Raw genomic sequence first — 113886 nt, 5'->3', positions numbered from 1 at the left:
GCATAATTCCGGGCCGCCGGAGGCTTCGTCCGAGGACCGGGTACGCGCCATCGCAGCAAACTGGTCAAGCGTCAAATCCATGGTCCTCGTTACACGCCGGCGGGCCGAGCGGGTTGGCGCGTGGCTGAAAAATCTGGTGGCTCGACCCTGTCTCGAGTCGAGTGGTCGAAGCCCGCCACTGCGGTGGGCGATTTCGTCGTTCTGGCCGGCGAGACGTTCGCGGCCGCGTTTCGCCGCCCGTTCGCGATGCGCGAACTGATCGATCAGATCTGGTTCGTCGCCCGGGTATCGATCGTGCCGACGCTGGTGCTGTCGATTCCCTACACCGTCCTCATCGTCTTCACCTTGAACATCGTGCTGATCGAAGTCGGCGCCGGCGACCTGTCCGGCGCCGGTGCCGCGTTGGCCTCGATCACCCAGGTCGGCCCGGTTGTCACGGCGATCGTGGTCTCCGGCGCAGGTGCCACCGCGATATGCGCAGATCTCGGCGCCCGGACCATTCGTGAGGAGATCGACGCGATGAAAGTCATCGGCGTCAACCCGATTCAGGCCTTGGTGGTGCCACGGGTGATTGCCGCGACATTCGTTGCGCTACTGCTCTATTCGGCGGTTGCCGTTGTCGGGCTGACCGGCAGCTACTTCTTCGTGGTGTACGTCCAGCACGTCACCCCGGGAGCGTTCGTCTTCGGAATGACCATCCTGGTCGGCCTTCCGCAGGTGATCGTGTCTCTGGTCAAGGCATTGTTATTCGGGCTGTCGGCAGGTCTGATCGCTTGCTACAAGGGCTTATCCGTGGGTGGCGGCGCGACCGGGGTGGGCAACGCGGTCAACGAGACCGTCGTGTTCGCGTTCATGGCGCTGTTCTTGATCAACATCTTGGCCACCGCATTCGGTGTGAAGGTCTCGCCATGACGGCCGAGAGCGAGGCGCTACGCAAGTATGTCGCGAGGTTCGGATCGGGTACGCCGGAGCCGGACGACGAAACCTACTTCCCCGGCCGGCAATTCCTGAGCGGCGTCGTCGAGGCCATCCGGACGCTGGGCGCGCAGACGGCATTCATCGGCAACTCGCTCGGCTCCACCGTCGACGCGGTTCGGCGTTATCCCGGTGAGGTACTGCGATTGATCGCTGTGCTGGGCATGGGGACCGGGGCTCTGGCCGTCATCGGCGGCACGGTGGTCATCGTCGGATTCCTGACACTGACCACCGGCGCGCTGATCGCCGTGCAGGGCTACAACACCCTGTCCAACGTCGGGATCGAAGCGCTCACAGGCTTTCTCGGCGCGTTTCTCAACGTCCGCTTCATCGTGCCGGCCACCGCCGGGGTGGCGCTGGCGGCCACCATCGGTGCCGGCGCAACCGCGCAACTCGGGGCCATGCGCATCAATGAAGAAATCGACGCGCTGGAGGCGATGGCCATCCGGCCCATCACCTACCTGGCGTCCACCCGCATCGTGGCCGGAGTTGTCGCGGTCATCCCGATCTACACCACCGCAATGCTGATGGGGTTCTTGGCGACCCGATTCGGCACGACAATCGTCTACGGGCAATCCCGCGGCGTGTACGACCATTACTTCTCGTCGTTTCTGCACCCCACCGATCTGATCTGGTCGTTCACCGAAGCGTTGTCGATGGCGGCCGCGGTGATGGCGATCCATACGTACTACGGCTACAACGCGACGGGCGGACCCGCCGGGGTCGGCGAAGCGGTCGGCCGTGCGGTTCGTTCTTCGATCACCGCTGGGGTTTTCATTCTGCTGACCATCACGCTGTCCGTGTACGGACAGTCGGGCAACTTCCACCTGTCGGGGGGGTGAGATGAGCAAAGAGAACAGGCAGCGGCGGGGAATTGACCCTATTTGGTGGGCACCGGTCCTCGTCCTGGTGATCGTCGCGATCAGCACGCTGACGGCGATGGCGTTCGAAGGCACGCTGAAGACCACCGTCCCGCTCACCGTCATCTCGGACCGGGCCGGTTTGGTCATGGAAGACGACGCGAAGGTGAAGTTGCGCGGCGTCCAGGTCGGTGAAGTGTCCAAAGTCGAGTCCTATGCCGACTCGGCCGGCACGAATCTCTCCAAGCTGAAGCTGAAGATCTATCCGAACGAATTCCGCTACCTGCCGAGCAACATTGAAGCAGAAATCAAGTCCAGCACCGCATTCGGCGCCAAGTACGTCGACCTCATCGTGCCCGCGTCGGGCGCGAGTCATCGGGAACTGGCCAAAGGTGCCGTGCTACATAGCCGCAACACGACCGTTGAGGTCAACACCGTCTTCGAGAACTTGCAATCGATCGTCCACGCCATCGATCCGGCGAAGCTGAACGGCGTTCTGTCCGCGCTGTCCGACGGCTTCCGCGGTAAGGGCGAGCGCATCGGCGAGGCGATCAGCGGTGGCAACCAATTTCTGGTTGCCGTGAACCCCAAACAAGCCACCATCCGCAAGGACTGGCAGCTGTTCGGCAAGACCGCGGCGGCCTATTCGGCTGCGGCTCAGGACCTTTTGTCAACACTTGATTCTTTCTCGACGACGAGCGTCACGATCACCAAGAACAAAAAAGCGCTCGACGGCCTGCTGCTCGATGCCATCGGCTTCTCCAACGCGGGGATCAACACCATCGGCCGTAACGAGCAAAACCTGGTCAGCGCAATCAATCTGGTGGCACCGACCTTTGAGTTGCTCAACAAGTATTCACCGACCTACAAGTGCACGTTCGAGGGCGCTGTCTGGTACCTGGAGAACGGCGGCAGGGCCTACATGGGGGGCAACGGCAAATCTTTGATGATCGACGGCGGACTGCTTTTCGGTGACGACCCGTACCGCTATCCCGCCAACCTGCCGATCGTGCAGGCCAAGGGTGGTCCCGGCGGTCGGCCGAGTTGTGGTTCGCTGCCCGACGCCAGCGCGAACTTCCCGGTGAAGTATCTGGTGACCGACACCGGATTCGGTACCGGCCTGGACATCCGGCCCAACTCCGGCATCGGTTTCCCCGGCATCGTCAACTACCTGCCGGTCACCAAGGGCACGCCCCAACCGCCGCTCATCCGTTACCCTGGCGGTCCGGCACCGGGCCCGGCGCCGGCCTATCCGGGGCAACCCCCTTACGGCGCACCGGATTACGCCGGTGCCGCAACGCCACCGGCACCTCCCGCGCCACCGGCGCCGTAACTCACCCCGACCCGTCGAAAACCAAGGAGCTGCAATGAGAACCGACGCCGGCGCCATCGCGCGTGTGGTGGCGTTCACCGTTGTCTCTCTTGCTTTCGTCTTCGTCCTGGTGACCGTCTTCGGGCAGTTCCGGTTTGACTCCCGCACTTCCTACAGCGCGGTGTTCTCGAATGTCTCGGGGCTCAAGGGCGGGAACTTCGTCCGGATAGCCGGCGTCGAAGTCGGGAAGGTCAAGGATCTCAAGCTGGAAAAAGACGGCACTGTCCACGTCGACTTCGCCATCGATCGGGATCTGAGGCTCACCGAAGGCACCAAAGCGTCAGTGCGCTACGAAAACCTCATCGGCGACCGGTATCTCGCTCTCGAGGACGGGCCCGGTCCGCCCAGGAGATTGCCGCAGAACGCGACGATTCCGTTGGCCCGTACCTCTCCTGCCCTCGACGTCGACGCGCTCATCGGTGGTTTCCGGCCGCTGTTCCGCGCGTTGGATCCCGACCAGGTCAATGCGTTGTCCGGCCAACTGCTCCGAGTGTTCCAGGGTGAGGGCGCCACCATCTCGTCGGTGCTCGGCGAGACCTCCGCGCTGACCACCACGCTGGCCAACCGCGACAAGCTGATCGGCGATGTCATCACCAACCTCAACGTCGTGCTGCACACCTTCGGCACCCGCGACAAACAGTTCTCAGACGGCTTGGACAAGCTGTCCCAGCTTGTCGGCGCGCTGTCCGAGCGCAAGACCGACATCGCCAAGGACGTGGCCTATATCAATGCCGCGACGGGATCGGTAGCCGACTTGCTGACGCAGGCGCGGCAACCGATCAAAGACGTGATAGTGCAAACGGATCGCGTCTCGGGGCAGATCGACTCCGACCACGACTACTTCGACGATCTCGTCAAGACCCTGCCCGACGTTTATCAAAAACTGTCCCGTCAGGGTCTCTACGGCGACTACTTCGGCTTCTACATCTGCGACGTGATCATCAAGCTCAACGGCAGGAACGGACAACCCACGTTCGTCAAGTTCGTGAGTCAGGTAACCGGGCGGTGCTTGCCGAAAAAATGACCTCGATCAAAAACCGTCTCAGCGGTCTCAAAGAGAAGATCAAGACCAAGCGACGCGATATCAAACCGCTCGCTGACCGCAACCGGGTCACCGTCGGTCTGGTTGGCATCGGCATCGTCGTCGCCCTGGTCACCGCTGTCTTCTCCTACGAGAAGATTCCGTTCCTCACCGGAAAGTCCGGCTATTCCGCCTATTTCACCGAGGCGGGGGGCATCAAACCAGACAGCGACGTGCGGGTCTCGGGCCTGTCGGTCGGCAGGGTGTCCAGCGTCAAGTTGGACGGGACCAAAGTGCTGGTCAAATTCACCGTCGACGACGGCGTCGCACTGGGCAACCGCACCGAGGCGGCGATCAAGACCGAGACCGTGCTCGGCACGAAGATGCTCGAGATCACTCCGCGCGGCGACGGCAAGCTCGAAGGCCCCATCCCGGTTGAGCGCACCCGCGCGCCGTATGACTTACCGGATGCGTTGGGCGACTTGACCAGTACCATCAGCGCGCTGGACACCGCGAAGCTGTCGTCGGCGCTGACGACGTTGGCGAACACCTTCAAAGACACCCCACCCGATTTGAAGGCCGCACTGGAAGGTGTTGCGCAGTTCTCCAGCACGCTGGACAACCGTGACGCGAAACTGCGCAGCCTGTTGGCCAATGCGAACAAGGTCGTGGGGGTGCTGGGCAAGCGCAGCGACCAGATCGCCAACTTGGTCATCAACGCGAATGCCTTGCTGGCCGAGCTTCTGACGCAACGCAACGCGGTCGATGCGCTGATGACCAATATCGGTGCTGCGACGCGGCAGATATCCGCTGTCGTCGGCGACAACCGCACGCAACTCAAGCCCGCGCTGGACAAGCTCAACAATGTGCTTGCGGTCTTGGACGACCGCAAGAAAGAACTGCAGCGCACCTTGTACCTCATCCCGAAGTACGCGATGTCGTTCGGTGAAGTGCTGGGGTCGGGGCCATTCTTCAAAGCATCGCTACCGAATCTCACACTGGGACAATTCGTGCAGCCGTTCACCGACGCGGCGTTCTCTGATCTGGGGCTCGATCCCAACGTGCTGCTGCCGTCGCAACTCGTCGATCCGGGCAGCGGCCAGCCCGGTCTGCCGCAATTGCCGATGCCGTACCCGCGTACCGGACAGGGCGGCGAGCCGCGACGCTCGATCCCCGATGCGATCACCGGCAATCCGGATCAGCAGTCGTGTGGCCCCGCCGGCGCGCCGTTGCCTGGCCCCGCTTGCTATCCGTACCGGCCGCCGCCACCGGCGCCGCCGCCGGGCGGCGCACCGCCCGGGCCGCCGGCTGATCTCAAGCCGCCGCCCAAACAAACGCCGGTCTACCAGCCGGCGCCCAACGAAGTGCCTGCGAACGGGGGTCGCTGATGGCGTTCGCGAATGTCCGCGACAAGGCCGGCAACAGGCTCGACAACGTCGGTGAGTGGATCGAGAAACATCGACGCCTTGCGAAGATCGGCGTCGCGATCAGCCTGGTGCTGATCCTGTTCGGCGGGATCAGCATGATGGTCACGCCGTGGTGGAAACAGGTCACCCGGAACACCTACGTCGCGTACTTTCCGAACACCAACGGTGTCTACACCGGCGACGAGGTCCGCATTCTCGGGGTCGCGGTCGGAACGATCGAGAAGATCGAGCCGCAGCCCAACGCCGCGAAAGTCACGTTCACCGTCGAGTCGGAATACCCGGTTCCCGCCGATGTGCGCGCGGCGATTCTGTCGCCGTCGCTTGTCACTTCGCGCGCGATCCAGCTGGTGCCGGTCTACTCCGGCGGGCCGAAACTGGCTGACGGCGCGACCATTCCGCAGGAGCGCACCGCGGTCCCCGTCGAATGGGACGACCTGCGTAAGCAGTTGGAGAAGCTGACCGAGTCCCTGCAGCCCACCACCGAGGGGGGCACCAGCGCGCTGGGGCAGTTCGTCAACACCTCGGCGGCGAACCTGCGCGGCGAGGGCGACACCGCGCGCGACACCGTCATCAAGCTCTCGCAGGCGGTGTCGGCGCTCGGTGATCACAGCACAGACATTTTCAGCACGCTGCGCAACCTCGAGTTGTTCGTCTCCGCGCTGACCTCGAGCAGTGACCTGCTGGCGTCGTTCAACAAGAACTTGGCCAACATCACCACGGTGATGACGAATACGCCGAACGAGTGGGGCCAGGCCATCGCTGGATTGGACGGCGCCGTCAACGATCTGCGTCCGTTCGTCGCCGAGAACCGCGAGGCCATCGGTACGACCTTCGACCACCTCAACGAAATCACCACGGCATTGAACGACAGCCGCCGCGACATCAAGCAGACCCTGCACGTCGCGCCGAACGTGTTTCAGAACTTCCTCAACATCTATCAACCGGCGCAGAGCGCGGTCACCGGGATTCTGGCCCTGTCCAACTTTGCCGACACCGTCCAATCCGTCTGCGGTTCAATCGAATCCGCGGCTCGTATCGGGGCAAAGCAGTCGGCGCGACTGTGCGAGCAGTATCTGGCTCCGATCATCAAGAACCGTCAGTACAACTACCTGCCGATCGGGCTCAACCCGTTCGTGGGTGCATCGGCACGTCCCAACGAAATCACCTACAGCGAAGACAAACTCAACCCGCACATCCCGCCGCCGGGAGCGCCGGGAGGCCCGGGTGGCCCGCCTCCCGCCGACGCGGGTCCGCCGCCGGTGTCACCGCAAGCGTTGCCGGGCGGCGCGGTGCCACCCGCGCCGGTCGCGGTCCATTCCACCGATCCTCGCGAGGGCCTACCTGGCTTGATGGTGCCCGCGGCCGCACCGGTGCCGCCGAAGGGCACACCGTGAGGCGCGCAGTGGCTGCGGCACTTGCCATCTCGTGCTTGTGCTTGCTGACGAGTTGTGGAGGGTGGCGGGGTCTCAACTCGCTGCCGCTGCCGGGAACTCAGGGCAAGGGCGACGGTGCCTACACCATTGCGGCCCAACTGCCCGATGTCGTTGTGATCCAGCCGAATACCCGGGTGCGGGTCGCCGACGTCAACATCGGCAACGTCACCAAAATCGAGGTGCAGGACTGGCATGCCCTGGTGACCATGCGGATCAACGGCAATATCCACCTGCCCGCGAACAGCACCGCCAAGGTCGGCCAGACCAGCCTGCTGGGTTCCATGCACATCGAGCTGGCACCGCCGACCGACGAGGCGCCGCGCGGACAGCTCACCAACGGGTCGGTCATTCCGCTGTCCAGAGCAGCGACGTATCCGACCACCGAGCAGACCCTGGCGTCGGTCGCGATTCTGCTCAACGGCGGTGGACTGGGCCATCTCCAAGAGATCACCCGGACTTTCGCGACGGCGCTGACCGGACGCGAAAAAGAGATGCGCAGCCTGTTGACTCAACTGGACATCTTCGTCACCGAGACGAAGAAGCAGACCGACGACATCATCACTGCCATCGACAGCGTCAACTCACTGGTCGGCCAGGTGGCGGATAAAGACCCGGTGGTCGACAAGGCGCTGACCACGATCCCGCAGGCGCTGGGCGTCTTGTCAGACACCCGCAAGACGTTGGTCGACGCGATCGACAAGGTGGGCCAGTTCAGCGCCGTCGCCGCATCGACGATCCAGCAGAGCAAGAAATCGCTTGTCGACAACTTCCGCAATCTGGCGCCGGCGCTGCGCGAGCTCGCCAACGCCGGGCCCGCGCTGACCAGAGGCCTGGATTTCCTGTCGACGCTGCCGTGGGTGAAAAGCACTGTCCCAAACTGGTTTCGGGGTGACTTCGCCAACATCTCGCTGATCGTCGACCTGACTCTGAGCCGGCTGGACAGCGGTTTCTTCACGGGATCGAAATGGGAGGGAAATCTCACCGAACTCGAGATGCAGTGGGGCCGCACGATCGGCCAGATGCCCAGCCCGTACACCGCGGTCAATCCGTTGATCGCGCCGTACCACTGGGGGGGTTATTAGCATGGCTCTTTCGAGTTCGCTGCGCCTGTCCCGACGGGTGTGGACACAGTTGGCCATCCTGGCGTCGATCACCGTTCTGTCCATCGGCGTGATGGCATTCGGCTTCATCAAAGTCCCTGCGCTGCTTGGCGTTGGCCGTTACGTCGTCAAGGTTGACCTGCCCGCCTCCGGCGGGTTGTATCCGACCTCGGTGGTCACCTATCGCGGCAGCGAGGTCGGCAGTGTCAAGACGGTCGACGTCACCCAGAACGGCGTGCGCGCCGTCCTCTCGCTGAAATCCGACATCGCGATTCCGTCGGACGTGACTGCCGCGGTGCACAGCCGCTCGGCGATCGGCGAGCAATTCCTCGAGCTGACACCGCATTCCGGCACAGTGCAGGACACCGGCCCGAAATTGCGCGACGGCGACGTGATCCCGGTCGGCAAGACGCAGGTCCCGGTCGACATCGGCTCCCTGCTGGACACCACCAACAAGGCACTCGCAGTGATCCCGCAGGACAACCTGCGCACCGTCGTCGATGAAGCCGCCAAAGCCGTTGCGGGCCTAGGGCCGGAACTGTCCCGGCTGGTCGACGGCGGCACGGCGTTGGCGATCGATGCCGGCAAGACCACCGACTCGTTCTCCCGACTGATCGACGAGTTCCCACCGGTTGCCAGTTCGCAGCTGCGAACCTCGGATTCGATCGCGACGTGGGCGCAGCGGGTGAACGCCATCACCAGTCAGGTGAAGGCACAGGACGGCAGGCTGGCGGACTTGCTCAACAATGCCGGCCCGGCGCTCGACGAAGGCACCGCGTTGTTCGACCGGCTGGCGCCGACGTTGCCGGTGCTGCTGTCGAATCTGGTCAGTCTGGGCACCATCGCGGTGAATTACCGCAACGACCTCGAGCAGCTGTTGGTCATGTTCCCGCAGGGTACCGCGGTGATGTCGTCGATCATCGTGCCGGACCGGGTTGCCAAGATGGACTACAAGGGCATCTATCTCGACTTCAATCTGAACCTGAACTCGCCGCCGCCGTGCAACGCCGGGTTCCTACCGGTGCAGCAGCAGCGCATACCGGTAAGCCAGGACTATCCCGACCGGACGAACGGCGAGTTGTACTGCCGTATCCCGCAGAACTCCGACATGAACGTCCGAGGAGTCCGTAACGTTCCGTGCGAGACCAAGCCGGGCAAGCGCGCACCGACCGTCGAGATGTGCGAAAGCGACGAGGAGTACGTCCCGCTCAACGACGGCTTGTTCTGGAAGGGCGATCCGAACGCGACGTTGAGCGGCCAGAGTGTGCCGCAGTTCCCGAAGGGCGGGCCACCGTATTCGCCGGGCGAGCACTGGCACCCGCCCCCGGAAGCGCCGGCGAAGCCGCCGGTTGCGGTTCCCTACGATCCTTTGACCGGCAATTACGTCGGGCCGGACGGCCGCCACTACAGCGATTCCGACCTGGCTTTAGCACCGAAAGGCAAGACATGGCAGGACATGATGGTTCCGAAGAAGTCGAACCAGTAGACCCTGAAGCCGAAGGCGCCGATGAACTCGACGCCGAGCCCGGCGCGAAACCGGGGACGAAAAAGCGTGTGCCGGCTTGGATTTCGCGCATTCACATGCCGGTCGCTGTCGGAGTCGCCATCATCCTGGCGCTGGTCGGCTTGGGAGGATGGCTGGGGTACCGCGTGCACCAGGACCGCCAGGTGCAGGCTCAGCGCAGCCTCTACGTGCAAGTCGCACGGCAGACCGCGATCAACCTGACCACGATCAGCTACACGGAGGTCGACGCCGACATCAAACGGGTGCTGGATTCGGCCACCGGCGCCTTTCACGACGAGTTCCAGAACCGTTCGCAGCCGTTCGTCGAGGTCGTCAAGAAGGTGCAGTCGAAATCCGAAGGCACCATCGCCGAGGCGGGGCTGCTCTCCTACACCCATGGCCAAGCGCAGGTACTCGTCGCGGTATCGGTCAAAACGTCGATGGGTGCGGCACCGGCAGACCAGGAGCCGCGCCACTGGCGGATGCGACTTACTGTCGACAAGACAGGGGACAGCGCGAAGGTGTCGAATGTCGAGTTCGTCCCGTGAGCAGACGAACCGCCCTCACCGTGGAGGAGGACACCGCGTTGTCCGATGACAATGACCCGGTCGCCGACGAGGCCGATCTGCCCGACGCCGAGGAAGCCGAGGAGGCCGACGAGGCGCCGGCCGAAAGCGGTGCGCGGTCCTCGCGGCGCGGTGTGCTGGTGGCGGTCATTGCCGCGTTGGCGTTGATCCTGGCTCTTGGCGTCGGCTACCTGAAATGGCTCGACGGCACGGCGCGGGCATCCGCGGCGGCGGCAGACCAGTCGATACGCGCCGCCAGCGACAGCACGATCGCGATCCTGTCGTACAAGCCGGAGACCGTTGACAAAGATTTGAAGGCCGCCGCGGATCGGCTCGCCGAGCCGTTCCGTCAGCAGTACACGCAGCTGGTCAACGACGTCGTTGCGCCTGGGGCCAAACAACAGCACATTTCGGCGGTGGCGACCGTGCCCGCGGCGGCGTCGGTGTCGGCCACCGGAAAGCACGCGGTGGTATTGGTTTTCGTCGACCAGACCACCACCATCGGCAACGACGCGCCGACTCAGAGCACGTCCAGTGTGCGCGTCAGTCTCGAGAAGATCGACGGCCGATGGCTCATTTCGCAGTTCGACCCGGTATAGGCAAGTGAGGCGGAGATGACGAGTGTCCTGACGATATTCCGGCGGCTGTCCGCCATCGCGCTGACGGTCGGATGGTGTGCGGCGACGGCGATCTCGGGTTCGACGGGCATCACGAAGGCCGCCGGCTTCGAGAGCCTGATGGTGCCGTCGCCGTCGATGGGTCGCGACATTCCGGTGGCCTTCCTGGCCGGTGGCCCGCATGCGGCGTACTTGTTGGACGGGTTCAACGCCGCCCCCGACGTCAGCAATTGGGTGACGGCGGGTAACGGATTCAACGCCCTTGCAGGCAAAGGGATTTCGATCGTCGCCCCAGCCGGTGGCGCCTACAGCATGTACACCAACTGGGAGCAGGACGGCAGCAAGCAGTGGGAGACCTTCCTGTCCACCGAGTTGCCGGACTGGCTGGCCGCCAACAAGGGTCTGGCACCCGGCCGACATGGCGTCGTTGGAGTCTCCCAAGGCGGATACGCGGCGGCGGCGCTGGTGACTTTTCACCCTGACCGCTTCCACTACGCCGGATCGCTGTCGGGATTTCTGACGCCCGAACGCGCCGGCGTGGACGGGACGATCACCGCCGCACTCCGACAAGGCGGCGCGGACAGCGATCGCATGTGGGGCGCACCGCAATTGGGGCGCTGGAAATGGCATTCACCAAACCAGAACATCCAGCAGTTGGTGGACAACGATGCCCGACTCTGGGTTTATAGTCCGGGCAGCGGCGCGCCGACCGATCAGGGCGCGATGGCCGGTTTCGGCGACATCTCGCAAGGGACCAACGCGCAGTTCTATTCGCACTACCGCGATGTCGGTGGCACCAACGGCCACTTCGATCTGGGCCGAGGCGGCGGCAACGACTGGCCGACGTGGGGACGGCAACTGGCAGCCATGTCCGCCGATCTGGCCGCGAACATTCGCTAGCCGCAGGATGAGATGCCATGACTGACAAGCACGTTCGCCGCCTCGTACAGACCGTGTCGATACCGCTGGTGGGCGGGCTCGTCGCACCCGGCGTGATCGCATCGGCCGCCCCCGGGGTTCCCGGGAACAACGACCGGCTCAACAACGGCATCGTGGTCAACGTCGACACCATCAAGGCGCAGCACGGCTGCACCACCAAGCTGAAGAAAAACCCGCAACTGGAGGCCGCCGCTCAGCGCCACACCGTCGACGTGCTCAACAACCGAAGTCTCGACGCCGACAACGGGTCGGACGGGTCGACCGTGCAGGACCGGGCCCGCGACGCGGGCTACCGCGGCACGGTGGCCGAGACCGTGGCGATCAACAACTCATTGGCGATCAATGACCTTGACGTGATGGGTAATTGGTATTACCGCCCCGACTACATGGCGATCATGTCGAACTGCGCCAACACCCAGATCGGGGTGTGGTCGGAGAACAGCGTCGACCGCAGCGTGCTGGTCGCCGTTTACGGGCAGCCGTCATGAAGCGCGGAATATGGCTGGCGCCCCTGATTGTCGCGGTCCTGCTCGGCGGCCCGGCGCCGGCGGCGCACGCCGTGCCGGCGCCCGACATCGAGTTCATCTACGACACCACGGTGCGCAAGCAATACAGCTTCGCGAACACGGCCGACGCCATCAGCTACGCGCACGGGATCTGCGGCAAGATCACCGGCGGCATCAGCTACGCGCAAGTTATCGGTGATGTGAAAAGGGATGTCCAACCCAACGACGAGTACTCAGCCAACTATCTGATCTCGAACGCGGTGAACATCTATTGCCCCGCCCAGCTCTGGCAGTTGCGCAACTCGGCGGGCAGCTACGTGCCGCCCCCGCAGTAGCTATCCGCCGGCGTTACCGAGGTCGGGCGCGTAGGACGGCGGCGGGTAGACGCCCCGGAGCAGCCACGCGTAGGACGCGATGCCGTACTCCAGCTCGTCGCTGGCGTCGTAGTCCGGGTTCGGATTCATGGGCTAAAGCCTATCTCGTCAGGGCATCGACTACCCGTCGATCCTGCCGCAGGGGAGGTCCGGGCAAGACTTGCGGTGATTTTAACGGCCGCCGCTCGAGGGCGCCGCGAGCCGCGACAGGACCGTCTGAGCGTCCGAGGTCGCCCCGCGGTTGTACGGCAGCTTCGACAATGCGGTGCCCATCGCGCAGGTGTTGGAGATGGCGGCGTAGGTCAGACCGCCGCCGATCGCCGCGGCCAGCCATTTGAGTCGCGGGAATGCGACGCTGCCGAGCACCGACGACAGCACAATCGAGCCGGCGACGAGGCGAACCTGCCGCTCCAGCTCCCATCGCTGGACGCCACGGTTGACGTCGAACCCCCGGCCTTCCCAATCGGCGATCCCGTTTTCCAGGACCGTCCCGCCGAACACGCCGGCGCTCTGCAGAAGCTCGGCGGCCTGGCCGGCGCGTTGACCTGACCGGCAGACCAGCACGATGTCCTGGCTCTGGTCGAGGTGTTCGGCGACCTGAGAGCCGTGGTCGTTGAGCACATCGAGCGGCACGTTGTAGGACCCGTCGATGTGCGCGGTCTCGAACTCGGCGGGGGTGCGCACGTCGAGAATCCATGGCGGCTTCTGCGAGGCGAGGCGGTCGCGCAACTCGGTCGAGGTGATGGCGGCGGTCATGATCAACTCCGGTGATAGCGAACAGGTTCTGGTTCGCATACCCCGTCATCGCGTTGCTGCGGGCCTTTGAATCGTCGTGAATCTCGCTGTGATTGGCCCCGGCGGGAAATTCGTCACCCGTGGACAAGTGCCGAATCAGTAGATCCGTCACCGGCGGCGCCGGGCTCGGGCAGCTTCTCCGGATGCAGCATGTCGGCGTAGCGCAGCGGCTCGGGAATCCCGAAGCCGTCCACCAGGGTTTCGGCGTACGGCCGCAGCAACCGGCACCGGTCGTTGATGCCGCGGGTGACCGCCTTGGCGCGCTCGGTGGACAGGAAACGATGCTCGACGTACCACGCCTTGTCGTCCTCGATCACCGTCAGCGCATAGAGGTCGCAGACCAGACCGAGGATCTCGCGGGCCTCGTCGTCCTCGCAGGCGTCGATGCCGGCGACGAACGCCTCCAACACAACTCGGTCGATGTGTGCCCTGGCGGCGTGCAGCACGTGATCCTGCACGGAGTTGAACGCGTCGAACGCGGACATCTCTTTCGACTTGGCCTGCAGCCGGCGCGCGACTGAGGCGATGATGTACTGCTCGCGGTCCTCGAGCATCTGCACCTGGGTGCCGCGGTTGAACAGGCTGCCCTCTTCTTCGTTGTCCTGTCGCGCGTCGATGATCGTTTGGATGATCGTCTCGGCCGCAGTGCGTTTGAGCACCCGCTCGCCGGCGAAGTTCGCCGCGAACCGTACCCACTCCACGGGGCTCATGCCTTTGATGTCGTCGGCGTACGCGGTCAGCAGTTCCTTGGCCACCAGCTGGGTCAACACATGGTTGTCACCCTCGAAGGTGGTGAACACGTCGGTGTCGGCGCGCAGCGCGATCAACCGGTTGTCCGCCAAATAGCCGGCGCCGCCGCATGCTTCACGGGCCTCTTGGATGGCGGTGGACGCGTGCCAGGTGTTCGCGGCTTTCAGGCCGGCCGCCCGAGACTCCAACTCACGCTGCTCCTCGGCGTCGGGTGAGTCGGCGGTCTGTAGGTCGTGGCACTTGGACACCAGCTCGTTCTGGGCGAACTGCAACGCATACGACTTGGCGATCAACGGGAACAGCCGTCGCTGATGCACCAGATAGTCCATGATCAGCACTTCGCCGTCGTCGTCCGGTGCGGTGAACTGCTTGCGCTGCAAGGCATACCGGGTCGCGATGTCCAGGGCCACCCGCGCGGCGTTACCCGCACTCCCGCCGACGGTGACCCGCCCGCGGATCAGGGTGCCGATCATCGTGAAGAAGCGGCGGTTGGCGTTCTCGATCGGCGAGCTGTAGGTGCCGTCGGCCGCCACGTCACCGTATTTGTTGAGCAGGTTGACCCGCGGAACGCGGACGTGGTCGAACACCAGGCGACCGTTGTCGACACCCGGCAGGCCGCCCTTGTACTGACAGTCCGAAGTCGTCACACCGGGCAGGTCGTTGCCCTCATCGTCCCGGATCGGGACCAGGAAGCAGTGCACCCCGTGGTTGACCTGCTCGCCGTTCTCGGTTGTGATCAGTTGCGCGAATACCGCTGCGACGGTGGCGGTCTCGGCGGCGCCGCCGATGTAGTCCTTGCGCGCGTTCGGCGTCTCCGAGTGGATCACGAACTCCTCGGTGGCCGCGTCGTAGGTCGCGGTCGTCTCCAGCGACTGGACATCGCTGCCGTGTCCGGTCTCTGTCATCGCGAAACAGCCGCGCAGTTCGAGGTTGATGATCTTGGGTACGTACGCCTCGTGGTGGCGCTCGGTGCCGAGGTTCTCCACGGCCCCGCCGAACAGGCCCCACTGCACGCCGGCCTTGACCATCAGTGACAGGTCCGACATCGCCAGCATCTCGATCATCGTGACCGCGGCCCCGACGTTGCCATTGCCACCGTGCTCTTTGCGGAAACCGTCGTCGGCGGCACCCGCGGCGGCCATGATGCTCATCTGCTCGGCGACCTTGGTGCGGGCGATCACGGTGTTCGGGGTGTAGTGCGGGCGGAAGATCTCGTCGGTCAGCCGCTGCCGCATCTGGTTCTTCACGTCGCGCCAACGTCCGTCGAGAGAGTTGCGCAAGTGTTCCGCAGTGGTGGTCATACCCGACGGTAACCGATAGTGATCGTGTTGCCGTGGCGCTTGTGAAACCGCGGGCTGTTCATCCGTTACGGCTATCATCTGTCCGCATCTGTCGCGCGGTCGCGGCCATGCGGCCAGTGGAAGGTGAGTGATGGGTAAGCGTCCCCGTGCTTTCGGCAAGCAGGGCGCGGTCGAATGGGATGTCGTCGAATCGGCTTTGCAGCCCACCTTCAGCCTGGCCTCCGGACCGCAAAGTGAGACGACGCACACCTGGTTGGACACATTCGATTGGCGGCTGCACTCCGCCGGCTTCTCCTTGGAATTCGTCGACGACGGGCCGTTGATCTTGGAGTTTCCGGACGGGACGCGGCTGCAGGCCCCGCGCGCGGGGGTGAAGTGGCCGGCTCATTGCCACACGCTGCCCGACGGGCGGCTGCGCGATGCGCTCACTCCGATCGTCGCGCTGCGCGCGCTGCTGCCCGTCGTCACGGTGCGGTGCCTGACCCGGGAGAGCCGGGTGCTCAACTCCGATGAGAAAACCGTCGCCCGACTGGTGAGCGAGAGCGTCGAGGACGGCGCCGGCCAGCTGCGGATCCAGCCGCTACGTGGCTACGACGACGCCGGTGATCGCATCGCCCAGTTGTTGGCGGGCGTGGACGGCTTCACCGCGGTCACGACGACGCCGTATGACCTGGCCCTGTCCAGTGCGACTCGCAGGCCGGCGAGGCAGGCCGACGACGCGGAGTCGCTGCGTCCGGAAATGTCTGCGGCAGTGGCGATTGCCGAAATGCTCGATCGGTTCGCGGTGGCCATCGAAGACAACGTGCCGGGCACGATCGCGGCGATCGACACCGAGTTCCTGCACGACCTACGAGTCGCGGTGCGACGCACCCGCTCGATTCTCAAGCTGGCCGGCGACGTGCTGCCGGGAGGTCTGGCCGAGCGGTTCAGCCCGGAATTCAAGTGGCTGGGAGATCTGACCACGCCCGTCCGCGATCTGGATGTGTACCTGCTCGAACTGGACACCATGGCGGGCCGGCTGACCTCGGCCGACCCGAGTCAGCTCGATCCGTTCCGGTCGTTTCTGGTGCGGCACCGCGCGGCCGAACGTCGTCGTCTGGTGCGCGGGCTGCGGTCGCGGCGCTTTCACGAGCTGATGTCCGAGTGGCGTGGCGCGCTGGCGCAGGTGGCCGCCGACGCCGATGCCGACCCGACGGTTTCGGCGTTGGCTCGCCAACGGATCGGGCGGGCCTACCGCAACGCGGCCCGGCGTGGAAAGCGCATCAACGCCGACTCGCCCAGCGACGACGTGCACGCACTGCGCAAGCGCTGCAAGGAACTGCGCTACCTGCTCGAGGTGTTCCGGCCGGTATGCGCCCGCGCCCCGCACCGCCGGCTGCTCAAAGAACTCAAAGCGTTGCAGGACGTGCTGGGCGATTTCCAGGACGGCGAGGTGCAGCGCGAGGCCATTCACGAATTCGCCGCGGCGATGATGGAACAGCAGGCGGCGCCGCCGGCGACGGTTTTGGCGATGGGGGAGTTGGCCGCCCAACTCGACGTGCATCAGCGCACTGCGCGGGCCGCGCTGGCCGGCCGGTTGGAGCCGTTCCTGGCTGACGCGACCCGTTCCCTGGTGAAGGCTCTGGTGCGCTGATGAAGGTGTATGCGACGTACAACATCAAGGGCGGTGTCGGCAAGACGTCGGCCGCGGTCAACCTGGCGCACCTGGCGGCGACCAGCGGCTACAACGTGCTGCTGTGGGACCTCGACCCGCAGGGCGCCGCCACGTACTTCTTCCGGGTGCGGCCCCGGGTGAAGGGTGGCGGACGGGCACTGGTCGACGGCACGCGATCACTCGACGACGCGATCAAAGCCACCGACTTCGACGGGCTGGACCTGGTGCCGGCCGACTTCCGCTACCGCAACCTCGATCTGCAGCTCGACGAGACGAAGCGGCCGACGCGACGGGTGCGTCAGTTGCTGCGACCGCTCGACGGGCAGTACGACGTGGTGTTCCTCGATTGCCCGCCGAGCATCTCGTTGCTGTCGGAAAACGTGCTGCATGCCGTCGACACGCTGCTGGTGCCGATGATCCCGGCGACGTTGTCGGTTCGCACCTTCGACCAATTGACAGACTTCGTCAGCGATTTCGAGGGCCGCCGTCCGCAAGTCCGCGCGTTCTTCTCGATGGTCGACCAACGCAAGCGGCTGCACCGTGAACTCGTACAGCAGCTGTCCGCCGAGCGGTCCGGGATCCTGGCCTCCGCAATCCCTGCGCTGTCGATCATCGAGCAGATGGCCGAACGACGGGCGCCGGTAACGGCTTTCGCGCCGGACAGCGCCGCGGCGCTGTGCTACAAAGCGCTCTGGAATGAGGTCACGGCCTCTGGCTGATCTCCGCTGCCGCTGAGCGACGGGACGGCCGCCGCAACCACCAGCGCAGTGCTGCGGTGGCGACTACGCCCAACCCGATCAGCATGCCCATGTCGAGCAGCCACGCGCCGGATGCGTGTCGCCACGAATCATCGCCGGCGGCAAGCAGATTGACGGCGTGCACATCGACGGTCGAGGCCAGCGCGGCGAAACTCCACCGGGCCGGCACAAACCACGCGAGCTGCTCCAGGCCGAACCGGCCGCCGACCGGGAACAGCGCCCCGGCGAACACCAGCGAGGCCAACACGATAAGCACGGCGGTCAGCAGGATCTGCTCGGCATAGGACGCCGCCGCCGAGAGCGCGAGCGCGACCATCGCCGAGACGATCGTGGTGACGGCCAGTATCACAAACAATTCGAACGTCGCGTTGCCGAGTAGCACCGCGCCCTGCGTCGGCGCGCCCTTGCCGACGGCGGCGGCGACGGTGATGATGCCGGCCTGCGCGACGGCGACCAGGCCGTAGACGGCGGCCTTGGCGGTCACGAACGCTGACGCCGACAGGCCGTGGGCCTGTTCGCGGCGGAAGATGCGGCGCTCACCGAAGAGGTCGCGGATGCCGAGCGCCGTTCCCATCACTACCGCACCGATATTGAGCACGGCGAGAATCTCCACGGCCTCGTCGGGGCTGTTGCCGTACGGGCTGGCCGGGCCCAGACCGGCGTCTCCGGGCACCAGGAGCGCGACCGCGCCGAAGAGCAACGGCAGGATCGCCAGGAAAATCAGGTATCGCTGGTCGGCGATCAACAGCCACAGCTGCCGACGGGTGGCGATCCGGATCTGTTGCCACAGATTCGGATAGATCGGTGGGTTCGGCCCCCCGGCGGCCTGCGTCGTGGGCTGTGCTTCCGGCTCCCCTTGCTGACGAGCGAGGTACTCGTCATGTGCGCCATACGGATCGGCGCTGACGCGCGCGACGATCTCGGTCCAGTCGCTGGTCCCCAACTCCGTGTCGATCTGAGACGGCGGTCCGGCGAACACCGGAATGCCCGTCGGCGTGAGGATCAGCACTTGATCGCACCCGTCGAGGTCGGCCGGCGAGCTGGTGGCGACCACGACGACACGCCCGTCGTCGGCGAGCCGTCGCAACGTCGCCCGTAACTGTTGCTGCGCTTCCGGTTCCAGTCCGGCGGTGGGCTCGTCGAGGACTAGCAACGTCGGACTGGTCAGCAATTCCACCGCCAGCGATGCTCGCTTGCGCTGCTCGGCGGGGAGTTTCTTCAGCTGGACGGTGCGCAGCGAACTAAGGTCCATGTCGTCCAGCGCGGAGCGCACCACCTCGTTGCGGCGTTCGGTGGAAGTGCTTGGTGTGAAACGTAATTCGGCGGCGTAGCGCAACGCCTGTTCCACGGTCAGTTGCGGGTGCAATAGGTCGTGACGCGGCACCACGGCGACGCGGGGTCGCACGTTATCGGCTGAGACCTGGTGACCGCCGAATTCGACTGTGCCGACGCTTGGTTGCGCCGCGCCGCCCAGCACGTCGGCCAGCGCGGCGGTGCTCGCCTCGGAGAGGCCGATGACCGCGGTGAGGGTGCCGGGCGCCGTGGTAAAGGAGACGTCGGCCAGCGCCTGGTCGCCGTCGACACTGAATCGCACCCGGCGCACTTCCAGCGGACCGTCGATGGCGGCGGGCTTGGGGGCCTCGCTGGCCGGTTGCGGCGGCGGCGCGGTGGGCGCGGCCTCGCCAGGCTGGTCTTTCGCCTTCTCCAGCAACAGCTTTCGCGTTGTATCGGCGAACCGCTGGATGATCGTGTCCTGGTGATCCGCTTGTGGAAGTGACGCCGTGGGTGCGACTTCGTGAGAACGAGCTTCGGGCTTCTGTGGCAACAGTTTTCGTGCTGCACCGGTGAGCCGCTGGACGGCTGCGGTCCGGGTGTGCGGAGCGGCCGGCGAGGCCGGCGCAGGCGGTGGCGACGCGAGCGGTGGCGGAGGCGGTGGGGGTGCCCAGGGTGGGGGGCCCGGCGGTGGAGCAGGGACGGGCGGCCACGGGTGTCGGACCGGCCGCGGCGGGGGCGGCGGCGCTGGTGGCGGCGCGAACGTGACTGGGCGTGGCGGCGGCGCGGGTCGTGGTGGAGGCGGCGGAACGCCGAGTTGGAAGATCAACAGCGGCCCGTGCTGGGGATCGCCGAGGGTGATCCGGCGGCCGTCGTGGATGAAGACCGTCGACATCCGCACCCCGTTGACGTAGATCCCGGCTTCGCCGCGGTCGACGGCGAGCCACTGACCGCCGCTGTGGTGAAGCACGACCTGCGTCGACGCGAATGCGCCGTCGAGGCGGATGTCGGCAGCGTCGTCATGACCGACGGTGACGTCCCGGCCGGCGGGGAAGACATATCGACGAGGGCCGAGCCAAACGATGAGGGGTGGACCGAACGACCCATCGGTCGGCATGGTCACCCCCTTTCGCGCCCATCATCTTGGAGTCGCACGACGCTTGTCCACTCGCCATGATGCGCCGAGCACCGATCGAGGGACGTCGGTGCCGGCTGTGTGCCGCCGCGAAGCGGCTAGCGAGACGCGCTTGGGCGCGGGGCGGGTGCCGAATCGTCGAGCACGCCGCGCAGCACGGTCACCGCGTTGACCAGCGTCTGCCGGTCTGCGGCCTTCAGCCTGGCCAGTTGCGGCTCGATCGCGCGGGCCCGGTCGGCGCGGACTCGGTTAAGAGTTTGCAAACCTTGTGCAGTGATCTGAATGCGGACCGCGCGGGCGTCGCCGGGGTCGACCGTACGGGTGACCAGGCCGGCGTCTTCGAGCCGTCGCACCTGGGTGGTCATCGTCGGCTGCGAGCAGTGGTCCACCGCGGCCAGATCACAGATCCGCGCTTCACCGTGGGCATCGATGGTCGACAGCAGTCGGGCCTGGGCGGCCGGCAACTGCATCTGGATTCGTTGGGTCGCAAAGCGGTTCAGCCGCGCAACGACGGCGAGAAGATCCGCGCCCAGGCCGGCGACAGCCGCCTCCGCCGCGTCGGGCTCGGTGGTTGCGGATGAGATCATCCGTATATAGTTGCATAGCTAGGCTATATAGACTACTTATCGAGCAATTTCGTTGCCGCTAATTCTCATAACCCGCCACGGTTCGCTCGCGGAAGCACCCCGCGACAGCTGGCAGAATCGATCAGATGAACGCGACTCGCTCCGAGTCCGGGACTCGACGTTCCGGATCGTTGCGTCCCGGCGAGCTCGCGCAGGCATCGGTCATGGCCGCCCTGTGCGCGGCAACCGCAATCATCTCGATCGTCGTGCCGTTCGCCGGTGCGCTGGCGCTGCTGGGCACCGTGCCGATGGGGTTGCTGGCTTACCGTTACCGCGTCCGCGCGTTGGTCACCGCGACGGTCGCTGCCGGGCTGATCGCTTTTTTGATCGCCGGACTCGGCGGCCTGATGACGGTGGCGCACAACGCCTACGTCGGCGGTCTGACCGGTGTCGTCAAACGCCGCGGCCGTGGCACCCCGACGGTGCTGGTCGTCTCCTGTATCGCCGGAGCGGTATTCAACCTGGCAGCGGTCGGCGCGTTAGCGGTGCTGTCGCGGTTGCGGCACCTCATCTTCGACACGATTACCGCCAACGTCGACGGGATTGCGGCGGTAATGACCTCGCTCGGTCGTTTCGCGGTGACCCACCCATTCCCGCTCAGCACGCGAATCGGTCCGGGTCTGGAGTCGACCGCCCGCGGACTTCAGTGGTTCGTCGGCCGGGCTCTGCACTACTGGCCGGTGCTGTTGTTCGCCAACGGCGTCGCCTCCCTGATGATCGTGTCGCTGATCGGGTGGTGGGCATTGTCGCGGGTGCTGGACCGGATGAGCGGAATCCCCGACGTGCACAAGCTGGACGCGCCGCTCGACAATGCACCGGTCGGGCCGGTGCCCGTGCGGTTGGACCAGGTCAGCTTCCGCTACCCGCACGCCGACCGCGATGCGCTGCGCCCGGTCAACCTGAACGTTGCGCCCGGCGAACATCTTGCGATCACCGGGGCCAATGGCTCTGGCAAGACAACGCTGATGCTCCTGCTGGCCGGCCGGGAGCCGACATCGGGAACAATCGAGCGTCCCGGCGCGGTGGGGTTGGGCCGCCTGGGTGGGACCGCCGTGGTCATGCAGCATCCGGAAAGTCAGGTCCTGGGCACCCGGGTGGCCGACGACGTGGTCTGGGGTCTGCCGCCGGGAACAAAGGTCGACGTGCACCGGTTGCTCGGCGAAGTCGGGCTGGATGCGCTCGCCGACCGCGACACCGGCAGTCTGTCGGGCGGTGAGCTGCAGCGGCTGGCGGTCGCCGCAGCGCTGGCCCGCGAGCCCGCGCTGCTCATCGCCGACGAGGTCACCAGCATGGTCGACCGACAGGGGCGCGACGCGCTACTCGGTGTGCTGTCCGGGCTGAAGAACCGGCACCGCGCGGCGCTGATCCACATCACGCACTACAGCGACGAGGCCGAATCCGCCGACAGCACGATCAATCTCAGCGAATCCGGGGACAACACCGGCATGGTCGAGACGACGGCCGCCCCGGTGACGAACCCGCTGCCGGCCCACGAATCCGGTCCGCCGGTCCTCGAAGTTGCCGGGGTCGGTCACGAATACGACAGCGGCACACCGTGGGCCAAGACCGCGCTGCGCGAGGTCAGCTTCACGGTGCAGCAAGGCGATGGCTTGTTGATCCAGGGCGGCAACGGCTCAGGCAAGTCGACGCTGGCGTGGATCCTGGCCGGCCTGACGGTGCCGACGACGGGCACCTGCCTGCTCGACGGCCGACCGACCTACGAACAGGTCGGCGCGGTTGCGCTGTCGTTCCAGGCGGCGCGACTGCAGCTGATGCGAAGCCGGGTCGACTCGGAAGTCGCCTCGGCGGCCGGCTTTTCGCCCAAAGACCGCGACCGGGTGGCTACCGCGCTGGCCGTGGTGGGACTGGACAGCGCATTGGCGAACCGGCGCATCGATCAGCTCAGCGGCGGTCAGATGCGCCGGGTCGTGCTGGCGGGCCTGCTGGCCCGTTCACCGCGGGCGCTGATCCTCGACGAGCCGCTGGCAGGGCTGGACGCCGTCACCCAAAGTGGCTTACTGCGACTACTCGAAGACCTTCGACGTGAGCAGGGGCTGACCGTCGTGGTGATGTCCCACGACGACACCGGCATGCACGAGCTGTGCCCGAACACTGTGGACCTCAGCGGCGGTGTGCTCGAGCCGGTGGCGACGGCGACCGGGGGGCTGACGTGACCACCGCCCCGCCGGACGAGAGCCCGACCCGTAAGCCGCCCCGAGGGGTTGTGCTGCTGCGCCCGGTACCGGGCACCTCGACGATTCACGACCTGTGGGCCGGCACCAAACTGCTTGCGGTGTTAGCCATTTCGGTATTGCTGACCTTCAGTCCAGGCTGGATCACCATCGGGCTGGTCGCGGCTCTGGTGCTGACGGCGGCTCGCCTTGCGCACATACCGCGTGGTGCGCTTCCCAATGTGCCGCGTTGGCTGTGGCTGCTTTTGGCCTTGGGTGGCGTCTCGGCGGCGCTGGCGGGCGGCCATCCGGTGATCGGGGTGGCCGGCACCTCGATCGGACTCGGCGGTTTGTTGAATTTTCTGCGGATCACCGCGCTGTCGATCGTCTTGCTTGGACTGGGCGCGATGGTGTCCTGGACCACCAATGTCGCCGAAATAGCGCCTGCGGTGGCCAGTTTGGGTCGCCCGTTGCGGCTGGTGCGGATCCCGATCGACGAATGGGCCGTCACGGTCGCGCTTGCGCTGCGCGCGTTTCCGATGCTGATCGACGAATTCCGGGTGCTGTACGCCGCGCGGCGGTTGCGGCCCAAGCGCGTCGCGGACAGTCGCCGTGCACGTCGCCGGCGCCGGGCGATGGAAGTCGTCGATCTGCTGACTGCGGCCCTCACGGTGACGTTGCGGCGGGCCGACGAGATGGGTGACGCCATTACCGCGCGGGGCGGCATCGGCCAGATCTCGGCGACGCCGTCGCGGCCGAAACCGGCGGACTGGCTGGCGCTCTCGATCACCGTGGCCGTGTGCATCGCCGCTATCGTGTTCGACGTCCCGCCGGTCCGGCCCTAGTCGCCTAGCGCCGCGCGGCAGCGTTGGCGGCGGCCTGTGCCTTGCGCAGCGTCGTGGGAATGTCGCCGCGGCCCAGGAACATCTCGTCGAAATACGGCTTGATCACCTGGTTGCCCGCAGCGAATCCCGCGCCGCCGGGCGCCGCGATGCGCGGGCCCTCGAGCACGGCGAAGAACGGTGTGACGTCGACGCCCTTGCCGGCCCAGTAGTCGAAGTACACCTGCTGCGCCGACGTCACCGCCGGGATCGCACTGCCGCGTCGCCCGATGTAGCGATTGCCGTCGGCGCTGCCCAGCCAGGCCAGCACCTGGCGCACGGCGTCGGGGTGCGCGGACGCCGAATTACCGGCAGCGGCAATACCGTTGGTGACGCTGACCCGGCCCCTGGGGCCGGCAGGCAACATCGCCACACCCCACCGGAAGGCGGCCTGCGCGGATACGCTCGCCAAGTTGTAAGTGCCGGACTGGAAGAGCGCCATCTTGCCGGCCAGGAATTGGTTACGGGAGAAGTCACCGTTGTCGTTGGTCTCCGAGGCAGGCGGCGAGAGGTGGTCGTCGTTGATCAGCGTGACCAGGTAGCGGAATGCCTCGACCGCGCCGGGGTTGTCGAACGCGAAGCGATCGCCGTCCTGGTACTGCCCACCGGCCGAGCCGATGTAGTTCAGGTAGATGCCTTGGGCGTCGTTGGCCGCGTTGTATCCCCATTGCCGCACCCGCCCGGGGTCGAAACCCGGTGTGGCCGCACGTCGTCCGTCGGCGTCGACGGTGAGCCGGGACAGCAGTGGGCGCAGCGTGTCGCCGGTGTCGGGGCTCCAGCGCAGCGCCGCCAGGTCGGCAACGTCGACTCCGGCGGCGGCGAGCAGGTCCGCGTTGTAGTACAGCGCGATCCCGGCGTCGGTGAGTTGGGGCACCCCCCATAGGGTGTGGTTGCGGGTGAACTGCTCGACCACCGACCGCTCCCACGCTGAGGAGGCTTTCGGCCCAAGGGTTTTGCCGATGTCGACCAGTCGACCACTGTCGGCGTAGCCGGCGAGGTAGGCATCGGACACCCAGAAGATGTCGTCGGCACTGCCGCCCGCGACGTCGGTGCGCAGCGTGGTGAAGTAGTTGGCGTACGAGACGACGTTGGTGTGCACCTCGATGCCGGGATGCGTGCGGCCGAACGCCGCAAACGATTCCCGGTAGGCCCTGGCGACCTGCTCGTCCCACAACCGGACGGTCACCACCGTCTTGCCGCCGGGCGGCCGTGCCGTGACGTCGAGCAGCACTGCCGCGGCCACCAGCAGCGCGGCGAGCAGCACGAAACCCGTTGCGAACAGGGTGGAAAAGCGGGGCCGGCTCATTTGAGCCCCGTGACGACGATCGAGCGCACAATGTGTCGCTGGAAGATCACGAACAACACCAGCAGCGGCACGATCGCAACCACCGTCGCGGCCATCACCAACGTCCACTGCGCGTTGTAGCGCGACTGCAGCGCCGCGGTCGCCACCGTCAGCACCTGCCACTTGGCGCCGCTGGTGATCACCAACGGCCACATGAAGTGATGCCATTGCGACACGACGGTGATGAGCATCAGTGTGACCAGCACCGGCCGGCTGGCGGGCAGCACGACGTGCACGATCACATCCAGCGTGTTGGCACCGTCCAGATACGCGGCGTTGATCAGGTCGTCGGGGATCGCGCGGAAATACTGGCGCAGCAAGAAGATCGCATAGGGGGAGCCGAAGACGAACGGCAACACCAAGGCCCAGAACGTATTACGCAGTCCCAGTTGCGCCATCATCAGATAGAGCGGCACCACCGTCACGCTGCCCGGCACCATCAACGTCGCGAGGTACAGCCAGAACAGCGCGTCGCGGCCCGGAAACCGCAACCGCGCAAAGGCGTACGCGGCCAGCACCGACGAACTCACCTGGCCGAGCAGTATCACCGCGGTCATCAACGTCGTCACAGCGAGTGCCCGGCCGAACCCGGCGCCGCCCAGATCCGCGTAGTTTGCGAGGGTCGGTGGCCGCGGCCACGCCAGCGGTGTGCCCGTCGCGAACTGGTGCGCCGACGTGAACGAGGTCAGCAGACCGAGTGCGAACGGCGCCAGCGTGAGCAGCGCCCCCACCAGCAGGCCCGCATACACCAGCACCGCGGCCGGTTTCCTAGGTGAGGTCATAGCTGATCCGCCGACGGAAGTACAGGTGCTGCACGACGGTGATGCCGACCAGGATGACGAACAACACCACCGCCATCACCGAGGCGCGACCGATCGCGGCCGCCCCGAACGCCTCCGCGTAGATGCGATGCGCGACCAGGTCGGTGTGGTCCTGGGGTCCGCCGCCGGTGAGCGCATAGACCGTGTCGAAAACCTGTGCGGCACTGATGACTCCGGTGACCAACACGAAGAACAGCGTCGGCCGCAGCATCGGCAGCGTGATGCGCCGGAACCGCTGCCATGACGTCGCGCCGTCGGTGCGTGCCGCAGCATGGATCTCGTCGGGGATCGCGAGAATGCCGGCGAGAAAGAACAGCGCGACGTAGCCGACGTTGGTCCAGACCACGACCGCGGACACCACCGGCAGCGCGAGGCCGGGATCGGTGAGCCATTCGATGCGATGCCCCAGCAGGGTGCTGACGGCGCCGTTGGTGGGTGACAGGATCCAGCGCCACAGCACCGCGATCGCCAACGGCACGCAGATCCACGGCAGCACGTACAGGGTGCGGAACAGACCGCTGCCCGGCAGGTCGCGCGCCAGCAACGCCGCGACCGCCAACCCGAGCACCGTCTGGGCCGGGACGACGATCGCCACGAAAGTCAGCGTCACCAGCAGTGAGTTGCCGAACGCCGAGTCGCTGAGGACCGAGCGCCAATTCTGGCCTCCGACATACTCGATCGGCCCCAGCAGATCCCATCGGTGCAGGCTCAGCCACACCACCACCAGGATCGGCAGCAGCAAGAACGCGACGACCCCGAACAGGCTGGGCGCGAGCAGCGCATATCCCAGCGCGGTCGATCGCCGCGGTGTGCCCATGAAGGTATTAAAGCCAATCATTACGGTGGAGGATGTGACACCGAACCGGGGGATCGATGCCGACTTCCTCAGCCTGCCCCGCCACGAACTGGCCGATGCGGCGCTGTCGGCGGCCAAGGCAGCCGGAGCCACCCACGCCGACCTGCGCATTCAACGCCTCGTCACCGAGATCATCCAGTTGCGCGACGGCGAACTGGAGACCGCGGTGGTCAACCGCGATATCGGCCTGGCGGTTCGGGTGGTCGTCAACGGCACCTGGGGATTCGCCTCGCACGCCGAACTCTCGCCGGACGTCGCGGCGCAGACGGCGCGCCGCGCGGTCTCGGTGGCCACCACGCTGGCCCCGCTGAACACCGACCCCGTGATGCTGGCGGCCGAGCCGGTGTACAGCGACGCCACCTGGGTGTCGCGATATGACATCGACCCGTTCACCGTGCCCACCGCCGACAAGATCGCCTTGCTCGACGAATACTCCGGCAGGCTGCTGGCCGCCGACGGTGTCGACCACGTGTCGGCGGGCCTGAACGTCGTCAAGGAACAGTCTTTCTACGCCGACACGTTCGGCTCGTCGATCACCCAGCAGCGAGTGCGGCTGATGCCGGTGCTGGAGGCCGTCACGGTGGACACCGGTTGCGGCTTCGATTCGATGCGCACGCTCGCGCCGCCGATGGGGCGCGGCTGGGAAGTGGTCGCCGGCGACGACGTGTGGAACTGGACCGACGAGCTTGCGCAGCTGCCGTCGCAGCTGGCCGAGAAAGTCAAGGCGCCCAGCGTGACGCCCGGCCCGACCGACCTGGTGATCGACCCCACCAACCTGTGGCTGACCATCCACGAATCCATCGGCCACGCAACCGAATACGACCGTGCCATCGGCTACGAGTCGGCTTATGCGGGCACGTCCTTCGCCACCCCCGACAAGCTCGGCACACTGCACTACGGCTCGCCGGTGATGAACGTGACCGCCGACCGCACCGTCGAATTCGGTTTGGCCAGCATCGGTTACGACGACGAGGGGGTGGCCGCGCAGAGCTGGGACCTGGTGCGCGACGGCATCTTCGTCGGCTATCAACTGGACCGGGTGTTCGCCCCGCGGCTGGGCCACGCCCGATCCAACGGGTGCTCCTACGCCGATTCGCCGCACCACGTTCCGATCCAGAGGATGGCCAACGTGTCGCTGCAACCCGGCGCCGAGGACCTCAGCACCGACGACCTGATCGCCCGGGTCGACGACGGCATCTACATCGTCGGCGACCGGTCGTGGTCAATCGACATGCAGCGCTACAACTTCCAATTCACCGGGCAGCGGTTCTACCGTATCCGGGACGGGCGGTTGGACGGCCAGCTGCGCGACATCGCCTATCAGGCCACCACGACCGAGTTCTGGAATTCGATGGAAGCCGTCGGCGGCCCATCCACCTGGCGACTGGGCGGGGCTTACAACTGCGGTAAGGCCCAGCCTGGCCAGGTGGCCGCCGTCAGCCACGGTTGCCCGTCGGCGCTGTTTCGTGGGGTCAACGTGCTCAACACCAGGGCTGAGGCGGGCCTGTGATCCGCGCCGGCGACGATTCAGAGCGAAGCGATGCGGAGGAGCGGCGCACATGATCCCCGCACAACAGGTCATCGACATCGCGTTGGACACCGCGGCGCGGCTCGGCCGCGCCGACCAGACGATCGTGTTGGTCAACGACCGCATCGCCACGTCGTTGCGGTGGGCGAACAACTCGATGACCACCAACGGCGTGTCGACCGCCCGGCACATCACCGTCATTTCGATTGTCCGACAGGGCAATAGCGCACATGTCGGCTCGCTGACCTCGGCCGAGGTGGACCCGTCGGTGATCGAGGACCTGGTCGCCGCGTCCCAGGCGGCGGCGGCGTCGGCCCCCGAGGCCCGCGATGCCGCGCCGCTGCTGAATGGCAATACGGTGCCCGCGGACTGGGATGCGCCGATCCCGGCGACCGGCCCCGAAGTGTTCTCGAGCATCGCCGGCCCGCTCGCTCGTGGTTTCCGTGGCAGCGACCAGTTGTTCGGGTTCGCCCGGCATGCGCTGGAGACGACGTTTCTGGCGACCTCGACCGGGCTGCGTCGCCGCTACACGCAGCCGACCGGCTCGGTGGAGATCAACGGCAAACGCGACGGCGCCAGCGCCTGGGTCGCGGTCGGCACGCCCGACTTCGCCGATTTGCCAACGGATTCGCTGCTCGAGCAGCTGTCCATGCGACTTGGTTGGGCCGAGCGCACCGTCGAGCTGCCCGCGGGGCGCTACGAGACGATCCTCCCGCCGTCGGCGGTGGCCGACATGATGGTCTACCTCGGCTGGTCGATGACCGGTCGCGGCGCGCAGGAGGGCCGCACCGCGCTGTCCACACTCGACGGCGGCACCCGGGTGGGGGAGAAGCTGACCGACCTTCCGCTGACGCTGTATTCCGACCCGTGGGCGGCAGGGCTGGGCTGCACCCCGTTCGTCGCTGCGGCCAGCTCATCGGAGACGGTGTCAGTCTTCGACAACGGCTTGGACATCGGCCGGGTGGACTGGATTCGCGACGGCGTGATCAACGCGTTGGCCTATCCGCGCGCCGCTGCCGACGAGTTCGGCGCTCCGGTTGCCGTCGCCGCCGACAATGTGTTGATGACCGGTGGCGGCACCGAGCTCGCCGACATGATCGCCGAGACGGAGCACGGGTTGCTGTTGACCACGCTGTGGTACATCCGCGAGGTCGACCCGACCACGCTGCTACTCACCGGGCTGACCCGCGACGGTGTCTACCTGGTCGAAGACGGCGAAGTGACGGCCGCGGTCAACAACTTCCGGTTCAACGAGAGTCCGTTGGACCTGCTGCGACGGGCCACCCAGGCCGGTGTCAGCGAGCCGACGTTGCCGCGCGAGTGGGGTGACTATGTCACCCGCTGCGCGATGCCGTCGCTGCGGATTCCGGACTTTCACATGTCCTCGGTGAGTCAGGCGACATAATCCAGGTGTGGTGTCACACGACGAACTGACTCGGCTGGTGGCGTTGTCGCCCGGTGACGGTCTCACAACCGCGCTGGTGCGGCGAGTGTGCGCGCGGACCCTCGGCCTGCCCGCCCTTCCCGCCGAGCACGACGGAAGGGACGGCTACGCCGTCGTCGCCGAGTTCGCCGAACAATTCAGCACCGACGTCACAGAAATCAGCGTCGATCAGCGCACCAGACTGTGGAAGGTGCTGGGCGACAGCACCTTTGGTGTCGTCACGCAGATGTACATCGCCGACTTCGTGCCGCGGGTGCGCGCGGGGCTCGAGGCGCTCGGTGTCGGCGCAGACTACCTCGGCTGGGTCACCGGGCCGATCGTGTGGGATCACACCAGCGACCCGTCCGACGTGGTCTTCAACGGCTTCTTGCCGACCGTGGCCCGGCTGCGGGAACTCGATGCGTTGACCGCCGAGGTGGTCCGGCTGCGCGGCGCAACCCAACACAACTGCCGGTTGTGCAAGTCGCTGCGTGAGACCACGGCGCTGGACGCCGGCGGCTCCGAGACGTTGTACGGCGACATCGAGCAGTTCGAAGCGTCAACCCAGCTGACCGATCGCCACAAGGCGGCGTTGCGCTACGTGGACGCCCTGGTCTGGTCGCCCGCCCAGATCGATCGCGGTGTCGCCGCCGGAGTGCGGGCACACTTCTCCGACGCCCAGGCGATCGAGCTGACGTTCGACGTGATGCGCAATGCCAGCAACAAGATCGCGGTGGCGCTGGGTGGTGACGCACCCCGGGTTGAACACGGCACCGAGCAGTACCTGCTCGACGTCGACGGTCAGACGGTGTTCACCTGAGCAAGTGCCTCGTGGTTATGGCGGCCGACGTGGGCTTCGGCGCGCATCCGTTCGCTCATCTGCGGGTAGTGCAGCTCGAAAGCCGGTCGCTCCGAACGTATCCGGGGTAGTTCGGTGAAGTTGTGCCGCGGCGGCGGGCAACTGGTGGCCCACTCTAGTGAGTTGCCGTGGCCCCATGGGTCGTCGACGGTGACCACTTCGCCGTAGCGCCAGCTCTTGAACACATTCCACACGAACGGCAGCATCGAGACACCGAGGACGAATGACCCGACCGTCGAGATGATGTTGAGCGTCTCGAATCCGTCGGTGGGCAGGTAATCGGCGTAGCGACGCGGCATGCCGGAGTCGCCCAGCCAGTGCTGCACGAGGAACGTCAAGTGAAAGCCGATAAAGGTCAGCCAGAAGTGCAGCTTGCCCAGTCGCTCGTCGAGCAGGCGGCCGGTCATCTTCGGGAACCAGAAGTAGATGCCTGCATAGGTGGCGAACACGATGGTGCCGAAGAGCACGTAGTGGAAGTGTGCGACGACGAAATAGCTGTCGGTGACGTGGAAGTCCAGCGGCGGGCTGGCCAACAGCACACCGGTCAAACCGCCCAACAGGAAGGTGACCATGAAGCCCATCGCGAACAGCATCGGTGTTTCGAACGTCAATTGCCCTCGCCACATGGTCCCGATCCAGTTGAAGAATTTGATCCCGGTCGGCACCGCGATCAGATAGGTCATGAACGAGAAGAACGGCAGCAGCACCGCACCGGTGGCGAACATGTGGTGCGCCCACACCGCGACCGACAGGGCGGCAATCGACAGCGTCGCGTACACCAGCGTGGTGTAGCCGAAGATCGGCTTGCGCGAGAACACGGGGATGATCTCGGAGATGATGCCGAAGAACGGCAGCGCGATGACGTACACCTCGGGGTGGCCGAAGAACCAGAACAGATGCTGGAACAGAATCGGCCCGCCGTTGGCCGGGTCGTAGATGTGCGCGCCGAGGCGACGGTCGGCGGCAAGACCGAACAATGCCGCGGTCAGCAGCGGAAAGATCATCAGCACAAGCACACTCGTGACCATGATGTTCCAGGTGAAGATCGGCATCCGGAACATCGTCATGCCCGGGGCGCGCATGCAGACCACGGTGGTGATCATGTTGACCCCGCCGAGAATGGTGCCCAACCCACCGACGGCCAGGCCTAGGATCCACAGGTCGCACCCCACACCGGGACTGTGCACCGCGTCCGAGAGCGGGGTGTAGGCGGTCCACCCGAAATCGGCTGCGCCGCCGGGGGAGATGAAGCCGCTGAGCGCGATGAGCGCGCCGAAGACGAACAGCCAGAACGACAGCGCGTTCAGCCGCGGGAACGCCACGTCCGGCGCGCCGATCTGCAGTGGCAGAACGAGATTCGCGAAACCGAAGACGACCGGCGTCGCATAGAACAGCAACATGGCTGTGCCGTGCATGGTGAACAGCTGGTTGTACTGCTCGTTCGACAAGAACTGCAGCCCGGGCTTGGCCAGCTCGACGCGCATCAACAACGCCATCAGGCCGGCGATGAAGAAGAAGATGAAGCAGGCGACCATGTACATGATGCCGATCATCTTGTGGTCGGTGGTGCTGATGACCTTGTAGATCAAGCTGCCCTTGGGCCCCATCCGAGGCGGATACGGTCGATGTGCTTCGAGCTCATCGGCGGGTGGGGCTTCGGCGGTCATGCAGTACCTCCACGGGATCTGGACCGGGTCGAGATTTGTCAGCTCGCCCAAGTCTTTCGAGCCCCCCCGCGCGACCCTAGGGCCATTCGTCCCCAAGATCGGCCATGGCGTTCGCCGTCAGTGTCGGCTGTGGGTGAGTGTCCCTTCGGGCTTGAGGGCCTTGGCGGCGGTGATGCTCTCGGCCTTGCGGGCCTCTCGCTCCAGATAGCGCTGCTTGGACACGTCGAATTTGTCGCACGCCTGCTCGAGTTCTTTGACCAGAACCGCGAGGTCGTCGCGCTGCCGGGCGGCTTCGCCGGTGAAGTCGTCGCGCTCGAAGATCCGCCACTTCTTCAGGACCGGCATGACCACCTCGTCGAGGTGGATGCGCGGGTCGTAGACGCCGCCGACCGCGATGATCACCGCTTTGCGGCGGAATTCGGGGACCGTGAATCCGGGCATCTGGAAGTTGCGCAGCACCCGATGGATCGATGTCATCGCCTGGTTGGGCGCCAGGTCCAAGCCGGCGGCGGTGACGTCGCGGTAGAAGATCATGTGCAGGTTCTCGTCATGCGACAACCTGGCCGTCAGTTGGTCGGCGATGGTGTCGTTGCAGGCCTTGCCGGTGTTCCGGTGTGAGACGCGGGTGGCCAGCTCCTGGAACGACACGTAGACGACGGAGTCGAACAGGCTCTCGGCGAAGAGGTCGCCCTGGCCGTTCTGGCCCGGGCTGAAGCCGCGGGTGACCTGCTCCATGCGGAGTTTCTCCAACGCGAACGGGTCGACGGAGCGAGTCACCACCAGGTAGTCGCGCAGGGCATTGCTGTGCCGGTTTTCTTCGGCGGTCCACCGCCTGACCCATTCGCCCCAGGCGCCGTCCATGCTGAAGTTCATCGCGATTTCGCGGTGATACGCCGGCAGGTTGTCCTCGGTCAGCAGATTCTGCACCATCGCTACCCGGGCGACGTCGGAGAGCTCGCACTGCTCGGGCGCCCAGTCCTGACCGCCCAGCGTCTTGAAGTTCTTGCCCTCCGACCACGGGATGAAGTCGTGCGGATTCCAGTCCTTGAACATGGAGATGTGGCGGTTTGTGAGCCGCTCCGCTGTGGGCTCGAGCTCACGAAGCATCTGCTGTTGGGTCAGGGTCGCCACGGTGCCTCCGATGTATGTGTGTACGACGGTTGCAGGTAATGTATCTGTGCACCCCAGTAACACACAAGTAAGGGAAGCCTTGGCGTGTCGCGATCGCGGTCTCCGTGGGCGACGGGCTATGCGATCTGCTGTTCGAGCGCAGCGACGTCGCTTCGGTTGTGGTCAAGGTGAGCCAGTGCGGTGCGCAGCCGTTGACGCGCACGGGACGCTCGCGACATCGCGGTGCCCGGCGGAATGTTCAGCAACGCGGCGGTCTCCGCATAGGTGTAACAGTGGATGTCGGCGTAGTACACCGCTGCCCGGAAGTCCTCCGGCAAACTTTCCATCGCGGCTCGAATCTGGCTGTCGGGCAACGCCTCGAGGACCTCTGTCTCGGCGGAACGTAGTCCGGCGGGGACACGCGCGGCGCTGTAGGCCAGATCTCGCTCCGTCATTTCCTCTACCGAAACCTCCGCCGGGCGGCGCTGTTTACCGCGATACGTGCTGACCCAGCGGTTGTAGAGGATCCGGAAGAGCCACGCCTTGACGTTCGTGCCCTCCTGGAACGTATGGAAACCCCGGTAGGCGTCCAGCAAAGTGTCCTGCAGCAGGTCCTCGGCATCGGCGTCACAGCAGGTCAGCTTTCGAGCTCTGAGGGATAGGACGTCAAATAAGGGTCTGGCTTCATCGGCGAAGCGCGCGGCAGGAGTCCCGTCGGGTTCGGCTGTGCCGAGCACGGCAGCGATCCTCATGATCAAGCTCCGATTTCTGGTCAGAAAGTCCCACAATGGGCGGTCCAGATCAGAGTCAGGGTTGCGAAGGCGAAGCGAACCCTTGGAAATCCGTAGTCCTGGGCCGGTGCTTCAGGTGACCGCTGCCTAACTGGCCCACGACACCGTGCGTAGCTGCCTGCGCGACGTGATATCGAGCTTGACGAAGACCTTGCGGAGGTGCCATTCGACCGTGTGCGTGCTGATGAACAGATGCGCGCCGATCTCTTGATTCGTCAGCCCCTCGGCGGCCAGTCGTGCGATCTGTGCCTCCTGGGCAGTCAGTTCATCACCGGAACCGACCGGTTGTTTGCGCACCTTCTCGCCGATGGCCACGAGTTCGCGGCGGGCCCGCTCCGCGAACGCCTTCGCACCCATTCGGGTGAACATCGCGTGGGCTTCGGTGAGGTGCCGACGTGCGTCGAGCCGCCGGTTGGCCCGGCGCAGCCATTCCCCGTAGCCCAGATGGGCGCGAGCCAAATGTACGACGATGGTGGTGCGTTGCAAGCGTTCGATGCCTTCGCTGAACAAGTTATCGGCGAGACGATCGTCGGACAGCATGGCACGCATACTTGCTAAAACACCGAGGCCCCAATCGGTTTCGCTGGCGCCGGCGCGTTGATCGAGCTGGCTTATGGCGAAGGCGGCCGCCTCCTGCTCGCCGGTGCGGGCCGCAGCCTCGACGAGTTCGATCAGGCACCACCCGTAGAATCCGAGGTCCTCGTGTTCGCACGCCTGACGAGCGGCAGCGAAAGCTTCTTCGTATCGGCCGAGTCCGTTGTAGAGCACACCGGCGGCATACCCCGCCAGGCCGAGCAGTCGCCCTTCGCCTCGGGTGGTTCCCTCCGTGGTCGCTGCTTCGATCAGACCGACAGCGTCATCTGGGATCCCGCGCCAGGCAGCCAGAAGCAATGCGTCGTATTTCAGTGGCGCGTGGCCCGTCGCCGAGGTTATCGAAGCTGCTTCTTCGATAAGCGTTGCCGCCGTGGCGAATTCGCCTGCGAGTACGTGAGCCCGCGCGCGATAGGCGAGCGCTCGCGGAATGATGGCCAATGCACCGGCTTCGCGGGCATGCTGGACGATGTCGGTGGCCAGCTGACGGTAGATTTCATCGTCCCACAGTTCGGCGGCGGCGGTTTCCTGGATTATTGGGAATGCGAGCGACATCCAGCGCAGGACTTGGCTATTCGTCCCGGTACAGATGAGCTCGAGTGTTGCCCGAAGGTCATCGCGATTTCCGTCCACATCGCCGGCGATTCGGTGGCTGATGCCGCTCAATAACATGTCCATCGGCTGATGCAGTTGCGGTACGCGGACGACCGCAGCGCGGGCGGCCTCGGCCGCTGTCGCCAGTGCTCCGGGGTCGCCGAGTCGCCCGGCGTACATGGTGGCGGCGAGCGCCTCCAGGTATGTCTCCCGGGCCAGGTCGTTGTCGAGAGTCTCCAGCCGGGTAGCGGAGTCGAGCAGTCGCGACGCGGGCTCGGTGAGCGGAGGTGCGCCGGTATCACCCCCGCGGTTACGGGCGAAGTCCATCTGGGCGCGTAGCCGAGCGACTTGGGCGCGTTGCAGGTCGGATAGTGGGCTCAGTTCGGCCACTGCCAGCAGGTCATATGCAGCTTCGGGGGCTGCTGCATCGCCCTTGGCTCGTGCGGCGGCGATCGCCCTGGAGCCGCGGCGGGCCGGGTCCGATGTCAAAGTTGCTGCGCGCTCCAAGAATGCCGCCGCCGCGGCGATGCCGCCTGCTCTGCGCGCGGGCGGCCGAGGTTTCCAACTCCGCGGCGACCGCCTCATTTGGTCCCGCTGCCGCATTGGCGGCGTGCCACGCCCGACGGTCAGGGTCCAACCCCGGATCCGTCGCGTCGGCCAACGCCCGATGGATCACCCTGCGGTCAGCCAGATCTGCGTTGCTGTAGGTGGCTGAGCGCACCAAGGGATGTTGAAAACGCATGCGCGGCCCGAACTCGATCACTCCTGCGGCCTCTGCAGGCGCGAGCGCGTCGACCGGAATGCCCAGATTGGCTGCGGCGCGCAGAAACAATGCCGCGTCGCCAACTGGCTCGGCGGCCGCGACCAGCAGCAACCGTTGAGTGTCGGCAGGAAGAGACCTGATGCGGCGCACGAAGGATTCTTCCAGCTGTCCCGCGGAGCGGCTTGCTGCCAGATTCCCGAAGCCGCCGGCAAGCTCCGCGGCAGAGAGGTTTCGCGGAACCTCGAGCAGTGCCAGCGGGATGCCGCGCGTCTCAGCGACGATACGGTCGCGCACCCGCTCATCGATCCGCCCGGGAATCACGGAGTTCAATAGCTCCCGAGCATCGCTGTCCGACAGGCCGCTGATCGTGAGTTCTGGGAGCCCGGTCAACGTCGGTGCGTTGCCGTCGCGGGCCGCGAAGACCAGGGCTACCGGTTCGGCCAGGAGCCGCCGGGCGACAAAGGCAAGTGTTTGCACGGATACCTGATCGAGCCATTGCGCATCGTCGATGATGCAGAGCAGCGGTTGGTCATTGGCGGCGGCGGCCATCAGGCTCAGCACTGCCAATCCGACCAGGAAACGGTCGGGTGTCGGCCCAACGCCCCGGCCGAAGGCGACATTCAACGCCTCGCGCTGCGGCTGAGGCAATTCGTCGAATCGTTCCATCAAAGGCGCGCACAGCTGCTGCAGGCCCGCGAAGGCGAGCTCCATATCCGATTCCACGCCCGCCACTCGCACACACCGGAAATCAGACGTCAGCTCTGACACGTAATCCAGCAGGGCGGTCTTTCCGACGCCCGCTTCCCCGCGGACAACCAACACCTGGTGGCTACCCGATTGGACCGTCGCGATCAAACTGCGCAGGGCTTCGCATTCGGCGGCGCGACCGCGCATACGTTCCGCCCGGCCCTGCCTCGACATAAGCACCACCGCGTCTGTTGGTCCGGACCTGATGGTAGTGAGCTGTCTCGGCCGGGTCTAGGTTGCTGCGTGCTCTCGCCGTGCGCGTATCGGCAAATTTTGTCCTAACGCTGAATGAATGTGACGGTCTCCTCGAGCGGCGCCCGCTCAGTGCGGGCGTAATCGACTGCCGGGTCCTGGTATCCGATCGACATGCCACAGAAAAGGATGCGGCCGTCCGGGGGCGACACGATCTCCGCCACGGACTTGCGAGTTTGCGACCACGCCATCTGCGGGCAACTGTGCAAGCCCTCGGCGCGCAGCAGAAGCATCACGGTTTGCAGGTACATGCCGAGGTCGGCCCACTGGGGCAGGCCCATGTCGCGGTCGATGTAGCAAAACAAGGCGGCGGGCGCGCCGAAGCAGTCCCAGTTCGAGATCGCTGCCCGCTGCCGTGCCTCCAAGTCCTCCCGTGCAATGCCGAGCGCACCGTAACGCTGCTTGGCAAAGGCTGCTCGGCGCTCGCGGTAAGGGGACTTCAGTTCGGGCGGGTACATCTCGAATTCCCTTTCGTCCCAAGGATCACCTGCTCCCACCCGCTGTACGGCGAGCATTTTGAGATGCACCAGTGGCGTACCGGTCAGCACGTAGATATGCCAGGGTTGCAGATTGGATCCCGACGGGGACCAAGCCGCAGCCGAAAGTACGCGTTCCAGCACATCTTTCGGGACGGGCTGGCCGGTGAATCCGCGAACTGCTCGTCGGCTCGTTACCGCTTCGTAGACGTCCACCAGCCCGCCCCTCCCATCTCGCCATAGGGCCAACGTGCATGAATCAGGTTGGCGTGGAATCGGTTCGGCTACGCCTTGGCCGCCGTTTCGAGAACCCAATCCTCGAACCTCGTGTCGGACAGGGCCGCGCCATCGTCGGGAACGAGAGTGCGCTCCTCGATGTCGGCGTACCAATATTTTGCGGTGGGGTCGGCGATCACCTCGCGGGCATCGCCGTGCGCCGTCAGCACGGTGCGAATGAGATCGGGAAGGCGATAAGCCTGGGGTCCGCCTACCTCAACGATGCCGTTCACCGGGTCGTGGAGCGCTGCTAAAGCTACCGCCTTACCGACGTCGGCAGCCGCCATCGGCTGAATGAGCGCCGACGGCAGGCGCACCGTGTTCCCCTCGGTCGCCGAATCGGCGATGAAATTGAGGAACTCGAAGAACTGGGTCGCGTGCACAATCGAGTAGGGAATCGGGCCTGCGCTGATCAGATCTTCCTGCTTCTGCTTGGCAAGGAAGTAACCGCTCTGTGGAGCGAGAAAATCAGTGCCCACGACGGATAGCGCGACATGATGCCGAACGCCGGCTTCGGCCTCGGCGGCCAGTAAGTTCGTGGTCGACTTCGTAAAGAAGTCCATGGCGGGGCCGTCTTCGAACGATGGCGAGTTCGACACGTCGGCCACCACCGAGGCGCCGGTGAGCACGTCCGACAGACCCTCACCGGTCACGGCGTTCACACCAGTCGAGGGCGCCGCCGCAACGGCTTCGTGACCCTGTTCGGTCAAGTCCTGCACCACTTTTGACCCGATCAGGCCAGTTCCTCCGATTACGACGATTTTCATGATGAGCCTCTCTTGAATGTGCCGTTTGGCCGACGACGGCCGTCCAGTTGGTGTCCTGACCGGGCAGCGTGTGGATGTCCACAGCTCCCTGACGGTCGAAACGGATGGGTGACCGCGAACTCATCCCGGGTGCCGAAAATGGCCCTACATTGCGCGGAGTTTGGAGGTCGCAGGTAGACCGATGTGCCGCTGGCATGGGCGACACGGCACCGCCGCAAGGCAACGATCAGTTCGTGACGCATGCACTGCAACCAAAGGCGCGGCGTCTGTTGGTCGCGAAAGTCTTGATCAGCGCCGCTGTTGCGCTCGGCGTCGCGGTAGGGGGAGCCATACCGGTCACCGCCGACCCCAGCACGTTCGGTGTCCTTAGCTGCACCTGCGGAGGTCGACCCACGCCCGTAATTGGCGGACCTGCTGTGTCGGACGAAATCAAGAACGGGATCCGGGACGGTCTCGCAGCTTTGATGGGTTCGGGCTAACCTGCAGCGCCCGGGCACCGCGAGCCCCGGTTAGGCGTCTGGTGACTTTGAGCAACGGCTTCTCCGCTGTGCGACAGGGGGATGCGCCGAGGTCTGCATGATGGCTGGCGCTAATGTCAAGGTCGTGCAGCGCACGCTAGATCGCGCGACAGCAGCCATGAGCCTGGATCTTTACAAGCACCTGTGGCGTGTATCTGCAGCTGGTTCAGCAAGGGGCGGTAGCTCAGTTGGTTAGAGCCGCGGACTCATAATCCGTTGGTCGCGGGTTCGAGCCCCGCCCGCCCCACACATAAGTGCTGGTAGAAGGCTTATTCTAGGCCGCCGGATCGGTTCGATCGGGCCTCCCGTCGCGGCGTCGTCGCGGCGCGCGGCGGGATCGCGGTGGAAAGGTCCGCGCGCTAGCTAACCGTCACCCCGCGACGTTCAGCAGGATCTTGCCGCCGCGGAGGAGATGTTGCACCGCGTCCTGGATGTGCTCCACGGGGTACACGGCCGCCACGGGGACAACGAGGGTGCCGTCGGCCACAAGCGGTGCCGCCTCACGGATGACGGGCACCACCTTGTCGCGGTAGTCGAAGTCGCCGACAAAGAATCCGCGGACGCTGAGGTGCTTGGCGACCAGCATCGAGGTGTCGATCCACATGGGTTCGTCCCTGGCCCAGGAATAGCTGACCAACGATCCACCGTCCGAGAGCAATTCGAGCAGCCGCGCCACGCCCGGACCACCGACGGCATCAACTGCCAGCGCCACTCGGGCGTCACCGATCACTGCTCGAACGTCGCTGACCGCATCGGGGTCATCAGCGTGGACCACGTCGGCCCCAGCTGCTGTGAGTTCGGCGAACGTTGCGTCGTCCCGCGCCAGGTTGATCGTCTTCAGTCCACGAAGTTTGGCTAGCGCGATCAATGACCGTCCCACACCGGAATTCGCGGCGTTTTGCACCACCCAGTCACCGGGCGTTAGGGCGGTGCATTCACTGAGCATCAACCCGGCTGTCGGCGGGTTGCTGCCCAGCATCGAGTACTGCTCGATGTCGCCGCTGGAGGGGAGTGCAAACAGGCCGTCGGCGGGCACGACGAGCCGCTCGCGCCACGCACCCGCATACAGGGGTAGCACGACCAGATCGCCGACTTGAAGTCCATCGACCCCGGCGCCAGTGGCAAGCACGCGGGCGACACCCTCTGCGCCGGGTATGTGGGGCAGGGGTGGTCGCGCCAGCATGCCGGTGACAACCAGCAGGTCGTGTTTGTTCAACGGCGAGAACTCAACGCTCACGAGCACCTCATGCGGTCCCGGTGGCGGCGGCTCGTCGATGTCGACGACGCGCAGCACCTCTGCGGGGTCGCCGAACTGTTCAATCTGGATGGCGCGCATATCAATTCCTCTCGCTCGCCTGGGTGATCTTGACCGCAGTTATCGCTGAATTTCGGCGTCGCTGCGCGTCTCGATGGCCTCGACGCTGTGAACGAACGCCTTCCTCAACACGCCCTTGCCGATCGTTCCGACGACGGCCGCCAGGACGCGCCCTTTGAAGTTCTTGCCTTCGCGGACAATGACAACGTCCACATTCGTGGTGCCGTCGGGCCGCGGGCTGAGGGTGTAGACGTAACCCGACGCGCCTCCCCAGGTGTTCGAGTCGGTGGTCGTCAGCGTGACTCGGTGGGGATCGGACCAGTCGTAGTGCAGGCGTTCCCAGATGCCGCCTGAGCCTTCGGTGACATCGGCGCCACGCGCGCCCTTGTAGTGCACCCGGAGGTCGGCGTCGGCGCTATTCGGAAACAGCTCCGAACGGCCCGGTCCGAAGTCAGTGAGCCCGGCGATGAACTCACCCGGGGTAGATATTGTCGACCGGTGGAAGTGAAGCGTGGACATTGTGTCCTCCTTGCTCGCTAAAGTTGATGTTTTCATCAACGGGAAGCGCCTCCTCGCTAACGTGAATTCCTGCGTGCAACCCGCTAGGCAAGCCCTATTGATCCTGGTAGTACGAGGGACAGCCTTAAGATCGGGCAATGTCGGCAACTGCCAGCGCACTGGGTGACTTTCTGCGCGCACGCCGGGAACAAATCCGCCCCGAGGATGTCGGGTTGGATTCCGGATCTCGCCGGCGCGTCCCGGGACTGCGCCGCGAGGAATTGGCGATGCTCGCCGGGATTAGCGTCGACTACTACCTGCGACTCGAGCAAGGCCGTGACCAGCACCCGTCCATACAGGTGCTCGATGCGCTCGCCCGGGCGCTGCGACTGGATATCAAAGCCACCGAACATCTGCATCGGCTTGCGGGCTTGCGGGCGGCGCATAGCCCTCGACCTGTTGCAGAGACCGCGGCTGACGGTCTGGACCAATTGATTGACCAGATCTCGCTTCCAGCAATCGTCACCAACCGATACCAGGATGTGTTGGCCGCCAATGCGATCGCCCGCGCGTTGTCACCAGGGTTCGCCCCCGGCGAGAACTTCTTGCGGTGGCGGATGCTGGCACCGGTTGCTCGCGATTTTTTCGTCGACTGGGACGAGGCAACTGAGGTCGCAGTGAGTGGCTTACGGGAATCCGCGGCCGGCGATATGGGTGATCCTCGCTTACGCGCCCTGGTCGACGAACTCTCGGCAGCCAGCGACCGATTCCGCGAACTCTGGGCACGCGCAGATGTTGGATACCGCACCGGCATCCTCCACATGCGACATCCGGTGGCGGGTGATCTCTACCTTCGCCGCACGAGGCTCAGCGTTCCCGACTCCGACACTCAGGTATTCATTTACTATCCCGAGCCGGGCAGTGATTCGGCAAAAGCACTCGAGGCACTCGCAGCCTCATAACCCCTGGGGCGCTGGGGTTGCGGAAGTTTCTCGAGGAGGGTGGCTACGAACTGGTGGTGACCTCGGACTAAGATGGCCTGGACTCGGAGTTCGAGCGCGAACTGCCTGACGCCCCACCGGCCGCGCTGGAGCCGGCCTATTACGCTCAACGCCTGAGGCCAGCCGCCTGCTGAGTGCTCAAATCAGAAGATCTCAACACGGCCGCCGTGATGGCATTGGAGCTGGCCGCTCCGATCCAGTGGACCCGAAGGAGGGGCCAGGATGGCAACCATGCGGTCTGTCGTTGCCGAGAAGGTAGGCGAACCGTCCGAGGTCCTGCAGCTACAGGCCCGCCCAATTCCGGAGCCTGGCATCGGCCAGGTCCGGATCCGGGTAACAGCTGCACCGGTTGAGGCCAGCGATCTACACACCGTCCGCGGCAGATACGGATTTACCCCGGAGTTTCCCTCCGTGCCCGGAATCGAATCCGTTGGTGTGATCGACGAAATCGGGAGCAGTGCACAGGGATTGACCATCGGGCAGCGCGTCATCACAATCGGAGTCACGGGCACCTGGCAGGAACACGTCGTTGCCGATGCCGACCGAGTGCTGCCTGTACCCGCGGGCATGAGCGATTCCACCGCCGCCCAGATTCTCAGCAATCCGCTCACCGCCGTCATCTTGACCAGTGAAAAGCTCGATGTTCGGCCGGGTGAATGGCTTTTGCAGACCGCAGCCGGCTCAATCGTGGGCCAATCGGTCATCCAACTAGGAACCCACGTCGGCTTCAAAACTCTCAACGTGGTCCGTCGTCGCTCGGCTGTCGAGGAAATCCTCGCGCTGGGCGGCACCGCGGTGATCTGCACCGAAGACGAGGACCTGCGCGAACGGGTGGCCGAGATCGCCGGCGCCGATGGAGTCTCCAAGGCGATCGACTGCGTTAGCGGTCAGGTCGGCGCGGATGTGTCGCGCGCATTGGCACCGGATGGTGAGTTGGTGGTCTTCGGTGCGTTGTCCACGCATCGGCAAACCGAACCCAACAAACTCACCATCCCCATCTTCGCCCGCTCGCTGATCTACGAAACCAAGACCGTTCGGGGGTTCTGGCTGTTCCGCTGGTTCAACCAGACCCCAAAGGATCGGATGGCCGCAACGATCGACCGGACACTTCAGCTCGTCGACAGCGGTGCGCTACGGGTGGCTGAGGGGCAGCCGATCCCTGTCGAAAAGTTCAGTGAGGCGGTTTATTTGGCCGAAGCGCCCGCGCACGGGGGCAAACCGCTGCTGGTGTTCAGAACGTAAAAGCGCGAGGCAAAACGCGCGCCCGCCACTCAGCAAATAATTCTCCTTTTGCCGTGGTCGTTCAACCAGTACGCTGAGCCCATCTGGACACCCGCAATCAACTGGGTTGATATCGGTCACCGCTTCAGTAGCCATATCAACTCCGAATTTGCTTGCCGACGACCCAGCCTCGGCCGTCGTCGCGATCGACCCAACCCGCAGAACGCCGCTGAAGGCACGCCGTCCTGCCTGCCAGTAGAACGCAATTCGAGGAGAGGATGGGCGCGGTGACCACAATCCGGGCAGCGGCAGTCCAGCTGCGTCCTGAGCTGTACAGCCGTGACGGGACCATCGAGCGCGTCGTTGCGAAGATCGACGAACTGGCAACGCGTGGCGTGCAATTCGCGACTTTTCCGGAGACTGTCGTTCCCAATTATCCGTATTTTTCGTTTGTGCAGCCCCCGTACCAAATGCTGCCCGAGCAAATACGGCTCATGCAAGAGGCCGTCACCGTGCCATCGCCGGCGACACAGGCAATCGCCGACGCCGCAAGCCGCGCCGGAATGGTGGTCTCCATCGGCGTGAACGAGCGCGACGGCGGCTCACTGTTCAACACCCAGCTGCTTTTCGATGCGGACGGAGCGCTGATCCAGCGTCGCCGAAAGATCACTCCGACCTATCACGAACGCATCATCTGGGGCCAAGGCGATGGCAGCGGACTTCGAGCCGTCGACAGCGCCGTGGGTCGCATCGGCCAGCTGGCCTGTTGGGAGCACTACAACCCGCTGGCCCGCTACGCGCTGATCGCCGACGGCGAGCAAATTCATTCGGCGATGTTCCCGGGATCCATTTTCGGCGACCTGTTTGCCCGGCAGGCCGAAGTCCAGGTACGCAACCATGCGCTCGAATCGGGTGTCTTCGTGGTCGTGGCAACCGCCTGGCTCGATCCCGATCAGCAGGCGCAGCTCATGGCGGACACGGGTTGCCCGATAGGGCCGATCTCGGGTGGCTGCTTCACCGCGATCATCACACCGCAAGGTGAGCCGCTCGGTGAGCCCCTGCGTTCTGGTCAAGGCGAGGTGATCGGGGATCTGGACTTTACGTTGATCGACAAACGCAAGGCCTTCATGGACTCCGTCGGACACTACAGCCGGCCCGAATTGCTAAGTCTCCTCATCGATCACACGCCCAGTGCCTACATCCATCGACGGTTTCCAGGATCGTCTATCGTGCCTGACCCTCAGGAGAGCGCGATGTTACTCACTGATCCGGTGACGACGTCGGTTGACGGAGGCGTCGTATGACGTACATGGGAAAGCCTTACTACCCAATCTGGTTGGACAACCTGGCCGACGACGTCACCCTCGAGGCCGCGGCGATGGACGGCACCGCGCACGGCGCCGAGGCTGTCCGCTTCATCTTGGGCAAAGCTCGCGAACAGTACGAGCACCAAGAGTTCACCTACGCCGGTCCCTGCGGCGAAAGCGGTTACGTCGAGGACTATTCGAGCTCGGTTCGCGGGGTGCCGACCTACGTCGTCGTGCTGGTCACCTTCAACACCGACGGGCAGACCCAGCACGTGGTGGTGAACCACCGGCCCCGCAGCGCGATGTTGAACTTTTCCCGCGTGATGCTCGAAACCTTCGCCGACACCCCGCACGCCAAGCATTGGAAAGGCACCCCGTAATGGCATCGACATATCTGGGAACGCCTTATTACCCGGCGTGGTTGGGCAATCTGGCCGACGACGTGACGGGGGAGGGGCCGGCGTGGGACGGCGCCATCCAGGGCGCTGCGGCCGTCCATGAAGTCGTGGTCGCCGCCAAAGAGATCTACGAGTTTCAAGAGTTCCACTACGCCGGGCGATGCGGGGACAACAGCTTCCTTGAGGACTACACGTCATCGGTTCGCGGTGTGCCGCTGCGCGTCATCGTTCTGGTTGTCTTCAATGCCGACGGGAAGGCCCAGCGACTAGTGGTCAATCACCGGCCGCGCAGTTCTGTGCTGGAGATGTCCCGCGCGATGCTCGAGAGATTCGCCGGCACCCCTCTTGCCAAACACTGGGAAGGCACACCCTAAGGAGCGAGCATGAGTACGCCCTTGTATCTGATCACCGGCGCGGGTGGGGGCACCGGTGGGGTCAGCAGACAAGTGATCGAGCAACTGCGCGCGGGTGGAAACCGCGTGCGCGCGTTGGTCCATCACGACGATGCTCGTGCCGATCCGCTGCGCGAACTCGGCGCTGAAGTGGTCGTCGGGGACTTGACCGAACCGCGAGATGTCGTCAACGCCATGGCCCGCGTCGATCGCATGTTCTTTTCGATGAGCGTTTCGCCGGACTACCTGACGGCGACAGCCGTAATCTGCGATGCCGCACTGGAATACGGCCACCTGGAGGTGGTCGCGAACATGTCTCAGATGACGGTGTCGCAGATGACGCTGACCAGCGAGGGGGAGTCGCACCAACATCGGCTGCACTACCTCGCCGAGCACGTCTTGAACTGGTCGGGAATACCGGTGGTGCACATCAGACCGACGGCGTTTTTGGACAATCCGATCTTTACCTGGTTCGCCGCGCCGTCGCTGCGGGATCGAAACCTGTTGGTGCTGCCCTTCGGAACCGGCCGAACCTCGCCGATTGCCGCCAGCGACGTGGCCCGCGCGGTCGCGGCAGTGCTCGTCGACCCCGCCGACCGTATCGGGAACATCTACGAGTTGACCGGGCCCACCAGCCTGGACATCGACCGGCTGGCAGCCGAATACGCACGGGGACTGCACCGGCCGATACAAGGTTCCGACATTCCGCATGAGACCTGGGTCCAGGAAGTCCTCAAACCGCTCGGCCTGCCCGAGCACCTGCAGCAGCACCTCACCACGATGGCGCTCCTGCACCGGGCCGGACGCTACGACCGAGCCACCGATGACGTCGAAAAGCTCACGGGGCAGCAGGCTTCCACGGTTGGCGAATACGTCGCCGAACATCCAGACCTGTTCTCATAGGTAATGGGCGATCTGCTCGCCGAGGTGGTCGCGGCGCACGGCGGCATGGACCGGTGGAACAGTGTCACATCGGTCAACGTCGCCGCGTCGATCACCGGGGCGACCTGGTTCGTCAAGGGCAAAGGCGATGAGCTCAAGGACGTCCGCTTCCAGGTCGACACCACGCGCGAGCTGCTGACGATGGACTTCGTCGGTCAAGACAAGCGCTCGATCTTCGAGCCCTCCCGCGTCGCGATGCAACGCGCTGACGGCATGACCGTGCAGTCACGTGCGGACCCGGAGCGGTCGTTTGACGGGCACGTGCTCGCCACCCCGTGGGACGACCTGCACGTCGCCTACTTCAGCGGGGAGGCGCTCTGGACGTATCTGAACACGCCATTCGTCTTCACCTGGCCCGGATTCGTCACCGACGAGATCAGCCCCATCGAGGTCGACGGTGAACCGTGCCGGCGGCTAAGGGTGATGTTTCCCGATCACATCAAAAGCCATACCCGCGAACAGATCTTCTGCTTTGGCCCGGACGGGCTGCTGCGCCGTCAGGACTACACGGTCGACATCCTGGGTGGCGCAGCCGGGTTGAACTACGCCAGCGACTATCGCGACGTCGACGGGATCATCATCCCCACCAAGCGGCGGGTCTACGGCTGGGAGGGCGACTACCAGCTGGTCCCGGAGCCGCTGCTGATCGCGATCGACATGAGTCAGATCACCCTGCGCCGAAACAACATTTGAGAGGAGCGCATCATGGCCCACATCGAACCGCATGGAGCATCGGGAAGCTATAGCAACAGCGCGATCACGGCGTTGCACGCCGGAGAACTCCACGCGGCATCCAGGGACGAACAGATACTCGCCGCCAAAATATCGCGCGCGATGTCGTCGGGTCCACTGCACATCACCCGCGACGCCACGATCGCAGAGATGGATGGGCACGGCAATCCTGTTGTGCTACGCCAGGGAACCAACCAGTGGGTGTGTTTCCCCGGTGATGAGAACAAGATCGGCGACGTGCCCATGTGCGCGGATCCCATGGGGCTGCAATGGATGCTAGACATCATGGCGAGCAAGCCGGCTCCGACCAACACTGCCCCCGGAATCATCTACATGCTCTGCGGTGCAACACAACACAGCAATACCGACCCGTTCGACAAGACCAGCCCCGCCATTCCGATCGGCCCGCACTGGATGATCCTTTGGCCCTACAGCGCGGCGCATGATGGCCTCCCGAACAACGTGCGTGATGCCGGCGCCTGGGTGATGTTCGACGGCACGCCCTATGCATATCTGCATGTCAGCGGCACGCCCTGGGCGGGCAATGAGTACACGCCCGGCCAGGCACCCGTCTGGACGATGCGATATGGCGCGCCGACAGAACACTAACCGCGAACCGTCGGAGGTTTCGCGCGTACGCCTCGCCCCTCGCCGCGCCCCTGCGGCTGCGGTACGACTACCGAGCCAAGGAGGCTCGAACCCCATAGCTTCAGCCGGTGTGCAGAAGCTGTCGCATGTGGTCGCCGATCAATTTGTGTGCTGTGGCTCCTGTAGATCGCTTTCATCGGAGTTCTGCTACCCGCCACCTGTCGCTGAGGGCTTCCGGTAGGGACTCATAATCCGTTGGTCGCGGGTTCGAGCCCCGCCCGCCCCACAACCTGAAAAACGGCACGCCTTGCTAGACCGGGTATTAGTGAACAGCGGTCGCTGTGCGAGCCGTTTCGCGGATCACTTTGTGTACGAACGCCAGCTTTCGGACTACCGCCTGCGGGATGTCGAATGGGTAAAGCGGATTCTTGCCCATCGCTGTGTTCACCCGATTGAAGCAGAGCGACAACCACTTCCAGTCCTCGAGCAGCTGCTCGATCGGGGCGTCCTCGTAGCTCAGGAGCGGAACGACGTCCCCGTGGACCGAGAAACGGACTCTGTCGGCATGCAAGATCAGTCCAGACTCTCGAGCGGTGTCGATAGTGCCGGTGATGTGCAGATAGTGGGCGAAGCACTCCGCAAAGTCCTCCCAGGGGTGCATCGTCGCGTACTCGGAGATGTAGAAATCATCCCAGTTCGCCGGCGCACCGAATTTGTAATGTCGCGCGATCTCGCCTTGATAATCGGCGCGCTCATCGCCGAAGATCTCGCGGCACTCGTCAAGATAGCGCGTCGCTCCGGGATCGCTTTCTACGAGAATGTTCTGGTAATAATGGCCGACCTCGTGGCGGAAATGGCCCAGCATCGTGCGGTAGGGCTCCCCGAGGTGAACCCGAAGCGACTCACGATAGGCGTCCAGCGATTCGACCAGATCGATCGTGATTACTCCGCCGGCGTGCCCAATCACCACACGTCCGCCGCCGCTGTAACTGGACAGCAAATCAAAGGCGAGCCCTCCGTCTTTCTGCCAGAACGGGTCGACCGGCAAGCCGATATCAATGAGCTGACAAATCAACCGTCGCAAAGCGATCCCGGTGGACACCAGCTTTTCCACCGCGACGGTGTCGTCGGCATCGGGCTCACGGCGGATCAAGGAATCAGCCAGACAGCGTCCCTGCTGGCCGCCCAGTTCCTGTTCTTGAGGCACCAACCAGTTGCAGCCGAGGCTGGCCGCCTTTGTGCATGCAATCCAGATCTCGCCGTCGATAACCGCGGCGCCCGACGAGGTGGCGACCATAGTGCGGCTAGGAACATGCAATCCAAATTCTGCCAAGCAATTCGGACAGCGCCGAGACTCGAATGGGACGAAGCCATGGCAGGCGGGGCAGGCGAACGCGCGCACGGATTATATCGTGGCAGTCCGCGCCGGCCGGCCGCATCGTTTCAGCCGGTATCGCGACGGTGGGTGTCTCGATGTCACCGAATGTCACAACTCGACCGAAACTACTCGCAGCAGCCTTTAGCGCTTCGTCCTGCGAATGCGCGGCCCGGTGGCTGACTTCTGGGCTGCGCTGGTAGCGATCCGTACCATGGCGTTCTGGGCGAGACGACGGCATCGACGGCGAAGATACCGGCCGACGCGCCGAGTATCTGCCCACTTGGTCTAGCCGCCGCCGCCACCGCCGCCGCCGCCGGCGCCGGCGTTGTACCCAGCGTTGGGGCAATAGGTCGCATGCGCGATATTGACCATGGCTCCGACATCGTGCACACGTATGTTGTCCGGGTCCATGTTGGCGTGGATGCTGGTGGCAATATGTTGTGGCGTCCAATTCGATTCGAGATCGTTGCAGATGAGGTACGCCATCCCGATGAGCGCATCCTCGTCGCCGGCCGGCCACGTGAGACCGGCGCCCCGTAGTTGATTGAGGTATGCGTCATCAGTCGGATTGGCACTTGCAACCGCAGCACTGGAAACCAGGGCGGCGCTAGCGATTATCGGGATGGTGAGTGCGGCCAGCCAGCTAGGTGAGGACATGTGGCGCCTTTCCGGTCTCGTCTCGTCGACACGCCCGGTGTCGTCTTCCATGGCGACCGAATTTACGCCGTCACCGGGCGCCATCTCGGTGGTTTCGCAGTGAAGGCGGCCATGTGTGACATCGCGATCTCGCGGCGTCGGAGCGTTTCGCTTATGTGGTTGGTGAATCCGCGGCGCGTGGCGGCGCGCACCTCGTCACCTGCGGCCACCGTTCATTCACCGTCAATGACCTGGAGACAACCTGGAATTGCTCGGTTTCTATCAGGTATTCGAGACAGTTAATCCGGTTGTCGCACAATAGAAACGGGCAATAACAAGAGCTCTCAGGATCTGAGGATTGGTAATCCGTTGGTGGCGGGTTCGCGCCCCGCCCGCCCCACAAGAGCTGCATATTTTCAGGCTGATGGGTGCCGACTTTTGGGAGCGCCTGGTCGGAATTATGGCGATCCAGGGGGTGGAATGTCGAAGTCGTTGTTGGTGGGTCCCAGCGGAGGGCAACATGGTGCCCACCGATCAAGGGGGAGTGATGACTGAACCACCGCAGCCAGCAGGCTGGCATCCCGAGCCGGGCCGCGAGCCCGGCATCACGGTGCCGCAGCCGAAGGATGATCCGTTCTACGAGTACACCGGCAGCCTGGAGAAAATCCTGCCCGGAACGGTGTTGAAGACACGCAGCTTTGCCTACCGCGCTTTCGGCGTGCCGACATGGCTCAGGGCCACACAGCTGCTCTACCGGTCTACCAGCCAGACCGGCAGACCGACCGCCAACGTCACGTCGGCCATTCAGCCGCCTGACCAGGACGACAAGACCAAGGTGATCTCGTACCAGTCCGCCTATGACTCGCTGAACCGCAATGACGAGCCGTCGTATGCGATCTCGGGCGGACTCACGCTAGGCGGACTCGTCCCCAACGTCGAGCTGGCGGTCTTCGCTCCGTTCCTGGCCGACGGGTACACGGTCGTCGTTCCCGACACCGAGGGTCAGCGGGCCGACTTCGCCGCCGGACCCGAGTACGGAATGAACACGCTCGACTCGATCCGCGCCGTGTTTTCACCGTTGTCGACGGTGGGGCTCCCGGACGATGCCAAGGTTGCGCTGCTCGGATATTCCGGTGGTGCGATCGCCACCGAGTGGGCCGCTGAACTCGCCCCAGCGTATGCGCCTGACGTCAACGCGCGCATGGTCGGCGCGGCGATGGGCGGGGTGCTCGTCGACCCGGCACATAACCTGCACTACATCGAGGGCACCTGGTTTTGGGCCGGCGTCATGCCGATGGCACTCATCGGCATCGGCCGCGCGTTCGGAGTCGATTTCACGCCGTATCTGACTCCCGTCGGCGTCACGGTCTTCAACGAATTGCAGACCACATCCATCGTCGATGTCCTGGGCCGCTACCGGGGTCTGACCTGGCAGAAGCTAATCATCCCCGGGTACCCGACTCCTGAGAGTCTGCCGCTATACGTCAAGCACGCCAACCAGCTGATCATGGGCACGCGCGGTACGCCGAGCATCCCGTTGTTCATCGGCCAGGGCGCCAACGGTGTGCTTGAGGGCACGCCGGGAAACAAGGCGGGCATCGGCGCCGGCGACGGCGTGATGATCGCCGGCGATGTGCGCACGCTGGCCCGCGAATACTGCGCCAAGGGCACGAAGGTCCACTACGAGCAGTACGACTTGCTCGGCCACATCGCGAGCCTCGTGCCCTGGTTGCCGAACGCGATCGCCTGGATCCGGCAGCGCTTCGAGGGACTGCCTGCGCCTCAGAACTGTTCGTCGATCGCACCAGGCAACCCGCTCGAGCCGATTCCGTTTCCATAGCAACTCACGCGGCCGTACGCGTCCCTGCCGTCGCGGTAACTTACAATTACAAACCGACCGAATTTTGTATCGGCAGCATCCAACTTTGACGAAGTTGATCGAGGATCATGACGCTTGAGTGTGGCCGCGACTCTAACCTGCGGTGCAATCCAGAAACAGACGTCTACCAGCGCGGCCAGCCCCGATGAGCGACGACGTGCAGACCCCGTCGGGCATTCCGTTGGCAACCGTGTACGGACCCGGTGACTGCGCGACGGATCCGCCGCCGCCCGGGGAGTACCCGTTCACCCGCGGCAACTTCGCGTCCGGCTACCGGGGCAAAACATGGACGTTCCGCCAGTACTCGGGATTCGGCACCGCCGAGGAGTCAAACAAGCGGTACCGCTACCTGTTGGGCCAGGGCGGCACCGGGCTCTCGGTCGCGCTGGATCTGCCGACCCAGTGCGGCTACGACTCTGATGACGCGGAGTACGGCGAGGAGGTCGGCCGCGTCGGTGTCGCCATCGACACGCTCGCCGACGCCGAGTTACTTTTCGACGGCATCCCGCTGGACAAGATCAGCACCAGCTTCACCATCAACGGCACCGCGGCCATCCTGCTGGCGTTCTACGTCGCCGCTGCGGAGAAGACGGGCGTGCCCCGCGAAAAGCTCACCGGCACAATCCAAAACGACATCCTCAAGGAATACGCGTCGCGCGGTACCTGGATCTGGCCGCCGGAGCCGTCACTGCGGCTGATCGCGGACACCATCGAGTTCTGCGCAGCCGAGGTGCCGAGGTTCAACGCAATCTCGGTGGCGGGCGCCCATTTTCGCGACGCCGGCGCCAACGCCGTCCAGGAGATGGCCTTCACCCTGGCCGACGGCGTCACCTACTGCGACACCGTCGTCGAACGCGGTCGGATGACCATCGACAAGTTCGCGCCGCAGATTTCGTTCTTCTTCTATACCCACGGCGACTTCTTCGAGGAAATCGCGAAGTACCGGGCAGGCCGCCGCCGCTGGGCGACCATCGTGCGCGAGCGCTACGGCGCCACCACCGACAAGGCGTCGATGTTCCGCTTCGGCTGCGTCGCGGGCGGTGCGTCGCTGTATGCGCCTCAGGCGCAGAACAACCTGGTGCGCGTCGCCTATGAGGCGCTGGCCGCCGTGCTCGGCGGCGTCCAGTCGATGTTCACCGCGGCGTGGGACGAGCCGTTCGCCCTGCCCAGCGAAGAATCCGCGACGCTGGCGCTGCGCACTCAGCAGATCCTCGCCTACGAAACCGGAGTGGCCAAGGTCGCCGATCCGCTCGGCGGCTCCTACTTCGTCGAGGCACTGACCGATGCCACCGAGGCCAAGATCATCGAAATCATGGACGACCTCGAAAAGCACGGCGGCATGGTGCGTTGCATCGAGGACGGTTACCTGCAGGGGCTGATCGCCGACGAAGCCTTCAAGATTCACCAAGAGGTCGAGTCGGGCGAACGCCCCGTGGTCGGCGTCAACAAGTTCGTCACCGACGAGCCGGCGCCTGACATCGACACCTACGAGCTGAACGCCGAAGGCCGCGATCTGCAACTGAAGCGGCTGGCGAAGATCAAAGCCGAGCGTGACCCGATCGCCGTCAAGGAAACCCTTGCCGCACTTTCGCGTTCGGCCGAGGGAACCGACAACCTGATGCCACGACTCATCGACTGTGCCAATGCGTACTGCTCCGTCGGAGAATTGGTGACCACGCTCAAAGCGGTGTGGGGCGAATTCCAGCAGCCGGTGGTGTTCTGATGGGGGCTCGCGTCCTGGTGGCGAAACCCGGTTTGGACGGACACGACCGCGGCGCGAAAATCGTCGCGCGCACACTGCGCGACGCCGGATTCGAGGTGATCTACACCGGTATTCGCCAGCGCATCGAGGACATCGTTTCGATCGCTCTGCAGGAGGACGTCAAGCTGGTCGGGCTGTCGATCCTGTCGGGTGCCCATGTGGCCCTGACCGCCCGCACCGTCGACGCGCTGCGAGCCGCGGATGCCGGCGACATCGCGGTGGTCGTCGGCGGTACCATCCCGCAAGCCGACGTGCAGAAGTTGCTGGATGCCGGTGCGGCAGCGGTGTTTCCGACGGGTACGCCACTGGATACCCTCGTCCGCGACGTACACGCCCTGACGGACGGCGGGGGAGACGACTGATGGGTCCTCTCGCCGGCATCCGGATCCTCGAGATCGGCCACATGCTGGCGGGGCCGTACGCCACCATGATGCTGGCCGATCTCGGCGCCGAGGTCATCAAGATCGAACCGCCGGATGGCGACATCTCGCGGCAGGTCGGGGATTCGTATTTCGCCAGCCTCAACCGCGGCAAGCGCAGCATCTGCGTCGACCTGACATCCGAGGCCGGCCAGCGCGAACTCGGTGAACTCGTTGCCGAATCCCATGCGCTGCTGGCGAATTTGAAGCCATCCGCCATCCACCGATACGGCCTCACCTACGACGCGCTGCGGCGGTGGAACGACCGGATTGTGTGCTTGGCGCTCACCGGTTTTGGTTTGGAAGCGGGTGACGATCCGGCATTCGACTACGTCATCCAGGCGACCACCGGCGTCGCCGCGCTGACCGGCGATCCGCTCGGACCACCGACCTTGCCGGGATACTCCGCGGCCGACAATTCCGCCGGACTTACTGCTGCCCTTGGGCTGCTGGCCCAGATAGTCTCCGGCCGCGGGGGCCAGGTCGAGGTATCACTGCGCGATGTGATGCTTTCCCAGCTGAACTATCGCGCGTCCTCCTACCTCAACGACGGCGTCGAGCCGCGACGGTTACCGATGGGTGCCCACTCGTATTATGTTCCGGCGCAACTCTTTCCAACTGCAGACGGATACCTGGCGCTGTTCATCACGCACGACAAGTTCTGGCGGCTATTTGCCGCGGAGGCCGACATCGTGGGGCCGGCGACAATGAAGGAGCGGGCCGAACGGCGCGACGAGGTGCTCGCGTTGGTCGTCGGCGCTCTGGCTACCGACACCGCCGCCAGTTGGGAATCGCGGCTGCGTCCATTGGGCGTACCCGTCGCTGCGGTTCGAACGCTGCCCGAAGCACTCGCCGCCAACCCGGAGGTGATTGTCGACGCGGGCGCATTTCGGTTGATCCGAAGCCCAATTCAGATCGCCGGGTATGAACCCGATTACGGCGCACCACCGCGTCTCGACGAGCACGGCGGAGCTAATCTCGGAGTCCTATGAATGTCGCGGATCTGATCCAGGCATCTCAGAGCGGCTCTACCCGAGCGACGGGTCGCCTACTGAGCCTGATCGAGGGCGATCGTCGCGACGAGGTGCTGGCAGCCCTGGAACCAGCCTCTGCCAGCGTTGTCGGCATTACCGGTCCTCCGGGCGCGGGAAAGTCGACGACGATAGCCGCGCTGGTTGGCGCCTACCGGGAACGAGGGATGCGGGTCGCGGTCCTCGCGGTGGACCCCTCATCGCCTTACAGCGGCGGTGCCATCCTCGGCGATCGCATCCGGATGGCCGCCCACATCGACGACCCCGATGTGTTCATCCGCTCGATCGCAACCCGCGGTCACCTCGGCGGTCTCGCCGCCGCGGTGCCCGCAGCCATCCGATTGCTCGCAGCGCTGTCCTACGACCTGATCGTGTTGGAAACGGTCGGTGTCGGTCAGTCGGAGATCGAGATCGCCGCCGTCGCCGATCCCACCATCGTCATCCTCAATCCCGGTGCGGGTGACGCAGTACAAGCCGCCAAGGCAGGCCTGCTCGAAGTCGCTGACATCGTGGTCGTCAACAAGGCCGACCGAGAAGGCGCGAAGCAAACCGCTCGCGATCTGCAGGCCGAGACGTCGGCCCCGGTCCTCACTCTCGTCGCAGCGCGCTCCGAGGGCGTTACCGAGTTGATGGACGCGATCGACGCCCACCACCGCGCTGACACGCCGGCCCGACGGGCATCGCGCGCCCGGGCGCAGATCCTCTCGCTGGCTCAAACCCGCCTCCACTCGCACCCGGAACTCGCCGGTTTGGCCGCTGCCGTCGCTGACGGTCGATGCGATCCGTATACCGCCGCCGGTCAGCTGCTGATCCAGTCGGCCACCACCGATAAACCCGACTAGCTCATCGGCTGCGATTCATCACCCGGTCCGCCGCGGCCCAATGCTCATCAGATACCCATAGCGAGGCGAAAGCGGCGACGGCGTCACTGGCCGGCACGCCCGACATGACGCGCTTGATGTGGCCGGCAGGCCGATTCGCCAGCGCCCGCGCAAAGGAGCGCCATTCGGTTTCGAACGTTGCCCTCGGCAGCACGCGATCCACCAGCCCGACCTTTTCGGCTTGATCGGCGGTGAGAACGGCTCCAGAGCCCGCGAGCATCAGCGCGCGGCCGCGGCCGACGATGGCCGCGAGCCGCTCCGCGCCACCCCAAGCGGGCATGATCTCGAGTGACACCTGGTTGAACCCGATCTTGATGTCGTCGGCGGCCACCCGTATGTCGGCGGCGACCGCGACCTCCGCTCCGCCCCCGAACGCGTGGCCGTTCAACGCGGCGACGACGGGGGCGGGGAAGTTCGCGAGGTCGTCACAGAGCGACCGCATCCGCCACGCCATGGCTGCCGCCTGCTCTTCGGTGCGCAACGTACTGAGCTCTTTGAGGTCGCCGCCGGAAACGAACGCCTTGTCTCCCTCGCCCCGAATGACCAGGCACAGCGCGCCCTTAGCACCGGCTATGGCCTGGCCAAGCTGGTCCATGGTTTCGGGCGCGATCGCGTTACGAGCGTGAGGGCGGTTGATCGTGATGACCGCCAACCCTTGATCGAGCTCTAGATCAACCACTCGCGTTCTCCATCAAGGTGGGCGCATGCCGTTTCGCCTGCTAGGAGTCGTTTATATCAGATTTCAAATGTGGCATGCGTCCGCCAGCTACCGTTCCCTCATGCCAAGGGATGTCAATATTTCGGGCACCGTGCGAGAACGCGCCGTGCGCGAGTTGCGCGACCGCATCTTGACCGGAGCACTGCCCGCCGGCACGCGCGTTGACCTCGATGCCATCACTGAGGAGTTCGCCACGAGTCGCACGCCGGTGCGTGAGGCCCTCCTGGAACTGTCCTTCGAAGGCCTCGTGCATGTTGCGCCGCGCAGCGGAATCACCGTTATCGGCGTCAGCTCCACCGACGTGATGGACAGCTTCACCATTCTGGGCGTCCTGACCGGACAGGCCGCTGCCTGGGCAGCGCAGCGCGCGACTCCACAGGAGCTCGCTTCATTACGCGAGCTCGCCGCCGAGGTCGCCGCGCGGTCGGGTGACGACAGCATCGGCGAAGCCAATTGGCGCTTCCACCAAGAGATTCACCGCGCGGCCCATTCCCGACGGCTACTCGCCCAACTCACGCTGGCCGCCCGCATGGTCCCCACCAACTTCCTGACCCTCTTCCCCGAACACGAGAAGCACTCCCTCGATGAGCACGACGAACTGATCGAGGCGATCGCCGATCACGACGACGCACGGGCTCGCTCGGTCGCCGAAAGCCATGTACTGGAAGCCGGCCGGTCGCTGGCATCCTGGCTTGACCAACGCTGACCAGCGCCGTGTCGGTTGCGAATTCGTCACGGACGCGTACCTGTTAGCGCATCACCTTTCGCAGAGTGCACACAAATCACTATTGTCACGTCAACTAGTTGCGGGAGTCGACGGCGACGCCCCTGACGTGAAATGAGTGCGACATGTCGGCGCTTCGACGAATCGCATCGGTATCGGCGGCGTCGGCGGTGGCCATCGGACTGATCGCTCCGGTGGGCGTGGCACCACGTGCGACCGCCGCACCGTGCGCGCAAACAACTCCTGCGCCGGGAGCCAGCGTCGTGCCGACCCTGCCCTTCCCGCGGTCGGTCGATCACCTACCGATAGGGCGCAAGCCGGCTGATGCGGACGACGCGGCCCCGTTGCCGAGGCTGGGTCCGCTGTCGCCTAATCCGGGTTCGCTCAACTCGGCGCCGATACAAGACCAGGCGGGGGTCATACCGTGGCCCAATCCGCCCGACATGGGCAATCAACCGGGCCCGAATGCCATGCAGCAGAATCCGAATACGGCTCCGGCCCCTGCTGCCGCGGTGGCCACGCCGACCACATCGATCGCCGGCTGGTTGGACGGACCCGCAAGCCCGAACAACACCTACCAACGGTTCGGCATCTCCGGCGCCGACCTCGGAATCGTCTGGGACAACGGTAATCCCAGCAACGACCAGGTGCTCCTCGCATTCGGGGACACCTACGGCGATTGCAGCGTCCCGGGCCAGCAATGGCGGAGGAACACCTTGTTCCGCAGCTCGGACCGCTCGCTCGCGGACGGAATCGCTGTGCCGGACGGCGTGATCGGCGACCAGAACTCCGGCTCACCGGAGAATCAACCGAGTTTCTCCAAGGAGATCATCGACAGTCTCAACCTGGTGGCAAGCGAGCCGTCCGTCATTCCAACCGCCGGAATCGCCGTCGGGACGACCCAATACGTCAACTTCATGTCCGTCAAGCAATGGGGCAATCCCGGCCGGTGGACGACGAACTTCTCGGCAATCGCGGCGTCCACTGACAATGGCCAAAACTGGGCCGTCGACCCCGCGACGATTCGTCCGGCCGGGTGGGGCCGCGTACCGGGAGCACCGTTCGTCTCGGGGAACCAGAATTTCCAGCAGGGGGCGTTCATGCGGCCCGGCGACGGTTACGTCTATTCGTTCGGAACCCCGTCCGGCCGCGGTGGTGCGGCGTATGTCGCGCGAGTGCCCGAGGGTTCGGTGCTGGACCTGACTCAGTACGAGTACTGGAACAAACCCTTCTTCAGCAACGGATCATGGGTACGCAACAAGCCGTGGGCCGCCTCGGCGGTGATCCCGGCGCCGGTCAGCGAAATGTCGGCCCAGTACAACCCGTATCTCCAGAAGTACGTGGTGCTGTACTGCAACGGTTCCAACAACGTCGTCATCAGGACGGCTCCGGCGCCGCAGGGACCATGGAGCGCTGCGCAAGTGCTGGTCACGTCGACCCAGATCCCGGGCGGAATCTATGCGCCGTTCATCCACCCCTGGTCATCGGGCAGAGACCTCTACTTCACGTTGTCCCTGTGGTCGGCGTACAGCGTGATGTTGATGCACACGGTGCTGCCCTGACGCCGGCTGAGTCGGAGGGTCAGCCGAATTCCAGCAAGGTGTAGGCACCGCGGAACTGCTTGATCACCGGCAGCTGCCAGAAGGCCGGAAATATCGTGCCGAAGAACAAACCTCGGCCTTTCGGCATCGGCAGGTCATGCACCGCCCGTATGCCGGGCACGGTGTGCACCAGGTCCGCCAGTTGAGACAACCGGAGGCTGAACGGCATCGGTGGAACGCGGTACCGACGCGTTGCCCGCATGCCTTTCGGCGCGAGCTTCTTGACGAGCACCGGCGGCAGGTCGAAGATCATCTGTCCACCCGGAAACCGCTTGGCGCACTGGGTGATCAGTTCCATCGCGTCGTCGGGCTGCAGATACATCATCAGGCCCTCAGCGGTGATGAACACACCATTGCTGCTGTCCACCGCATCCATCCAGCTGCGGTCCAGCGCGGACTGCGCGAGGTAGGTGATCTGCGGCGATGACGGCAGCAGTTGCTGGCGCAATTCGATGATGGGGGGCAAGTCGATTGACAACCAACGGAATTGAGCATCGGGCAGCGCGCTGCTCAGCCGCCAGAAGCTGGTCTGCAGGCCTTCCGCCAGCGCGACGACGGTGGCCTGTGGATGCTTGGTCAGATATTCGATCGCGCACCGATCATAAGCCAGTGAGCGCACTGCCATCTCTTGGCCTTTGCGGCCGAACTTGTCGAAGTCAAAGTTGATGGAGTCGACGAGCCTGATCGCCATCGGGTCATCGATGATCGCGTCCGGCAGGCTTGCCTGATGGGCCCGGCCGTTCAGCGTCATCAGAGCCGTTTCGGAGACGCCGGTCAGGATGCTGGCATCGATCTTGTCGTCGGGCGCGTGGTTCATCGAGGCAAACTAATGGCCCGTGCTGCGCGCCAGATCGACAGGGCCCCCATTGTGGGCCAGGTCGATCACGTACTGATTCACGAAGGTCCCGGCCGGCGGATCACCTTTGTCGCACGATCCGTCGGACTCACCAGGACGCTTGATCCACAGATAGGCGTCTGCGTGCGCGCCCGCGGTCGCCGTGGTAGGCGGAGTGCCCAGGGCTCGGCCGCTCGGGTTGCACCAGTCGAGCCTGGACGCGGGCGCCGGTCCGGCGCCATTGCGCGATGTGTCGATGACGTAGTGCGAACCGTTGGTGTGCGCAGAAATCGCTTCGCCGTACCCGATTTCGTCCTCGGTGGTGTAGAAGTTCGCAACGTTCAGGCTGAAACCCCGCGCGTGGCCGACGCCGGCCTTGTTGAGCCTGTCGGCCATGTCCTCGGCGCTGTGCCAGCGGATGTGACCACCATCGACGTACACGGCGGTCGCTGGATTGCGCGTCAGCGTGTCGACGGCGTAGCGAATCAAGTCGTAGCGTTCCTGGCGCTGGTCACCGGACAAGCAGTCGGCCATCGCGAGCGCGTCGGGTTCGACGATGACCGCTGCCCGGGAAGCGCCGATCTGGGATGCGATGCCGTCGATCCACCCGCGGTAGGCGTCGCCCGATCCCATGCCGCCCGCCGCAAAGCTGCCGCAGTCGCGGTGCGGGATTCCGTAGATCGTCAGAACCGGGATGGCACCGGCGGCCTGCGCGTCGCCGGTGTACTTCGCCACCGTCGCGGCCGACGACCCGGGGACGATCCAGTACGCCTGCGGAGTGTTGGCGACGGCGGTCAACTCAGGACTCGGCGGATCGGCCTTCTGAGCTGCGCGCATCGCCGCCGAGGTCGGGTTGACATAGAAGGGCGCGCCGGCCAACGGGTTGGCATTGTCCACCAGGCGCACCGCAGGGTCGGCGACAAGACCCGTGCCGGCAACGGCCACAAATGTCAGGAAGGGAACGATCCACCGTGTGACTGCACCAGCAGCTGAGAAGGTCACCTCTGGAAAAGTAGTGCTCCCGAACCCCGAGCGCCAATCGCCGAAGCTGCGGCGTCCTGCTACCGGTGGTTCGGGGCGAAAAACTGCCAGATGGTGTCGGTTGCGTTGAGCGCCGTTGACGGCGCCGGGATATTGCCGAGGCGTTGGGCAAGCGGGCTCGGTTCACCCCCCGGCCACTGGTGGCCCGCTCCGGCCACCGAGATCAATTCGACGGTGCGGCCGTCGGCGCAGCCGGCCGTCTGGGTCGTCACGTCGCCGGTGGTCGTCGAGTCGGGTTGTCCGCACCCGTCGATGCCGCGCCAGGTCGCGTTGACGGACTCCACCGAGGGGCCGTCGACGCGTGCTGTCCCGTCGGCGGAGAATGCCTTGCCCGGCCCGCCGTGGTAGGGAACTCGGTCGTCGGCGGTGCCGTGGATCTGCAGCACCGATGTCGGCCGTGCCCGTGAGCAGTCGGTCAGCAGCGTGCCCGCCACGGGCGCGATTGCCGCGAAAGTGTCTGTCTGACAACCTAATCGAAGCGCCATCATCGCCCCGTTCGACATGCCCGTGGCGTAGACCCGGGCCCGATCGATCGGGATTTCCTGCCCGATGGCGCCGACCATCGCGGTGATGAAGCCGACGTCGTCGGCGTTGGTGCGTTGCGGCTCGCCACAGCAGCTCCCCGCATTCCACGCGCGCATGATTCCGTCGGGGTAGGCGACCAGGAAATGGCGGGCGTCCGCTTCGCTGTCCCAGTGATAGGCGCGTTCGGCCTGCGTCCCGGTTCCGAAGCCGCCGTGCAGCATCACCACCAGTGGCGCGCCATCGCTCAGACCCTGTGGCCGGTACAGATGGAAGGTTCGGCTGACCCCGCCGACATCGATGGTCTGGGTGGACTGTCCGACCGGGATCGACTGCGCGCCCGGTGTTCCGAGTGCGTGGCCGCCACCGAGGCATCCGCCGAGCAGCCCAACCGAGGCTCCGAAGAGCACGGCAAGGAGTGCTCGAAAGTGTCCGGATCGCATGCGGCCATCGTGGCAGGCGCGACACAGATTGACAAGTATCTTGTCAAAATTCACGACAGTGGCACACTGATGGCCCATGGGAGGTGCCGACGCGAAGTGGGAGCCGACGGTGCCGGCGCTGCTGAATCTGGTGGCGGCGTCGGGAGCGCCGCGCTTGCGGACGGCATTCGCGGCCGCCGGCCTGGACGGGATCCGGCCAGCGCAAGCAGTCGCCTTGGTGCCGCTGGCGGCCGGCGGCTTGCATGCATCGGAGCTGGCTGACCGCCTCAACGTCAGCCGGCAGGCGGTGGCGCAGGCGGTGGCCGCACTGGAACGGCACGACTACGTCGTGCGGAATCCTCACCCGTCGGACGCCCGGGCGCGGATCGTCGAGCTCACGCCCCGGGGCCGTCACGCACTGCGCGTCATGCGCTCCAATGCGCTCGACATAGAGAAGAAATGGCGAGATATGTTGGGCGAGAAACGATTCGGAGAGCTACGCGAGACGCTGGTGGCGTTGCTGTCTGCCGAAGCGGGGGAGTCAACGTGAGATCTACAGCGCGTACAAAGCCGGCAGGTTGACGACTATCGCTTCTTGGCTGCTTCGCGCGATTACCAGTTCCGCCGGTGTCACCGGGTCGGGATTTTCCTCTCGGTGCGGCAGGTGCGGAGGGACGAAGACGTAGTCGCCCGGCTCGGTCCGAACGCGAATTTCGCTTGTTCCGTCAAAGAATACGAATTCGGGATGCCCGCTGCGGATGTAGATCATGGTCTCCGAGTCACCGTGGTGGTGGTTCGCTGAGACGCTGCCCGGTGCGGCCAGCGTTTCACCCATCTACAATTTCTCGCTGCCCACGGTAGTTCTGCTCAGGGCAGCGAACCGCTGCATACCATCGGTCTGAGCCGTGTTCGCATCGAGTTCGGATGACTTGATGTGGCGCACACGATTGCGAATGGCGCTCGTCGAGCAATCGTTGGAGAAGTCGGGATGGAAACCGTCGGGGCTAGCCATGCTTTCCACCGTAGACCCGCCTTCTTGAGCCAACGACTGACTACTCGGCCTGTTTCTTGGCTGACCGCACGATAATCCGGTCCGTTTACGGGTACCTCTACCGGACAGCTGCGCTGTAACCCATCCGGCGCCGCTGCAATATGAGGAGACACAGACATGACCGAACCTTTCACCACCACAGACGGGGGTGCGCCGGCACCGAGCGACAAGCGATCGCTCACCGTCGGCCCCGACGGCCCGATCCTGCTGCAGGACCACTACCTGATCGAGCAGATGGCCCAGTTCAACCGGGAACGCATCCCGGAGCGCCAACCGCACGCCAAGGGCGGGGGCGCGTTCGGCCACTTCGAGGTGACCAGCGACGTCAGCAAGTTCACCCGAGCCGCCGTGTTCCAGCCCGGCACCAAGACGGACACGTTGATTCGGTTCTCCACCGTCGCCGGCGAGCGCGGCAGCCCAGACACCTGGCGGGATCCGCGCGGATTTTCGCTGAAGTTCTACACGTCGGAGGGCAACTTCGACATGGTCGGCAACAACACGCCGGTCTTCTTCATGCGCGATCCCATGAAGTTCCAGCACTTCATCCGCTCACAAAAGCGCATGCAGGCAACGAATCTGCGGGACAACAACATGCAGTGGGACTTCTGGACGCTGACACCCGAGTCGGCCCACCAGGTGACCTGGCTGATGGGCGATCGCGGGATTCCCAAGAGCTGGCGACACATGAACGGCTACAGCAGTCACACCTACAGCTGGATCAACGCGAATGACGAGATTTTCTGGGTGAAGTATCACTTCATCAGCGATCAGGGCATCGAATTCCTGACCCAGGACGAGGGCGACCAGCTGGCCGGCGAGGACGGCGACTACCACCAGCGCGACCTCTACGAAGCCATCGAGGGCGGCAACTTCCCGAGCTGGACGTTGAAGATGCAGATCATGCCGTTCGAGGAGGCCAAGACCTACCGATTCAACCCGTTCGATCTGACGAAGGTGTGGCCGCACAGCGACTATCCGCTGATCGACGTCGGCAGGCTGACGCTGGACCGCAACGTCACCGACTATCACACCGAGATCGAGCAGGCCGCGTTCGAGCCGAACAACATGGTCCCGGGCACCGGTCTGAGTCCGGACAAGATGCTGCTGGCCCGCGGTTTCTCCTATGCCGACGCGCACCGCGCCAGGCTGGGTACCAACTACAAGCAGATCCCGGTCAACTCGCCGCACGTGGAGGTCAACAGCTACTCCAAGGACGGGGCGATGCGGATCAAGAACGTCACCGATCCGGTGTACGCGCCGAACTCCTACGGCGGCCCGCACGCCGACCCGGCACGTGCCGCCGAGGTGCGCTGGCAGGCTGACGGCGAGATGATCCGCGCCGCCTACACATTGCGCGCAGAGGACGACGACTGGGGTCAGGCCGGTACCTTGGTGCGCGAGGTACTAGACGATGACGCACGAGATCGGCTGGTGCACAACGTCGTTGGGCACCTGTCCAAGGGCGTCAAGGAGCCTGTACTGTCGCGGGCCTTCGAATACTGGCGCAATGTCGATTCGGATCTCGGCAAGAAGATCGAGGAAGAGTTCCGGTCAAGCGCGTCGAGCTGAGGCTTCGCTCTCCTCACGCTCGTCGGCGCATAGACTTCAAGGAAATGCCACGGGCGTGAGGAGAGATTTGCGATGCTCGCAGCGTTCGGATTCGAATCCCTGGGTGTGGTGGTCGGCGACATGTTTTTCGTCGACCCGGACCCGCTCGAAGGCCAGGAGACTCCGGAACGTGGAGTCCGACTCGAACTGCGCGTTGTCGAGCGCGGCGCGCCCGCGGGTTCGATCTATGCCGGCGTCCCGATCAACTTTGGTCGCCCGGTGTGGCGGGTGGACCTGTTCGGATCGACCGAGAGTCCGGCCGGCACGCTGGATCGGGCCCATCACCATCCCAGGTTCAAGGGTTGGGAGCCCAGCCACCGCAACTTCGTCCCGGAGCTGTCCGCCGACCCGGTCTCCTGGCTCGCCGGTGAGCTGGCCGACCCCGCGGCGGTGCTGACCCGAGCCGGGGTGAATGCGGACGAGGTCCCCGAGGCCGACAAGGCGGGACTCGCTGCGGCAGCCCCAGAGATCGTCGCGGCGGTCAAGCGGATGCTCGACGGCGTGCGAGATGGCGATCTGGCCCCTGCCCCCGCCGAGCAGGTCGCCGCCGCCCGTACCGGCTGGCTCTGAAGACATTGCGGCGCAATAGATTTTGCGCGCAAGACTGAACTGACGCGCGAGCCGCCACCGGAATATTGTCAAACCGCCTTCCCGTCGGCCGGGATGGCGCTACGGTGACGCTGTCCTGGATCCGCCCGGTCCGGGCGCACCATGACAACACAGCCAGCCCGTATTCGGCCCGGCAACTGGCTGCACATCCAGATACCAATCTTGATTGGATTTTCTCGATGAAGGCTGCTGTCAGCGCCGTTCTCGCTGCACCACCGATCTTGGCTGGATCGATATTTCTTACGTACGCTCACCGATTCGTTCACGCCGAGTACAGGCTGGTCGACGAAGCGATGATCATCATTCCGGTCGACAACCAAGCGTATGCGGATGCGGCGGTCAAGCTGTATCTCGAGCCGTCGGGCTTCCACGCCGCGGCCGACGGCAGCAACATCAGCACCCTCAATATGCCGGAGGTGGTACCGGGCGGAGGCTTGGACCACGCGGTGGACTACGGCGTGAACGAATTGGTGACCAACGTTGAAAGCGATTATGCTGCGGGTGATTTCGGCAACGACAATCCTCTCTACGTCTTCGGCTACTCGCAGAGCTCCGTGGTCGCGGGAATGGCCGAGCAGCAGCTCGCCGCCGATCACATTCCGACCGACGACCTGCACTTCGTCATGGTGGGCGACAGCGCATCAGCCGAAGGCGGCTTTTTGAACGCGTTCGTCAACGACCTTCCGGAATCCTGGCGGCCGTACGTGCTCGATGTGTTCAAGCACTTCGGCGCCAATGAAGTGCTCGGACAGACCACGCCAAACAACCTCTACCCAACCGACGTCTACAGCCTGTCCGGCGACGGCTGGGCGAATTACGACCACGGCCTCAACGATTTCGGCCTGTTCACCGACCACCTCGAATATCTCGGTCTGACGCCGGCGGAAATCGCCACCGCGGGTGCACCCGTGGTGGACGGCATCACCAACTACTTCACCATTCACGACGCGATGGTCAACAGCCTGGAAGCGTTGTGGACGCAGCTGCAAATCGCGGACAGCGTCCTGTTCTGAAAAGGCGCCGGACGAACCGTCCGCGCCGCTAGGCTGCGCTGCTGAGCGGCACTCCCACGCCGCCGGTGACGCAGGAGGAATCGATGGCGGAACGACTGGCGGGCAAGGTCGCGGTGGTCAGCGGCGGGGCACGGGGGATGGGTGCCTCGCACGTTCGGGCGCTGGTGGGCGAAGGAGCCAAGGTGGTCTTCGGCGACATCCTGGACTCCGAAGGCGAAGCGGTGGCCAAGCAGGCCGGCGACGCCGCCCGCTACGTGCACCTCGACGTCACCCGGCCTGAAGACTGGGAACGCGTGGTCGCTGTGGCGGTCGACGAATTCGGCGGTGTCGACATCTTGGTCAACAATGCCGGCGTCATCAACATCGGTCTCATCGAGGACTACGAGTTGTCGGAATGGCATCGCATTCTCGACATCAACCTGACCGGCGTCTTCCTTGGTATCCGCGCTGTCGTCGGACCGATGAAGCTGGCCGGTCGCGGCTCGATCATCAACATCTCGTCCATCGAGGGCATGGCCGGCACCATCGCCTGCCACGGCTACACCGCGACGAAGTTCGCCGTGCGCGGGCTGACCAAATCGACGGCAATGGAGTTGGGGCCCAGCGGCATTCGGGTCAACTCGATCCATCCGGGGTTGATCAAGACACCGATGACGGAGTGGGTTCCCGACGACCTCTTCCAGACCGCGTTGGGCCGTGCCGCCGAGCCGCAGGAGGTGTCCAGCCTCGTGATCTACCTCGCCAGCGACGAATCCAGCTATTCGACGGGCTCTGAGTTCGTGGTCGACGGTGGCTGCACCGCGGGCCTGGCGCACAAGGACTTCTCCACGGTCGAGACCGCGCAGCAGCCCGAGTGGGTCACCTAATTCGCGACTGTCCGAAATGGGTTGCCGAAGCATCGGCCGCCACGAAACGCGATCTTGACCTCGCAAACTTCGCCGCCATCAGCATTTGACAGCTGTGTAACATTCCCGCCATCGAATCTCCTTAGTGTCAGCCGAGCAATAACCGGCAAATTCGATGCGACGCATCGTGGCGATAGGGACTCAATTGAGCGGCAACGCAGTACGCCTGGCAGCGATCACCAATGTAGAGGCGTACGTGCCTCCGGCAGTCAGCTTCGACCCGGGCGAGATGCCGGGCTCGATCTTCGGTTCCAGTGTTTTCACCAAGGCGGAGATGCAGGCCCGGTTACCCAAAGCCGTCTACAAGTCTGTCGTCGCGACCATCGACAAAGGCGTGAAACTCGACCCTGCCGTCGCCGACGCCGTTGCCGCCGCCATGAAGGACTGGGCGCTGGAAAAGGGCGCCACCCACTACGCCCACGTCTTCTACCCGATGACCGGTTTCACCGCCGAGAAGCACGACAGCTTCCTCGAGCCGGTCTCCGATGGTGCGACCCTTGCCGAATTCGCCGGAAAGACGCTGATCCAGGGCGAGCCCGACGCGTCCAGCTTCCCGTCGGGCGGGCTGCGCAGCACCTTCGAGGCACGCGGGTACACCGGCTGGGACGCCACCAGCCCGGCCTACATCCTGGAGAACCCGAACGGCAACACGCTGTGCATCCCGACCGTCTTCGTCTCGATGACCGGTGAAGCACTGGACTACAAGACGCCGCTGCTGCGCAGCCAGCAGGCCATGGGTGTGCACGCCGAGCGCGTCTTGAAGCTCTTCGGTCACAAGGACCTCAACCACGTCGTGTCGTTCTGCGGTCCCGAGCAGGAATACTTCCTGGTCGACCGGCACTTCTTCCTCGCGCGGCCGGACCTGATCAACGCCGGTCGCACGTTGTTCGGCACCAAGCCGCCGAAGGGTCAGGAGTTCGACGACCACTACTTCGGGGCGGTGCCCGAGCGTGTCCTCGGCTTCATGATGGACACCGAGCGGGAGCTGTTCAAACTCGGTATCCCGGCCAAGACCCGGCACAACGAGGTCGCCCCCGGCCAGTTCGAGATCGCGCCGATGTTCGAGCGGGCCAACATCGCCTCCGACCACCAGCAGCTGCTGATGACGATCTTCAAGACGATCGCCAAGAAGCACGGCATGGAGTGCCTGTTCCACGAGAAGCCGTTCGCCGGCGTCAACGGGTCGGGCAAGCACGTCAACTTCTCGATGGGCAACGCCGAATTGGGTTCGCTGCTGGTTCCCGGCGACACCCCGCATGAGAACGCCCAGTTCCTGGTGTTCTGCGCCGCGGTGATCCGCGCTGTGCACAAGTTCTCCGGGCTGCTGCGCGTCTCGGTCGCGTCGGCCACCAACGACCACCGCCTGGGTGCCAACGAGGCGCCGCCCGCCATCATCTCGATCTTCCTCGGCGAGCAGCTCGCCGACGTCTTCGAGCAGATCGCCAAGGGCGCGGCCACGTCGTCAAAGGGCAAGGGCACCATGATCATTGGTGTCGACACGCTGCCCCCGCTGCCGACCGACCCAGGCGACCGCAACCGCACCAGCCCGTTCGCGTTCACCGGCAACCGGTTCGAATTCCGGGCACCCGGTTCCGGGCAGACGGTCGCCGTGCCGCTGATCGTGCTCAACACGATCATGGCGGACTCGCTGGACTACATGGCCACCAAGCTGGAGAAGGCGATCGAGGGCGGGGAGGAGTTCGACACCGCAGTGCAGACTCTGCTGACCGAGATCATCACCGAGCACGGCGATGTGGTCTACAACGGCGACGGCTACTCGGAGAAGTGGCAGATCGAGGCCGCCGAGCGAGGCCTGCCGAACCTCAAGACGAGCCTGGACGCCATCCCCGAGTTGATCAAGCCGGAAGCGGTCGAACTCTTCGAGAAATACGGGGTTTTCAACGAGCGCGAGCTGCACAGCCGCTACGAGGTGCGCTTGGAGCAGTACGCGCTGACGATCGCGGTCGAGGCCAAGCTGTCGCTGGAGATCGGCTCGACGATCATCCTGCCGGCCGCAATCCGCTACCAGACGGAGTTGGCGCAGAACGTCGCGGCGCTGAAGGCCGCCGGCGTCGAGCCGAGCCTCACCGCGCTGAAATCGGTGTCGGGTCCGATCGCCGACCTCGAGGCCGGCCTGGAAACGCTGAAAGCCGCGTTGTCCAACCACTCGGGAGAGTCGGCGCTCGACGAGGCCAAGCACGCTCAGCATGAGCTGTTGCCGGCGATGGACGCGATCCGGGCCGCCGCGGATGCGCTCGAAGCCATTGTCGCCGATGACCTGTGGCCGCTGCCCACCTACCAGGAGATGCTGTACGTCCTCTAGGGCACGTAGCCTGCGCGGCCACCTGTACGCTGAACGCAAGCGTTTGCGCCCTGGTTGAGTCCGCAGCCGATGGTGTGCGGCGAAAGCTTCGTGGGACATCGGTCGAGGGCACGGTCGTTGTCTCGGCGCTCAATGACTGCGACAACAAAGAGGTGGTACCGGCATGCCTTCATGGCGGCAGAAAGTGCGTGGGCAAAGCGTGGCGACGACGACGGCCAACCGCGAGGTTGGTACGGAGATCGAAGTCGAGGTCACGGCTGCCACGACGCTGGAGTTCCAGGTCGCCGTGGCCCGGATGCCTGGGCTCGACATCCGTGAGTCGTTGACAATCACGTTGAACGGCAACGAGATTCAGCCCCGCGAGATCATCGGGCAACACGACACACGGATCCATGCGATCGACGTCGAGCAGGGAACCGTGAAGCTGTCGTACTCGGCGACGGTCGCCGGCGAAGCCGAGCCCGCCCCGGTCCACGACATCGACGTGACCACCTATCTGCGTCCGAGCCGCTACGCCGAGGCCGACAAGTTCTTCGGCTTCGCGGCGACCGAGTTCGGCCACTACACCGATTCGGCCACGCTGCTGGAAAAGGTTGCGGCGTGGGTGGGCGCGCGGCTGAATTACGTACCGGGATCCAGTGATCCGATCGACGGCGCCGCCGACACACTGCTCGCCGGGGCCGGGGTGTGCCGCGACTACGCGCACCTGGTTATCGCGTTGCTGCGGGCGCTGAACGTGCCCGCCCGTCTGGTCGCGGTGTATCCGCCGGGATGCGATCCAATGGACTTCCACGCGGTGGCCGAGGCGTTCGTCGACGGCGAGTGGCGTGTCGTCGACGCGACGTGCCTGGCCCCCCGGCAGTCGATGGTGCGGATCGCCACCGGCCGCGACGCCGCCGACACCGCGTTCCTGGACAACCACAAGGGCTCGATCAACTTGACCAACATGGTGGTCACCGCCTACGTCGACGGCGAGCTGCCGATCGACTCGATCGACCACCTGGTGAGTTTGAGCTAGCGCTTCACCGGCGCAGGAGCTTCTCGCGGAGCGAGTCCGTCAGCGAACGCCGCATCGATACCGGCTGGAATCGGCGAGCCTCGTCGGTCAGGGCTTGGCGAGCATCCGCGCTCAGCTCGAGATCGGCTGCAGCGACGTTGAATTCGAGCTGCTCGACGCTGGAGGCGCCGGGGATCGCGACGACGTTGGGCAGGCTGATCAGCCACGCCAGCGCCACCTGCGCGGGTTTGGCGCCCACGTCGTCGGCGACGTCGCGCAAGGTCTGCAGCAGGGGCTCGATGCGGCGCAGGTTCTCGGTGCCGAACAGCCGGTTGATCGCCCGCACACCGCCGGGTCTGTTGTCGACGCCGTACTTGCCGCCCAGAAGTCCTTGCGCCAGTGGGCTGTACGCGATCACCACCCGGTTCTCCTGCTCAGCGAAGGGCACCAGGTCGTCGAGTGCGCGCGGGTGGGCGAGCGATAAGTGAACCTGGTTGCTGATGACCGGTCGTCCGAGTGCGGCATCGGCCTGCTTCCACCGCGATAACGAATAGTTCGACACACCGGCCGCGCCGATCGCTCCGCTGTCCAGCAGCTCACGCATGCCGGGCATGATCACCGAGTCGGGGACCACCGGGTTGGGCTGGTGGATCTGGTACAGCGGAATGTGTTCCAGCCGCAGTCGTCGCGCGCTGGCCCGCTCGCGCTGTTTGACCACCGCCGGAAACGGGGCGACGGGAAAGATCTTGGTGGCCACCGCAACCTGCTCGCGCTCGTCGCCAAGCGCGTCGCTGAGGATTCGCTCACTCTTTCCCAGCCCGTACACCTCGGCGGTGTCGAAGAGCGTGACGCCCAACGCGCGCGCACGATGAACGATGTCGCGCGCGGGGCCTGAGGCGTAACTGTCGCCATAACCCCACTCGCGCGACCCGAACTGCCAGGTTCCCAGGCCGATTCGGCTGACTTTGCCGACTCCGTCGACGTCCAGATACTTCATCCTCCCCACGGTAGCGATCTGGACGCCGACGGGTCAGGCAGAGATTCAGGTCGTCGCGCCGTGCCTCTCCAGGACGTCCATCACCTGCCGGGTCTGCACGACATCGTCGTCTGCGCACAGCTCGCGCAACTCGATGACGAGGGATTGCAACTCGTCGAGCCGCTCCGTCGCCTGGGTCAGCGTTGCCAGCCAGATGTCGTAGTCACGCTCGTCCGCGGTAGCAATCTCGGCTACCGCGAGAGACGTCTCGCTCATCGCCTTCACTCTCCCGACTCCCGGGTACGCGGCGCGTACCAAACCGTATTTGAGCTGCGGTTAACCCCTAAGCGATGTGTCTAAACTCACACACCGTCGGGCTGCTGGCTATCCGGACACACCATCTGGCAAACCGGATGTGAAGTCCCGCCGTCGGCTGAAATCCGGAGTCGCCGCCGCGGGTGAGCGACCCGTCGGGGCGGCCGATACGCTGTGCCTGCAGCGGGGCACGTTACAAGAAAGGGCGAATATGTCACGGACAGTGGTCGTCGGCGCATCGAGTGGTCTCGGGCGCTGCATCGGTATCGGTCTGGCTCAGCGCGGCGGACAGGTTGCCCTGCTCGCGCGACGGCGCGAGCGCATCGAATCGGCGGCCGAGGAGGCCGGCAACGGCGCGATCGCCGTCGAATGCGACGTCGTCGACGAGAGCTCATGTCGCGCCGCGTTCGATCAGGTGGCCGAAGCCCTGGGCGGTATCGACAATCTCATCTACACGCCCGCGATCAGCCCCCTGGTTCGGATGGTCGACACCGGTGCCGACACCTGGCGGCGCATCTTCGACACCAACGTCATCGGAGCATCGTTGGCGACGGCCGCGGCGATCCCGCATCTGACGGCTTCAGCGGGCAAGGCCGTGTATCTGTCTTCTGACGCAGGCTCTTTCGGGCCGCCGTGGCCGGGCCTGGGCGCGTACGGCGTGAGCAAGGCCGCGCTGGAACGACTGGTGGAAGCCTGGCGGGCCGAGCACCCGGACGTCGGCTTCACGTCGCTGATCGTCGGGGAGTGCGCGGGCGGCGAGGGTGACGCGGCTACCGGTATGAACGCCGGCTGGGACATGGATCTGGCGATGAAGGCCTATCCGCTGTGGGTATCGGGCGGCTGCATGCCCGGCAAGCTGATGCCCGTCGAGGATCTCATCGAGGTGGTACAGACCATTCTGCAGACGAACTCCTCGACATCGATGCCGGTGGTGGTCGCGCGGGGCGCGCCCGCCGCCCAGGTCGCCTTCCCGGACACCAATTAGCCAGAGCCGCCGCCGGATTACGGCGGTCGCAGGCAGCCGCGTCCTCTACAGTTGCGCCTGACAATCACGATTGAAGGAGACGCGGATGGCGTGGTTCATGGCCCTCCAGAGCCCGGCCCACTCACCCCACCAGTCGATGGTCTACGAACTGCAAGACGGGGTGGACGTGGACAAGATCGCCCAGGAGCTGGTCAGTTCTGCCACGCTGGATCGGGTCGTGCCCGTGCCCGCGGTGCTCACGCAGAACAAGCGGCGGCACCAGAAAGTCACAATCTACGTCCGGCCCGCGGCGTGGGGCCTGTGGTCGTTTTACGAACTGTCCGAAGAGGATCGCCGCGAGATGTTGAAAAACAACCCGGTGGTCAACGCGCTCGCCCAGGCTGCTCAGCAGCGTGCACAAGGGCAGGCCAAGCAGCCGACCGGCGGGCCGATGACCGTCCAGGTCAACCCGCTCACCGGCCAGGTGGGCCCTGCCGGCCCGAGCCGCGGCTAGGCGGTGTGCTGGGAGTCGCCGCGGTCGTCAGGCCGCGATGCGGCGCCCAGCGTGGTCAGCATGCCGACCGCAGCCCGCTGCCAGGTGAACATCTCGGCGCGGCGCCGTGCGGCGTCACGCCGATGAGCTTCCGGGCGGCCGACGATCGCGCTGACGGCTTCGGCGATGGCTACCGGGTTGTTGTCGGCCAGCGCGCCGCTGTCCGCGGTGATGATCTCGCCCAGCGCCGAGGTGCGGGAGACCACGGCCGGCGTCCCGCAGGCCAGCGATTCCAGCGCGGCCAGACCGAATGTCTCGTGCGGGCCCGGTGCCAGCGCGACGTCGGCGGACGCCAGTAGCTCGGCGACGGTGTGCCGGTCGGAGATGAACCCGGTGAAATCGATCGGCAGCCGAGCGGCCTGCCGCTGCAGCCGGGCCCGCAACGGGCCGTCGCCCACCACCACAAGCCGGGCCTGAACGCCGGCGTCGCACAACGCCGCGACCGCGTCGATGCTGCGGTCGGCCCGCTTTTCCACCGACAGCCGGCCGCAGTGCACCAGCAGGATCTGGTTCGGCTCGGCCCAGCGCCGGCGCATCGCGCTCGAGCGCCGCGACGGGTGGAACATCTCCAGGTCCACACCCAACGGAACCGTGACGGTGTTCGTCGCGCCGATGCGATCGAATTCCTCGCGGGCGAAACCCGTCGTGCACACCACGGTGTCGTAGTCAGCCGCGGTGCGCCGATTGGCGTAGTCGGCGAACCTGCGAGCCGCGCGGCGTGGAAGTACTTGGCCCGCAAGGCGATCCAGGCGCTCGTGGGAGATCATCACCGTTGTCGCGTTGTGTTCGCGACCCCAGCGGCCCAGCGAGCGCAGGGTGAGCCGGTCGGAAACCTCCAAAGTGTCCGGTCGAAGCGATCGCAGAAGTTCGCGCACCGGTCCCGGCAGCACCGCACGATATCCGCCGGTGAACGGAATCAGCCTGGCGGGCACGGTGATTCGCACAACACCAGTCGAGAGCCGAGCGTGCTCGGGGCCTCGACCGGGCACGATGAGGAACACCTCATGGCCCAGAGCGCAGTATTCCGCGCCCAACCGGTCGACGGCGGTGCGAAGGCCGCCGGAACGAGGTCCGTAGAAATTGGCGACCTGAACGACACGCATCTAGTTAGCAGAACCGGTGCTCGTGTGCGGTCAACGATCTGACACCGACGAGTAGCTGAACAGGCTGTGAACACCGAAGGTCGCGGCGCGCGGACTGCTCACACTGCAGCGGGCCGAAGGCGGAAAATACGGATCTCTCTGGGTGAGCAGCTGACGCGGTAGCGCTCGTAACCGGCGTAGAAGTCGACGGCTGTGGCCCACGCCGAAGCGCGTTGCGCGCCGCTCAGCAACTCGGCTCGATACTGCGCGGACGCCGTCTTGAACTCGACCGTGCATTCCGGGTGTGCAAGCAGATTGCTGCTCCACCCCGGATGTGCCGGGCGACCGTAGTTGGACCCGATTGCCAGAAGTCCGTCGGAGTCTTCGATCAGCACGAGCGGTTGCGTGCGCGCCAGACCGGATTTCGCCCCGGTCGTGGTGACCAGCCCGACCTTGTCGATGCCGACCGAACTCAGGCGTCCGTTGGTCCTCGGGATCAGGGCCTTGTCGATGCGTGGCGCGAGCCGGAGGACGAACTGGTAACCGGGCGGGCTCATCAGGGCCCGTTCCATCAGGGCTTCGTCGAGCCGCAGCCGTCGTCCGCGAATCGGGCTTTCCCGTCGAAGGGACACACGTCGACGGTACTCAATTCGCGGGACTCCGTGAGCCCTTTGAAGATCCGCATTCCGCAAACGATCCCGGCTCTATTTGGAATCACTGAGCAGAGCCTAAAATTGCTCTAATGCCCTGGTATTACTGGCCGATGCGCACGGTAGGGTGGTCATCGCGAGTCCTGACCGGCAACGCCGTTGAATATCGTGCTGCGAGATCGGATCGGGACCGCGACGGGTGATGGGATAGCGGAGATGCGCCAGTGGGCGGCCACACTCGCCGTGGCCGGCGTCGGGATTCTCGCGGCGGGGTGCGGCGGTAGCAACCAAGCCGGCACGACCTCGACGACGACGACGGTGACGTCGCTGATTCCGCGGCCCGTCGTCGAGCGTGAACTCGACACACTGTTGCTCACCCCGGCGCAGATCAACCCGCTGATGGGCGCCACCGAACTGTCGGTCGTCAGAAAACACGACGCGATGTCCGACGACGCCGCCACCATGAAGCCGCCTGAATGCCTCGCCATCGACGGCTCGGCTCAGGCACAGGTGTACGCCAACAGCGGCTTCACCGCCGTGCGCGATCAGGCACTCAACGACGGCAACGGCTTCACCCATTACGCCGAACAGGCGGTGGTGTTGTTTCCGACCGCCAAACAGGCCAAGGTCTTCTTCATCGCATCAGGCCTGCGATGGCCCGCGTGTCACCAGTACACCCACACGCAGTCCGGAACACAGTGGACGGTGGGGCCGATGTCGGACGACAACGGCGCGCTGAGCGTGATCTCGACTCAGCAGCAAGCCAAAGCCGGCGGGTGGGCCTGCGGACGGGCGCTGGCGGTCAAGAACAACGTCATCGTCGACGTCAACACGTGCGGCGCCAACCCGGCGAACTCCGCGGTCGACATCGCCAACCAGATCGTGGCGAAAGTGGCGACGCGCTAAGGGATTCCGTCAGTCAGGTCCCGACGGCCCGAGCAGTCGCGCCTCTTCGAGGTCCATTGCGGCCTGCACTTCGAGCAAGACGATGTCGTCGATGCGACGGGTGTCGCGAAGTTCGGTGATGGCGCGGCGCTTGTGCTCGAGCACGCCGAGTCGCACCTGCCGAAGCAGGTCGCTGCGTTCCACGGCGTCGGTGGGGGCCGAGCCGTCGTCGCTGGATCTGACCAGCGCAGCGTGCTGCCGGTATTCGGCCTGCAGGCGGTTCTGCAGTTCATCGCTGACGCCGAGTTCGGCGGCCACCAACGGCAACGCGTCCAGCGCCGCCTGCGCGCCGTGGCATCGGGCAAGGCGCAGTTCGTCGGCGTGGGCGACGTCCTCGGGGATCCGGGCCCACCGGACGACGGCCGGCAGCGTGCTGCCCTGGACCAGCACGGTCGTCAGGATGACGAACGACACCACGAAGATGATCAGGTTGCGATCCGGGAAAGGCGCGCCGCTGTGAGTAGTCAGCGGGACAGCCAACGCCGCGGCGAGTGAGACGGCGCCGCGGAATCCAGCCCAGTTGGACACCATCCGTACCCGCCAGGCGATCCGCCGTTCGCGCTGCGATTCACGCCGATCCACGGTCCGTACCAGCACCGTCGTGACCTCTCCCCAGACGATCCGAGTCACGACAACCACGAGGGTGACGGCGACCGCCATGACGAGGGCGTGGTGAATGCCGCCGTCGACCCGGGAGACTCCCCGCACCGCGCTGGGGAGCTGGACGCCGACGAACACCCACAGCGCGCCGTTGATCAGAAACGTCGCGATGTCCCAGAACGCGAACGTCACCAGGCGGGACCGGGCCCGGATCACCCGCGGCGACGCGTAGGCGAGCACCAGCGCCGACACCAGGACCGCGACCACCCCGCTGCAGTCGATCGCGTTGGCGAGCAGGAACGCGGCGAACGGCGTCAGCAGGCTGAGCGCGGCTTCCTCCTGCGGCGCGTCGAGCCGGGTCCTGGCGAGGGTCACGACACCGCCGATCAGCAGGCCGGCGGCGATACCGCCGACGTAGGACAGCACGAATCGGACGGTCAGATCCACCGGCCCGACCGGCGCTCCGCCCATCGCCACCGACACGGCGACACCGAACAAGACCAGCGCGGTGCCGTCGTTGATGATGCTCTCCGCCTTCAGCACGGTGAGGGTCCGTCGCGGCAACTGCTTGGCCAGACCGGCGACGGCCGCGGCGTCGGTGGGGGAGAGCACGGCGCCCAAGACCGACGCGGCGTGCGATTCCATGCCGAATGCCCGCGCGGTCCACGACACCGCGACGGCGCTGGCGATCACCAGACCGACGCTGAGTAACACGATGACGCGCAGGTTCGCGCGGATCTCGCGAAAGCTGGTGTTCAGGCTCTCCCAGTAGAGGATTGCGGGCAAGAACAGCAGCAACACGATTTCGCCGTCGAGTCGCACATGGCCGAACCGGGGGACCAAACCGAGCAGTGCGCCGAGCCCGATGAGCAGAACCGGCGGGCCGACGCGGTAACGCCGGCCCAGCACCGTGCCGACGATGACGACCGCGAACAGCACGACGATGACGACAAGCCCGAACACTTGCACATCATGCTGTACGGACAGGTCAACTTTCATCTCGACGGCTCGCGCGCGCCGAGCGCCGGTTCACGGCCGGATCGGGATGCGGAGGTCGTCGAGCAGCCATAGCACGCGACGTTCGATCTCATCGCGGATCACGCGCACATCGGGCAGGTCTTTGCCGGCCGGGTCCTCGAACGCCCAGTTTTCGTATCGACGGCCTGCAACGGCAGGACCGGGCTCCCCGCAGCCCATGGTGACGATGACGTCCGCGGCCTGGACGGTCTCGCCCGTCCAGGGTTTGGGGAATTCGCCGGAGATGTCGATGCCGCGCTCGGCCATGACGGCAACGGCGGCGGGGTTGATCTCGCCTTGCGGCTCGGACCCGCCCGACCACGCCACCGCCCCGCCGCCGGCGAAGTGATTGAAGTACCCGAGGGCCATCTGGGATCGCCCGGCGTTGTGGTTGCACAGAAACAGTACGACGAGCATTTCGCGACCCGAAGTGCTGTTGATTTTCGCCCGAGCATGCAGTTGTTGCCGGGCGAATCGTTCTGCCGGCAGTGGCAGGAAATCCCGAATTGTCGCATGGGCGGCGAGCTTCTCGTATGACACGTAGACCGACCGTCGGACGGTTTCTGCGTCGAAGCTGTCGGCGAATTCGCTCTGCAATTTCACCGCGCAGGTTTCAAGCGCCCGCTGCACGTCGAGGGATACCTCGAGGTGCTGTTCGGGCCCGATGGCGGCGTCGTACGTCATCGCTCTCATCGTCAGCGGGATGCCACCGCCAGTCAATAAGTAATTTGCCACACCGTAAATTTGCGTGAATACCATTACCGCGCCGCGTTATTCACCGTGTGTGTACCAAGTCGGTCACGGGTGCGTACCGAAACCGGCAATGATCTGGCGTCGACGGGGACGGCCGCAAATCATGGCACGGGGTCATGCGTGGAGCGTATGCGCCATAGGAGGTAGGCACGGTATGACGACAGAAGTGCACGGCGGTCGCATCCTCGACACCGCGAAGGGCATCCTCATCGGCCTTCGCCGATGCTCGTCCGAAGCGGCTTTTCACGAGCTGATCAGCGCGGCACAACGCCACCGGATGCCGGTGTTCGCGATGGCATGGGCGTTGGTGCATCTGGCCGATGGCGGCGAGGAGTGCGTGCACACATCCTCCGACGCCCAGTCGGCGGCTCGTCACGAGTGGGGGCAGCTGTTCGCCACCCCCGCGCTGGCGGTCTAGAAACGCACCAGGGTCAGCGGGTAGGACACCGTACGCCCGGCGCGTTTCCGCAACAAGGTTCCGGCGCCGCCCGGCTGCGCGGAATGCGCCGGAATCAGCCTGGCGGCGTCCAGGCGATCGGCAGCGTCTTGATGCCGTGAATGAACGGCGACAGCAGCCGCGCGGGCTCCTCGGTGGCGGCGATGTCGGGTATTTCGCGGTTGAGTTCTTCGAACATCACCCGGATCTCGCGACGGGCCAGGTTGGCGCCCAAGCAGAAGTGCGCACCCCCGCCGCCGAAACCGACGTGCGGATTCGGGTCGCGGGTGACGTCGAACATCCACGGGTTCTTGAACTTTCGTTCGTCGCGGTTGGCCGAGCAGTACCACAGCGTCGCCTTGTCGCCGGCGGCCATCTTCGTCCCGCTCAGCTCGAAATCGCAGGTGAGCCTGCGCCGCATGTAAATCACCGGCGAAGCCCATCGCACGATCTCCTCGACCGCCGAGTGCGAAAGACCGTCGAAGTCGGCCCACCACGTCGTGCGCTGCTCGGGATAGCGGGTCAGGGCGAGCAGTCCGTGGCTGATCGCGTTGCGGGTGGTTTCGTTGCCGGCCACGGCGAGCAGGATGAAGAACGACGCGACCTCGGCCGACGTGAGTCGTTCGCCGTCGACGTCGGCATTGACCAGGCTGGTGGTCAGATCGTCGGTGGGATTGCTGCGACGCTCCTCGGCCAAGGCGGAGGCGTAGCCGCCGATCTCCATCGAAACCCGAAGGAACTCATCGAATTCGGTGGTGAGGTCGGGGTCGCCGAAACCGAGGATGACGTTGGTCCAGTGGAAGATCTTCTGGTGGTCTTCCTCGGGGATGCCCATCATGTCGCAGATGACCTGCAACGGCAGTGGGCCGGCCAACTCGGTGACCGCCTCGCCCTTGCCGTCGGGATGATTGGCGATCAGCGAGGCAACGAGTCGGTGGGCCCGCTCGCGGACCGACGCCTCGATCCGGGCCACCACCTTGGGGGTGAACGCTCTGCTGACGATGGACCGCAGCCGTTGGTGTCGCGGGTCGTCGAGCACGATCATCGAGCCGAAGTACTCGGATACCTCGGGGGTCTGGTCGTTGATGGTGATGTTCGGGCTGGAGCTGAAGATCTCGGGGTGGCGGCTGGCGAAGAAGACGTCGTCGAGGTTGGTCAGCGCCCAATGCCCGGCACCCGCTTGGAAGCCTTCCTGGACGGGCTCCGGCCAGAACGAGATCGGTGCCTCACGCCGCAGTGTGGCGAACGCCCCATCGCGCACATCGTCGTCGAGCGACCAGAAATCCCATGCGCCAAGGTTGATGTCGCCGAATGCGACCTCGGGTGGGGCCGTGCCGTTCACGCGGGTCGCAATGCCCATGTGCACCGTCCTCGTCATTGAGCGGGCTTAGGCGCGAGCCTAGTCCGGATCAGTGCGTGCAGACTGTGCGCGCGCGTGCGCCGTTCGCCGTCGCCTGGCTGACCACATTGCCATCGACCATGATCGTGCAGGTGATCGAGCCGGCACTTTGCGCGCTGATCACCAGGACCGGGTTGCCGGGGTCGACGCTGAACTGTGTCTTCCACGGCAGCGGCACATGCGCCTGCTGCACCTGACCCGATACGTCGCTGTCGGTCTGGTACGAGATGTAGTCGGCCACCGGGGCGCTGCCACTCAATTCGTACGTCACCTCGGGCGGCGGGCCGGTTGCGCTCGCCTCTCCGCAGAGTCCGACCGTGGTCGCGAAAGCGAGCAGCGCAGCGAAGACGATCGACGGTTTGCTCGTCATGGTCACCTCCCGGGCCATGGTGACACTCCGGCCCCGGGGGACGGGCCATTTTCGATTCATTTTTCCGCGACGCCAACGCACGGTGTGCCGCGATCGAACCGATGGCCGACAATCGTCGTGGAACTGCCGAAGGGAGTTACTCGATGGCTGAACTACCCGCACGGCGCGATCTGCTCCGCGGCGCTGCCGCGGTGTGCGTTTTCCTGGCGGCCGACGCCGCCGCCTTGCTGACCGCATTCAACTGGCTGGGCCCCTCGCGGTTGACGCCGCAGGCCTTTCTCGACGCCTTCAACAACGCGTTCGGCCGGCATCCGAAATACCGCACCAACCATGCCAAAGGGGTATCCGTCACCGGCTGGTTCGACAGCAACGGCAACGGCCGTGAATTGTCCAAGGCGGCGGTGTTCGCGCCGGGCCGCACCCCGGTGCTCGGCCGATTCTCCGGGGCCGGCGGCAACCCACACACCGCTGACAGTCCCGCAGCGGGCCGGGGCCTCGGTTTGGCATTCGGCTTTCCGGGCAGCCAGCAGTGGCGTACCGCGATGCTGAATCTTCCTGTCTTTCCTGATGATTCGCCGCAGAGCATCTATGACCGGCTGGTCGCGACGGCCATCGTGCCCGGCACCGGCAAGCCCGATCCGGCGGCGATGACGCGGTTCTACGCCAGCCACCCGCCCGCGGCGCGCGCCACGACGATCCTCAAACAACATCCGCCGACAACCGGTTTCGCCGACAGCGTCTTCAGCGGCTTGAACGCCTTCTACTTCGTCAGCCAGTCCGGTGTGCGAAATCCGGTGCGGTGGAGCTTCATTCCGCTGCAGCAGGCACTGCCGCCGACGTCGGGGCCCGATGCCTTGTTCGATCCGCTGGTTCGGCAATTGCGGGCCGGCCCGCTGCGCTGGCGGCTGATGCTGACCGTCGGCACGCCCGACGATCCGACCCACGATGCGACGCTGCTGTGGCCGGCCGATCGCCGCACCGTCGACGCGGGTGTGCTGACTCTCGACTCGGTGAGCACCGAGGCCAAGGGCAACGCCCGCGACGTCAACTTCGATCCGCTGGTACTGCCGCCCGGCATCGAACCGTCCGACGACCCGCTGCTGAGCGCACGGTCGGCCGTCTACGCCGCGTCGTATCGGCGCCGCACCAGGGAGAACACGCTGTGACCGACGCACCCGAGGTCCACAAGTTCACCGCGCTGAGCAGGATTTTGCACTGGTTGACAGCCGTTTTGGTGCTCACCGCCCTGTTAGTCGGCTTCGTCATGGTCAACTCGGTCAGCGGACACGGCACGCTGGTCATGGTGCACAAGTCGCTGGGTTCACTCATCCTGCTGGTGATGGTGGTGCGCGTGGTCAATCGGTTGACCCACCACCCGCCGGCGTGGCCGCCGACGATCGGCGCGCTGGAAGGCAAAGTCGTCGTGCTGTCCGAGAAGTTGTTGTATACCCTGCTGCTGCTCCAGCCGCTGGTCGGCTGGGCGATGATCTCGGCCGCCGGCGGCCCGGTGGTCGTGTTCGGCTCACTTCGGCTGCCGCGGATCGCGCCGTTCGACGCGGATGTGTTTTGGATTCTGCGCCAAGCGCATTCGGTGATCGCCTTCACGCTGGTAGCGGTGATCACCGCGCACATCTCCGCGGTGCTGTGGCACACCTTCGGGTTGCGCGACAGGCTGATCGAGCGGATGACTTTCCGGGTTCGGAAGAAGGCCGACGCCAGCCGCGCCTAGGGTGAACCGCATGGCAAAACGAGTCGTCGTTTGGGGTACCGGCTTCGTCGGCAAGATGGTGATCGCCGAGATCGTCAAACACCCCGAGTTCGAGCTGATCGGCGTCGGCGTCAGCAATCCGGAGAAGGTCGGCCGCGACGTCGGCGAAATCTGCGGCCTGTCCGAGCCGGTCGGCGTGACGGCCACCGACGACGTCGACGCTCTCATCGCGCTGAAGCCCGACGCCCTGGTGCACTACGGCCCGACCGCCGCGCATGCCGACGCGAACATCGCTTTGATGACGCGGTTCCTGCGCGCCGGCATCGACGTGTGCTCGACGGCGATGACACCGTGGGTGTGGCCGACGATGCACCTCAACCCGCCGCAGTGGATCGCGCCGATCACCGAGGCCTGCGAGTTGGGCGAATCGTCCTGCTTCACCACCGGCATCGACCCCGGCTTCGCCAACGACCTGTTCCCGATGACCTTGATGGGCCTGTGTTCCGAGGTGCGCACCGTCCGGGCGTCGGAGTTGCTGGATTACACCAACTACGAGGGCGACTACGAAATCGAGATGGGCATCGGTCGCGAGCCGGAGTTCCGTCCGATGCTGGAAAACCGTGACGTGCTGATCTTCGCGTGGGGCGGCACCGTCCCGATGATCGCCCACGCCGCCGGCATCATGCTCGACGAGATCACCACCACGTGGGATAAGTGGATCACCCCCAACGAGCGCAAGACGGCCAAGGGTGTCATCCCGCCGGGACACGTCGCAGCCGTCCGGTTCACCATCAACGGCGTCTACCAAGGCCATACCCGTATCCAGCTCGAGCACGTCAACCGCATCGGCCTGGACGCGGCGCCGGACTGGCCGGCCGGCACCAAAGACGACGTCTACCGCGTCGATATCGAAGGCACGCCGAGTATTTCGCAGGAGACCGCGTTTCGGTTCACCGACGGATCCGGGCGGGACGCGGCCGCCGCGGGCTGCCTGGCCACCGGAATGCGGGCGCTCAACGCGGTGCCGGCCGTCAACGAGCTACCCCCGGGTTGGGTCACTCCGCTCGATCTGCCGCTGATCGCGGGCGTCGGCACGATTCGATAGCGGACGGCAGCGGGCAGGCTGAACCGGACAGCCGATAAGTTGGTGGCCGATGCGCAGGATGAGACGACATGGCTGACGGAGAACGGTCGGCGTTGGGCCTTTCGATCGGGGCCACGACCTTGGCCGCGGTGACGGCCGACCGCGCGGTGACCCGCAAGCCGGTCCTGACGCTGTACCGGCAGCGCCCAGCCGAGGTGGGCGTGCCGTCGGAGAACCCGAAGCTGAACGAGCCCGGCCTGGTCATCAGCGACTTCGTCGACCGGGTGGGGGATTCGGCGGATATCACGGCCGCCGATGGAACCTTGCACCGCAGCGAGATGCTGGTCGCCGACGCGTTGCGGGCGCTGGCGTATGCCGCCACCGACGGTGGGCCGCTGCCCGATGCGGTCGCCGTGACCCATCCCGCGCACTGGGACGCCGCAGCGGTCGACGCCGTGCGAGTCGCTGTGGACCGGGTTTTCGAATGGTCGCGCGGGCAATTCGTGTTACTGCCCGACTCCGCCGCGGCGCTGTCGGCCCTGCAGGTGAACCCGGGTGTGCCCAACGTCGGAACCATCGCCGTGTGCGACTTCGGTGGCTCGGGAACGACGCTGAGCCTGGTCGACGCCGCGAACGGCTACCAGGCGGTCGCGGCCCCGGTGCGGCACCGTGAGTTCTCCGGCGACCGGATCGATCAGGCGCTGCTCACCCATGTCGTCGCCGACCTCTCGTCGGCGGGGTCGTTCGACACCGCGGCGACGTCGGCGATCGGCTCGCTGTCTCGGCTGCGCGCGGCCTGCCGGTACGCCAAAGAACGGCTTTCGTCGACCATCGCGACCGAACTGACCGTCGATGTGCCGGGCTATCGCGGCGAAATCCGGCTCACCCGAGACGAACTCGACGACGCCATCCGAGATTCATTGCAAGGCTTCACGAATTTTTTCGACGACGTGTTGCAGCGCAACGGAATTCGCGCGTCAGACCTAGCGGCAATCGCGTCGGTGGGTGGCGGCGCGAGTGTCCCGCTGATCACCACGACACTGTCGGAACGCTTCAGCGCACTGGTCATCACCGCGCCGCGGCCATACCTGACGGCAGCGCTCGGCGCGGCGCTGCGAGCCTCGCGCGGTCCCGCGGACGGCGCAACGGCGCTGGCGCCAACCGCAGTCGGATCGGTTGACGATGCGACGGCCCTGTCGGAGGTGCCTGCCGAACCCAGTCCGGCGCCGGCGCTGGCCTGGTCGGAAGCAGATGACGACTCCGGCATCATGCCGTTGCAAGCCGGTGAGTACGCCGACGATGCGACGAGCGCACCGCTGACAGCTGCGCGCCGCCCGGAGGACTTCGATCTGGATCCGGCACCCGCCCTGGCGGCCGATGCCTGGTATCGCCGGCCGGTAGTGGTGGCGGTGGCCACCGCGCTGGCCGTGCTGGCCATCGGCAGCGGAGTCCTGATCGCGATGCAGCACACGTCGAGTAACACCCCGACCACGCCGTCCTCCGGTGTCACCACGACACCGGCCAACCCGGGGACCTCGGACACCTCGGCCACGCAGAGCAGCACGTCGTCGACGCAGTCCGACACCGGAACGCCGTCGTCGACCACCAGCCAGGCGCCTTCGACAACCACGACCACCACGACCACCCAAGCCCCGACTACGACGACGACGGCACCAACGACCACAACGGCGCCCACGACGACGCCGGAACGTCGGCCACTGTTCCCCCGGAACCCCGATCGGCCAAGGCTTTTCCAGCCGCCCGGCTCCCGCTAGTCCGCGGTCTGCTCCTGCTTTTCTTTCTCTTGGTGCTGGGCTTTTTCGTCTTTTTCTTTTTGCTCGTCTTTTCCGAATTTCGGATTGCCGTCGTCGTCGAGCCACTCGTTGATGGCGACACCTGTGATGGTCCCACCGGTACCGGGAAGGACAGCGGTCTGCCGGTCATCGTCGTAGGCCGCCCGCATCTCGCGGACTTTTTCTTTGCCCTCGTCGCTCAGATCAAACTTCTCCGAGGAAGCTCCGGTCTCGTCGTTCTTCTCGTCGTTTGCAGCCTCTTGCTTGTCGTCTTCGCTCATGACCCACCCGTCCCGTTAGCAACATCTCCGTTGACTTAGGCGGACTACCCGCTGCGGCGACGGGTCAAAACCGAGCGCTGACTCAGCCCGGGTAGCCGACCCCGGTGAGTTGTTCGGAAACGTCCCACAATCGCCGACTAGCGGCGTCGTCGCGGGCGCGGGCGGGCACCTTGGCGGGCGCGACCCCGCCGCCGGCGGCTTCGTAGATGCCCTGCGGCCCGTAGTAGCCGCCGCCCTCGGCCTGCGGGGACACCGCCGCGTAGAGGGCCGGAAGGATTCCTTCGTCGATCTCCTGCCACAGGAACGGGGCCAGCCGCCACGACACGGTGTAGAGCCGTTCCATCACCGACGGCTTGGCGCGACCATGTGACGGTCCGCTGATCTGCAGGTTGGTCTTGGTCAAGCCGGGGTGCGCGGCGTTGGAGGTGATGCCCCAGCCGGCCTCGTGGCTGCGGCGGTCCAGCTCGCGTGCGAACATCAGCACGGCGAGCTTCGACTGGCCGTAGGCCTGCATCGGTGCATAGGACTTCTCGAATTGGAGATCGTCGAAATGGATGCGGCCACTTTGGCGGGCCGCGAGGCTGCTCAGCGACACCACTCGGGCATGTCCGGTGGCGCGCAGCAGCGGCAGCAGATGAGCCGTCAGCGCGAAGTGGCCGAGATGGTTGCTGCCGAACTGTAATTCGAATCCGTCGTCGGTGGTCTCGCGGCTTGGCGGAGTCATCACGCCGGCGTTGTTGATCAAGATGTCGACGGGGCGGCCGTCGGCGTTGAGCTGCTCACCCAGCGCGGCGACGCTGGCCAGCGACGACAGGTCGAGCGGTTTGATGGTCAGCTTCGCGTCCGGAACCGTCGCGCGAATCTCGTCGATGGCGGCTTCACCTTTGGCGCGGTTGCGGATGGCCATGACGACGTCGGCACCTGCCGCGGACAGCCGGCGCGCCAGTCCGAAGCCCAGGCCGCTGTTGGATCCGGTGACGACTGCGAGTTTTCCGGACAGATCGGGCACCGTTACGACGAGGTTGTTTGCCATCCGATCGTCTCCTTGTTTCTCGCGCCTGACTTTACTGTGCACCTGGTGTCCCGCGGTGCCACACTTCACGGGTGAGCGGCGAAAGACCTGCGAAGTTCACGCGAACGGTAGCCATCTGGCTGATGGTCGTGGCGGTTCCCGGGTTCATCGCGACCCTGGTGCTCAACGCGTTTGTCCTCGACGACTATGACGCCTACGGGGAGGTGCCGGTCCCCGGTTCGGCCAGCGTGCACCTGCCGCGCGGCGAGGTGACCATCAGCCTGCATGCGGATGTGATCGGCAGTCCGAGCGGCGGCGGCCTGCCCGTCCCGCCGTTGAGCGTCACGATCGCGCCACCCAACGGGGTCGCGGAGCCGGTGGTGACGGAAAACATCGGCAGCACAACGACGGTCAACAACGACGCACATGTCCGGGTTTGGGTGGCCCAGGTCGCGGTCGACGGTGACTACAACGTCACCACCGACGGCAAAGTCGGCGGGTTCATCGACCCGCGACTGGCGTTCGGTCACGGAAGCCAGTTGGGTTCGCTGGTGTGGGTGTTCGTCGGCATGTTCGCCGCGGGTCTCGTCGGGACGATCGTGGCTTCGAAGTGGCTGGGGAGCGTTCGTCGCAAGGAGGCGCCCGCCGCGAGCATCCCTGGCTTTGAGTTTCCGGTCACGCCGGTCGTGAGCCCGGCGGTGACCAGCACGCCGCACCAGCCCGGCGGCGAGGGCGTCCGGCTGGAGCGACTGAAAACGATTGCAGCGCTGCGGGACTCCGGAGCGTTGACCGACGCGGAGTTCGAGTCCGAGAAGCGCCGGATCCTCGACGGCAACTAGTGCCCCCGGGCCACCCATTCGTCGTAGTGCACGATCTCGTCACCGATCCGGGTGGTGTCGCCGTGGCCGGTGTAGACGACGGTGTCAGCGGGCAGCGCGCCGAGCCGGCTGGAGATCGACTGCAGGATGGTCGGGAAGTCGGAGAACGATCGCCCAGTGGCGCCGGGGCCGCCGGAGAACAGGGTGTCGCCGCTGAACACCGCGCCCAATTCGGGGGCGTACCAGCACACCGAGCCCGGCGAATGCCCGGGCGTGTGCAGCGCGTGCAGTTCGGTGCCTGCGACGCTGAGCGTCTCATCGTCGGAAACCAGACGAAAGTCCTTGTCCGGGTGAGTCATCCGCCAAAGCACATCGTCGGCGGGATGCAGCAGCACCGGCGCGTCGAGGGTTTCACCGAGTTCGGGCGCGACGGTCACGTGGTCGTTGTGGCCGTGCGTGCAGATCACCGCCACCACATTGCGTCCGCGGACGGCACTGACAATCGGTTCGGCGCTGTGTGCAGCGTCGAAGACGATCACGTCGGAGTCGTTGCCGACCAGCCAGATGTTGTTGTCGACTTCCCAACTGCCACCGTCGAGTTCGAAGGTGCCGTGCGTGACGACGCGGTCGATGTTGCCCATCTACAGGATCACCACCGAGCGCAGTACTTTGCCGCCGTGCATCTTGTGGAAGGCGTCTTCGACGTCGTCGAGCCCGATGCGTTCGGAGACGAACTTCTCCAGCGGCAATCGGCCCTGCAGGTAGAGGTCGATCAGGGTGGGGAAGTCGCGTTCGGGTAGGCAGTCGCCGTACCACGACGACTTCAGCGATCCGCCGTGCGAGAAGAAGTCGACGAGCGGCATCTCGAGCTGCATGTCGGGTGTCGGAACACCGACCAGCACAACGGTTCCCGCGAGGTCGCGAGCGTAGAAGGCCTGCTTCCAGGTTTCCGGTCGGCCGACGGCGTCGATGACCACGTTGGCGCCGAAGCCGTCGGTCAGGTCCTGGATCGTCTCGACGACATCCAATTCGCGGGCATTCACGGTGTGGGTGGCGCCGAACTTGCGGGCCCAATTCAGTTTGGTGTTGTCGGTGTCGACGGCGATGATGCGCCTGGCCCCGACCAGCGCCGCCCCCGCGATCGCCGCGTCGCCCACACCGCCGCAACCGATCACGGCCACGGTGTCGTCGCGGGTGACCGCGCCGGTGTTGATCGCCGCGCCGAGGCCGGCCATCACCCCGCAGCCCAGCAAGCCGGCCACGGCCGGGTCGGCCTCGGGGTTGACCAAGGTGGCCTGTCCGGCGGCCACCAGCGTCTTGTCGGCGAACGCGCCGATGCCCAGCGCCGGCGTCAACTCGGTTCCGTCGGTGAGCGTCATCTTCTGCTCGGCGTTGAAGGTGTCGAAGCACAGGTGTGGCCGGCCGCGCTTGCAGGCCCGGCACTGGCCGCAGACCGCACGCCAGTTCAGCACGACGAAATCGCCTGGCTCGACGGCGGTTACACCGTCACCGACGGCTTCGACGGTGCCCGCGGCCTCGTGGCCGAGCAGGAACGGAAACTCGTCGTTGATGCCGCCCTCGCGGTAGGTCAGGTCGGTGTGACAGACCCCGCATGCGGTGATGTCGACGACGACTTCGCCCGGGCCGGGGTCGGGGATGACGATGTCGACGACTTCGACGGGTTCGCCCTTTTTCCGTGAGATCACTCCGCGCACTGTCTGACTCATGGCCTTCAACCTAGCGCTTGCTGGGTAGCGTTATCGCCGTGGCTGCACTTGACGCGCTCGACGACTGGCCGGTTCCGAACGCGGCCGGCGCGGTGGTCGGCCGATCGGGAGTGCTGGCCAGCCACGGCGACACCGGACGGCCTTTCCCGTTGGCCTCGGTGACCAAGCTGCTGGTGGCCCGTGCCGCGCAGATCGCGATCGAAGAAGGGGCGGTGGAGTTGGACACCCCGGCCGGGCCGCCGGGGTCGACTGTCCGGCATCTGCTCGCCCACGCCTCGGGGTTGGCGATGCTCAATGGTCAGACACTGGCCAGGCCCGGCACTCGCAGGATCTACTCCAACTACGGCTTCGCGGTGCTCGCCGAGACCGTGCAGCAAGCCACCGAGATCGAATTCGGTCGCTACCTGACCGAGGCGGTCTGCGAGCCGCTGGGGATGGTCGCGACCCATTTGGAGGACGGGGCGCAGACCGCCGGTTACGGCGTCACGTCGACGGTCGGCGACCTGGCCGCATTCGCGGGCGACCTGCTGAGCCCGGCGACGGTGTCGGCTCAGATGCACGCCGACGCGATCTCGGTGCAATTTCCCGGTCTCGACGGTGTTCTGCCCGGTTACGGGGTCCAGCGACCCAACGATTGGGGGCTGGGTTTCGAGATCAAGAACTCCAAAACGCCGCACTGGACCGGGGCGCAGAATTCACCGGCCAGCTTCGGTCATTTCGGCCAATCAGGCACCCTGATCTGGGCAGATCCGGTGGCAGAGCTGGCTCTGGTGGTGCTGACCGACCGCGATTTCGGCGATTGGGCGGTGCCGGTGTGGCCCGCTTTGGCGGACGCCGTGCTGGACACTTATAACTCGCACTAGCGCAACATGGGCCTCACAAGGCACAATAGACACGCAAGACACAACAATCGTTATAACTGCTCGTCGGATTCACCAGGTCGTTGGGGAAGACGTCCCTCGTGGAGCCGAAGGAGCAACAAGATGCGCGCGTCGAACCAGTTCGCCGACGTGACGACAGGCGTGGTCTACGTCCACGCCTCGCCCGCTGCGGTATGTCCGCATGTCGAGTGGGCGTTGTCGTCGACCCTGGCTGCCAAGGCCAATCTGAAGTGGACGCCGCAGCCGGCCATGCCCGGGCAGCTGCGCGCGGTGACCAACTGGGTCGGGCCGGTAGGTACCGGCGCCCGGTTGGCCAATGCGCTGCGCTCCTGGAGCGTGCTGCGGTTCGAAGTCACTGAGGATCCCAGCGCCGGCGTCGACGGACATCGGTTCTGCCACACGCCGCAGCTGGGCCTGTGGAACGGTCCCATGAGCGCTAATGGCGACGTGATGATCGGCGAGATGCGGCTGCGGTCGATGATGGCCGCCGGTGCCGACGCGCTGGCCGCCGAACTGGACTCGGCGCTCGGCACCGCGTGGGACGAGGCGCTCGAGGCCTATCGCGACGGTGGTGACGGCGCCGAGGTGTCGTGGCTCAACCGAGGCGTCGGCTGAGCACGCACTACATCAGCGGTGGCGCCGGAAGAAGCCATCGCGTCGAAGCGTCGGTGTGCCCGGCGTATTCCGGGCAGTACGCCGAGATCGCGACGCCGACGAAGTAGCTGGATTGCTTCAGCGACAGACCGCTGCGTGCCTTCAGCTTCATCGCCACCACGCTCGACTTCTGGTGTTGATCGAAGCCGTCGCAGACTGATTGGCCCATCGCCGTCGCGGCATCACGGTCGTTGATGACGATCCCGTTCTTCGTGAGAGCCGCGATGAACGCGTCGTCGGTGGAATCTGCTGAAGCAGGAGCCGCGAGAAACAGCGCTGCGACCGGCAGTAGAAATGTTGACCACTTGGCGGTCATGGACTCCTCTTGGTGGGGCCGCATGGCCCGAATGAGAGAACTCTAGTCCTTCACGGGCGAGTTCGCAGCACGTGCAATGCGCCTGGTACGGCAGAGATCTGGGCGGGCAGCGCGCACGCGTAGTCGCCGTCGGCGTAGACGTTGATGCCCGGTGATTCCACGTCGATTGTCGTGGCGCGCGCGGTGACCACCTCGTCGAGGGTGACGTGGTTGCCTTTGTAGACAGTGGGGAAGAGGCGGATCAACCTGGTCCGCGACGCCGAATGCACCATGGTGATGTCGAGTTGGCCGTCGGTGTGATCGGCGTTGGGGCAGATCAGCATTCCGCCGCCGTAGCTGCGGGTGTTGCCGAAGGCGGCCAGCGTCAGGTCAGTGTCGATCTCCTCGCGTCCGTCGAGCACCAGTCGGAACGGCAGCAGTCGCAGCTGCGACAACTCGGCGAGCATGGCGAGGTTGTAGCGCATCCGGCCACGCGGCCAACGCATCCGGTTGGCGCGGTCGGTCACCAGCGAATCGAATCCCGCTGCCGCGACGGTGCCGAACCACTTGCTGGCACCGTTGCGGTCGCGAATGCGGCCCAGGTCGATCGTTTCCGTCCAGCCGTCTGCCACGACGTCGGCTGCGGCGACGGGATCCTTTGTCGGCAAGCCGAATTCGCGGGCGTGGTCGTTGCCGGTGCCGGCCGGGATGATGCCGAGCGGGACGTCGGCGCCGGCCAGAGCCTGCAGCGCGTCGGTGATCACGCCGTCGCCGCCGACGACGACCAGCGCGTCGGTGCCCTCGTTCACAGCGGCGTGCAGCAGTCGCCGCGCGTGGTCGGCGTCGCTGCCGACGATGGCGACGACGTCCACGCCGCGCTTCTGTAGTTGTGTGATCGCTTTTTCCGCGGCGTGCGGTGCGTTGCCGTGCCCGGACGCCGGATTGGTCAACACCGTGACGCGGCCAATCTGGCGGCGGGTGGTCGTCACGGGATCAGCTTGCCCGGGTTGAGAATTCCGGCGGGGTCGAGCGTGGCTTTGACGGCTCGCAGCACCTGCACGCCCAAGTCGCCGACCTCGTCGCGCATCCACGGCCGGTGATCGGCGCCGACGGCATGGTGATGGGTGATCGTGGCGCCGGTGGCAACGATCGCATTGCCCGCAGCGGTTTTCGCCGCCCGCCACTGGTCGACCGGGTTGCCGCGCTGTCCGGCGACAACGGTGAAGTAGAGCGAGGCGCCGGTGGGATACACATGCGAAATGTGGCACAGCACCAGCGCCGGCGTGCCGGATTCGGCGAGCGCGCTCGTCAGTGCCTCGGTCACGGCGGCTTTCAGCGTAGGGACGTTGGACCAGTCGGTGGCCGTCTCGAGGGTCTCGCAGAGCGCGCCTTCGGCGAGCAGCGCGTCGCGCAGGTATGGCGCATTGAACCGGCCACGTTCCCAGGCCTGCGCCGGTGCCTCGCCCAGCGATGTGCCGCCGTGAGCCTGCATCACCGCTCGGGTTTCGGCGTGCCTGCTCTCGGCATGGGCGGCCGTGCCTTCGAATACGGTGATCGCCAGGCAGCCGCCGGTGATCTGGTTGTCGCCGATCGACTCGGTGGTGGCCAGGTTGACGCCGGTCTCCGCTTCGTCGGACAGTCGGACCACGGTCGGCCCGGTGCCGGTCTGTGTGATGGCGCGCAATGCCGCAGTGCCCGTCGCAAAGTCGGGAAACGACCAGGCTTCGTACCGGGTGGCCTGCGGTAAGGGGTGCACCCGGACCCGGACCCGGGTGATGATGCCGAACACGCCTTCGGAACCGACGATCAACTCCCGCAGATCTGGGCCGGCGGCCGACTGCGGCGCGCGACCCAGGTCCAATACGCCGGCGGGCGTGATCGCGCGCAGTCCGCGGATCATGTCGTCGAAGCGGCCGTACCCCGCCGAGTCCTGGCCCGACGACCTGGTCGCGGCGTAGCCGCCGAGGCTGGCGAACTCGAAGCTCTGCGGAAAATGCCCGAGCGAGAAGCCGTGTTCGCCGAGCAGTTGTTCGGCCCGCGGGCCGGTGACCCCGGCACCGAACTCGGCTTCACCGGACACCTCGTCGAAGTCCAGCAGCTGGTCGAAGCGCCGCAGGTCCAGCGACACCACCGCGTCGAAGTCGCCGCGCAGCGGGTCCAGCCCGCCCACCACGCTGGTGCCGCCGCCGAACGGGACGACGGCGATGCCGTGCTGCGAGCAATACCTCAGGATCTCGATGACGTCGTCGTCACTGCCGGGCAGCAGCACCGCGTCGGGCGCGTCTTGCGGACCGGAGTCTTTGCGTCGCAACAGATCCAGCGTGGATTTGCCGCCGGCACGCAACAGCCGATCGTGGTCGGCGACGCGGCAGTGGTCGGGTCCGACGATGGCGGCCAATGCCTCGCGGTGGACCTCGGTCAGCTGCGATGGATGTAACCGCACCTGGCCGATGTCGAGTTCCGCCCCGGGTGACGCCGTAACGCCCAGGGCCTGGGCCAACAGTGATCGGATGCCCTCCGAGAGGGGTTTGGCGTGGTCGGGATCGCCCCAGGCATTCCACTTCATCGGGGGTAGCACATCGGCAGACATGCGTTACAGTATTACACATGCTGTCAATCAGTAACGCAGCGGTGGAGGATCGCATCTTGGCCGCCGCCGCCAGCTGCGTGGTCGATTTCGGTGTCGAGCGCGTGACGCTCGCTGAGATCGCGCGGCGGGCCGGCGTCAGCCGCCCGACCGTCTACCGCCGCTGGCCGGACACCCGGTCGGTGCTGGCCGCCCTGCTGACCGGGCATATCACCACCGCACTGAGCGACGTGCCCGCTCGCGGGAAAACGCGTGAGGCGTTGGTGCAGCGGGTGGTCGCGGTCGCCGACCGGCTGCGGGACGACGACCTGGTGATGGCCGTGCTGCGCTCCGAACTGGCGCTGGTCTACATCGCCCAGCGGCTCGGCAGCAGCCAGCAGATGCTGATCGACGCGCTCGCCGCGGACCTGCGGGCGGCCCAGCATGGCGGCGGCGTACGGGCCGGTGATCCCCGTCAGCTGGCCGCGATGGTGCTGCTGATCACGCAGTCGACTATTCAGTCCGGCCAGATCGTCCGCCCGATCCTGAACGACGACGCGCTGGCCGCCGAACTTGCCTACTCACTGAACGGATACCTGTCGTGACATCGCCCGCCCTGAACGCCGCCCGCCGCACCGCCGATCTGACTGCGCTGGCCGACGGCGCCCCGACCGACGTCGTCGTGATCGGCGGCGGCATCACCGGCGTCGGCATCGCGCTGGACGCGGTCTCCCGCGGCCTGCGGGTGACGCTGGTGGAAAAGCACGATCTGGCGTTCGGCACCAGCCGGTGGAGCTCGAAGCTGGTCCACGGCGGGCTGCGGTATCTGGCGACCGGCAATGTCGGCATCGCCCGGCGCAGTGCCGTCGAACGCGGAATCCTAATGACACGCAACGCCCCACACCTGGTGCGCGCCATGCCGCAGCTGGTGCCGTTGCTGCCGTCGATGGGACGGATGGAGCGGGCTTTGGTGCGGGCCGGTTTCCTCGCTGGCGACGTGTTGCGGAAGACGGCGGGTACGCCGGGGTCGGTTCTGCCTGGCTCGCAACGTGTTTCGGCGCAGCGCACCATCGAGATGGCGCCGGCCGTTCGGCGCGACGGGCTGGACGGCGGCCTGCTGGCTTACGACGGGCAACTGATCGACGACGCTCGACTGGTCACCGCTGTCGCGCGCACCGCGGCTCAGCGCGGCGCCCGGATCCTGACGTACACCTCGGCTTCCGAGGCCACCGGCACGTCGCTGCGGTTGATGGATCAGCGCACCGGCGAATCCTTCGACATCGCCGCGCGGGCTGTCATCAACGCCACCGGGGTGTGGGCCGGGGAGATCGACCCGTCGTTGAAGCTGCGGCCCAGCCGAGGAACCCACCTGGTCTTCGACGCCAAAGCCCTCGGTAATCCTGCTGCGGCGCTGACGATTCCGATCCCCGGCGAGCTCAACCGGTTCGTGTTCGCCATGCCCGAGCAGCTGGGACGAGTGTACCTGGGACTGACCGATGAGGAGGCGCCCGGCCCGATACCCGATGTGCCCCAACCGACATCGGGGGAGATCGGCTTTCTGCTCGACGTGGTGAACACCGCGCTGGACATCTCGCTGGGCGACGCCGACGTGATCGGCGCGTACGCGGGCCTGCGGCCGTTGATCGACACCGGGGCCGGCCACACCGCCGACGTCTCGCGTGATCATGCCGTCGTCGAGTCCGAGTCGGGGGTGGTCAGCGTGATCGGCGGCAAGCTGACCGAGTATCGGTACATGGCGGAGGACGTGCTGAACCGCGCGATCGAGCTGCGGGGACTGGTCGCCGGCGAGTGCCAGACCCGCGATCTGCCATTGGTCGGTGCCCCGGCGAATCCGGGGTCGACGACCGCGCCGATGGCCGGCCTGCCCGAATCGCTGGTGCTGCGCTACGGGGCCGAGGCGGCCAACGTCATCGCCGAATCGACCTGTGAGCGCGCCGTCGAACCGGTGGCCGACGGAATCGACGTCACCCGTGCCGAATTCGAGTATGCCGTCACCCACGAGGGCGCGTTGACCGTCGACGACATCGTCGACCGCCGCACCCGGATCGGGCTGGTAGTCGGCGATCGGGAACGCGTGATCGGAATCGCCGAGGAGTTCCTGTCCCGGTTCGGCCGGGGTGAGCACGATACCATCGAACGGAACTAATCCGTATCGGCAAGGACGGGGCCATGAACCAGGCGGCTGAACGACCGGCGCGAAGCCCCGGACGCCTCGATCGGTCTTTGGACACGGCCATCCTCGAGGCGACGTTGGCCGGTGTGGCCGAGCATGGTTATGACCGGCTGAGCATGGACGACATCGCGTCCCGCGCCGGCGTCGGCAAGGCTGCGATCTATCGCCGTTGGTCGTCGAAGGCCGTCGTGGTCGCCGATGCAATCGCCCACTGGCGGCGACGGCACGGTCCCGTCGAGCCGCCCGACACCGGTAGCCTTCACGGCGACATCGAGGCGCTGGTCGCGGCCGTGCCCGACTTCGATGCGGCTGATATCAGCACCATTCAGGTGATCGTCGGGGTCGCGACGGCGGCGATGCACAATCCGGTCCTGGCGGCTGCTCTGGACGATCTCGTGCTGTCCACGCCGCGGCATGTGGTTCGAGCCGTGCTCGACCACGCGGTGGCCCGCGGAGAGATCCCGGCCGGCCGCGATCTGAGTCTGATCCCCGATGTTGCCCTGGGTCTCAATGTGCTGCGGGTGATGACGGGCCGGCCGATCGACCGGGTGTACGTCCGGCGGGTGCTCGAGGACGTGATCTTGCCGCTTGCCGGCGCCGCTTCGCCGTAACCCTTGCGCGTTGCGCTCGGCGGTGCCACATTGGTCTAGACGGAACTGATTAGTTCCGTCTAGAAGGGAAAGCCGATGGATACCAAGCACGTCCCGGTGCTGATCGTCGGCGCCGGCGCCGCCGGTGTGGCCACCTCGGCGCTGCTGGCCAAACACGGGGTCAGTTCACTGCTGGTGGAGAAGCGGCGCGAGATCTTCGTCTACCCGAAGGCGCGCAACCTGAGCTTTCGCAGCTTGGAGATCCTCCGCCGCCTCGGCCTGGCGGACGAGGTCCACGCGGTGGCCGACCGGGTGTCGGACATGGTCGTCAAGCCGACGCTGAACAGCGCGGAAGAAGGAATGGCCATCGACATCGGCGCGGTTTTCGCCGATCTCGACGAGCTGAGCCCCGAGCCTGCCGCGCAATACTGCCCGCAAAGCAGCCTCGAGCCGATGCTGCTCACCGAAACCCGCCGGCGCGGCAACGAAGTCCGCTACGGGACGGAATTGAGCTCCTTCGAGCAGGACGATTCCGGCGTGACGGCGGTGCTCCGCGACGTGGATTCCGGCGAGTCCACGACGGTGCGCGCCGACTATCTGATCGCCGCGGACGGTGTGCACAGCGGGATCCGTGCGGCCCTGGCCATCACCACGTCCGGACACGGCGCGCTGCCGATCTTCGTGGTGTTCATCTACTTTCGCGCAGCCTGGCGGACCTTCGTGCCGCACCTCAGCGAGGGCGATGCGGTGCAGGTCAAAAACGCTGACGTCGACGGAATCTTCCTGGTGGCCAAGGACGACCTCGGCATGTTCATCACCACATATTTTCCCGGTAGGGGAGAGACCGCGGCGCAATTCACCCCCCAGTACTGCCGTGATGTGCTTACCAAGGCCGTCGGCGAGCGCATCGACTTCGAGATCATCGAGGTCGCGGCGTGGCAGCCATACGAGCAGGTGGCCGACCAATTCGATTGCGGGAGAGTACTTCTCGTCGGTGACTGTGCGCACACCATGCCGCCGTTCAAGGCCGGGGGAGCCAACACCGCCATTCAAAGCGCAGACAACCTGGCCTGGAAGCTGGCCGCGGTGTTGAAGGGGTGTGCGGGCCCGGCGCTGCTCGCGACCTATCACGCCGAGCGGCATCCGGTCGGCCGGTTCGCCGCTCGCCAGTCGCTCACCGGGCCGACAGTAGGTTTACTCCGGCTGGAGGACGAAGGTCCGGGGCTGCCGCCGGACGAGGAAGCGTCGATGTTCTCGCTGTTGATCGGCTACCAATACCGCTCGGCCGCAATCGTTTTCGATTATCCCGCGGCCGGCGACCCGGACGCGGTGTCATTGGTGGACGAACTGCGTGGCCAACCCGGCACCCGGGTCCCGCATGTCTGGGTGCGCGACCGCGGCCGCAGGGTGTCGACGCTCAACCTGCTCGGCTCCGATTTCACGTTGTTCACCGGCGACGACGGAGCGCCGTGGATGACTGCGGCGAAAGCAGTGTCCGCGGCACTGGGTGTTCCCATCGAGGTGCACCGGATCGACACGGAAGGGGCATGGGCGCAGGTCACCGGGCTCGGGCCTGCTGGCGCCTTGTTGGTGCGGCCCGACGATTTCATCGGCTGGCGCACCGACCGGCTACCCGTCGACCCTGAAGGCGAGCTCCGCCAAGCGATGTCGGCCATCCTCGCCAGGAGCTAGCGCGCCTATTACAGCGGGATGTTCTTGTGGCGCCCACGCCGGGCCGGCGCCTGAGCCAGTGCCTCGGTGAGCTTGCTGCGGGTGTGGGCGGGATCGATCTTCTCGTCGACCACGCCGATCTCGATGGCGTTGTCCACCCCACCGGCGATCCGCTCGTGCTCGGCGGCGAGCTCGTCGTGCAGCGCTTCGCGCTCGTGGTCGGGCGCGGCGGCCAGCTTCTTCTTGTGCAGGATGCCGACGGCCGCTTTGGCGCCCATCACGGCGACCTCGGCGTCGGGCCAGGCGAACACCTTGGTGGCGCCCAGCGACCGCGAGTTCATCGCGATGTATGCCCCGCCGTAGATCTTTCGGGTGACCAGGGTGACGCGCGGAACGGTGGCCTCGCCGAATGCGTGCAGCAGCTTGGCGCCGCGGCGAACGACGCCGCCCCACTCCTGGTCAACACCGGGCAGGTAGCCCGGCACATCGACGATCACGATCAGCGGGATGCCGAATGCGTCGCACAGTCGTACGAAACGTGCTGCCTTCTCGGCACTTTCGGAGTTGAGGCAGCCGCCGAGCCGTAGCGGGTTGTTCGCCAGCACGCCCACCGAGCGTCCAGACAACCGGCCCAGGCCGACCACCATCGACGGCGCCCACTTGGCCTGGAACTCTTCGAACGGGGCATCGTCGTCGAGTAATGCGGTGACCAGCGGACGCACCTCGTAGGCCCGCCGCGGCGAATCCGGCAGCAACGCGTGCAGATCGGTGTCGTGCGCCTCGGCCTTGCTGCGGTCGAAATGTCCTTGCTGGCAGAACAATCCGACCAGCCGGCGGCCGCGCTCATAGGCGTCGGACTCGTCGTCGGCGACGATGTGGCACACCCCGGACTTCTTGTGGTGCGTGTCAGGGCCACCCAGCGAAGCCATGTCCACGTCTTCGCCGGTGACACTGCGCACCACGTCGGGACCGGTGACGAACACGCGGCCCTCGGGCGCCATGACGACGACGTCGGTGAGCGCAGGCCCGTAGGCCGCGCCGCCCGCGGCGAAACCCACCACGACCGAGATCTGCGGTACGTAGCCCGAAGCCCGGATCATCGCCTCGAACACCAGGCCGACCGCATGTAACGCCTTCACACCCTCGGCCAGCCGTGCGCCGCCGGAGTGCCAGATACCCACGATCGGGCTTTGCTCCTCGATGGCGGTGTCGTAGGCGTTGACGATGTGGGTGCAACCCTCGAGGCCCATCGCGCCGCCCATCACGGTCCCGTCGGTGGCGAACGCAATGGTGCGCAGCCCGTTGACGGTACCGCCGGCCGCCAGCACGCCAGAGCGGTCGCGCTCGTGCAGCAGTTCGAGGGTGCCGGGGTCGAAGAACCGGCTCAGTCGCAGCAGCGGATCGCGCGGATCGAGTGACTCGTCGATCGCCTCGGGGACCAAGGTGGTCATCGGACTTCTCCTCTGGGTGGGGTCCACTGTGTAGTTGATCAGTAGCGACCGAAGGTGAGGGCCACGTTGTGCCCGCCAAATCCGAACGAGTTGTTGATCGCGTACTGGTAATCGCCTGCTCGGGGCTGACCTGCCACCACATCCAGGTCGACCTCCGGATCGAGGTTCACCAGGTTCAAGGTGGCCGGGACGATCTGATCGCGCAGCGCCAGCACGGTCAGGATCGACTCCACCGCGCCGACCGCACCGACCGAGTGGCCGAGCGCACCCTTGGGCGCGAAGACCACTGCGTTTCCGCCGTGCGGGCCGAGTGCGTTGTTGATGGCTTTACCTTCGGCCACGTCGCCGACCGACGTCCCGGTGGCGTGGGCGTTGACGTGATGGATGTCGGCCGGGGTGAGGCCGGCGAGCTGGATCGCCCGCGTCATCGCGTGTCCCGCCCGCTCGCCGTTGGGGTCCGGCGCCACCATGTGGAAGCCGTCCGAGGTGACGCTGGCGCCCATCAGCCGGGCCAGGATGTTGGCGCCGCGAGCCTTGGCGTGCTCCTCGGTCTCGATGACCATCAGCGCGCCGCCCTCGCCGAACACGAAACCGTTCCGGTCTTTGTCGAACGGGCGGCACGCACCGGCCGGGTCGTCGTTGGTGGTCGACATCACGATGCGCATCTGGGCGAACCCGGCGATCGGCACCGCCTCGATCTTGGTCTCGACGCCGCCGCAGACCGCGATGTCGGCTTCGCCGAGCACGATCTGCTGCCAGGCCCGCGCGATGCCCTCCGAACCGGATGCGCAGGCCGACACCGGGGTCAGCACCCCAGCCTTGGCCTGCCGCTGCAGCCCGACCGCCGCGGCGGCGCCGTTGGGCATGTACATCTGCACGGCCAGCGGCGACACGGCCCGCATACCGCGCACCCGCATGTCGTCATAGGCCAGCACCAGCTCTTCGCTCGAGCCCATGCCGGTCCCGATCGACACTGCCAACCGGTTGGTGTCCGCCTCGGGTGATCCCGCGTTCTCCCACACCCGACGGCCCAGCACGGTGGCCATCTTCTGCAGGTAGCCCATCCGGCGGTTTTCGACCCGCGTCAACTGACTATCGAACTCCTCGAGCAGATGTCCACCGATACGAACCGGCAGGTCGAACTCCTCGACGAAGGGGTCTTCGAGCGTGCGGATTCCACTTTGCCCGTCCAGCAGCAGCTTCCAGGTGGTCTCGGCATCCGATGCCAATGCGGTCGTCATCGCGATACCGGTGACGACTACGTTGGGGAAACCGTTGCCTGTGGCCAACGTCGACGCTGTTGACATGGGTCTTTCGAACTTTCCTTTCTCGGTGTCCGACTACTCACTCGGGCAGTTCGCGACCGCATCATCGCCGGACGCTTCGAACCTCAGTACCGCCCGAAGGCCAACGCGACGTTGTGTCCGCCGAAGCCGAACGAGTTGTTGATGGCGTACTGGTAGTCGCCGTAACGTGGCTCGCCCGCAACAACATCGAGGTTGATCTCGGGATCAGGTGTCTCGTAGTTAAGTGTCGGCGGAATCACGCCGTCTCGCAGCGTGAGCACCGTCAACACCGACTCCAGAGCACCCACCGCGCCGATGGAGTGGCCCAGCGCGCCCTTGGGCGCGTAGATGGCCGCATGTTCGCAGCCGGCCGCCCGGATAGCGTTGGCCTCCGCCGTGTCGCCGATCGGAGTGGCGGTCGCGTGGGCGTTGATGTGGTCGATGTCCTTGGCCGAGATGCCCGCAAGCTCCAAGGAGCGCGCCATCGCCTTTCCGGCACGCAGACCATCAGCGGCCGGGGCCACCATGTGGAAGGCGTCCGACGTGATGCCCGCACCGAGCAACCGGGCCAGCGGCTTGGCACCACGGGCCTTGGCGTGTTCCTCGGTCTCGATGATCATCATCGCGCCGGCCTCGCCGAAGACGAACCCGTCGCGGTTCTTGTCGAACGGACGAGACGCGCCCTCGGGGTTGTCGTTATTGGTCGACATCGCGCGCATCATCGAGAACGCCGCGATCGGCAGTGCCTCGATGTTGCCCTCGACGCCACCGCAGACGGCGAAGTCCGCGTCGCCCATCACGATTTGACGCCACGCGTGCGCAATGGCCTCCGAGCCCGACGAACAGGCCGACACCGGGGTGATCACGCCGGCGCGGGCGCCGAGCTGGAGACCGACGACGGCCGCAGCGCCGTTGGGCATGATCATCTGCACGGCCAGCGGCGACACCTTGCGGGGCCCGCCCTCGTTCATCAGGTCGTAGGTCTCGACGATCTTCTCGGCGCCACCGAGACCGGTGCCGACCACGACCGCGAAACGGTCCGGGTCGACCTCCGGGCTACCGGCGCTCTCCCAGAGCTGACCGCTGATGTGCTTGGCCATCCGCTGGACGTAGGACATCCGGCGCATGTCGAGGCGGCCCATGTGATCGTCGGGCGATTCTTTGAGGTGCCCACCGATCTTCACCGGCAGGTCCCACTTGGTCACGAACTCGTCTTCGAGCACGTGGATGCCGCTCTCGCCGGCCAGCAAACCCTTCCACGTGCCCTCGATGTCAGGCGCGATCGATGTCGTCGCCGTGACGGCGGTTACCACCACATTGGGGTAACCGCCGTTAGCAGTGGAAGGTTTGGTCACTGGTGGTCTGCTTCCACCTGCGAAGGGCTCTCCGCCTCGAACTTCGCGCGCAGCGCCTGGGCGGCCTCGGGGTTCTCTTCCTCGAGCTTCTGGATGTAGTTGACCACGTCACCGACGGTGCGCAGGCCGGCCAAGTCCTCGTCCGGGATCTTCACGCCGTACTTGTCTTCGGTCTGCACCGCGATCTCGACCATCGACAGCGAGTCGATGTCAAGGTCATCGACGAAGGACTTCTCCGGGGTGATCTCCGACGGCTCGATACCGGTGACCTCTTCGATGATCTCAGCGATCCCGGCGATGATTTCTTCCTGGCTGACGGACACGTTGTGTTTCCCTTCGTAATGTGTTGTGTACTGCTGATTTACGTGCGTATGCGGTTGTAGTGATGAACAGCTTCAGTGATGTGGCTTGGCGGCCAACGGTTTAGAGCTCCGTCAAACCATCCAGGTCTGCGGGTGTCTTGATGGCGCGCGTCGGAACCCCGCGAAGTTCACGCTTGGCGATGCCGGACAGCGCTCCGGCGGGCGGAAACTCCACGATCGCCGTGACTTCGCGCTGACGGAGCGTCTCGGAGCACAGGTCCCAACGGACCGGACGGGTCAACTGCGCGACGAGTTTGTCCATCGCGTCACTCGCGGAGCTCACCGGCTGGCCGTCGCGGTTGGACAGCAGGACGGCGGTCGGCTCGGCGGTCGTCACGTTCTGCGCCGCGGCGGCGTAGCCGTCGAGGGCCGACGCCATGAACTCGGTGTGGAAGGCGCCGGCGACGCCGAGGGCACGCACCCGCGCCTTGGCCGGTGGGTCTTCGGCGAGCTTTTCCAGCGCATTGAGCCGTCCGGCGGCCACGATCTGACCCGCAGCATTGCGGTTGGCCGGCACCAGGTCGAGCTCCTCGAGCCGGGCAAGCACCTCGGCCTCGTCGCCGCCGAGCACCGCGGACATGCCGGTCGGCTCGGTGGCGCAGGCCTTGGCCATTTCGGCACCGCGGGTCGCGGCCAGCGCCACGGCGTCGTCGGCGGAGATCACCCCGGCGATTGCGTAGGCGGCGATTTCGCCGACCGAGTGGCCGGCCACGACGGCATTGTTGTCGGCCGACAGGCCGTGGCGAGTCAACTCCTCGTGGGCCAGCAGCGTGGCGGCGACGATCAGGGGCTGGGCGATCGCGGTGTTGGTGATTTCCTCGGTCGAGGCGGTGGTGCCCAGCCGTGCGAGGTCCAGTCCGCCGGCCGTCGACCATGCCGACAGCCGGTCCGCGGCGCCAGGCAGTTCCAGCCACGGCGACAGCATGCCCTCGGTCTGCGACCCTTGTCCGGGCGCGAGTAACGCAATCACGTTCTTAAGGGAACACTGTGAAGACGGTTTTGCGCGGTGTAACAGATTATGAACCTTGTCTTAGGTTTTTGTGGAAACCCCACAAAAACGCGCTCGATGCGACGTATTCGAGATCAAGCCGCGATCTGTCACCCGCTCGGGACCGTCTTGGACGGCACCACCAACTCTTTTTCGATCGGTCGCGTGACGGGCGTCACGATGTCACTTGCGAGGCTGGAATGCTGCGCTTGGTATGCGAGATGGCCGACGGTGGCGGCCACGCGGAGGACGTAGGCGTCGCGCGGCAGGGTGGGATCACGCCCGGTGAAGTCGGCGATCCGGCGCAATCGGTAGCGCACGGTGTTTGGATGAACGAACAACTTGCGGGCGCAGGCTTCGATCGCGCCGCCGCAGTCGAGATACGCGTCGAGCGTCTCGGTGAGCGTGGGTCCCGCGTCGGCCAACGGGCGCATCACGTCGGTGTGCAACGCCGCGACGGCCGACGCGTCGCCCATCAACGCCCGCTCGGGTAGCAGCTCGCGCGCCAGCACCGGCCGTGGCGCGCCCTGCCAGCCGGCTACGGCGTTCATCCCGGAAATCGCCTCGCTGGCGCTGTGATAGGCGGCGGTCAGCATCGGCGCCGTCGGGCCGATCACCACCGGCCCGTCGGAGAAGGCGTCGAGCAGGGCGCCGAAAACCTTGTCGGTCTGTGTCAGCTGGCCGGAGACGATCGCCACCAGATACGTGCCGTGCACGTCGGTGAGCGCGGCGCGGCCGTGGTGGGTGGCGATGTCGCGAACGTCTTGGCTGGCGCTGCTTTCCTGGCCCGCCGGCGGCGTGCCCACGACGACCGTCGCCGGTGCGGTGGTGTCCCAGTTCAGTGCCGCCGCGCGGGACAACAGCTCGGGGCCGGTGTCGCCGCGCACCACGGCGTCCACGACGCTTGCCTCCATTCGGCTGTCCCAGGTGCCGCGTGCCTCGGCCGCATCGGCGTAGGCGGTGGCGGCACTGAACGCCAGATCGCGGCTGTACTTGAGAATCCCCAGCGTCAGCGCGGTCAGCTGCTCTTCGTCCCGGGTCAGCAGCGGAGCGACCTCTTCGAAGTACTCCATGGTCACCCGCACCATGTCCACGGAATGGCGCAAGGGCATCCGCCGGGTGAGGTCCTGCGGCATCAGTTCGAACGCGCGGGCGGTGTAGTTGACGTTGCTGTCCGGGTCGGTCATCCACTCCACGAAGTTCGCCACGGCGGTCTGCACCACCAACGCCAAGCTGGCCCGCTGAGAGGCTTCCAGTTCGGCGAAGAACGGCAACCGGTCTTGCATGGCCGCCACCGCCTGGGTGGAGAACCGTCCGGAATACTGCTTCAGCCGTCGCAGCAATGACTCCGGCACGTTGTCCAGCAGTTCCAGCGTCGACCGCGGCGCCGGAAGCTTCTTGTCAGGCACCCCTAAAATCTACGCCAGTTATCTGGATGGTTCCGCCAAATGCAGGCCGGTCAGGCGCCCGGTCCGGGGTCGGAGGTTTGCGCGGGCGCGGCCTGGACGTCGTCGATGCGGTACTGGCGCGCGGCCGCGACCGGCACGGACGGGTCGATCTCGCCGTCGCGGGCCAGCGCCTCCAGCACGGCGACGACCTGGGATTCGGCGTCGGTGTTGAAGAAGCGACGGGCGGCGGGCCGGGTGTCGGAGAAGCCGAACCCGTCGGTGCCCAGCGTGACGAATCGCCCCGGCACCCACGGCCGGATCTGCTCCGGCACCGCGCGCATCCAGTCCGACACGGCGACGAACGGGCCCCTCGCCCCGGACAGCGCGGTGCTGACATAAGCCTCGCCCGCCGGTCGGTCCGGGTGTCGCAGTTGTTCCTTCTGGATGGCGACGCCGTCGCGGTTGAGCTCACTCCAACTCGTCACCGACCACACATCGGCGGCGACATCCCACTCGGCGGCCAGCATGTCGGCGGCACGCAACGCCGCCGGCATCGCGACCCCGGACGCCAGGATGTTGGCGGAGTTGGTGCGGCTCTCGGTGGCCCGCCGATAGCGGTAGATACCCCGCAGCACGCCTTCGGGGTCGAAATTCTCCGGCATCGGCGGCTGCACGTAGGGCTCGTTGTAGACGGTCAGATAGAAGAAGATGTTCTCCGGGTCCGAGCCGTACATCCGGGCCAGTCCGCTTTCGATGATGAAGGCGATCTCGAAGGCGAAGGCCGGATCGTAGGCCACCACAGCGGGATTGGTGTTCGCCAGCAGCAGCGAGTGGCCGTCGGCGTGCTGCAGGCCCTCACCGGTCAGCGTGGTGCGCCCCGCGGTGGCGCCGAGCGTAAAGCCCCGCGACATCTGGTCGGCGGCGGCCCACAGTCCGTCGCCGGTGCGCTGGAAGCCGAACATCGAATAGAAGATGTAGATCGGGATCATCGGCTCGTTGTGCGTCGAATACGACGTGCCGGCCGCGGTGAACGACGCGACCGATCCCGCTTCGTTGATCCCCTCGTGCAGGATCTGGCCGATTTCGCTTTCCTTGTAGGCCAGCATGAGATCGGCGTCGACGGCGGTGTAGAGCTGGCCGTTTCGGTTGTAGATCTTCAGCGACGGGAACCACGAGTCCATCCCGAACGTACGCGCCTCGTCCGGAATGATCGGGACGATGCGCGGCCCAACTTCCTTGTCGCGAAGGAGTTCCTTGAACGTCCGCACCACCGCCATGGTGGTGGCCACTTCCTGGTGCCCGGACCCCTTTTTCAGCGGCGCATAGATGTCGCGTCCCGGCAGGGTGAGTGCCTTGGACTTGGTGCGCCGTTCCGGTAGGAAGCCGCCCAGCGCGTGGCGCCGCTCCAACAGATAGCGGATCTCCGGGGCCTCCGGACCGGGGTGGTAGTACGGCGGCAGGTAGGGATCCTGCTCGAGTTGGGCATCACTGATCGGGATCCGGATTGCGTCGCGGAAGTCTTTGAGGTCCTGCAGCGCAAGCTTTTTCATCTGGTGCGTGGCGTTGCGGCCCTGGAAGTGCGCGCCCAGCGAATAGCCCTTGATGGTCTTGGCCAGAATCACCGTCGGCTGGCCGTGATGGTCGACGGCGGCGCGATAGGCCGCGTAGACCTTGCGGTAGTCGTGTCCACCACGCTTGAGGTTCCAGATCTCGGAGTCGCTCATCGGCTCGACGAGTGCCTTGGTCCGCGGATCGCGACCGAAGAAGTGGTCGCGCACATACGCGCCGTCGTTGGCCTTGTAGGTCTGGTAGTCGCCGTCGGGAGTGCTGTTCATCAGGTTCACCAGCGCGCCGTCGCGGTCGGCGTGCAGCAGCGCGTCCCACTCGCGTCCCCACACCACCTTGATGACGTTCCAGCCCGCCCCGCGGAAGAACGATTCCAGTTCCTGGATGATCTTGCCGTTGCCACGCACCGGGCCGTCGAGGCGCTGCAGGTTGCAGTTGACGACGAACGTCAGATTGTCCAGACCCTCCAGCGCGGCGACGTGCGTCAGGCCGCGGCTCTCCGGCTCGTCCATCTCGCCGTCGCCCAAAAACGCCCACACATGCTGATCGGAGGTGTCTTTGATGCCGCGGTCATGCAGGTAGTGGTTGAACCGGGCCTGATAGATCGCGTTCATCGGGCCCAGGCCCATCGACACCGTCGGGAACTCCCAGAAGTCGGGCATCAGCCGCGGGTGCGGATAGGACGGCAGCCCACCGCCGGGATGGCTGTGCTCCTGGCGGAAGCCGTCGAGCTGGTCGGTCGAAAGCCGGCCTTCCAGGAACGCCCGCGCGTAGATGCCGGGGGAGGCGTGGCCCTGGATGAACACCTGATCGCCGCCGCCGGGATGCGACCTGCCGCGGAAGAAGTGGTTGAAGCCGACCTCGTAGAGCGCCGCCGACGATGCGTACGTCGAAATGTGGCCGCCCACACCGACTCCGGGACGCTGGGCGCGATGCACCATGATCGCGGCGTTCCATCGGATCCAGGCCCGGTAACGACGTTCGACGTCCTCGTCGCCGGGGAACCAGGGTTCCAGCTCGGTCGGGATGGTGTTGACGTAGTCGGTCGACGTCAGCGACGGCAGCGCCACCCGCTGCTCACCGGCGCGCTCCAACAGCCGCAACATCACATACCGCGCCCGCGACGGGCCCGAGCGCTCCAGCATCTCGTCGAAGGACTCCAGCCACTCGGCGGTCTCCTCCGGGTCGATGTCGGGCAGGTAGGACGCCACACCTTCGCGGATCACCCGCACGCGGTCGGGTTCGCTTGCGCCGGTTGGATTCTTCGCCAGATCGTGGCGGACGAACTCGGTAGTCAACGCGCTACTCCTTGCTAGACGGCTTGCCAGAAGGAGGTGTCTGCTTGTGGCCGATCGAGCCGTCGCGGATGGTCTCGGTAACTCCTATCGTGCCGCACCGCGGGTCGCACTGCGTAGCGCCCGGGCAAGCCGGGCCGCCGACGTCCGCGATCGTCACCCGGTAACGTCTCAACCTGTGGCGATCGGAGGGCTTGGACGGCGGACGGCCGCGCGGGCGGTCGGCTGCCTCGCGGCAGTTGGAATGGCCGTCGTCGGGTGCACCACCGTCACCGACGGCACGCCAGGCGCCGACAACGCGATCGCGCCGGCGTATCGCGCGTCGGTGTCCGCATCGGTGTCGGCGTCGATTGCGACGTCGAGCGTGCGCGAGTCGCAGCGTCAGCAGTCGTTGACCACCAAAGCCGTGGTGCGGGTGTGCGAGTCATTTGTCGTCAGCAGCAAAGAGGCCGTCGACCGGGTGAACGACTTCGTCGCGGCCTACAACCGGGGCGGCGACACCTCCGGCGCCGAGGGGCCGGCCGTCGATGCCCTGAACCACAGCGCCGACACGGTCGAGGGTGACAGCAACGGTCCGCTGTCGCAGGAACTGCGCGAGGCCCTCAACGCTTACGACGACGCGGCACGCGACGTCGCGAAGGCAATCCGCGCGCACGCCGGGACCGACGAGTTCAACCATCGGGTCAATCAGCTCAACGACGCCAAGACCGAAGCCGTTAAACGGTGCCGAGCATCCCTATGAGTCGACAGATGTGCAACGCTACGTGCTATGCGACGATGAAGGGCATTGCACTGCACGTTCACGCATCAGTGGCTTGGAACTGACAAGGAGGTCGCACGGTGGTCGCGGCGGATGACGCCCCGAGTTATGCCCGCAAATTGGGCATCCAAAGAGGGCAGGTTGTCCAAGAGTGGGGTTGGGACGAGGACACCAACGACGAGATCCGCGCCGACGTGGAGGATGCGTGCGGCGGCGAGTTGCTCGACGAAGACACCGATGAGGTCATCGATGTCGTGCTGCTCTGGTGGCGCGACGGCGACGGCGACTTGGTGGACACCTTGATGGATGCGATCGCGCCGTTGGCCGACGACGGCGTCATCTGGGTGCTGACACCCAAGACGGGACGGCCGGGCCACGTTCAGCCCGCCGAGATCGCCGAGTCGGCGCCGACTGCCGGGCTGATGCCGACCTCGTCGGTCAACCTCGACGAGTGGAGCGCGAGCCGTCTGGTTCAGCCGAAATCGCGGGCCGGGCGCCGCTGATGTTGGCGGTCGGCGTAAGCGCACCGGACTTCACGCTGGTCGACCAGAACCGCCAGCCGGTCACGCTCAGCGACTTTCGTGGCGCCAAAGACGTTCTGCTGGTGTTCTTTCCGCTCGCTTTCACCGGCATCTGCCAAGGCGAGCTCGACCAGATACGTGACCACCTGCCCGACTTCGAGAACGACGACAGGGCGGTGCTGGCCATCTCGGTGGGCCCGGCGCCCACCCACAAGGTGTGGGCCACCGACAGCGGTTTCCTGTTCCCGGTGCTCTCGGATTTCTGGCCGCACGGGGTGGTGAGTCAGGCCTACGGCGTCTTCAATGAGGACGCCGGTATCGCCAATCGCGGCACGTTCCTGGTCGACCGTTCGGGCGTCATCCGATTCGCCGAGATGAAGCAGCCCGGCGAGGCCCGCGACCAGCGGCTCTGGACCGACGCGCTGGCGGCGCTGTAGTCGGAGATTTTGGGGCCGAGGCGGTCTGGGCGGTATCTTGGCGCCGCACGGGCGCGTAGCTCAGTGGTAGAGCTCTGGTTTTACACACCAGCGGTCGGCGGTTCGATACCGTCCGCGCCCACCAGTATTTCTGCAGTTCGCAGCCCGGCTAGGGCGCGAGATCGCCGCTGTCGTTCGTTGGCGGATCCTCGACGGGCGGTACCGCCGGCCGTTGCGGGGGGCGCATCTCGGCCAGGGACAATGCGAACGCCATTGAAAGCAGGCCGAAGATCGCTACGGCCGAGGCGAGATCGAACCATCGAAACGGATAAAGGGTCCCGTCGATGGATAACACCAACAGCGTCTCTGCCACGGCGAAGAGCAGGAAGAACGCGCCCAGTCGAAGACGTGACACCCGGGAATGTATCTGGGTCCGTCTCATCTCCACAGCCAGTGTCAGCAGCAGTACCGGAAGGACTTGCGCCAGAGTGGCGGCGGTCGCACCGTCGACCAGCACGATTTCGGCGAGATGAGGATGGGGCACTGTGGTGGTCTACCACGTTGTTGGCGCCAGACCGGTCACCCTGGCTCGGATTTACGCACCAGCGGCCGGCAGTTCGATACCGTCCGCGCCCACCAGTGACTGGTCGGGGCTCGGCTTGTCGCTTTGTGGCCAACCAAATGAATGTAGATGACGCCGAGTCTGATGCTCCGCGATTCCGGCCTCGCCGTCGGCGTGTTCGCCGCGCGTGTAATGGCCTTGCCACTCGACTTGCTCTCCGGCGGCGACCCTCGCCACCTGCTCGATCTGTTTTGCCGCGTCACGTGAGCGCAGAAAGACCTCATGCTTTCGTTGCAGATCTTGATCGGACTCGATGTGCCTGAATTCCGGGGCGAACTCTTCAAGCTCGGCTCGGCGCTGCGGAACGATCATGCAGATCGGCTCGTCGACTTCGAATCGCACCGGCATCAGTTTGCGAGTGAGTTTCCAGCTCATGCTGAAACTCGCACTTGCCCAGTCGGTTTCGACGACGCCTTCCAACGGGCACGCGGCGTCCTTCGGATAATTCGCCGGTCCGCGGACCAACAAGTTGTAGCCGGGCGGGGTGCGAAACAGGAGCGGCAGCCTCCACGTCAGGATGCCGTTACCGAAGTGGCTCAGCGGCAGGAACTGATCGGGGTCGCGATTGTCAGGTGTGATCAGCACGTCCACGTCGTTGTCCGGACCGAACCACGTGGCGGTGAACGCGCACGGATTTCGCAACTCCCAGCCGCTTTGGTTAGCCATCAGCATCGGCAGGCATCGGTTAGGCCAACCCATGCGCGTCTCCGACATCGTTGACATCCACGTCCGGCTAATCGGAGCCGGTTCGATCTGCGGCGCGTCAGCACCGGTGATGAACGCGATCAGTGGACGGGCGCGCGCGCTGGACTCTTCCGTCATCTGGTCCTCGATTAGCTGGGGGCACCGTTTGCCGCAGAGGATGAAAGCTCTCCCGCAGAAACATGGCACGTCGTGCTCGGTAATTGAGCGCACAGCCTACTCACAGTTGGACGAAGGTCCATCTATTACCTCAGCGGAAGTTACTCCCGTGCGGCGACGATGCGGATGCCGGTGACCATGGTGGGCGCGATTGCGACGACCGAGTCAGGGTGATTGACCCACGGGTGAAGGAGTCGTTCGTATCGCGCTACGGACTCAGGATCGAAGACAGTGTGTGCCCGGCCGGTGACGACAACACTCCACCCGGTCTGGGTCAGGGGGTCGAGATCGTCGGCTTCGTAGGCGACGACGAGTCCGTCCCCGGAGCTCACGGCGGACCCGATTGCGGAGGTGAGTCGAGTGCGCACGATGACTGTGCCCGCGTCCACCAAATGATTCACCGGGCGGATCGCCGGAAGTGCTTGTAGGTCAAAGACAATTCGCCCGTAGTCGACACTGCTCAGCAACCGCATCGCCTCATCGCGGTCCATCTGCTCAGCGCGGCCGGGTAGGCGCGCCGTGCCCAAGCCGCCATCGTAGGCAGACTGCTTCACGCAGTTAATAGTTCACAACAGGTGGATATCCGCCTAGGGCCGAATGGCACTGCGCGGATTGTGCTGGCGCTTGTCGCATTCGCATCGCATCCGGATAGGGCCGTTCGGCCCTATTGAGGGTGACATAAGGTCCGGAATGTTGGACGCCATGTCTGTACGTCCACCCGACCTTCGCGCGTCCGAAGATCTCGCTGCGACTGCGGTCCGGCCGGCGGAACGTCGCCGGGCTGACTGGCGACTCCTTTCGCCGATGACCACCCTGGCGGAGATGCCGGCGCTGGTGGTGTTGTCCCGGCTCGTCGCGCCGGTCCTGCTCGCCGACGCTCACGGCGAGATCCTGTTCGTGAATCCTGCGTTCGCCGCCCTGATCGGGCGCGATCCGGCGGATCTGCAGACCGTGTCGTTGAACGAAATCTGTCACACCTCGGAAGCCGGCTTCACGGCCGGCGGTTACAGCGCCTGGCGCGGCATGGTCTCGTTGGCGCACGCGGGCGGATGGCCGATCCACGCCAGCATGACCAGTGATTGGTTCGCAGACGGCAGACACCCCGTCCGGTTGGCTACGTTCGCCGACATGGATGGGCACGTGTGGGACACCCGCTTGCACCGGATCTGCTGACGCGTCAGGGAACCAGCACGACCTTGCCGACGTTCTCCCGCGCAGCCAGGATGCGATGCGCTTCGGGCGCATCGTCGAACGGCACCGCCGCGTGCACGACCGGCGCCGCCGTGCCGTCCGACAATGCCGTCGACAGCGGTCCGATCCAGGGCTCTAGGGTGCCGCGGTCGTCCCACAGCCGCAGCATGTTCAGGCCGATGACGGTCTTCGAGTCCTCCATCTGCTTGATCAGGTTGAACCCACGCAGCATCGCCAGCACCTGCGGCGCCGCGCGCCGCAGCGACCGCTTCTCGCCCTGCTGCATCGCCGAGAAGCCATAGGCGACAAGCCGTCCGCCCGGTCGCAGCAAGTCCATCGACCGCCGAAGCGATGTGCCGCCGAGGGCGTCGAGCACAATGTCGTAGGGGCTCAGGCTCTTCCACCATCCGCCGCGGCGGTAGTCGATGGCTCGGTCGACGCCGAGCGCGGCGAGCTGTTTGTGTTTGCCCGGCGACGCGGTGCCGTGCACGACCGCGCCCGCAGCCTTGGCCAGCTGCACGGCCGCGATGCCGACGCCGCCGGCAGCGGCATGCACCAGCACGCGCTCGCCCGGCTGCAGTGAGCCGTAGCCGTGCAGCGCCGCCCACGCCGTCGCGTAGTTGACCGGGATCGCGGCGCCCTGCTCGAAGCTCATCGAGTCCGGAAGCGCGACAGTGTCGTTCGCGCCGGCGTTGACGATCTCGGCGTAGCCGCCGAAACGGGTTCCGGCCAGCACCCGCTGTCCCACCCGCGCGGGATCGACGCCGTCACCGACGGCCTCGACGGTCCCGGCGACCTCGTAGCCAACCACGCTGGGCACCTTGGGGGCGTCGGGATAGAGCCCGACCCGCGCGAGATGATCAGCGAAGTTGACTCCGGCCGCACGGACTGCAATCCGCACCTGGCCGGCCGCGGGCGGTGGAGGATCGGGCCGATCCTGCACCTTGAGCACCGACGGTGGACCGTGTTTGGTGATGACGACTGCGCGCATTTGTCTACAGCTGGCTTGCGACGAAAGTTGCTGCCTCAGAGGGCATTCCGGAATGCGGATAGGACAGGTGCTCGGGGGAGGACAGCTCGGCCGGCGTCGGAACGGTGAACAAGGCGCCGGGGGTGCAGACCGGGTCGCCGGCCGCGCACAGATCGATGGCCTTCGCGCCGTACCAGGGACTCAGCGTACTCACCGGCGCGCCCAGGTATCTGCTGGTCGGATTGCCGAAGAGGGCCAGCGCGGCGACGTGATCGGCGACGTCTCGAGGTAGCGACACGGGAACGAAGCCCGAGACCGGAGCCTGGGCGATGGTGATCAGGTCGATCACGGCTGCGCCTTGGGAGTAGCCACCCAGCACCAGCTTGGTGTTCGGACAACTCGCCGCCATCGACTCGACGTGGGCGTTCGCATCCACGGCGCCGGCGTTGGCCGACGGGGCGAGATCCTCCGACGCGGCGTAATTGACCGGATAGACCGCGACGGACCGACCCCCGACCTGCGAGCGCAGCGCATCGATGAATTGCTGTCCCACCACGCCGACACCTGGCGCCTCGCCGGTCGCGCGGGCGAACGTCACCTCGACGTGGGGGCAGGGCGCCGCGGACGCGGGAGCAAACGGCGCTACCAGGGTGGTCAGCACCACGGCAACGAGGACACGAGCAATGTGGCGGGCGCTCACGTCGTAATGCTGACACAACGCGGCGGGCAAGTCAGCCGGGCAGAGCGAACAGTTCGAGAGCGATGCCGTCGGGGTCGCGAAAACTCAGGCCCGATCCGTAGGGCGCGTCGACGATTCCGCCGTGCTGAATGCCGAGCTTGTTGAGCCGGGTCATCCACGTCTCCAACTCCCCGCGGGTGGCGCAGCCGAAGCCGACGTGGTCCAGACCGACCCGGAACTCACTGAAGCGCTCGTCGGGCGCCGGCAGCTCGTGCTGGTGAATTCCGAACAGAGTGCCGCCGCCGAGGACCCACACCAGGTGGCGAAAACCCGCGGCGGTGTGCTCGTCGACCGCCGGATCCGCGTCGAACAACCGGCGGTACCAGGGGCCGCTGACCGCCATGTCTCGCACGGTGACCGCGACGTGGTTAAGTCCTGGGAAAGCCATCGAGCCGCTCCATTCTCGAAGTTCTGACCTGCCTGAGCATCCTGAAGTGTGACCTAGATCGCAACCCGGTACCCGGGGTGGCGAGCGCCACATTTACTTCGTTTGACTAATTAGTCAGACTCGATACATGACTTCGCAACTTACGCCCGAGCGAACCACTTCACACGCGCCCAAGATCGAAGAGAGCAACGAGCGCATCTACCTGCAGCCGTGGTTCTGGATG

The 113886-nt window shown here is 65.6% G+C and carries 110 protein-coding genes, 2 tRNA genes and 4 pseudogenes (1 of these 116 running past the window's edge); 65 read left to right on the top strand and 51 right to left on the bottom strand.

The genetic code is table 11. From position 1 onward, the window contains the following. Window positions 1-120: 120 nt before the first annotated feature. The 13 genes from G6N27_RS06915 to G6N27_RS06855 all read left to right on the top strand — a co-directional run bounded on the left by G6N27_RS06915 (window position 121) and on the right by G6N27_RS06855 (window position 12655). Window positions 121-912, top strand: coding sequence for an MlaE family ABC transporter permease (locus tag G6N27_RS06915; protein WP_372512931.1), 792 nt, complete (start codon window positions 121-123; stop codon window positions 910-912). Next, window positions 909-1817 carry an ABC transporter permease gene (locus G6N27_RS06910; RefSeq protein WP_163775668.1) on the top strand — a complete coding sequence of 303 codons (909 nt, stop codon included), beginning with the start codon at window positions 909-911 and terminating at the stop codon, window positions 1815-1817. Before G6N27_RS06915 ends, G6N27_RS06910 begins: the two co-directional genes overlap by 4 nt. A 1-nt stretch (window position 1818) precedes the next feature. Then, window positions 1819-3168 (top strand): MCE family protein, encoded by a 1350-nt coding sequence (locus G6N27_RS06905; protein WP_163775667.1) that lies wholly within the window; start codon window positions 1819-1821, stop codon window positions 3166-3168. A 34-nt stretch (window positions 3169-3202) separates the two neighbouring features. Next, window positions 3203-4231, top strand: coding sequence for an MCE family protein (locus G6N27_RS06900; RefSeq protein ID WP_163775666.1), 1029 nt, complete (start codon window positions 3203-3205; stop codon window positions 4229-4231). Between the two features lie 59 nt (window positions 4232-4290). Next, a complete protein-coding gene (locus G6N27_RS06895) occupies window positions 4291-5616 on the top strand; it encodes an MCE family protein (RefSeq protein ID WP_372512935.1) in 1326 nt (441 codons plus the stop codon). A 134-nt stretch (window positions 5617-5750) separates the two neighbouring features. Further along, window positions 5751-7049, top strand: coding sequence for an MCE family protein (locus tag G6N27_RS06890; protein ID WP_232065005.1), 1299 nt, complete (start codon window positions 5751-5753; stop codon window positions 7047-7049). After that, window positions 7046-8170: an MCE family protein gene (locus G6N27_RS06885; protein WP_163775663.1), complete on the top strand. Its 1125-nt coding sequence runs from the start codon at window positions 7046-7048 to the stop codon at window positions 8168-8170. The genes G6N27_RS06890 and G6N27_RS06885 overlap by 4 nt, the downstream gene beginning before the upstream one ends. Before the next feature lies 1 nt (window position 8171). Then, entirely contained in the window at window positions 8172-9674 is a 1503-nt protein-coding gene (locus G6N27_RS06880) for an MCE family protein (RefSeq protein ID WP_163775662.1), read from the top strand. Beyond that, window positions 9635-10240, top strand: a complete 606-nt coding sequence (locus G6N27_RS06875) for a tetratricopeptide repeat protein (protein WP_163775661.1) — start codon at window positions 9635-9637, stop codon at window positions 10238-10240. The genes G6N27_RS06880 and G6N27_RS06875 overlap by 40 nt, the downstream gene beginning before the upstream one ends. Next, window positions 10237-10857, top strand: a complete 621-nt coding sequence (locus G6N27_RS06870) for a hypothetical protein (RefSeq protein WP_163775660.1) — start codon at window positions 10237-10239, stop codon at window positions 10855-10857. Before G6N27_RS06875 ends, G6N27_RS06870 begins: the two co-directional genes overlap by 4 nt. 15 nt (window positions 10858-10872) lie before the next feature. After that, window positions 10873-11775: an alpha/beta hydrolase-fold protein gene (locus G6N27_RS06865; protein WP_163775659.1), complete on the top strand. Its 903-nt coding sequence runs from the start codon at window positions 10873-10875 to the stop codon at window positions 11773-11775. 17 nt (window positions 11776-11792) lie between these two features. Next, entirely contained in the window at window positions 11793-12302 is a 510-nt protein-coding gene (locus tag G6N27_RS06860; RefSeq protein WP_163775658.1) for a CAP domain-containing protein, read from the top strand. Continuing rightward, window positions 12299-12655: a DUF732 domain-containing protein gene (locus G6N27_RS06855; RefSeq protein ID WP_163775657.1), complete on the top strand. Its 357-nt coding sequence runs from the start codon at window positions 12299-12301 to the stop codon at window positions 12653-12655. The genes G6N27_RS06860 and G6N27_RS06855 overlap by 4 nt, the downstream gene beginning before the upstream one ends. On the opposite strand, the pseudogene G6N27_RS25220 reads toward G6N27_RS06855, so the two are convergent. The 3 genes and pseudogenes from G6N27_RS25220 to G6N27_RS06840 all read right to left on the bottom strand — a co-directional run. Continuing rightward, a pseudogene (locus G6N27_RS25220) lies at window positions 12656-12787 on the bottom strand (hypothetical protein); the annotation flags it as partial. A 78-nt stretch (window positions 12788-12865) separates the two neighbouring features. Then, the gene (locus G6N27_RS06845; protein WP_163775655.1) at window positions 12866-13450 is read right to left on the bottom strand and encodes a rhodanese-like domain-containing protein; all 585 of its coding nucleotides are present in this window, start codon (window positions 13448-13450) and stop codon (window positions 12866-12868) included. A gap of 113 nt (window positions 13451-13563) precedes the next feature. Continuing rightward, window positions 13564-15540 (bottom strand): acyl-CoA dehydrogenase family protein, encoded by a 1977-nt coding sequence (locus G6N27_RS06840; protein WP_163775654.1) that lies wholly within the window; start codon window positions 15538-15540, stop codon window positions 13564-13566. A 130-nt stretch (window positions 15541-15670) separates the two neighbouring features. On the opposite strand from G6N27_RS06840, the gene G6N27_RS06835 reads away from it, so the two are divergent. Next, window positions 15671-17173 (top strand): CYTH and CHAD domain-containing protein, encoded by a 1503-nt coding sequence (locus G6N27_RS06835; protein ID WP_163775653.1) that lies wholly within the window; start codon window positions 15671-15673, stop codon window positions 17171-17173. Continuing rightward, entirely contained in the window at window positions 17173-17913 is a 741-nt protein-coding gene (locus G6N27_RS06830) for a ParA family protein (protein ID WP_163775652.1), read from the top strand. Before G6N27_RS06835 ends, G6N27_RS06830 begins: the two co-directional genes overlap by 1 nt. Here G6N27_RS06830 and G6N27_RS06825 read toward each other — a convergent pair. Both G6N27_RS06825 and G6N27_RS06820 read right to left on the bottom strand, forming a co-directional pair. Further along, the gene (locus tag G6N27_RS06825; RefSeq protein WP_163775651.1) at window positions 17897-20341 is read right to left on the bottom strand and encodes an ATP-binding cassette domain-containing protein; all 2445 of its coding nucleotides are present in this window, start codon (window positions 20339-20341) and stop codon (window positions 17897-17899) included. The genes G6N27_RS06830 and G6N27_RS06825 overlap by 17 nt on opposite strands. A gap of 116 nt (window positions 20342-20457) precedes the next feature. Further along, window positions 20458-20946 (bottom strand): MarR family winged helix-turn-helix transcriptional regulator, encoded by a 489-nt coding sequence (locus tag G6N27_RS06820; protein ID WP_163775650.1) that lies wholly within the window; start codon window positions 20944-20946, stop codon window positions 20458-20460. A gap of 125 nt (window positions 20947-21071) precedes the next feature. Here G6N27_RS06820 and G6N27_RS06815 point away from each other — a divergent pair, with 125 nt between their 5' ends. Both G6N27_RS06815 and G6N27_RS06810 read left to right on the top strand, forming a co-directional pair. Continuing rightward, entirely contained in the window at window positions 21072-23159 is a 2088-nt protein-coding gene (locus tag G6N27_RS06815; RefSeq protein WP_163775649.1) for an ATP-binding cassette domain-containing protein, read from the top strand. After that, window positions 23156-24001, top strand: coding sequence for an energy-coupling factor transporter transmembrane component T family protein (locus tag G6N27_RS06810; protein WP_232064906.1), 846 nt, complete (start codon window positions 23156-23158; stop codon window positions 23999-24001). Before G6N27_RS06815 ends, G6N27_RS06810 begins: the two co-directional genes overlap by 4 nt. Before the next feature lie 4 nt (window positions 24002-24005). On the opposite strand, the gene G6N27_RS06805 is transcribed toward G6N27_RS06810, so the two are convergent. From G6N27_RS06805 to G6N27_RS06795, 3 genes are read right to left on the bottom strand one after another with little or no spacing between them, the layout of a single operon-like run. Beyond that, window positions 24006-25343, bottom strand: a complete 1338-nt coding sequence (locus G6N27_RS06805) for an ABC transporter substrate-binding protein (RefSeq protein WP_163775648.1) — start codon at window positions 25341-25343, stop codon at window positions 24006-24008. Continuing rightward, on the bottom strand, window positions 25340-26164 hold the full coding sequence (locus G6N27_RS06800; protein WP_163775647.1) for a carbohydrate ABC transporter permease: 825 nt from the start codon (window positions 26162-26164) through the stop codon (window positions 25340-25342). The genes G6N27_RS06805 and G6N27_RS06800 overlap by 4 nt, the downstream gene beginning before the upstream one ends. Then, window positions 26151-27020 carry a carbohydrate ABC transporter permease gene (locus G6N27_RS06795; RefSeq protein WP_163775646.1) on the bottom strand — a complete coding sequence of 290 codons (870 nt, stop codon included), beginning with the start codon at window positions 27018-27020 and terminating at the stop codon, window positions 26151-26153. The genes G6N27_RS06800 and G6N27_RS06795 overlap by 14 nt, the downstream gene beginning before the upstream one ends. Before the next feature lie 34 nt (window positions 27021-27054). Here G6N27_RS06795 and G6N27_RS06790 point away from each other — a divergent pair, with 34 nt between their 5' ends. The 3 genes from G6N27_RS06790 to G6N27_RS06780 are packed head-to-tail and all read left to right on the top strand — an operon-like array spanning window position 27055 to window position 30830. Next, entirely contained in the window at window positions 27055-28569 is a 1515-nt protein-coding gene (locus tag G6N27_RS06790; protein WP_163775645.1) for a TldD/PmbA family protein, read from the top strand. 49 nt (window positions 28570-28618) lie between these two features. Beyond that, window positions 28619-29992 carry a TldD/PmbA family protein gene (locus G6N27_RS06785; RefSeq protein WP_163775644.1) on the top strand — a complete coding sequence of 458 codons (1374 nt, stop codon included), beginning with the start codon at window positions 28619-28621 and terminating at the stop codon, window positions 29990-29992. A 7-nt stretch (window positions 29993-29999) separates the two neighbouring features. Next, window positions 30000-30830 carry a carboxymuconolactone decarboxylase family protein gene (locus G6N27_RS06780; RefSeq protein ID WP_163775643.1) on the top strand — a complete coding sequence of 277 codons (831 nt, stop codon included), beginning with the start codon at window positions 30000-30002 and terminating at the stop codon, window positions 30828-30830. Here G6N27_RS06780 and ctaD read toward each other — a convergent pair. From ctaD to G6N27_RS06750, 6 genes and pseudogenes are all read right to left on the bottom strand, one after another. Beyond that, on the bottom strand, window positions 30812-32536 hold the full coding sequence (ctaD, locus tag G6N27_RS06775) for an aa3-type cytochrome oxidase subunit I (RefSeq protein ID WP_163775642.1): 1725 nt from the start codon (window positions 32534-32536) through the stop codon (window positions 30812-30814). The two genes, G6N27_RS06780 and ctaD, sit on opposite strands and share 19 nt — an antisense overlap. A gap of 117 nt (window positions 32537-32653) precedes the next feature. Next, window positions 32654-33643: an acyl-ACP desaturase gene (locus G6N27_RS06770; protein ID WP_163781461.1), complete on the bottom strand. Its 990-nt coding sequence runs from the start codon at window positions 33641-33643 to the stop codon at window positions 32654-32656. A 140-nt stretch (window positions 33644-33783) separates the two neighbouring features. Next, on the bottom strand, window positions 33784-34398 hold the full coding sequence (locus G6N27_RS06765; RefSeq protein ID WP_163775641.1) for a sigma-70 family RNA polymerase sigma factor: 615 nt from the start codon (window positions 34396-34398) through the stop codon (window positions 33784-33786). A 126-nt stretch (window positions 34399-34524) separates the two neighbouring features. Further along, window positions 34525-37306: pseudogene (locus G6N27_RS06760) on the bottom strand (helix-turn-helix transcriptional regulator). 104 nt (window positions 37307-37410) lie between these two features. Continuing rightward, window positions 37411-38076, bottom strand: coding sequence for a nitroreductase (locus G6N27_RS06755; protein WP_163775640.1), 666 nt, complete (start codon window positions 38074-38076; stop codon window positions 37411-37413). Between the two features lie 68 nt (window positions 38077-38144). Then, window positions 38145-38903 carry an SDR family oxidoreductase gene (locus G6N27_RS06750; RefSeq protein ID WP_163775639.1) on the bottom strand — a complete coding sequence of 253 codons (759 nt, stop codon included), beginning with the start codon at window positions 38901-38903 and terminating at the stop codon, window positions 38145-38147. Between the two features lie 691 nt (window positions 38904-39594). Here G6N27_RS06750 and G6N27_RS06745 point away from each other — a divergent pair. Next, window positions 39595-39668, top strand: a tRNA-Ile gene (locus G6N27_RS06745). Window positions 39669-39791: 123 nt separating this feature from the next. Here the strand turns inward: G6N27_RS06745 and G6N27_RS06740 are convergent. Then, window positions 39792-40757 carry a zinc-dependent alcohol dehydrogenase family protein gene (locus G6N27_RS06740; protein ID WP_163775638.1) on the bottom strand — a complete coding sequence of 322 codons (966 nt, stop codon included), beginning with the start codon at window positions 40755-40757 and terminating at the stop codon, window positions 39792-39794. Window positions 40758-40796: 39 nt separating this feature from the next. After that, complete coding sequence (locus tag G6N27_RS06735) at window positions 40797-41255, bottom strand: hypothetical protein (protein WP_163775637.1); 459 nt, start codon at window positions 41253-41255, stop codon at window positions 40797-40799. A 137-nt stretch (window positions 41256-41392) separates the two neighbouring features. On the opposite strand from G6N27_RS06735, the gene G6N27_RS06730 reads away from it, so the two are divergent. From G6N27_RS06730 to G6N27_RS06695, 9 genes and pseudogenes are all read left to right on the top strand, one after another. Then, window positions 41393-42196: a helix-turn-helix domain-containing protein gene (locus G6N27_RS06730; RefSeq protein ID WP_163775636.1), complete on the top strand. Its 804-nt coding sequence runs from the start codon at window positions 41393-41395 to the stop codon at window positions 42194-42196. Window positions 42197-42201: 5 nt separating this feature from the next. Next, window positions 42202-42342 (top strand): annotated as a pseudogene (locus G6N27_RS25655) (NAD-dependent formate dehydrogenase); the annotation flags it as partial. Window positions 42343-42457: 115 nt separating this feature from the next. Then, window positions 42458-43477 carry a zinc-dependent alcohol dehydrogenase family protein gene (locus G6N27_RS06725; protein ID WP_163775635.1) on the top strand — a complete coding sequence of 340 codons (1020 nt, stop codon included), beginning with the start codon at window positions 42458-42460 and terminating at the stop codon, window positions 43475-43477. A gap of 266 nt (window positions 43478-43743) precedes the next feature. Continuing rightward, complete coding sequence (locus tag G6N27_RS06720) at window positions 43744-44760, top strand: nitrilase-related carbon-nitrogen hydrolase (protein WP_163781459.1); 1017 nt, start codon at window positions 43744-43746, stop codon at window positions 44758-44760. Further along, on the top strand, window positions 44757-45143 hold the full coding sequence (locus G6N27_RS06715; RefSeq protein ID WP_163775634.1) for a hypothetical protein: 387 nt from the start codon (window positions 44757-44759) through the stop codon (window positions 45141-45143). The genes G6N27_RS06720 and G6N27_RS06715 overlap by 4 nt, the downstream gene beginning before the upstream one ends. Next, window positions 45143-45535 (top strand): hypothetical protein, encoded by a 393-nt coding sequence (locus G6N27_RS06710; RefSeq protein WP_163775633.1) that lies wholly within the window; start codon window positions 45143-45145, stop codon window positions 45533-45535. Before G6N27_RS06715 ends, G6N27_RS06710 begins: the two co-directional genes overlap by 1 nt. A gap of 9 nt (window positions 45536-45544) precedes the next feature. Then, window positions 45545-46456 carry an NAD(P)H-binding protein gene (locus tag G6N27_RS06705; RefSeq protein ID WP_163775632.1) on the top strand — a complete coding sequence of 304 codons (912 nt, stop codon included), beginning with the start codon at window positions 45545-45547 and terminating at the stop codon, window positions 46454-46456. A 3-nt stretch (window positions 46457-46459) separates the two neighbouring features. Continuing rightward, window positions 46460-47188 carry a hypothetical protein gene (locus G6N27_RS06700; protein WP_163775631.1) on the top strand — a complete coding sequence of 243 codons (729 nt, stop codon included), beginning with the start codon at window positions 46460-46462 and terminating at the stop codon, window positions 47186-47188. Between the two features lie 12 nt (window positions 47189-47200). Then, window positions 47201-47836, top strand: a complete 636-nt coding sequence (locus tag G6N27_RS06695; RefSeq protein WP_163775630.1) for a hypothetical protein — start codon at window positions 47201-47203, stop codon at window positions 47834-47836. Between the two features lie 301 nt (window positions 47837-48137). Here G6N27_RS06695 and G6N27_RS06690 read toward each other — a convergent pair whose 3' ends face one another. After that, window positions 48138-49217 carry a zinc-binding metallopeptidase family protein gene (locus tag G6N27_RS06690; protein WP_163775629.1) on the bottom strand — a complete coding sequence of 360 codons (1080 nt, stop codon included), beginning with the start codon at window positions 49215-49217 and terminating at the stop codon, window positions 48138-48140. A gap of 261 nt (window positions 49218-49478) precedes the next feature. Beyond that, the gene (locus G6N27_RS06685; RefSeq protein ID WP_232064904.1) at window positions 49479-49901 is read right to left on the bottom strand and encodes a DUF732 domain-containing protein; all 423 of its coding nucleotides are present in this window, start codon (window positions 49899-49901) and stop codon (window positions 49479-49481) included. A gap of 475 nt (window positions 49902-50376) precedes the next feature. Here G6N27_RS06685 and G6N27_RS06680 point away from each other — a divergent pair, with 475 nt between their 5' ends. From G6N27_RS06680 to meaB, 5 genes are all read left to right on the top strand, one after another. After that, window positions 50377-51669, top strand: a complete 1293-nt coding sequence (locus tag G6N27_RS06680; protein ID WP_163775628.1) for a lipase family protein — start codon at window positions 50377-50379, stop codon at window positions 51667-51669. Window positions 51670-51853: 184 nt separating this feature from the next. Then, window positions 51854-53431, top strand: a complete 1578-nt coding sequence (locus G6N27_RS06675) for a methylmalonyl-CoA mutase family protein (RefSeq protein WP_163775627.1) — start codon at window positions 51854-51856, stop codon at window positions 53429-53431. Continuing rightward, a complete protein-coding gene (locus tag G6N27_RS06670) occupies window positions 53431-53832 on the top strand; it encodes a cobalamin B12-binding domain-containing protein (RefSeq protein ID WP_163775626.1) in 402 nt (133 codons plus the stop codon). Before G6N27_RS06675 ends, G6N27_RS06670 begins: the two co-directional genes overlap by 1 nt. Beyond that, the gene (locus G6N27_RS06665; RefSeq protein ID WP_163775625.1) at window positions 53832-54881 is read left to right on the top strand and encodes a CaiB/BaiF CoA transferase family protein; all 1050 of its coding nucleotides are present in this window, start codon (window positions 53832-53834) and stop codon (window positions 54879-54881) included. The genes G6N27_RS06670 and G6N27_RS06665 overlap by 1 nt, the downstream gene beginning before the upstream one ends. Then, window positions 54878-55762, top strand: coding sequence for a methylmalonyl Co-A mutase-associated GTPase MeaB (gene meaB, locus G6N27_RS06660; protein WP_163775624.1), 885 nt, complete (start codon window positions 54878-54880; stop codon window positions 55760-55762). The genes G6N27_RS06665 and meaB overlap by 4 nt, the downstream gene beginning before the upstream one ends. 1 nt (window position 55763) lies before the next feature. Here meaB and G6N27_RS06655 read toward each other — a convergent pair whose 3' ends face one another. Further along, window positions 55764-56480 carry an enoyl-CoA hydratase/isomerase family protein gene (locus G6N27_RS06655; protein WP_163775623.1) on the bottom strand — a complete coding sequence of 239 codons (717 nt, stop codon included), beginning with the start codon at window positions 56478-56480 and terminating at the stop codon, window positions 55764-55766. A 100-nt stretch (window positions 56481-56580) separates the two neighbouring features. On the opposite strand from G6N27_RS06655, the gene G6N27_RS06650 reads away from it, so the two are divergent. Next, window positions 56581-57225, top strand: a complete 645-nt coding sequence (locus G6N27_RS06650) for a GntR family transcriptional regulator (protein ID WP_163781455.1) — start codon at window positions 56581-56583, stop codon at window positions 57223-57225. A 143-nt stretch (window positions 57226-57368) separates the two neighbouring features. Next, the gene (locus G6N27_RS06645; protein ID WP_163775622.1) at window positions 57369-58805 is read left to right on the top strand and encodes a DUF4185 domain-containing protein; all 1437 of its coding nucleotides are present in this window, start codon (window positions 57369-57371) and stop codon (window positions 58803-58805) included. A 19-nt stretch (window positions 58806-58824) separates the two neighbouring features. On the opposite strand, the gene G6N27_RS06640 is transcribed toward G6N27_RS06645, so the two are convergent. The 3 genes from G6N27_RS06640 to G6N27_RS06630 are packed head-to-tail and all read right to left on the bottom strand — an operon-like array spanning window position 58825 to window position 61685. Further along, window positions 58825-59661: a class I SAM-dependent methyltransferase gene (locus tag G6N27_RS06640; RefSeq protein WP_163775621.1), complete on the bottom strand. Its 837-nt coding sequence runs from the start codon at window positions 59659-59661 to the stop codon at window positions 58825-58827. Window positions 59662-59670: 9 nt separating this feature from the next. Beyond that, entirely contained in the window at window positions 59671-60681 is a 1011-nt protein-coding gene (locus tag G6N27_RS06635; RefSeq protein WP_163775620.1) for a glycoside hydrolase family 6 protein, read from the bottom strand. A gap of 59 nt (window positions 60682-60740) precedes the next feature. Next, window positions 60741-61685 (bottom strand): alpha/beta hydrolase family esterase, encoded by a 945-nt coding sequence (locus tag G6N27_RS06630; protein WP_163775619.1) that lies wholly within the window; start codon window positions 61683-61685, stop codon window positions 60741-60743. 76 nt (window positions 61686-61761) lie between these two features. Here G6N27_RS06630 and G6N27_RS06625 point away from each other — a divergent pair, with 76 nt between their 5' ends. Then, window positions 61762-62214, top strand: coding sequence for a MarR family winged helix-turn-helix transcriptional regulator (locus G6N27_RS06625; RefSeq protein ID WP_163775618.1), 453 nt, complete (start codon window positions 61762-61764; stop codon window positions 62212-62214). Window positions 62215-62217: 3 nt separating this feature from the next. Here G6N27_RS06625 and G6N27_RS06620 read toward each other — a convergent pair. Continuing rightward, window positions 62218-62676 (bottom strand): annotated as a pseudogene (locus G6N27_RS06620) (cupin domain-containing protein). A 156-nt stretch (window positions 62677-62832) separates the two neighbouring features. On the opposite strand from G6N27_RS06620, the gene G6N27_RS06615 reads away from it, so the two are divergent. The 6 genes from G6N27_RS06615 (at window position 62833) to G6N27_RS06590 (ending at window position 70191) form a co-directional block, all read left to right on the top strand. After that, window positions 62833-64284 (top strand): catalase, encoded by a 1452-nt coding sequence (locus G6N27_RS06615; protein WP_163775617.1) that lies wholly within the window; start codon window positions 62833-62835, stop codon window positions 64282-64284. 72 nt (window positions 64285-64356) lie between these two features. Next, window positions 64357-64893, top strand: a complete 537-nt coding sequence (locus G6N27_RS06610; RefSeq protein ID WP_163775616.1) for a hypothetical protein — start codon at window positions 64357-64359, stop codon at window positions 64891-64893. A 218-nt stretch (window positions 64894-65111) separates the two neighbouring features. Beyond that, entirely contained in the window at window positions 65112-65945 is an 834-nt protein-coding gene (locus G6N27_RS06605) for a PE-PPE domain-containing protein (protein WP_163775615.1), read from the top strand. Between the two features lie 83 nt (window positions 65946-66028). Beyond that, complete coding sequence (locus G6N27_RS06600; RefSeq protein WP_163775614.1) at window positions 66029-66811, top strand: SDR family oxidoreductase; 783 nt, start codon at window positions 66029-66031, stop codon at window positions 66809-66811. A gap of 184 nt (window positions 66812-66995) precedes the next feature. Further along, window positions 66996-69173 (top strand): glutamine synthetase III family protein, encoded by a 2178-nt coding sequence (locus G6N27_RS06595; RefSeq protein ID WP_163775613.1) that lies wholly within the window; start codon window positions 66996-66998, stop codon window positions 69171-69173. Between the two features lie 163 nt (window positions 69174-69336). After that, entirely contained in the window at window positions 69337-70191 is an 855-nt protein-coding gene (locus tag G6N27_RS06590) for a transglutaminase-like domain-containing protein (RefSeq protein WP_163775612.1), read from the top strand. 4 nt (window positions 70192-70195) lie between these two features. Here the strand turns inward: G6N27_RS06590 and G6N27_RS06585 are convergent, their stop codons facing one another. After that, window positions 70196-71167 carry an aldo/keto reductase gene (locus tag G6N27_RS06585; RefSeq protein WP_163775611.1) on the bottom strand — a complete coding sequence of 324 codons (972 nt, stop codon included), beginning with the start codon at window positions 71165-71167 and terminating at the stop codon, window positions 70196-70198. A 45-nt stretch (window positions 71168-71212) separates the two neighbouring features. Beyond that, on the bottom strand, window positions 71213-71422 hold the full coding sequence (locus G6N27_RS06580) for a hypothetical protein (protein WP_163775610.1): 210 nt from the start codon (window positions 71420-71422) through the stop codon (window positions 71213-71215). 262 nt (window positions 71423-71684) lie between these two features. Here G6N27_RS06580 and G6N27_RS06575 point away from each other — a divergent pair, with 262 nt between their 5' ends. After that, window positions 71685-72446: an SDR family oxidoreductase gene (locus tag G6N27_RS06575; protein WP_163781451.1), complete on the top strand. Its 762-nt coding sequence runs from the start codon at window positions 71685-71687 to the stop codon at window positions 72444-72446. 85 nt (window positions 72447-72531) lie between these two features. Beyond that, on the top strand, window positions 72532-72939 hold the full coding sequence (locus G6N27_RS06570; protein ID WP_163775609.1) for a hypothetical protein: 408 nt from the start codon (window positions 72532-72534) through the stop codon (window positions 72937-72939). On the opposite strand, the gene G6N27_RS06565 is transcribed toward G6N27_RS06570, so the two are convergent. After that, on the bottom strand, window positions 72936-74081 hold the full coding sequence (locus tag G6N27_RS06565; protein WP_163775608.1) for a glycosyltransferase: 1146 nt from the start codon (window positions 74079-74081) through the stop codon (window positions 72936-72938). The two genes, G6N27_RS06570 and G6N27_RS06565, sit on opposite strands and share 4 nt — an antisense overlap. Before the next feature lie 98 nt (window positions 74082-74179). Continuing rightward, complete coding sequence (locus G6N27_RS06560) at window positions 74180-74692, bottom strand: nitroreductase family deazaflavin-dependent oxidoreductase (RefSeq protein WP_232064903.1); 513 nt, start codon at window positions 74690-74692, stop codon at window positions 74180-74182. A 234-nt stretch (window positions 74693-74926) separates the two neighbouring features. Between G6N27_RS06560 and G6N27_RS06555 the strand changes: the two genes are divergently transcribed. Further along, a complete protein-coding gene (locus tag G6N27_RS06555; protein WP_163775607.1) occupies window positions 74927-75616 on the top strand; it encodes a sensor domain-containing protein in 690 nt (229 codons plus the stop codon). 9 nt (window positions 75617-75625) lie between these two features. Here G6N27_RS06555 and G6N27_RS06550 read toward each other — a convergent pair whose 3' ends face one another. Together G6N27_RS06550 and G6N27_RS06545 are read right to left on the bottom strand one after the other, a co-directional pair. Further along, complete coding sequence (locus G6N27_RS06550) at window positions 75626-77218, bottom strand: Na+/H+ antiporter (protein WP_163775606.1); 1593 nt, start codon at window positions 77216-77218, stop codon at window positions 75626-75628. Window positions 77219-77284: 66 nt separating this feature from the next. After that, window positions 77285-77956: an arsenate reductase ArsC gene (locus G6N27_RS06545; RefSeq protein WP_163775605.1), complete on the bottom strand. Its 672-nt coding sequence runs from the start codon at window positions 77954-77956 to the stop codon at window positions 77285-77287. Window positions 77957-78179: 223 nt separating this feature from the next. On the opposite strand from G6N27_RS06545, the gene G6N27_RS06540 reads away from it, so the two are divergent. Then, complete coding sequence (locus tag G6N27_RS06540; RefSeq protein WP_232064902.1) at window positions 78180-78443, top strand: ANTAR domain-containing protein; 264 nt, start codon at window positions 78180-78182, stop codon at window positions 78441-78443. Between the two features lie 94 nt (window positions 78444-78537). Here G6N27_RS06540 and G6N27_RS06535 read toward each other — a convergent pair whose 3' ends face one another. Further along, entirely contained in the window at window positions 78538-79839 is a 1302-nt protein-coding gene (locus G6N27_RS06535; protein WP_163775603.1) for a cytochrome P450, read from the bottom strand. Window positions 79840-79870: 31 nt separating this feature from the next. After that, the gene (locus G6N27_RS06530; protein ID WP_232064900.1) at window positions 79871-80230 is read right to left on the bottom strand and encodes an MmpS family transport accessory protein; all 360 of its coding nucleotides are present in this window, start codon (window positions 80228-80230) and stop codon (window positions 79871-79873) included. Window positions 80231-80373: 143 nt separating this feature from the next. On the opposite strand from G6N27_RS06530, the gene G6N27_RS06525 reads away from it, so the two are divergent. From G6N27_RS06525 to G6N27_RS06510, 4 genes are all read left to right on the top strand, one after another. Continuing rightward, window positions 80374-81396 carry a catalase family peroxidase gene (locus G6N27_RS06525; protein WP_163775601.1) on the top strand — a complete coding sequence of 341 codons (1023 nt, stop codon included), beginning with the start codon at window positions 80374-80376 and terminating at the stop codon, window positions 81394-81396. Further along, window positions 81393-81959: a cytochrome b gene (locus G6N27_RS06520; RefSeq protein ID WP_232064899.1), complete on the top strand. Its 567-nt coding sequence runs from the start codon at window positions 81393-81395 to the stop codon at window positions 81957-81959. The genes G6N27_RS06525 and G6N27_RS06520 overlap by 4 nt, the downstream gene beginning before the upstream one ends. Before the next feature lie 10 nt (window positions 81960-81969). Then, window positions 81970-83043 (top strand): NAD(P)H-dependent amine dehydrogenase family protein, encoded by a 1074-nt coding sequence (locus G6N27_RS06515; RefSeq protein WP_163775600.1) that lies wholly within the window; start codon window positions 81970-81972, stop codon window positions 83041-83043. Between the two features lie 68 nt (window positions 83044-83111). Further along, window positions 83112-84797 carry an Hsp70 family protein gene (locus G6N27_RS06510; RefSeq protein WP_163775599.1) on the top strand — a complete coding sequence of 562 codons (1686 nt, stop codon included), beginning with the start codon at window positions 83112-83114 and terminating at the stop codon, window positions 84795-84797. Here G6N27_RS06510 and G6N27_RS06505 read toward each other — a convergent pair. Both G6N27_RS06505 and G6N27_RS06500 read right to left on the bottom strand, forming a co-directional pair. Beyond that, window positions 84794-85096 (bottom strand): hypothetical protein, encoded by a 303-nt coding sequence (locus tag G6N27_RS06505; protein WP_163775598.1) that lies wholly within the window; start codon window positions 85094-85096, stop codon window positions 84794-84796. The two genes, G6N27_RS06510 and G6N27_RS06505, sit on opposite strands and share 4 nt — an antisense overlap. Window positions 85097-85178: 82 nt before the next feature. Continuing rightward, window positions 85179-86129: an SDR family oxidoreductase gene (locus tag G6N27_RS06500; RefSeq protein ID WP_163775597.1), complete on the bottom strand. Its 951-nt coding sequence runs from the start codon at window positions 86127-86129 to the stop codon at window positions 85179-85181. A gap of 71 nt (window positions 86130-86200) precedes the next feature. On the opposite strand from G6N27_RS06500, the gene G6N27_RS06495 reads away from it, so the two are divergent. After that, window positions 86201-86947 carry an SHOCT domain-containing protein gene (locus tag G6N27_RS06495; protein ID WP_163775596.1) on the top strand — a complete coding sequence of 249 codons (747 nt, stop codon included), beginning with the start codon at window positions 86201-86203 and terminating at the stop codon, window positions 86945-86947. Here the strand turns inward: G6N27_RS06495 and G6N27_RS06490 are convergent. Both G6N27_RS06490 and G6N27_RS06485 read right to left on the bottom strand, forming a co-directional pair. Beyond that, window positions 86944-87567 (bottom strand): MBL fold metallo-hydrolase, encoded by a 624-nt coding sequence (locus G6N27_RS06490; protein WP_163775595.1) that lies wholly within the window; start codon window positions 87565-87567, stop codon window positions 86944-86946. The two genes, G6N27_RS06495 and G6N27_RS06490, sit on opposite strands and share 4 nt — an antisense overlap. Beyond that, window positions 87568-88653, bottom strand: coding sequence for an S-(hydroxymethyl)mycothiol dehydrogenase (locus tag G6N27_RS06485; RefSeq protein WP_163775594.1), 1086 nt, complete (start codon window positions 88651-88653; stop codon window positions 87568-87570). Between the two features lie 38 nt (window positions 88654-88691). Between G6N27_RS06485 and G6N27_RS06480 the strand changes: the two genes are divergently transcribed. Together G6N27_RS06480 and G6N27_RS06475 are read left to right on the top strand one after the other, a co-directional pair. Beyond that, a complete protein-coding gene (locus G6N27_RS06480; RefSeq protein WP_163775593.1) occupies window positions 88692-89516 on the top strand; it encodes a serine hydrolase domain-containing protein in 825 nt (274 codons plus the stop codon). 120 nt (window positions 89517-89636) lie between these two features. Beyond that, a complete protein-coding gene (locus G6N27_RS06475; RefSeq protein ID WP_163775592.1) occupies window positions 89637-90149 on the top strand; it encodes a DUF3145 domain-containing protein in 513 nt (170 codons plus the stop codon). Between the two features lie 7 nt (window positions 90150-90156). Here G6N27_RS06475 and G6N27_RS06470 read toward each other — a convergent pair whose 3' ends face one another. From G6N27_RS06470 to G6N27_RS06460, 3 genes are read right to left on the bottom strand one after another with little or no spacing between them, the layout of a single operon-like run. Further along, entirely contained in the window at window positions 90157-90504 is a 348-nt protein-coding gene (locus G6N27_RS06470; RefSeq protein WP_163775591.1) for a DUF732 domain-containing protein, read from the bottom strand. Between the two features lie 50 nt (window positions 90505-90554). Next, complete coding sequence (locus tag G6N27_RS06465; RefSeq protein ID WP_163775590.1) at window positions 90555-91472, bottom strand: diacylglycerol kinase; 918 nt, start codon at window positions 91470-91472, stop codon at window positions 90555-90557. Beyond that, window positions 91469-93049, bottom strand: coding sequence for an FAD-binding oxidoreductase (locus G6N27_RS06460; protein WP_179963383.1), 1581 nt, complete (start codon window positions 93047-93049; stop codon window positions 91469-91471). The genes G6N27_RS06465 and G6N27_RS06460 overlap by 4 nt, the downstream gene beginning before the upstream one ends. Window positions 93050-93090: 41 nt before the next feature. Here G6N27_RS06460 and G6N27_RS06455 point away from each other — a divergent pair, with 41 nt between their 5' ends. The 4 genes from G6N27_RS06455 (at window position 93091) to G6N27_RS06440 (ending at window position 97525) form a co-directional block, all read left to right on the top strand. Next, window positions 93091-93654, top strand: a complete 564-nt coding sequence (locus G6N27_RS06455; RefSeq protein ID WP_163775588.1) for a TetR/AcrR family transcriptional regulator — start codon at window positions 93091-93093, stop codon at window positions 93652-93654. Beyond that, window positions 93651-95216 carry a glycerol-3-phosphate dehydrogenase/oxidase gene (locus G6N27_RS06450; RefSeq protein ID WP_372512930.1) on the top strand — a complete coding sequence of 522 codons (1566 nt, stop codon included), beginning with the start codon at window positions 93651-93653 and terminating at the stop codon, window positions 95214-95216. Before G6N27_RS06455 ends, G6N27_RS06450 begins: the two co-directional genes overlap by 4 nt. A 23-nt stretch (window positions 95217-95239) precedes the next feature. Continuing rightward, on the top strand, window positions 95240-95854 hold the full coding sequence (locus tag G6N27_RS06445; RefSeq protein WP_163775587.1) for a TetR/AcrR family transcriptional regulator: 615 nt from the start codon (window positions 95240-95242) through the stop codon (window positions 95852-95854). Between the two features lie 75 nt (window positions 95855-95929). After that, window positions 95930-97525 (top strand): FAD-dependent monooxygenase, encoded by a 1596-nt coding sequence (locus G6N27_RS06440; protein ID WP_163775586.1) that lies wholly within the window; start codon window positions 95930-95932, stop codon window positions 97523-97525. A gap of 8 nt (window positions 97526-97533) precedes the next feature. On the opposite strand, the gene G6N27_RS06435 is transcribed toward G6N27_RS06440, so the two are convergent. The 7 genes from G6N27_RS06435 to aceE all read right to left on the bottom strand — a co-directional run bounded on the left by G6N27_RS06435 (window position 97534) and on the right by aceE (window position 107198). Continuing rightward, the gene (locus tag G6N27_RS06435; RefSeq protein ID WP_163775585.1) at window positions 97534-98955 is read right to left on the bottom strand and encodes an acyl-CoA carboxylase subunit beta; all 1422 of its coding nucleotides are present in this window, start codon (window positions 98953-98955) and stop codon (window positions 97534-97536) included. 38 nt (window positions 98956-98993) lie between these two features. Next, the gene (gene kasB / locus G6N27_RS06430) at window positions 98994-100262 is read right to left on the bottom strand and encodes a 3-oxoacyl-ACP synthase KasB (protein WP_163775584.1); all 1269 of its coding nucleotides are present in this window, start codon (window positions 100260-100262) and stop codon (window positions 98994-98996) included. An 83-nt stretch (window positions 100263-100345) separates the two neighbouring features. Next, window positions 100346-101596 carry a 3-oxoacyl-ACP synthase KasA gene (gene kasA, locus G6N27_RS06425; RefSeq protein ID WP_163775583.1) on the bottom strand — a complete coding sequence of 417 codons (1251 nt, stop codon included), beginning with the start codon at window positions 101594-101596 and terminating at the stop codon, window positions 100346-100348. Further along, the gene (gene acpM, locus G6N27_RS06420) at window positions 101593-101919 is read right to left on the bottom strand and encodes a meromycolate extension acyl carrier protein AcpM (RefSeq protein ID WP_163775582.1); all 327 of its coding nucleotides are present in this window, start codon (window positions 101917-101919) and stop codon (window positions 101593-101595) included. The genes kasA and acpM overlap by 4 nt, the downstream gene beginning before the upstream one ends. A 100-nt stretch (window positions 101920-102019) precedes the next feature. Beyond that, the gene (locus tag G6N27_RS06415) at window positions 102020-102928 is read right to left on the bottom strand and encodes an ACP S-malonyltransferase (RefSeq protein ID WP_163775581.1); all 909 of its coding nucleotides are present in this window, start codon (window positions 102926-102928) and stop codon (window positions 102020-102022) included. A gap of 128 nt (window positions 102929-103056) precedes the next feature. Continuing rightward, window positions 103057-104355 (bottom strand): PucR family transcriptional regulator, encoded by a 1299-nt coding sequence (locus G6N27_RS06410; RefSeq protein ID WP_232064897.1) that lies wholly within the window; start codon window positions 104353-104355, stop codon window positions 103057-103059. A 50-nt stretch (window positions 104356-104405) separates the two neighbouring features. Then, window positions 104406-107198, bottom strand: a complete 2793-nt coding sequence (gene aceE, locus G6N27_RS06405) for a pyruvate dehydrogenase (acetyl-transferring), homodimeric type (RefSeq protein ID WP_163775580.1) — start codon at window positions 107196-107198, stop codon at window positions 104406-104408. 241 nt (window positions 107199-107439) lie between these two features. On the opposite strand from aceE, the gene G6N27_RS06400 reads away from it, so the two are divergent. The 4 genes from G6N27_RS06400 (at window position 107440) to G6N27_RS06385 (ending at window position 109037) form a co-directional block, all read left to right on the top strand. After that, window positions 107440-107937 (top strand): hypothetical protein, encoded by a 498-nt coding sequence (locus G6N27_RS06400; protein WP_232065003.1) that lies wholly within the window; start codon window positions 107440-107442, stop codon window positions 107935-107937. Window positions 107938-108035: 98 nt separating this feature from the next. After that, complete coding sequence (locus G6N27_RS06395) at window positions 108036-108458, top strand: DUF3052 domain-containing protein (protein ID WP_163775579.1); 423 nt, start codon at window positions 108036-108038, stop codon at window positions 108456-108458. Continuing rightward, window positions 108458-108913, top strand: a complete 456-nt coding sequence (locus tag G6N27_RS06390; protein ID WP_163781439.1) for a peroxiredoxin — start codon at window positions 108458-108460, stop codon at window positions 108911-108913. The genes G6N27_RS06395 and G6N27_RS06390 overlap by 1 nt, the downstream gene beginning before the upstream one ends. Before the next feature lie 49 nt (window positions 108914-108962). Next, window positions 108963-109037, top strand: a tRNA-Val gene (locus tag G6N27_RS06385). Window positions 109038-109061: 24 nt separating this feature from the next. Here the strand turns inward: G6N27_RS06385 and G6N27_RS06380 are convergent. From G6N27_RS06380 to G6N27_RS06370, 3 genes are all read right to left on the bottom strand, one after another. Beyond that, window positions 109062-109436, bottom strand: coding sequence for a hypothetical protein (locus tag G6N27_RS06380; RefSeq protein ID WP_163775578.1), 375 nt, complete (start codon window positions 109434-109436; stop codon window positions 109062-109064). 51 nt (window positions 109437-109487) lie between these two features. Then, on the bottom strand, window positions 109488-110336 hold the full coding sequence (locus G6N27_RS06375) for a DUF6065 family protein (RefSeq protein ID WP_232064896.1): 849 nt from the start codon (window positions 110334-110336) through the stop codon (window positions 109488-109490). Between the two features lie 140 nt (window positions 110337-110476). Further along, window positions 110477-110866: a pyridoxamine 5'-phosphate oxidase family protein gene (locus G6N27_RS06370; RefSeq protein WP_163781437.1), complete on the bottom strand. Its 390-nt coding sequence runs from the start codon at window positions 110864-110866 to the stop codon at window positions 110477-110479. Between the two features lie 211 nt (window positions 110867-111077). Here G6N27_RS06370 and G6N27_RS06365 point away from each other — a divergent pair, with 211 nt between their 5' ends. After that, a complete protein-coding gene (locus tag G6N27_RS06365) occupies window positions 111078-111548 on the top strand; it encodes a hypothetical protein (protein WP_163775577.1) in 471 nt (156 codons plus the stop codon). A 4-nt stretch (window positions 111549-111552) separates the two neighbouring features. On the opposite strand, the gene G6N27_RS06360 is transcribed toward G6N27_RS06365, so the two are convergent. The 3 genes from G6N27_RS06360 to G6N27_RS06350 are packed head-to-tail and all read right to left on the bottom strand — an operon-like array spanning window position 111553 to window position 113663. Further along, window positions 111553-112557 carry a synaptic vesicle VAT-1 family membrane protein gene (locus G6N27_RS06360; RefSeq protein ID WP_163775576.1) on the bottom strand — a complete coding sequence of 335 codons (1005 nt, stop codon included), beginning with the start codon at window positions 112555-112557 and terminating at the stop codon, window positions 111553-111555. A gap of 4 nt (window positions 112558-112561) precedes the next feature. After that, window positions 112562-113236: a cutinase family protein gene (locus G6N27_RS06355; RefSeq protein WP_163775575.1), complete on the bottom strand. Its 675-nt coding sequence runs from the start codon at window positions 113234-113236 to the stop codon at window positions 112562-112564. A 31-nt stretch (window positions 113237-113267) separates the two neighbouring features. After that, window positions 113268-113663, bottom strand: coding sequence for a VOC family protein (locus G6N27_RS06350; protein ID WP_163775574.1), 396 nt, complete (start codon window positions 113661-113663; stop codon window positions 113268-113270). 127 nt (window positions 113664-113790) lie between these two features. Between G6N27_RS06350 and G6N27_RS06345 the strand changes: the two genes are divergently transcribed. Then, window positions 113791-113886, top strand: partial view of a hypothetical protein gene (locus G6N27_RS06345; protein ID WP_163775573.1) — the 5' portion only. It continues 48 nt past the right edge of the window; 96 of the gene's 144 nt are visible here — the first part of the coding sequence; it begins with the start codon at window positions 113791-113793; its stop codon lies off the right edge, out of view.

This window comes from Mycobacterium cookii, assembly GCF_010727945.1.
Classification (GTDB): domain Bacteria; phylum Actinomycetota; class Actinomycetes; order Mycobacteriales; family Mycobacteriaceae; genus Mycobacterium; species Mycobacterium cookii.
Note: the sequence above shows the minus strand (reverse complement) of the source record. Positions and strands in the feature narration are given on the sequence as shown.

Excerpts from the sequence above, each read along its gene's own strand:
- ctaD (WP_163775642.1), bottom strand. The coding sequence starts at position 32,536 with ATGACCGCCGAAGCCCCACCCGCCGATGAGCTCGAAGCACATCGACCG.
- G6N27_RS06840 (WP_163775654.1), bottom strand. The coding sequence starts at position 15,540 with ATGACCACCACTGCGGAACACTTGCGCAACTCTCTCGACGGACGTTGG.
- G6N27_RS06390 (WP_163781439.1), top strand. The coding sequence starts at position 108,458 with ATGTTGGCGGTCGGCGTAAGCGCACCGGACTTCACGCTGGTCGACCAG.
- G6N27_RS06875 (WP_163775661.1), top strand. The coding sequence starts at position 9,635 with ATGGCAGGACATGATGGTTCCGAAGAAGTCGAACCAGTAGACCCTGAA.
- G6N27_RS06800 (WP_163775647.1), bottom strand. The coding sequence starts at position 26,164 with ATGACCTCACCTAGGAAACCGGCCGCGGTGCTGGTGTATGCGGGCCTG.
- G6N27_RS06640 (WP_163775621.1), bottom strand. The coding sequence starts at position 59,661 with ATGAACCACGCGCCCGACGACAAGATCGATGCCAGCATCCTGACCGGC.
- G6N27_RS06370 (WP_163781437.1), bottom strand. The coding sequence starts at position 110,866 with ATGGACCGCGATGAGGCGATGCGGTTGCTGAGCAGTGTCGACTACGGG.
- G6N27_RS06765 (WP_163775641.1), bottom strand. The coding sequence starts at position 34,398 with ATGAGGATCGCTGCCGTGCTCGGCACAGCCGAACCCGACGGGACTCCT.
- G6N27_RS06500 (WP_163775597.1), bottom strand. The coding sequence starts at position 86,129 with ATGGCAAACAACCTCGTCGTAACGGTGCCCGATCTGTCCGGAAAACTC.
- kasB (WP_163775584.1), bottom strand. The coding sequence starts at position 100,262 with ATGTCAACAGCGTCGACGTTGGCCACAGGCAACGGTTTCCCCAACGTA.
- G6N27_RS06715 (WP_163775634.1), top strand. The coding sequence starts at position 44,757 with ATGACGTACATGGGAAAGCCTTACTACCCAATCTGGTTGGACAACCTG.
- G6N27_RS06375 (WP_232064896.1), bottom strand. The coding sequence starts at position 110,336 with ATGACGGAAGAGTCCAGCGCGCGCGCCCGTCCACTGATCGCGTTCATC.
- G6N27_RS06445 (WP_163775587.1), top strand. The coding sequence starts at position 95,240 with ATGAACCAGGCGGCTGAACGACCGGCGCGAAGCCCCGGACGCCTCGAT.
- G6N27_RS06360 (WP_163775576.1), bottom strand. The coding sequence starts at position 112,557 with ATGCGCGCAGTCGTCATCACCAAACACGGTCCACCGTCGGTGCTCAAG.
- G6N27_RS06570 (WP_163775609.1), top strand. The coding sequence starts at position 72,532 with ATGGCGTGGTTCATGGCCCTCCAGAGCCCGGCCCACTCACCCCACCAG.
- G6N27_RS06470 (WP_163775591.1), bottom strand. The coding sequence starts at position 90,504 with ATGACCGCCAAGTGGTCAACATTTCTACTGCCGGTCGCAGCGCTGTTT.
- G6N27_RS06530 (WP_232064900.1), bottom strand. The coding sequence starts at position 80,230 with ATGACGAGCAAACCGTCGATCGTCTTCGCTGCGCTGCTCGCTTTCGCG.
- G6N27_RS06705 (WP_163775632.1), top strand. The coding sequence starts at position 45,545 with ATGAGTACGCCCTTGTATCTGATCACCGGCGCGGGTGGGGGCACCGGT.
- G6N27_RS06685 (WP_232064904.1), bottom strand. The coding sequence starts at position 49,901 with ATGGAAGACGACACCGGGCGTGTCGACGAGACGAGACCGGAAAGGCGC.
- G6N27_RS06535 (WP_163775603.1), bottom strand. The coding sequence starts at position 79,839 with ATGACGAGGACGGTGCACATGGGCATTGCGACCCGCGTGAACGGCACG.
- G6N27_RS06825 (WP_163775651.1), bottom strand. The coding sequence starts at position 20,341 with ATGCCGACCGATGGGTCGTTCGGTCCACCCCTCATCGTTTGGCTCGGC.
- G6N27_RS06785 (WP_163775644.1), top strand. The coding sequence starts at position 28,619 with ATGATCCCCGCACAACAGGTCATCGACATCGCGTTGGACACCGCGGCG.
- G6N27_RS06455 (WP_163775588.1), top strand. The coding sequence starts at position 93,091 with ATGCTGTCAATCAGTAACGCAGCGGTGGAGGATCGCATCTTGGCCGCC.
- G6N27_RS06545 (WP_163775605.1), bottom strand. The coding sequence starts at position 77,956 with ATGACGTACGACGCCGCCATCGGGCCCGAACAGCACCTCGAGGTATCC.
- G6N27_RS06855 (WP_163775657.1), top strand. The coding sequence starts at position 12,299 with ATGAAGCGCGGAATATGGCTGGCGCCCCTGATTGTCGCGGTCCTGCTC.
- G6N27_RS06590 (WP_163775612.1), top strand. The coding sequence starts at position 69,337 with ATGCCTTCATGGCGGCAGAAAGTGCGTGGGCAAAGCGTGGCGACGACG.
- G6N27_RS06585 (WP_163775611.1), bottom strand. The coding sequence starts at position 71,167 with ATGAAGTATCTGGACGTCGACGGAGTCGGCAAAGTCAGCCGAATCGGC.
- G6N27_RS06830 (WP_163775652.1), top strand. The coding sequence starts at position 17,173 with ATGAAGGTGTATGCGACGTACAACATCAAGGGCGGTGTCGGCAAGACG.
- G6N27_RS06485 (WP_163775594.1), bottom strand. The coding sequence starts at position 88,653 with ATGAGTCAGACAGTGCGCGGAGTGATCTCACGGAAAAAGGGCGAACCC.
- G6N27_RS06845 (WP_163775655.1), bottom strand. The coding sequence starts at position 13,450 with ATGACCGCCGCCATCACCTCGACCGAGTTGCGCGACCGCCTCGCCTCG.
- G6N27_RS06605 (WP_163775615.1), top strand. The coding sequence starts at position 65,112 with ATGAAGGCTGCTGTCAGCGCCGTTCTCGCTGCACCACCGATCTTGGCT.
- G6N27_RS06440 (WP_163775586.1), top strand. The coding sequence starts at position 95,930 with ATGGATACCAAGCACGTCCCGGTGCTGATCGTCGGCGCCGGCGCCGCC.
- G6N27_RS06510 (WP_163775599.1), top strand. The coding sequence starts at position 83,112 with ATGGCTGACGGAGAACGGTCGGCGTTGGGCCTTTCGATCGGGGCCACG.
- meaB (WP_163775624.1), top strand. The coding sequence starts at position 54,878 with ATGAATGTCGCGGATCTGATCCAGGCATCTCAGAGCGGCTCTACCCGA.
- G6N27_RS06860 (WP_163775658.1), top strand. The coding sequence starts at position 11,793 with ATGACTGACAAGCACGTTCGCCGCCTCGTACAGACCGTGTCGATACCG.
- G6N27_RS06815 (WP_163775649.1), top strand. The coding sequence starts at position 21,072 with ATGAACGCGACTCGCTCCGAGTCCGGGACTCGACGTTCCGGATCGTTG.
- G6N27_RS06725 (WP_163775635.1), top strand. The coding sequence starts at position 42,458 with ATGGCAACCATGCGGTCTGTCGTTGCCGAGAAGGTAGGCGAACCGTCC.
- G6N27_RS06650 (WP_163781455.1), top strand. The coding sequence starts at position 56,581 with ATGCCAAGGGATGTCAATATTTCGGGCACCGTGCGAGAACGCGCCGTG.
- G6N27_RS06665 (WP_163775625.1), top strand. The coding sequence starts at position 53,832 with ATGGGTCCTCTCGCCGGCATCCGGATCCTCGAGATCGGCCACATGCTG.
- G6N27_RS06700 (WP_163775631.1), top strand. The coding sequence starts at position 46,460 with ATGGGCGATCTGCTCGCCGAGGTGGTCGCGGCGCACGGCGGCATGGAC.
- G6N27_RS06910 (WP_163775668.1), top strand. The coding sequence starts at position 909 with ATGACGGCCGAGAGCGAGGCGCTACGCAAGTATGTCGCGAGGTTCGGA.
- G6N27_RS06905 (WP_163775667.1), top strand. The coding sequence starts at position 1,819 with ATGAGCAAAGAGAACAGGCAGCGGCGGGGAATTGACCCTATTTGGTGG.
- G6N27_RS06615 (WP_163775617.1), top strand. The coding sequence starts at position 62,833 with ATGACCGAACCTTTCACCACCACAGACGGGGGTGCGCCGGCACCGAGC.
- G6N27_RS06680 (WP_163775628.1), top strand. The coding sequence starts at position 50,377 with ATGACTGAACCACCGCAGCCAGCAGGCTGGCATCCCGAGCCGGGCCGC.
- G6N27_RS06555 (WP_163775607.1), top strand. The coding sequence starts at position 74,927 with ATGCGCCAGTGGGCGGCCACACTCGCCGTGGCCGGCGTCGGGATTCTC.
- G6N27_RS06350 (WP_163775574.1), bottom strand. The coding sequence starts at position 113,663 with ATGGCTTTCCCAGGACTTAACCACGTCGCGGTCACCGTGCGAGACATG.
- G6N27_RS06795 (WP_163775646.1), bottom strand. The coding sequence starts at position 27,020 with ATGGGCACACCGCGGCGATCGACCGCGCTGGGATATGCGCTGCTCGCG.
- G6N27_RS06565 (WP_163775608.1), bottom strand. The coding sequence starts at position 74,081 with ATGCGTGTCGTTCAGGTCGCCAATTTCTACGGACCTCGTTCCGGCGGC.
- G6N27_RS06900 (WP_163775666.1), top strand. The coding sequence starts at position 3,203 with ATGAGAACCGACGCCGGCGCCATCGCGCGTGTGGTGGCGTTCACCGTT.
- G6N27_RS06750 (WP_163775639.1), bottom strand. The coding sequence starts at position 38,903 with ATGAAAATCGTCGTAATCGGAGGAACTGGCCTGATCGGGTCAAAAGTG.
- G6N27_RS06670 (WP_163775626.1), top strand. The coding sequence starts at position 53,431 with ATGGGGGCTCGCGTCCTGGTGGCGAAACCCGGTTTGGACGGACACGAC.
- G6N27_RS06740 (WP_163775638.1), bottom strand. The coding sequence starts at position 40,757 with ATGCGCGCCATCCAGATTGAACAGTTCGGCGACCCCGCAGAGGTGCTG.
- G6N27_RS06820 (WP_163775650.1), bottom strand. The coding sequence starts at position 20,946 with ATGATCTCATCCGCAACCACCGAGCCCGACGCGGCGGAGGCGGCTGTC.
- G6N27_RS06490 (WP_163775595.1), bottom strand. The coding sequence starts at position 87,567 with ATGGGCAACATCGACCGCGTCGTCACGCACGGCACCTTCGAACTCGAC.
- G6N27_RS06730 (WP_163775636.1), top strand. The coding sequence starts at position 41,393 with ATGTCGGCAACTGCCAGCGCACTGGGTGACTTTCTGCGCGCACGCCGG.
- G6N27_RS06890 (WP_232065005.1), top strand. The coding sequence starts at position 5,751 with ATGATGGTCACGCCGTGGTGGAAACAGGTCACCCGGAACACCTACGTC.
- G6N27_RS06805 (WP_163775648.1), bottom strand. The coding sequence starts at position 25,343 with ATGAGCCGGCCCCGCTTTTCCACCCTGTTCGCAACGGGTTTCGTGCTG.
- G6N27_RS06600 (WP_163775614.1), top strand. The coding sequence starts at position 66,029 with ATGGCGGAACGACTGGCGGGCAAGGTCGCGGTGGTCAGCGGCGGGGCA.
- G6N27_RS06735 (WP_163775637.1), bottom strand. The coding sequence starts at position 41,255 with ATGTCCACGCTTCACTTCCACCGGTCGACAATATCTACCCCGGGTGAG.
- G6N27_RS06770 (WP_163781461.1), bottom strand. The coding sequence starts at position 33,643 with ATGCTTCGTGAGCTCGAGCCCACAGCGGAGCGGCTCACAAACCGCCAC.
- G6N27_RS06880 (WP_163775662.1), top strand. The coding sequence starts at position 8,172 with ATGGCTCTTTCGAGTTCGCTGCGCCTGTCCCGACGGGTGTGGACACAG.
- G6N27_RS06400 (WP_232065003.1), top strand. The coding sequence starts at position 107,440 with ATGGCCGTCGTCGGGTGCACCACCGTCACCGACGGCACGCCAGGCGCC.
- G6N27_RS06460 (WP_179963383.1), bottom strand. The coding sequence starts at position 93,049 with ATGAAGTGGAATGCCTGGGGCGATCCCGACCACGCCAAACCCCTCTCG.
- G6N27_RS06435 (WP_163775585.1), bottom strand. The coding sequence starts at position 98,955 with ATGACCACCTTGGTCCCCGAGGCGATCGACGAGTCACTCGATCCGCGC.
- G6N27_RS06645 (WP_163775622.1), top strand. The coding sequence starts at position 57,369 with ATGTCGGCGCTTCGACGAATCGCATCGGTATCGGCGGCGTCGGCGGTG.
- G6N27_RS06710 (WP_163775633.1), top strand. The coding sequence starts at position 45,143 with ATGGCATCGACATATCTGGGAACGCCTTATTACCCGGCGTGGTTGGGC.
- G6N27_RS06540 (WP_232064902.1), top strand. The coding sequence starts at position 78,180 with ATGACGACAGAAGTGCACGGCGGTCGCATCCTCGACACCGCGAAGGGC.
- G6N27_RS06525 (WP_163775601.1), top strand. The coding sequence starts at position 80,374 with ATGGCTGAACTACCCGCACGGCGCGATCTGCTCCGCGGCGCTGCCGCG.
- G6N27_RS06630 (WP_163775619.1), bottom strand. The coding sequence starts at position 61,685 with ATGCGATCCGGACACTTTCGAGCACTCCTTGCCGTGCTCTTCGGAGCC.
- G6N27_RS06515 (WP_163775600.1), top strand. The coding sequence starts at position 81,970 with ATGGCAAAACGAGTCGTCGTTTGGGGTACCGGCTTCGTCGGCAAGATG.
- G6N27_RS06580 (WP_163775610.1), bottom strand. The coding sequence starts at position 71,422 with ATGAGCGAGACGTCTCTCGCGGTAGCCGAGATTGCTACCGCGGACGAG.
- G6N27_RS06675 (WP_163775627.1), top strand. The coding sequence starts at position 51,854 with ATGAGCGACGACGTGCAGACCCCGTCGGGCATTCCGTTGGCAACCGTG.
- G6N27_RS06695 (WP_163775630.1), top strand. The coding sequence starts at position 47,201 with ATGGCCCACATCGAACCGCATGGAGCATCGGGAAGCTATAGCAACAGC.
- G6N27_RS06610 (WP_163775616.1), top strand. The coding sequence starts at position 64,357 with ATGCTCGCAGCGTTCGGATTCGAATCCCTGGGTGTGGTGGTCGGCGAC.
- G6N27_RS06475 (WP_163775592.1), top strand. The coding sequence starts at position 89,637 with ATGCGCGCGTCGAACCAGTTCGCCGACGTGACGACAGGCGTGGTCTAC.
- G6N27_RS06835 (WP_163775653.1), top strand. The coding sequence starts at position 15,671 with ATGGGTAAGCGTCCCCGTGCTTTCGGCAAGCAGGGCGCGGTCGAATGG.
- G6N27_RS06625 (WP_163775618.1), top strand. The coding sequence starts at position 61,762 with ATGGGAGGTGCCGACGCGAAGTGGGAGCCGACGGTGCCGGCGCTGCTG.
- G6N27_RS06365 (WP_163775577.1), top strand. The coding sequence starts at position 111,078 with ATGTCTGTACGTCCACCCGACCTTCGCGCGTCCGAAGATCTCGCTGCG.
- G6N27_RS06505 (WP_163775598.1), bottom strand. The coding sequence starts at position 85,096 with ATGAGCGAAGACGACAAGCAAGAGGCTGCAAACGACGAGAAGAACGAC.
- G6N27_RS06865 (WP_163775659.1), top strand. The coding sequence starts at position 10,873 with ATGACGAGTGTCCTGACGATATTCCGGCGGCTGTCCGCCATCGCGCTG.